Origin of the sequence: Limnothrix sp. FACHB-881 (assembly GCF_014698135.1) — a bacterium.
GTDB lineage: Bacteria > Cyanobacteriota > Cyanobacteriia > CACIAM-69d > CACIAM-69d > CACIAM-69d.
Genome location: NZ_JACJSN010000001.1, coordinates 230,686 through 345,613 on the forward strand (window position 1 = coordinate 230,686; position 114,928 = coordinate 345,613).

115 protein-coding genes and 2 pseudogenes (2 of these 117 running past the window's edge) are annotated in these 114,928 nt (G+C 55.7%); 71 read left to right on the forward strand and 46 right to left on the reverse strand.

The window, feature by feature from the left end; all coding sequences use genetic code 11:
- Both H6G52_RS00930 and sppA read right to left on the reverse strand, forming a co-directional pair.
- On the reverse strand, positions 1-44 hold the 5' end (the start) of the coding sequence (locus H6G52_RS00930) for a DUF3352 domain-containing protein (protein ID WP_190525859.1). 1,768 nt of this gene lie to the left of the window's left edge; the window shows 44 of its 1,812 coding nt (coding positions 1-44); the start codon lies at positions 42-44; the stop codon falls past the left edge of the window.
- A 272-nt stretch (positions 45-316) separates the two neighbouring features.
- Entirely contained in the window at positions 317-2,158 is a 1,842-nt protein-coding gene (gene sppA / locus H6G52_RS00935; RefSeq protein ID WP_255508467.1) for a signal peptide peptidase SppA, read from the reverse strand.
- Positions 2,159-2,369: 211 nt separating this feature from the next.
- On the opposite strand from sppA, the gene H6G52_RS00940 reads away from it, so the two are divergent.
- Complete coding sequence (locus tag H6G52_RS00940; protein ID WP_190525863.1) at positions 2,370-6,770, forward strand: PAS domain S-box protein; 4,401 nt, start codon at positions 2,370-2,372, stop codon at positions 6,768-6,770.
- A gap of 98 nt (positions 6,771-6,868) precedes the next feature.
- On the opposite strand, the gene panB is transcribed toward H6G52_RS00940, so the two are convergent.
- The 4 genes from panB to H6G52_RS00960 form a co-directional block, all read right to left on the reverse strand.
- Positions 6,869-7,690: a 3-methyl-2-oxobutanoate hydroxymethyltransferase gene (gene panB, locus H6G52_RS00945; RefSeq protein ID WP_190525865.1), complete on the reverse strand. Its 822-nt coding sequence runs from the start codon at positions 7,688-7,690 to the stop codon at positions 6,869-6,871.
- A gap of 207 nt (positions 7,691-7,897) precedes the next feature.
- The gene (locus H6G52_RS00950) at positions 7,898-8,872 is read right to left on the reverse strand and encodes a hypothetical protein (RefSeq protein WP_190525867.1); all 975 of its coding nucleotides are present in this window, start codon (positions 8,870-8,872) and stop codon (positions 7,898-7,900) included.
- The gene (locus H6G52_RS00955) at positions 8,873-9,961 is read right to left on the reverse strand and encodes a D-alanine--D-alanine ligase family protein (RefSeq protein ID WP_190526189.1); all 1,089 of its coding nucleotides are present in this window, start codon (positions 9,959-9,961) and stop codon (positions 8,873-8,875) included. It lies immediately after the preceding gene.
- 778 nt (positions 9,962-10,739) lie between these two features.
- Positions 10,740-10,964 carry a hypothetical protein gene (locus H6G52_RS00960; protein ID WP_190525868.1) on the reverse strand — a complete coding sequence of 75 codons (225 nt, stop codon included), beginning with the start codon at positions 10,962-10,964 and terminating at the stop codon, positions 10,740-10,742.
- Between the two features lie 51 nt (positions 10,965-11,015).
- Here H6G52_RS00960 and H6G52_RS00965 point away from each other — a divergent pair, with 51 nt between their 5' ends.
- On the forward strand, positions 11,016-12,875 hold the full coding sequence (locus H6G52_RS00965) for a sensor histidine kinase (protein WP_190525870.1): 1,860 nt from the start codon (positions 11,016-11,018) through the stop codon (positions 12,873-12,875).
- A 691-nt stretch (positions 12,876-13,566) separates the two neighbouring features.
- On the forward strand, positions 13,567-14,400 hold the full coding sequence (gene rnc, locus H6G52_RS00970; protein ID WP_234407052.1) for a ribonuclease III: 834 nt from the start codon (positions 13,567-13,569) through the stop codon (positions 14,398-14,400).
- Between the two features lie 117 nt (positions 14,401-14,517).
- On the opposite strand, the gene miaB is transcribed toward rnc, so the two are convergent.
- Complete coding sequence (gene miaB, locus H6G52_RS00975; protein ID WP_190525872.1) at positions 14,518-15,873, reverse strand: tRNA (N6-isopentenyl adenosine(37)-C2)-methylthiotransferase MiaB; 1,356 nt, start codon at positions 15,871-15,873, stop codon at positions 14,518-14,520.
- Between the two features lie 197 nt (positions 15,874-16,070).
- Here miaB and H6G52_RS18940 point away from each other — a divergent pair, with 197 nt between their 5' ends.
- Both H6G52_RS18940 and H6G52_RS00985 read left to right on the forward strand, forming a co-directional pair.
- Complete coding sequence (locus H6G52_RS18940) at positions 16,071-16,412, forward strand: type II toxin-antitoxin system HigB family toxin (protein ID WP_190525874.1); 342 nt, start codon at positions 16,071-16,073, stop codon at positions 16,410-16,412.
- A gap of 196 nt (positions 16,413-16,608) precedes the next feature.
- Positions 16,609-17,007, forward strand: a complete 399-nt coding sequence (locus tag H6G52_RS00985) for a type II toxin-antitoxin system HigA family antitoxin (RefSeq protein ID WP_190525876.1) — start codon at positions 16,609-16,611, stop codon at positions 17,005-17,007.
- A gap of 112 nt (positions 17,008-17,119) precedes the next feature.
- On the opposite strand, the gene H6G52_RS00990 is transcribed toward H6G52_RS00985, so the two are convergent.
- Positions 17,120-17,686 carry a restriction endonuclease subunit R gene (locus tag H6G52_RS00990; protein ID WP_242026109.1) on the reverse strand — a complete coding sequence of 189 codons (567 nt, stop codon included), beginning with the start codon at positions 17,684-17,686 and terminating at the stop codon, positions 17,120-17,122.
- Between the two features lie 332 nt (positions 17,687-18,018).
- On the opposite strand from H6G52_RS00990, the gene ahcY reads away from it, so the two are divergent.
- The 4 genes from ahcY (at position 18,019) to H6G52_RS01010 (ending at position 21,295) form a co-directional block, all read left to right on the forward strand.
- Positions 18,019-19,308: an adenosylhomocysteinase gene (gene ahcY / locus H6G52_RS00995; protein WP_099534684.1), complete on the forward strand. Its 1,290-nt coding sequence runs from the start codon at positions 18,019-18,021 to the stop codon at positions 19,306-19,308.
- Positions 19,309-19,447: 139 nt separating this feature from the next.
- The gene (locus tag H6G52_RS01000) at positions 19,448-20,071 is read left to right on the forward strand and encodes a DedA family protein (RefSeq protein WP_190525878.1); all 624 of its coding nucleotides are present in this window, start codon (positions 19,448-19,450) and stop codon (positions 20,069-20,071) included.
- 136 nt (positions 20,072-20,207) lie between these two features.
- The gene (gene ruvX, locus H6G52_RS01005) at positions 20,208-20,630 is read left to right on the forward strand and encodes a Holliday junction resolvase RuvX (protein WP_190525879.1); all 423 of its coding nucleotides are present in this window, start codon (positions 20,208-20,210) and stop codon (positions 20,628-20,630) included.
- 68 nt (positions 20,631-20,698) lie between these two features.
- Positions 20,699-21,295 carry a Uma2 family endonuclease gene (locus tag H6G52_RS01010; RefSeq protein ID WP_190525881.1) on the forward strand — a complete coding sequence of 199 codons (597 nt, stop codon included), beginning with the start codon at positions 20,699-20,701 and terminating at the stop codon, positions 21,293-21,295.
- 21 nt (positions 21,296-21,316) lie between these two features.
- Here the strand turns inward: H6G52_RS01010 and H6G52_RS01015 are convergent, their stop codons facing one another.
- The 3 genes from H6G52_RS01015 to H6G52_RS01025 form a co-directional block, all read right to left on the reverse strand.
- Entirely contained in the window at positions 21,317-21,886 is a 570-nt protein-coding gene (locus tag H6G52_RS01015) for a DUF4126 domain-containing protein (RefSeq protein ID WP_099534688.1), read from the reverse strand.
- A gap of 261 nt (positions 21,887-22,147) precedes the next feature.
- Positions 22,148-24,766, reverse strand: coding sequence for an ATP-dependent chaperone ClpB (gene clpB / locus H6G52_RS01020; protein WP_190526190.1), 2,619 nt, complete (start codon positions 24,764-24,766; stop codon positions 22,148-22,150).
- Between the two features lie 188 nt (positions 24,767-24,954).
- Positions 24,955-25,149 (reverse strand): hypothetical protein, encoded by a 195-nt coding sequence (locus H6G52_RS01025; protein WP_190525883.1) that lies wholly within the window; start codon positions 25,147-25,149, stop codon positions 24,955-24,957.
- A gap of 216 nt (positions 25,150-25,365) precedes the next feature.
- Here H6G52_RS01025 and H6G52_RS01030 point away from each other — a divergent pair, with 216 nt between their 5' ends.
- From H6G52_RS01030 to H6G52_RS01040, 3 genes are all read left to right on the forward strand, one after another.
- A complete protein-coding gene (locus tag H6G52_RS01030; protein WP_190525885.1) occupies positions 25,366-26,136 on the forward strand; it encodes a hypothetical protein in 771 nt (256 codons plus the stop codon).
- A 136-nt stretch (positions 26,137-26,272) separates the two neighbouring features.
- A complete protein-coding gene (locus H6G52_RS01035) occupies positions 26,273-26,692 on the forward strand; it encodes a hypothetical protein (RefSeq protein WP_190356085.1) in 420 nt (139 codons plus the stop codon).
- 381 nt (positions 26,693-27,073) lie between these two features.
- Complete coding sequence (locus H6G52_RS01040) at positions 27,074-28,615, forward strand: adenylate/guanylate cyclase domain-containing protein (RefSeq protein ID WP_190525887.1); 1,542 nt, start codon at positions 27,074-27,076, stop codon at positions 28,613-28,615.
- Here the strand turns inward: H6G52_RS01040 and H6G52_RS01045 are convergent.
- Complete coding sequence (locus tag H6G52_RS01045) at positions 28,612-29,109, reverse strand: hypothetical protein (RefSeq protein WP_099534693.1); 498 nt, start codon at positions 29,107-29,109, stop codon at positions 28,612-28,614. The genes H6G52_RS01040 and H6G52_RS01045 overlap by 4 nt on opposite strands.
- Before the next feature lie 214 nt (positions 29,110-29,323).
- Between H6G52_RS01045 and H6G52_RS01050 the strand changes: the two genes are divergently transcribed.
- The 32 genes from H6G52_RS01050 to rpmE all read left to right on the forward strand — a co-directional run bounded on the left by H6G52_RS01050 (position 29,324) and on the right by rpmE (position 48,669).
- Entirely contained in the window at positions 29,324-29,905 is a 582-nt protein-coding gene (locus H6G52_RS01050; RefSeq protein WP_190525889.1) for a hypothetical protein, read from the forward strand.
- Positions 29,906-30,103: 198 nt separating this feature from the next.
- Positions 30,104-32,260, forward strand: a complete 2,157-nt coding sequence (glyS, locus tag H6G52_RS01055; protein WP_190525890.1) for a glycine--tRNA ligase subunit beta — start codon at positions 30,104-30,106, stop codon at positions 32,258-32,260.
- A 487-nt stretch (positions 32,261-32,747) separates the two neighbouring features.
- Positions 32,748-33,392 carry a 50S ribosomal protein L3 gene (gene rplC, locus H6G52_RS01060; RefSeq protein ID WP_099534696.1) on the forward strand — a complete coding sequence of 215 codons (645 nt, stop codon included), beginning with the start codon at positions 32,748-32,750 and terminating at the stop codon, positions 33,390-33,392.
- A gap of 40 nt (positions 33,393-33,432) precedes the next feature.
- Positions 33,433-34,068: a 50S ribosomal protein L4 gene (rplD, locus tag H6G52_RS01065; RefSeq protein WP_099534697.1), complete on the forward strand. Its 636-nt coding sequence runs from the start codon at positions 33,433-33,435 to the stop codon at positions 34,066-34,068.
- Positions 34,061-34,387 carry a 50S ribosomal protein L23 gene (locus H6G52_RS01070; RefSeq protein ID WP_099534698.1) on the forward strand — a complete coding sequence of 109 codons (327 nt, stop codon included), beginning with the start codon at positions 34,061-34,063 and terminating at the stop codon, positions 34,385-34,387. The genes rplD and H6G52_RS01070 overlap by 8 nt, the downstream gene beginning before the upstream one ends.
- Before the next feature lie 21 nt (positions 34,388-34,408).
- Positions 34,409-35,272: a 50S ribosomal protein L2 gene (gene rplB, locus H6G52_RS01075; RefSeq protein ID WP_099534699.1), complete on the forward strand. Its 864-nt coding sequence runs from the start codon at positions 34,409-34,411 to the stop codon at positions 35,270-35,272.
- Between the two features lie 98 nt (positions 35,273-35,370).
- Positions 35,371-35,649, forward strand: a complete 279-nt coding sequence (gene rpsS, locus H6G52_RS01080) for a 30S ribosomal protein S19 (RefSeq protein ID WP_099534700.1) — start codon at positions 35,371-35,373, stop codon at positions 35,647-35,649.
- Positions 35,650-35,670: 21 nt separating this feature from the next.
- Positions 35,671-36,027: a 50S ribosomal protein L22 gene (rplV, locus tag H6G52_RS01085; RefSeq protein WP_099534701.1), complete on the forward strand. Its 357-nt coding sequence runs from the start codon at positions 35,671-35,673 to the stop codon at positions 36,025-36,027.
- Positions 36,028-36,048: 21 nt separating this feature from the next.
- Positions 36,049-36,780, forward strand: a complete 732-nt coding sequence (rpsC, locus tag H6G52_RS01090) for a 30S ribosomal protein S3 (RefSeq protein ID WP_099534702.1) — start codon at positions 36,049-36,051, stop codon at positions 36,778-36,780.
- 3 nt (positions 36,781-36,783) lie between these two features.
- Positions 36,784-37,203, forward strand: a complete 420-nt coding sequence (gene rplP, locus H6G52_RS01095) for a 50S ribosomal protein L16 (protein ID WP_099534703.1) — start codon at positions 36,784-36,786, stop codon at positions 37,201-37,203.
- A gap of 6 nt (positions 37,204-37,209) precedes the next feature.
- Positions 37,210-37,437, forward strand: coding sequence for a 50S ribosomal protein L29 (gene rpmC, locus H6G52_RS01100; RefSeq protein WP_099534704.1), 228 nt, complete (start codon positions 37,210-37,212; stop codon positions 37,435-37,437).
- An 18-nt stretch (positions 37,438-37,455) separates the two neighbouring features.
- Entirely contained in the window at positions 37,456-37,704 is a 249-nt protein-coding gene (gene rpsQ / locus H6G52_RS01105) for a 30S ribosomal protein S17 (protein WP_099534705.1), read from the forward strand.
- Positions 37,705-37,721: 17 nt separating this feature from the next.
- Positions 37,722-38,090 (forward strand): 50S ribosomal protein L14, encoded by a 369-nt coding sequence (rplN, locus tag H6G52_RS01110; protein WP_099534706.1) that lies wholly within the window; start codon positions 37,722-37,724, stop codon positions 38,088-38,090.
- Complete coding sequence (gene rplX, locus H6G52_RS01115) at positions 38,090-38,458, forward strand: 50S ribosomal protein L24 (RefSeq protein ID WP_099534707.1); 369 nt, start codon at positions 38,090-38,092, stop codon at positions 38,456-38,458. Before rplN ends, rplX begins: the two co-directional genes overlap by 1 nt.
- Positions 38,459-38,484: 26 nt before the next feature.
- Positions 38,485-39,030, forward strand: a complete 546-nt coding sequence (rplE, locus tag H6G52_RS01120) for a 50S ribosomal protein L5 (protein WP_099534749.1) — start codon at positions 38,485-38,487, stop codon at positions 39,028-39,030.
- Positions 39,031-39,048: 18 nt separating this feature from the next.
- Positions 39,049-39,447, forward strand: coding sequence for a 30S ribosomal protein S8 (gene rpsH / locus H6G52_RS01125; RefSeq protein WP_099534708.1), 399 nt, complete (start codon positions 39,049-39,051; stop codon positions 39,445-39,447).
- A gap of 26 nt (positions 39,448-39,473) precedes the next feature.
- Positions 39,474-40,013 (forward strand): 50S ribosomal protein L6, encoded by a 540-nt coding sequence (gene rplF / locus H6G52_RS01130; RefSeq protein WP_190356082.1) that lies wholly within the window; start codon positions 39,474-39,476, stop codon positions 40,011-40,013.
- The gene (gene rplR / locus H6G52_RS01135) at positions 40,013-40,375 is read left to right on the forward strand and encodes a 50S ribosomal protein L18 (RefSeq protein ID WP_099534710.1); all 363 of its coding nucleotides are present in this window, start codon (positions 40,013-40,015) and stop codon (positions 40,373-40,375) included. Before rplF ends, rplR begins: the two co-directional genes overlap by 1 nt.
- Before the next feature lie 23 nt (positions 40,376-40,398).
- Positions 40,399-40,923 carry a 30S ribosomal protein S5 gene (rpsE, locus tag H6G52_RS01140; protein WP_190356081.1) on the forward strand — a complete coding sequence of 175 codons (525 nt, stop codon included), beginning with the start codon at positions 40,399-40,401 and terminating at the stop codon, positions 40,921-40,923.
- 27 nt (positions 40,924-40,950) lie between these two features.
- On the forward strand, positions 40,951-41,394 hold the full coding sequence (gene rplO / locus H6G52_RS01145; protein WP_190356080.1) for a 50S ribosomal protein L15: 444 nt from the start codon (positions 40,951-40,953) through the stop codon (positions 41,392-41,394).
- A gap of 51 nt (positions 41,395-41,445) precedes the next feature.
- On the forward strand, positions 41,446-42,768 hold the full coding sequence (secY, locus tag H6G52_RS01150; RefSeq protein WP_190356079.1) for a preprotein translocase subunit SecY: 1,323 nt from the start codon (positions 41,446-41,448) through the stop codon (positions 42,766-42,768).
- Positions 42,765-43,343 (forward strand): adenylate kinase, encoded by a 579-nt coding sequence (locus tag H6G52_RS01155; protein WP_190525891.1) that lies wholly within the window; start codon positions 42,765-42,767, stop codon positions 43,341-43,343. The genes secY and H6G52_RS01155 overlap by 4 nt, the downstream gene beginning before the upstream one ends.
- A gap of 165 nt (positions 43,344-43,508) precedes the next feature.
- Positions 43,509-43,745, forward strand: coding sequence for a translation initiation factor IF-1 (gene infA / locus H6G52_RS01160; protein WP_099534715.1), 237 nt, complete (start codon positions 43,509-43,511; stop codon positions 43,743-43,745).
- A 107-nt stretch (positions 43,746-43,852) separates the two neighbouring features.
- Positions 43,853-43,966 carry a 50S ribosomal protein L36 gene (gene rpmJ, locus H6G52_RS01165; protein ID WP_015186054.1) on the forward strand — a complete coding sequence of 38 codons (114 nt, stop codon included), beginning with the start codon at positions 43,853-43,855 and terminating at the stop codon, positions 43,964-43,966.
- Positions 43,967-44,042: 76 nt separating this feature from the next.
- A complete protein-coding gene (gene rpsM / locus H6G52_RS01170) occupies positions 44,043-44,420 on the forward strand; it encodes a 30S ribosomal protein S13 (protein WP_099534716.1) in 378 nt (125 codons plus the stop codon).
- Between the two features lie 51 nt (positions 44,421-44,471).
- Complete coding sequence (rpsK, locus tag H6G52_RS01175) at positions 44,472-44,867, forward strand: 30S ribosomal protein S11 (protein ID WP_099534717.1); 396 nt, start codon at positions 44,472-44,474, stop codon at positions 44,865-44,867.
- Between the two features lie 152 nt (positions 44,868-45,019).
- A complete protein-coding gene (locus H6G52_RS01180; RefSeq protein ID WP_099534718.1) occupies positions 45,020-45,964 on the forward strand; it encodes a DNA-directed RNA polymerase subunit alpha in 945 nt (314 codons plus the stop codon).
- Between the two features lie 81 nt (positions 45,965-46,045).
- Positions 46,046-46,396: a 50S ribosomal protein L17 gene (rplQ, locus tag H6G52_RS01185; protein WP_099534719.1), complete on the forward strand. Its 351-nt coding sequence runs from the start codon at positions 46,046-46,048 to the stop codon at positions 46,394-46,396.
- 35 nt (positions 46,397-46,431) lie between these two features.
- On the forward strand, positions 46,432-47,283 hold the full coding sequence (gene truA / locus H6G52_RS01190; protein ID WP_190356077.1) for a tRNA pseudouridine(38-40) synthase TruA: 852 nt from the start codon (positions 46,432-46,434) through the stop codon (positions 47,281-47,283).
- A gap of 82 nt (positions 47,284-47,365) precedes the next feature.
- The gene (rplM, locus tag H6G52_RS01195; RefSeq protein WP_190356076.1) at positions 47,366-47,830 is read left to right on the forward strand and encodes a 50S ribosomal protein L13; all 465 of its coding nucleotides are present in this window, start codon (positions 47,366-47,368) and stop codon (positions 47,828-47,830) included.
- A complete protein-coding gene (gene rpsI / locus H6G52_RS01200) occupies positions 47,830-48,243 on the forward strand; it encodes a 30S ribosomal protein S9 (protein WP_099534722.1) in 414 nt (137 codons plus the stop codon). Before rplM ends, rpsI begins: the two co-directional genes overlap by 1 nt.
- Positions 48,244-48,444: 201 nt before the next feature.
- Positions 48,445-48,669: a 50S ribosomal protein L31 gene (gene rpmE / locus H6G52_RS01205; protein WP_099534750.1), complete on the forward strand. Its 225-nt coding sequence runs from the start codon at positions 48,445-48,447 to the stop codon at positions 48,667-48,669.
- 180 nt (positions 48,670-48,849) lie between these two features.
- Here the strand turns inward: rpmE and lepB (H6G52_RS01210) are convergent, their stop codons facing one another.
- From lepB (H6G52_RS01210) to purD, 6 genes are all read right to left on the reverse strand, one after another.
- Positions 48,850-49,542, reverse strand: a complete 693-nt coding sequence (lepB, locus tag H6G52_RS01210; RefSeq protein ID WP_099534723.1) for a signal peptidase I — start codon at positions 49,540-49,542, stop codon at positions 48,850-48,852.
- Between the two features lie 329 nt (positions 49,543-49,871).
- Entirely contained in the window at positions 49,872-50,597 is a 726-nt protein-coding gene (gene lepB, locus H6G52_RS01215; protein WP_190525893.1) for a signal peptidase I, read from the reverse strand.
- A gap of 237 nt (positions 50,598-50,834) precedes the next feature.
- Positions 50,835-51,431, reverse strand: a complete 597-nt coding sequence (locus H6G52_RS01220; RefSeq protein WP_190356074.1) for an FKBP-type peptidyl-prolyl cis-trans isomerase — start codon at positions 51,429-51,431, stop codon at positions 50,835-50,837.
- Between the two features lie 66 nt (positions 51,432-51,497).
- Complete coding sequence (locus tag H6G52_RS01225; protein WP_099534726.1) at positions 51,498-51,836, reverse strand: phasin family protein; 339 nt, start codon at positions 51,834-51,836, stop codon at positions 51,498-51,500.
- A 165-nt stretch (positions 51,837-52,001) separates the two neighbouring features.
- Positions 52,002-54,149, reverse strand: a complete 2,148-nt coding sequence (locus tag H6G52_RS18410; RefSeq protein WP_190525895.1) for a HAMP domain-containing sensor histidine kinase — start codon at positions 54,147-54,149, stop codon at positions 52,002-52,004.
- 31 nt (positions 54,150-54,180) lie between these two features.
- On the reverse strand, positions 54,181-55,539 hold the full coding sequence (gene purD, locus H6G52_RS01235; protein WP_190525897.1) for a phosphoribosylamine--glycine ligase: 1,359 nt from the start codon (positions 55,537-55,539) through the stop codon (positions 54,181-54,183).
- Positions 55,540-55,845: 306 nt separating this feature from the next.
- Between purD and H6G52_RS01240 the strand changes: the two genes are divergently transcribed.
- The 5 genes from H6G52_RS01240 to H6G52_RS01260 all read left to right on the forward strand — a co-directional run bounded on the left by H6G52_RS01240 (position 55,846) and on the right by H6G52_RS01260 (position 60,132).
- Entirely contained in the window at positions 55,846-56,799 is a 954-nt protein-coding gene (locus tag H6G52_RS01240; protein ID WP_099534729.1) for an NAD-dependent epimerase/dehydratase family protein, read from the forward strand.
- Positions 56,800-56,946: 147 nt separating this feature from the next.
- The gene (gene petJ / locus H6G52_RS01245) at positions 56,947-57,276 is read left to right on the forward strand and encodes a cytochrome c6 PetJ (protein WP_190525899.1); all 330 of its coding nucleotides are present in this window, start codon (positions 56,947-56,949) and stop codon (positions 57,274-57,276) included.
- Positions 57,277-57,428: 152 nt separating this feature from the next.
- Positions 57,429-58,370, forward strand: a complete 942-nt coding sequence (locus tag H6G52_RS01250) for a tetratricopeptide repeat protein (protein ID WP_190525901.1) — start codon at positions 57,429-57,431, stop codon at positions 58,368-58,370.
- 206 nt (positions 58,371-58,576) lie between these two features.
- A complete protein-coding gene (locus H6G52_RS01255; RefSeq protein ID WP_190525903.1) occupies positions 58,577-59,122 on the forward strand; it encodes a hypothetical protein in 546 nt (181 codons plus the stop codon).
- A 362-nt stretch (positions 59,123-59,484) separates the two neighbouring features.
- Complete coding sequence (locus H6G52_RS01260) at positions 59,485-60,132, forward strand: hypothetical protein (RefSeq protein ID WP_190525904.1); 648 nt, start codon at positions 59,485-59,487, stop codon at positions 60,130-60,132.
- Between the two features lie 167 nt (positions 60,133-60,299).
- Here the strand turns inward: H6G52_RS01260 and H6G52_RS01265 are convergent, their stop codons facing one another.
- The 12 genes from H6G52_RS01265 to H6G52_RS01320 all read right to left on the reverse strand — a co-directional run bounded on the left by H6G52_RS01265 (position 60,300) and on the right by H6G52_RS01320 (position 74,606).
- Positions 60,300-61,661 carry a dihydroorotase gene (locus H6G52_RS01265; protein WP_190525905.1) on the reverse strand — a complete coding sequence of 454 codons (1,362 nt, stop codon included), beginning with the start codon at positions 61,659-61,661 and terminating at the stop codon, positions 60,300-60,302.
- 176 nt (positions 61,662-61,837) lie between these two features.
- Complete coding sequence (locus tag H6G52_RS01270; protein ID WP_199312087.1) at positions 61,838-62,767, reverse strand: PEP-CTERM sorting domain-containing protein; 930 nt, start codon at positions 62,765-62,767, stop codon at positions 61,838-61,840.
- 324 nt (positions 62,768-63,091) lie between these two features.
- Positions 63,092-63,709: a Uma2 family endonuclease gene (locus H6G52_RS01275; RefSeq protein WP_190525906.1), complete on the reverse strand. Its 618-nt coding sequence runs from the start codon at positions 63,707-63,709 to the stop codon at positions 63,092-63,094.
- 88 nt (positions 63,710-63,797) lie between these two features.
- Entirely contained in the window at positions 63,798-64,433 is a 636-nt protein-coding gene (locus H6G52_RS01280; protein ID WP_190525908.1) for a Uma2 family endonuclease, read from the reverse strand.
- An 88-nt stretch (positions 64,434-64,521) separates the two neighbouring features.
- On the reverse strand, positions 64,522-64,785 hold the full coding sequence (locus H6G52_RS01285) for a hypothetical protein (protein WP_190525909.1): 264 nt from the start codon (positions 64,783-64,785) through the stop codon (positions 64,522-64,524).
- 151 nt (positions 64,786-64,936) lie between these two features.
- Positions 64,937-65,269, reverse strand: a complete 333-nt coding sequence (locus H6G52_RS01290) for a type II toxin-antitoxin system RelE/ParE family toxin (RefSeq protein WP_190525910.1) — start codon at positions 65,267-65,269, stop codon at positions 64,937-64,939.
- 6 nt (positions 65,270-65,275) lie between these two features.
- On the reverse strand, positions 65,276-65,509 hold the full coding sequence (locus tag H6G52_RS01295; RefSeq protein WP_190525911.1) for a hypothetical protein: 234 nt from the start codon (positions 65,507-65,509) through the stop codon (positions 65,276-65,278).
- Positions 65,510-65,641: 132 nt separating this feature from the next.
- The gene (locus H6G52_RS01300) at positions 65,642-66,133 is read right to left on the reverse strand and encodes a Uma2 family endonuclease (RefSeq protein WP_370567650.1); all 492 of its coding nucleotides are present in this window, start codon (positions 66,131-66,133) and stop codon (positions 65,642-65,644) included.
- Between the two features lie 39 nt (positions 66,134-66,172).
- Entirely contained in the window at positions 66,173-71,344 is a 5,172-nt protein-coding gene (locus H6G52_RS01305; RefSeq protein ID WP_190525913.1) for a S8 family serine peptidase, read from the reverse strand.
- A gap of 458 nt (positions 71,345-71,802) precedes the next feature.
- The gene (locus tag H6G52_RS01310; protein WP_190525915.1) at positions 71,803-72,186 is read right to left on the reverse strand and encodes a hypothetical protein; all 384 of its coding nucleotides are present in this window, start codon (positions 72,184-72,186) and stop codon (positions 71,803-71,805) included.
- A gap of 154 nt (positions 72,187-72,340) precedes the next feature.
- Entirely contained in the window at positions 72,341-73,267 is a 927-nt protein-coding gene (locus H6G52_RS01315) for a LysR family transcriptional regulator (RefSeq protein ID WP_099533410.1), read from the reverse strand.
- A 241-nt stretch (positions 73,268-73,508) separates the two neighbouring features.
- Positions 73,509-74,606, reverse strand: coding sequence for an aromatic ring-hydroxylating dioxygenase subunit alpha (locus H6G52_RS01320; protein ID WP_190525917.1), 1,098 nt, complete (start codon positions 74,604-74,606; stop codon positions 73,509-73,511).
- A 419-nt stretch (positions 74,607-75,025) separates the two neighbouring features.
- On the opposite strand from H6G52_RS01320, the gene recG reads away from it, so the two are divergent.
- The 4 genes from recG (at position 75,026) to gloA (ending at position 82,321) form a co-directional block, all read left to right on the forward strand.
- Positions 75,026-77,509, forward strand: coding sequence for an ATP-dependent DNA helicase RecG (gene recG, locus H6G52_RS01325; protein ID WP_190525919.1), 2,484 nt, complete (start codon positions 75,026-75,028; stop codon positions 77,507-77,509).
- Between the two features lie 588 nt (positions 77,510-78,097).
- Positions 78,098-78,562 carry a tRNA (cytidine(34)-2'-O)-methyltransferase gene (locus tag H6G52_RS01330; protein ID WP_190525921.1) on the forward strand — a complete coding sequence of 155 codons (465 nt, stop codon included), beginning with the start codon at positions 78,098-78,100 and terminating at the stop codon, positions 78,560-78,562.
- Between the two features lie 997 nt (positions 78,563-79,559).
- Entirely contained in the window at positions 79,560-81,584 is a 2,025-nt protein-coding gene (locus H6G52_RS01335; protein ID WP_190525923.1) for a LysM peptidoglycan-binding domain-containing M23 family metallopeptidase, read from the forward strand.
- Between the two features lie 308 nt (positions 81,585-81,892).
- Complete coding sequence (gene gloA, locus H6G52_RS01340; RefSeq protein ID WP_099533404.1) at positions 81,893-82,321, forward strand: lactoylglutathione lyase; 429 nt, start codon at positions 81,893-81,895, stop codon at positions 82,319-82,321.
- Positions 82,322-82,396: 75 nt separating this feature from the next.
- On the opposite strand, the gene H6G52_RS01345 is transcribed toward gloA, so the two are convergent.
- Entirely contained in the window at positions 82,397-82,747 is a 351-nt protein-coding gene (locus tag H6G52_RS01345) for a histidine triad nucleotide-binding protein (RefSeq protein WP_190525925.1), read from the reverse strand.
- 728 nt (positions 82,748-83,475) lie between these two features.
- Between H6G52_RS01345 and rpaB the strand changes: the two genes are divergently transcribed.
- Positions 83,476-84,249, forward strand: a complete 774-nt coding sequence (gene rpaB, locus H6G52_RS01350; protein WP_099533402.1) for a response regulator transcription factor RpaB — start codon at positions 83,476-83,478, stop codon at positions 84,247-84,249.
- A 36-nt stretch (positions 84,250-84,285) separates the two neighbouring features.
- Here the strand turns inward: rpaB and H6G52_RS01355 are convergent, their stop codons facing one another.
- Entirely contained in the window at positions 84,286-84,498 is a 213-nt protein-coding gene (locus tag H6G52_RS01355; protein WP_190525927.1) for a hypothetical protein, read from the reverse strand.
- On the opposite strand from H6G52_RS01355, the gene gor reads away from it, so the two are divergent.
- The 3 genes from gor to H6G52_RS01370 all read left to right on the forward strand — a co-directional run bounded on the left by gor (position 84,497) and on the right by H6G52_RS01370 (position 89,535).
- Entirely contained in the window at positions 84,497-85,870 is a 1,374-nt protein-coding gene (gene gor, locus H6G52_RS01360) for a glutathione-disulfide reductase (RefSeq protein WP_190525929.1), read from the forward strand. The genes H6G52_RS01355 and gor overlap by 2 nt on opposite strands.
- Before the next feature lie 392 nt (positions 85,871-86,262).
- Positions 86,263-86,919: a DUF3386 domain-containing protein gene (locus H6G52_RS01365; RefSeq protein ID WP_099533399.1), complete on the forward strand. Its 657-nt coding sequence runs from the start codon at positions 86,263-86,265 to the stop codon at positions 86,917-86,919.
- Positions 86,920-87,273: 354 nt separating this feature from the next.
- Positions 87,274-89,535 (forward strand): glycoside hydrolase, encoded by a 2,262-nt coding sequence (locus tag H6G52_RS01370; protein ID WP_190525930.1) that lies wholly within the window; start codon positions 87,274-87,276, stop codon positions 89,533-89,535.
- A gap of 401 nt (positions 89,536-89,936) precedes the next feature.
- Here H6G52_RS01370 and H6G52_RS18945 read toward each other — a convergent pair.
- Positions 89,937-90,119 (reverse strand): annotated as a pseudogene (locus H6G52_RS18945) (hypothetical protein); the annotation flags it as partial.
- 95 nt (positions 90,120-90,214) lie between these two features.
- The gene (gene hisF, locus H6G52_RS01380) at positions 90,215-91,015 is read right to left on the reverse strand and encodes an imidazole glycerol phosphate synthase subunit HisF (RefSeq protein ID WP_099533396.1); all 801 of its coding nucleotides are present in this window, start codon (positions 91,013-91,015) and stop codon (positions 90,215-90,217) included.
- 186 nt (positions 91,016-91,201) lie between these two features.
- Between hisF and H6G52_RS01385 the strand changes: the two genes are divergently transcribed.
- The 11 genes from H6G52_RS01385 to H6G52_RS01435 all read left to right on the forward strand — a co-directional run bounded on the left by H6G52_RS01385 (position 91,202) and on the right by H6G52_RS01435 (position 98,801).
- Positions 91,202-91,741 carry a phosphate-starvation-inducible PsiE family protein gene (locus tag H6G52_RS01385; RefSeq protein ID WP_190525933.1) on the forward strand — a complete coding sequence of 180 codons (540 nt, stop codon included), beginning with the start codon at positions 91,202-91,204 and terminating at the stop codon, positions 91,739-91,741.
- Positions 91,742-91,848: 107 nt separating this feature from the next.
- Positions 91,849-92,052, forward strand: coding sequence for a DUF2862 domain-containing protein (locus H6G52_RS01390; protein ID WP_099533394.1), 204 nt, complete (start codon positions 91,849-91,851; stop codon positions 92,050-92,052).
- Positions 92,053-92,381: 329 nt separating this feature from the next.
- Entirely contained in the window at positions 92,382-92,855 is a 474-nt protein-coding gene (locus H6G52_RS01395; RefSeq protein ID WP_190525935.1) for a hypothetical protein, read from the forward strand.
- Between the two features lie 61 nt (positions 92,856-92,916).
- Complete coding sequence (locus H6G52_RS01400) at positions 92,917-94,023, forward strand: ArsA family ATPase (protein WP_190525938.1); 1,107 nt, start codon at positions 92,917-92,919, stop codon at positions 94,021-94,023.
- A 78-nt stretch (positions 94,024-94,101) separates the two neighbouring features.
- The gene (locus H6G52_RS01405) at positions 94,102-94,425 is read left to right on the forward strand and encodes a nucleotidyltransferase domain-containing protein (protein ID WP_099533391.1); all 324 of its coding nucleotides are present in this window, start codon (positions 94,102-94,104) and stop codon (positions 94,423-94,425) included.
- Positions 94,422-94,808: a HEPN domain-containing protein gene (locus H6G52_RS01410; RefSeq protein ID WP_099533390.1), complete on the forward strand. Its 387-nt coding sequence runs from the start codon at positions 94,422-94,424 to the stop codon at positions 94,806-94,808. Before H6G52_RS01405 ends, H6G52_RS01410 begins: the two co-directional genes overlap by 4 nt.
- A gap of 45 nt (positions 94,809-94,853) precedes the next feature.
- The gene (locus tag H6G52_RS01415; RefSeq protein WP_370567651.1) at positions 94,854-95,441 is read left to right on the forward strand and encodes a Uma2 family endonuclease; all 588 of its coding nucleotides are present in this window, start codon (positions 94,854-94,856) and stop codon (positions 95,439-95,441) included.
- Between the two features lie 526 nt (positions 95,442-95,967).
- A complete protein-coding gene (locus tag H6G52_RS01420) occupies positions 95,968-96,369 on the forward strand; it encodes a hypothetical protein (RefSeq protein ID WP_190525940.1) in 402 nt (133 codons plus the stop codon).
- 304 nt (positions 96,370-96,673) lie between these two features.
- Positions 96,674-97,675, forward strand: coding sequence for a chlorophyll synthase ChlG (gene chlG / locus H6G52_RS01425; protein ID WP_190353940.1), 1,002 nt, complete (start codon positions 96,674-96,676; stop codon positions 97,673-97,675).
- A 148-nt stretch (positions 97,676-97,823) separates the two neighbouring features.
- Positions 97,824-98,084, forward strand: a complete 261-nt coding sequence (locus H6G52_RS01430; protein WP_099533386.1) for a chlororespiratory reduction protein 7 — start codon at positions 97,824-97,826, stop codon at positions 98,082-98,084.
- A 75-nt stretch (positions 98,085-98,159) separates the two neighbouring features.
- On the forward strand, positions 98,160-98,801 hold the full coding sequence (locus H6G52_RS01435; protein WP_099533385.1) for a molybdenum cofactor guanylyltransferase: 642 nt from the start codon (positions 98,160-98,162) through the stop codon (positions 98,799-98,801).
- Positions 98,802-98,829: 28 nt separating this feature from the next.
- On the opposite strand, the gene H6G52_RS01440 is transcribed toward H6G52_RS01435, so the two are convergent.
- The gene (locus H6G52_RS01440) at positions 98,830-99,429 is read right to left on the reverse strand and encodes a LexA family transcriptional regulator (RefSeq protein WP_099533384.1); all 600 of its coding nucleotides are present in this window, start codon (positions 99,427-99,429) and stop codon (positions 98,830-98,832) included.
- 376 nt (positions 99,430-99,805) lie between these two features.
- Between H6G52_RS01440 and H6G52_RS01445 the strand changes: the two genes are divergently transcribed.
- Complete coding sequence (locus H6G52_RS01445; RefSeq protein ID WP_190525942.1) at positions 99,806-100,420, forward strand: DUF3122 domain-containing protein; 615 nt, start codon at positions 99,806-99,808, stop codon at positions 100,418-100,420.
- Between the two features lie 272 nt (positions 100,421-100,692).
- Here H6G52_RS01445 and hpf read toward each other — a convergent pair whose 3' ends face one another.
- Positions 100,693-101,292 (reverse strand): ribosome hibernation-promoting factor, HPF/YfiA family, encoded by a 600-nt coding sequence (hpf, locus tag H6G52_RS01450; RefSeq protein ID WP_099533382.1) that lies wholly within the window; start codon positions 101,290-101,292, stop codon positions 100,693-100,695.
- 205 nt (positions 101,293-101,497) lie between these two features.
- Between hpf and lipB the strand changes: the two genes are divergently transcribed.
- Positions 101,498-102,226, forward strand: a complete 729-nt coding sequence (gene lipB, locus H6G52_RS01455) for a lipoyl(octanoyl) transferase LipB (RefSeq protein WP_190525944.1) — start codon at positions 101,498-101,500, stop codon at positions 102,224-102,226.
- On the opposite strand, the gene hypB is transcribed toward lipB, so the two are convergent.
- The 10 genes and pseudogenes from hypB to H6G52_RS01500 all read right to left on the reverse strand — a co-directional run bounded on the left by hypB (position 102,223) and on the right by H6G52_RS01500 (position 113,865).
- A complete protein-coding gene (gene hypB, locus H6G52_RS01460) occupies positions 102,223-103,236 on the reverse strand; it encodes a hydrogenase nickel incorporation protein HypB (RefSeq protein WP_190525946.1) in 1,014 nt (337 codons plus the stop codon). The two genes, lipB and hypB, sit on opposite strands and share 4 nt — an antisense overlap.
- Entirely contained in the window at positions 103,227-103,568 is a 342-nt protein-coding gene (locus tag H6G52_RS01465) for a hydrogenase maturation nickel metallochaperone HypA (RefSeq protein WP_099533379.1), read from the reverse strand. The genes hypB and H6G52_RS01465 overlap by 10 nt, the downstream gene beginning before the upstream one ends.
- A 145-nt stretch (positions 103,569-103,713) precedes the next feature.
- Positions 103,714-104,829, reverse strand: coding sequence for a hydrogenase expression/formation protein HypE (gene hypE / locus H6G52_RS01470; protein ID WP_190525948.1), 1,116 nt, complete (start codon positions 104,827-104,829; stop codon positions 103,714-103,716).
- 47 nt (positions 104,830-104,876) lie between these two features.
- Complete coding sequence (gene hypD / locus H6G52_RS01475) at positions 104,877-106,055, reverse strand: hydrogenase formation protein HypD (protein ID WP_190525951.1); 1,179 nt, start codon at positions 106,053-106,055, stop codon at positions 104,877-104,879.
- A gap of 170 nt (positions 106,056-106,225) precedes the next feature.
- Positions 106,226-106,471 (reverse strand): HypC/HybG/HupF family hydrogenase formation chaperone, encoded by a 246-nt coding sequence (locus H6G52_RS01480; protein ID WP_190353934.1) that lies wholly within the window; start codon positions 106,469-106,471, stop codon positions 106,226-106,228.
- Positions 106,472-106,609: 138 nt separating this feature from the next.
- Positions 106,610-110,014, reverse strand: coding sequence for a carbamoyltransferase HypF (gene hypF / locus H6G52_RS01485; RefSeq protein ID WP_370567658.1), 3,405 nt, complete (start codon positions 110,012-110,014; stop codon positions 106,610-106,612).
- Between the two features lie 18 nt (positions 110,015-110,032).
- Positions 110,033-110,260, reverse strand: a pseudogene (locus H6G52_RS18950) (acylphosphatase); the annotation flags it as partial.
- Between the two features lie 1,113 nt (positions 110,261-111,373).
- Positions 111,374-112,501, reverse strand: coding sequence for an aldo/keto reductase (locus H6G52_RS01490; RefSeq protein WP_190526197.1), 1,128 nt, complete (start codon positions 112,499-112,501; stop codon positions 111,374-111,376).
- A gap of 96 nt (positions 112,502-112,597) precedes the next feature.
- Positions 112,598-112,888, reverse strand: coding sequence for an Asp-tRNA(Asn)/Glu-tRNA(Gln) amidotransferase subunit GatC (gene gatC, locus H6G52_RS01495; RefSeq protein ID WP_099533373.1), 291 nt, complete (start codon positions 112,886-112,888; stop codon positions 112,598-112,600).
- Positions 112,889-113,343: 455 nt separating this feature from the next.
- Positions 113,344-113,865, reverse strand: a complete 522-nt coding sequence (locus H6G52_RS01500) for a photosystem I assembly protein Ycf3 (protein ID WP_190525954.1) — start codon at positions 113,863-113,865, stop codon at positions 113,344-113,346.
- Between the two features lie 110 nt (positions 113,866-113,975).
- On the opposite strand from H6G52_RS01500, the gene H6G52_RS01505 reads away from it, so the two are divergent.
- Positions 113,976-114,928, forward strand: the 5' portion of a protein-coding gene (locus H6G52_RS01505) for a pentapeptide repeat-containing protein (RefSeq protein ID WP_190525956.1). 295 nt of this gene lie beyond the right edge of the window; the window shows 953 of its 1,248 coding nt (coding positions 1-953); the start codon lies at positions 113,976-113,978; its stop codon lies off the right edge, out of view.

The window sequence follows — 114,928 nt, forward strand, 5'->3', positions numbered from 1 at the left end:
ATTGCGATCGCCGCCAAAATTGAAAAAAACGCGCGCCCCTTCATGCTTCTCGCTCGCCCTTTTTGGTGTTCGCTTGTGGCGGCCTCCCGCTTGGGTCGGGCTGCCTAGCCCGGCTCCATTATTCCATCTCGATCGCGGGCGGCCTGTGCAGATGCCTGTCTCGGTTGCAGTTAGCAACAAAATGTTGAAGTTGAGCCGTTGGGTGGCAAGGTTGCTGGGGCTGCTTCCCGATGATTTTCCCGGTTAGTTATTTTCCCAGCTAGTTATTTCTCTGGTGATCTGCCCGCTCAACGGTGACTCTTCAACATTGGCTGGCCTAGCGAATCTCCAGCCGATCGGGCCACCAAACGTAGGTCGATCGGGGATCGTCATTCAAGAGCCACAATTGCGACGGTAACTGAGCCAGCGATCGCGCAATCAAGGGGGACTGACTCCAGCCCAACCGACTCCAGAGGGCTTGGCTCTTGTCCTCTAGCCAACTGAGGCCAAAGGGTTCCCGGCGCGGATATTCCGCCAACACCCAGTCTTTCCCCAGCTTGGCGGCCTTGGCGGCGGCGGCGATCGCCTGATCTAACCCCCCCAACTGATCGACTAAGCCCAAATCCGCTGCGGCTTTGCCCGACCAAATTCGCCCCTGGGCCAACTCTTCCACCTTGGCCCGATCGATCGATCGCGATTGGGCCACATGATCCAAAAATCGATCGTAAGTCCAGTCCACCGACGATTGCAGCAGGGCCAGCTCAGCGGGCGTTTTGCTGCGGGTCACGGAGCCAATGTTGGCAAAGGGAGCCGTGGTGACCGCATCCCAATTCACCCCATTGTTCTCGCCCAGTTTTTGGATGTTAGGCAACAGACCAAAAACCCCGATCGACCCGGCAATGGTGGTGGGTTCCGCCCAAATTTCCGTGGCCGGCGCAGCAATCCAATAGCCTCCAGAGGCGGCCACATCGCCCATGGAGACAATTACCGGCTTGTCTTTAGCCGCCAAGGACACCTCCCGAGCAATGATGTCAGCGGCGGTGGCGCTGCCGCCGGGACTGTCAATTCGCAAAACGATCGCCTTAACATCCTCGTTTTTACGCAACTTCCGCAGTTCCGTGGCGATCGCGGTGCCATTCATCGCATCCCGCTCGCCGTCTGTGGTTTGGGTCACCATCGTGCCCGTGGCATAGAGCAAGGCAATTTCTTGGCCCGTTGCGTTTTTGCGCCGATCGCCCAATTTGCTTTGGGCCGCTTCCACGGTTCCCACTTGGCGCGCATAGTCAGCCACCGCAACCCGTTGGAAGGTGGGTTTGTTGTCTTCCCGATCGGCTAGCTTCAGCACCCGTTCAATCACCTGGTCGTCATAGGCCAGGCGATCGACCAAACCCAGCTTCACCGCCTGATCGGAGCGCAACAATCCTCCCTGATCGGCGATCGCTTGCAACTGGGCGATCGACTGTTTGCGACTTTGGCCCGTCGCCGTCAGCACCGTTTGCCACAAATCCTGAAGTAGGGCTGCCGTTTGGGCCCGATTTTCAGGGCTGAAATCCCGACGGGCAAAGGGTTCCACCGCCGACTTGAACTTGCCGGCCCGCACAAACTGCACCCCAATGCCGTATTTTTCAAGGGCCCCGCTCCAAAAGGTGCTTTCGGCGGCCAACCCGTTGAACTCCAGCCCTCCCGCCGGATGCAACCGCGTTTCATTGGCGGCGGATGTTAGGTAATAGGTACGCTCGTCCCAATCCGTGCCATAGGCAATGACGGGCTTCTTTTTCCGAAACTCCAGAATGGCTTCCCGCACTTCCCGGAGGGTGGCATAGCCCGCGATCGGGCCCGTTCCGGCACTGTCGTAAAGATAAAGACCGGTGATTTGGCGGTCTTTGGCCGCCTGGGCCAAGGTGTCTAGCAACACCCTGAGGGGAATGGTTCGAGGGCGATCGCTGAGCCAGCGATCGATCGAGTCCTCTGCCTGGCCCGGCTCATCCCGAATCGCCAGCGACAGATCCAACGCCAACATCGATCGCCCCTTGAGGGCCACCGGCTCCGAGGAGCTGGACAGGACCGCCAAAAAAGTAATCAAACCAATGAGTCCCAGGAGGCTGCCACCTGCGAAGATCGTGAGGCCAACCAGCGTTCCCAGAATGCTCGCGATTGTTTGTTGTAAAAAACTTTTCATGACGGCTGGCGGTGCAGGGACTAGGGCAGCAGGAACCAAAGCAGCAAGGTTGCGGATCACTGGCAATCCCTGCGAGCTTTTCTATGCTAGACCCAATCCTAGCGATCGCTGCTGGGGCTTGCGCGACAGAGGTTGACGTTGGCCGCTCATGCTGCCCTCTGCTTGCCTGCTTTTGTTCGCCTGTTTCGCCTGCCTTCCGAGATTTCCACCCATGACCAACCCCGACGCTCCGCAATCTAGCGATCCGCAACCCGCCGGTGGCGATGGGGGTTGCGTGACGGCGACTTCGCAACCGTTGGAACCTCCCGTAACCCCTGAGGCAGCTTTACAACAGCTTGTGGCCGGGTTGCCCCTGCCGATCGCCCTGGTGGATGGCCAAGGGAGCTATTGGGCCGCCAGCCCGGCCTGGTTAACGGCGCTATCGCTGCCGGAAGCCACCCCCGGCCAATCGGTCATGACCCTTTGTCCAGAACTGACCACCCTTTGGCAACCGGCCATGGCCCGAGCCAGTCAGGGGCAAACTGTGCGCTCAGAGCAACCCCATTGGCTGCAACGGTCACCCCATCCGGGCCTTTGGTTGGAATGGGAGGTGGCTCCCTGGGGCAATGGCGGCCTTGGGCCGAACGATGCCGGGCACAACCTGGTTTGCATTTCCCTGCGGGTGGTGAGCGATCGGGTGGTGATGGAGCAAGCCTGGAAACAGCTTTTTATCCAATCGGGCAGTTGCCTTTGCACGATCAACAGTCAAGGGGAATTTCAATTTCTCAACGAAACCTGGGATCAGGTTTTGGGCTGGCGGGAAGAGGCGATCGGGCGGCCCTTCACCGATTACGTTCACCCGGACGATCGCACCCGCACCCAGGCGGAAACTCACTTTTCACCCCAAGGAACTCCCACCCGCGTCCTGGAAAATCGCTACCGACGCAAAGACGGAACCTATCGTTGGTTTCGCTGGAATTTCTTTTGGGATCGGGCCCAGGATCTGATCTACGCCGTTGCCCAAGACATCACCGAGCGGCGCGTGCTGCGCTTGGCCCAAGAACAGGCCGACACCGCCTTGCGAGACAACAACGAGCGCTTCCGCACCATGGTGGCCAATGTTCCCGGCGTGATCTATCGCTGTTTGGGCGATCGGGAGCGGACGTTGTTGTTTGCCAGCGAGGCGATCGAACATCTCACCGGTCACCGAGCCGAAACCTTCGTTCAATATCGCAATCGCACCCTGCAAGACCTCACTCACCCCGAAGACCGCGATCGGGTGTGGACGGAAATCCAAGCCGCGATCGCCCAGCAGCAACCCTACCGCGTCGAGTACCGGCTCGGCCACGTCAGCGGCGAACTGCGTTGGGTGGTGGAACAGGGACAACCCAGCTTCAACCACAACCGACAACTGATGTGGCTAGATGGGGTGATTTTTGACGTAACCGATCGCAAAGCCACCGAACAGGCCCTTCAGTCCTCGAAAAAGCGCTGGTCATCCCTGGTGCAACGCATCCCCGTTGCCATCATTGAATGGCTCTCCGATGGGCGCATCATCACCTGGAACCGTGCCGCCACCGAACTCTTCGGCTACACCGCCGAAGACATGATCAATCAACCGTTCGATCGAATCCTGCCTGAAAACGAACAGCCCAAAGTCTATGCCCTGATTGCCGATCTGATGACCGGTCGTGGTGGCAGCCGGTTCCGCAACTACAACCGCACCCGCGACGGCCGCATCATCCTTTGCGAGTGGCAAAACGCCCCCCTTCGCAACGAACAGGGGGACATGATTGGCTGTCTGTCCATTGCCACCGACATCACCGCCCGCATCCTGGCCGAAGATCGCCTGCGCCAAAGCGAAGAACGCTATCGCTGCCTGGTGGAAGCCATGGGCCAAACCCTCTGGCGCACCAACGCCGATGGAGAAGTGACCGAACCCATGCCCCACTGGGCCCACTTCACCGGCCAATCCTTTGCGGACTACTGCGGCCAAGGTTGGTTGATGGCCGTTCACCCCGACGATCGCGGCTATACCCAAGAAGCTTGGCAAACGGCCCGACAACAGCGCCAGCCCTACAAAATTGAGCATCGGTTGCGCCGCGCCGATGGTGAATATCGCCACATGGTGGTGCGGGGTGTGCCCGTCCTGGAAGCCGATGGAACCATCCGCGAGTGGGTGGGGGTGGACACGGACATCACCGAACGCAAACAGGCCGAAATTCGTCTGATGGAACAGGAGCGTACCCTGCGCACCGTGCTGGACACGGCTCCCCTGCTGATTTGGCTCACGGATGCCAAAGGGCGAGTGCAATTGGCCAATCGGCCCCTCTGTCAAACCTTTGGTGTCGAAGAATCCACCCTGCTGGCGGCCAATCACTATCAAGACGTGCTGGGAGAAGAGTCCTGCCGCGTTTGTCTGCTGTCCGATCAACGCTGCCTTTCCCTCGGGAAAACGATTCAGGTTGAAGAGCAGTTTCCCAACGCGGCCGGCGAATTGCGTGATTTTGATGTGGTCAAAACGCCCCTGCGAGATCGCACGGGCGCAATTACCGGATTGCTGTTGGTGGCGATCGACACCACGGAGCGCAAGCAAATTGAACGGGAACAACAGCGCCTGTTAGCCATTTTGGAGGCGACCACGGACTTTGTGGGAACCACCGACATTCACGGCAACTTAACCTATGTCAACCCCGCTGGTTGCGCCATGTTGGGCTACAGCGCCGGGGAAATTTTGCGCTTGAACATTGCCCAGTTGCTCCACCCTTCAGAGCGAAACCTAATTCAAGAGCAGTTTCCCCAGTTGTTGCAGGAAGGCGTGTGGCAAGGGGAAGGCTTATTTTGCGATCGAGCCGGGAATCCGATTCCCGTGTCCCAAGTGGCTCTGGTGCATTACGGGCGCAATGGACAGGTGGAATATTTGTCCAACGTGGCCCGCAACATTGCAGCCCTGAAGCAGGTGGAACAGGCCCTGCGAGATTCCCAGCACTGTTTGCAACGACAGGTGGAACGGGAGCGGCTGATTAACACCCTGTCAACGGAAATTCGCAAAAGCATTCATGGCTCCAAGGAACAGGTGATTGGGTTTGCCTTGGAGGAAATTCGCCTGGCCTTGGGGGTTGATCTAACGACCTTTGCCCTGTATGACCAACCGGTTCATGATCAAGTGCATCAACCAATTGATCAATTCAATCAGCTCAATCAGCTCAATCAGTTAGCTCAGCCACTGGAGGATCAGCAACTCGGTGAGCCAATTAATCAACAAACTGACCAGCCAATTGACCAGCAAGCTGACCAGCCGGCCACAGAAACAATATTGGTGACCAATTCAGCAACTGATTCAGCAACTGAAGTGTTGGCAGAGGGGGCTTGGAGCATCGTGGCGGAAGCGAGAGATCCGGCCATTCCCTCGGTGATTGGTACTTACCATGAGTCCCAGTTTGGCTCGTTGCTGGCAGGGCTAACCCGTATGGAGGTGGTGCAAATTGACGATGTGAAGCAACTGCCTTTGCGAGAGCGGCTAACCCTGTCGCGGATGAAGGTTCGATCGCTCCTCATGGTGCCGGTGCGAATTCATGGCTCCCGAATGGCAGTAATTTCTTGCTTGCAGATGTCCCATGAGCATCGATGGCAGCCAGATGAGGTGGCGTTGGTGCAGGCGGTGGTGAATCAGGTGGCGATCGCTAAAAATCAGGCAGATTTGTTGGAGCGAACCGAAATGGCCGCCGCTGAAGCCCGGGCCAAGGCGATCGCCCTGGAGCAAGCATTGCGAGAATTGCGCCTGACCCAAACCAAATTGGTGCAACAGGAAAAAATGTCGAGTTTGGGGCAGTTGGTGGCCGGGGTAGCCCATGAGATTAATAATCCCGTGAACTTTATTTATGGCAACTTAGCTCATACGGAAGATTACAGCAGAGATCTATTGCGATTAGTGGCGTTATATCGCGACTTTTATCCTGATTTAGAACAGCCGATCGCTGACCTCATTGAGGAAATTGATCTGGACTTTTTGATGATTGATCTGCCCAAAATGCTTGATTCGATGAAATTGGGGGCAGAGCGAATTAAGGAAATTGTGCAATCGCTGCGGATTTTCTCCCGCATGGATGAGGCAGAAATGAAGGTGGTGAATATCCACGAGGGATTGGATAGCACCCTGACGATTTTGAATGGGCGGATGAAACCGAAGAATAATCGGTTGGGTATTGAGGTAATTCGAGAGTATGGAACATTGCCAGAAATTGAGTGCTACGCGGGGCAACTCAATCAGGTGTTTATGAATATTTTGGTCAACGCGATTGACACCTTGGAGGAACGAGATCAGCAGCGATCGATGGCGGAAATGCAAGCGAACCCGAGCCGAATTCGGATTATGACGGAACGCCGGGGAGAACAAGCGGTGATTCGGATTCAAGATAACGGTTTGGGGATTCCGCTGGAGGTGCAGCAGCGGCTGTTTGACCCGTTTTATACCACCAAGCCCGTGGGCAAGGGCACGGGGCTGGGACTGTCGATTAGCTACCAAATTGTGACGGAAAAACACGGGGGGACGCTGATTTGCGATTCGACTCCCGGGGAAGGCAGCACGTTTGAAATTACGATTCCGCTTTGGCAGCCTAATGCGCCCTCTTGAGGGGCTGGTAGCCAAAACGCTGGGCACTGGGCCTGATGGGGTGATGTGGGCCCCAAGGTGATGTGGGCCCCAATGAGAAGCCAAGGAGGAGACGCGAATCAGGAGCCGATCGACTGGTGAGTCTGGGCAGCGGCTGATAGGGGAGGTGGTGGAAATTGTCCCGATCGCACCTCTTGGCAGTAGGTTTCCGCCGCCGCAATCACCGCTGCTCCCAAATCCGCGTAGGTTTTGGCAAAGGGCGGGGTTTGGTCGCTCAAACCCAACAGGTCGGCGGTCACCAGCACTTGGCCATCGCAGGCATTGCCCGCCCCGATGCCAATGGTGGGGATGGTGAGCTGTCGGGTAATGCGCTCGGCCAGGGTGGCGGGCACATGCTCCAAAACAATGGCAAACGCACCGGCCGCTTCCAGGGCGAGGGCTTCGGCCAGGATCCGATCGCCCTCAGCGGGGCTGCGACCCTGTTGTCGATAACCCAGTTGATTCACCGATTGGGGGGTGAGGCCCACATGGCCCATGACGGGAATGCCCGATCGCACCAACCGAGCCACGGTGGCGGCCATTTCGGGATAGCCCCCTTCGAGCTTCACGGCCTGTGCCCCGGTTTCCTTCAGAATCCGACCGGCGGAGGCGATGGCTTCTGCCTCACTGGCTTGGTAGGTCAAAAAGGGTAAATCCACCACCACCAAAGCGCTCTCCACCCCACGGGCAACGGCGGCCGCGTGGTGAATCATTTGGTCGAGGGTCAGGGGCAGGGTGGTTTTGTAGCCCAGAGCCACCATGGCCAGGGAGTCGCCTACCAGCAGCAGATCAACCCCCGCGCGATCGAGCAGACGGGCCCACAGCCAATCCCAGGCCGTGAGAGCCGCGATCGGGCGACCCTGTTGTTTCCATTGCTGTAGCTGTTGAATGCGCAAGGCCAAATTCAGTTCTCCTGTTGCCCGATCACAACGGTTTGGTTCGCAACCCTGGACATTGCCTGATTCTTGGTCTAGACCGAAATTCTGTGTAGACCGAAATTCAACCACAAAATTCAACCCCAAAGGCCATCAAGCTGATGGATGGGGGAGTTTAGACTTTGCCGGTCGATCGCCCGACTCGCTCTCTAGCGCTTAATTTGCATGAGCGCCCTAGGGCCGGCGACCCATTTGTTGCAAGCGCACCCAAGCGCCCAGGCTACAGAGCACCACCACCCCGGCGAATAGTCCCAACGGTGGGCCCGATCGCTGCGGTCGCACCATGGGCTGCAATTCTCCGAAGCCATTGGCCGGAGCGTTGGCGGTGGTGGAATTTTGCTGAAAACGGCGCTCACTATCGGTAGGCAGGAGAGACGGCGCGGGGCTGGGGCTGGCGGTGTTCCCGATCGCCCCTGAAACCTCTGGGTTTTGCCCCACTTGCAACGGAATCACTTCCGCTGGGCGATCCATCTTCAGCAAGCGGACGATCGCCACGCCGCCCACCAGCCAAAACAAAGCCCAAAACACAAATAGCCCAATCAAAACCCGCCCCCGCAACAGGCGTTCCAAAGCGGTCACCACCGTTGGCATTTGGGCCAGCCAGGCCGGTGACGGCCGACGACGACGCGATCGCCCGATCGGGGCGAGGGCCGTTGAGGCGGCCCCGGTTCCGTCACTTGATCGTCCGGGCCGACGATGGCGCGATCGCCCGCGATTTCCGAAGGTAGGATTGGGCTGGGCTGAGTCCTGGTCGGCGGATCTAGATTGACTAGGGTGATCAGTGGGGTCTAGTCCAGTGCGATCCAGTCCAGTGCGGTCTAGTCCAATGCGACCTATGGAGATCGATCGGGGGCGATTTGCACCAACGATCGAGCCGCTGCGATCAGGATCGCCAGGCTGGGGCAGCGCCTCTGCTCTGGGTGCTGGTTCAGGCTTTGGGGCCGGTGTGGGCAGCGGTTGGGGCGATCGCGGCAACGGAGCCGATAGCGGCGGTGGCGGCCCATAACGCGGCAACGGGGCGGGCGCGGCCGGCGGCATCGGGCGCGGCGGCAAAGCAGGCAACTGGGGCGATCCTCGCTTCAGGGCCGCATCAAAAGGATTCGATTCCCCATCCGGTAAAGAAGATGATCGCGATGCTCCAGCCGTCATTTACTGCGCCCCTTGTGCCACGGTATGACGTTCAATTGCTAGCGTTACCAATCGGTGTACTAATTCCGGAAAGGGAATTCCGGTCGCTTCCCACAATTGGGGATACATGCTGGTTGCGGTGAAACCCGGCAGCGTGTTGATCTCGTTCAAAAAGATTTCGCCCGTGGCTTCCACATAGAAAAAATCAACCCGCGCTAACCCAGCACAATCGAGGGCTAAAAAAGCCTCCTTGGCCATGGTTTGCAGGCGATCGACCACCGGGGCGGGCAAGGCTGCCGGAATCACCAAATCCGCCGCCCCGTCGGAATATTTGGTGTCGTAGTCATAAAACTCGCTCTCGAAGGTGATTTCCCCAATCACCGAGGCGATCGGCTGATCATTGCCCAGCACGGCGCACTCCACCTCTCGTGGTTTGCCCCCCGCCGCCGCTTCCACAATGATTCGTCGATCGAAACTGGCTGCACTGTCCAGGGCCGCTTCCAACTCAGCACGCGATCGGGCCTTGGCAATGCCCACGGAGGATCCGAGATTCGCCGGTTTCACAAAGCAGGGATAGCCCAAATCCGCCTCAAGCTGATCGCAAAGCTTCGGAAACACGCAAGGATTTGACCAAACTTCCGATCGAGTCACCAATCGATAGGCCACTTGCGGCAAACCCGCCTGGGCAAACAGCATCTTCATGGCGATCTTGTCCATGCCCGCTGCGGATCCCAGCACCCCCGACCCGACCCAGGGAACCTGCATCAGTTGCAACAGCCCTTGGACTGACCCATCTTCCCCATTGGGCCCGTGCAGCGTCGGAAACCACACATCCACCGTGCTGGCTTCGGGTGGGAATTGCCAGAGCGCCGCGCGATCAACGGGGCGATCGTCACTCGGCAACGGTTGCCCCGACTCCAACACCCCTTGGGCCACCGCTGGCCCTTGCCAAAGCCCATCCTTTTGCAAATAGAACGGCAACACCTGATAGCGATCGCGATTGCTGTCTGCTTGCAGGGCCCGAGCCGCGGCCGCGGCCGATCGAATCGACACCTCATGCTCGCCCGATCGCCCACCAAACAACAGTCCAATACGCAGGGGATTGCTCATGTTGCCAATCGTTCCATTCACCCAAATCAAGACCCGTTTGCCAGCAATGGTCAACGTAGCTACCAGTTAATCACAGGTTGCTAAGAGTTGTGTCTAGGTTGTGCCTAGCCCGCCATTCCCTGGCCACCCACCCCCAAGGGCATCAGGGCCTGTTGTCAGATCGTCCAAAACCCTGATTCCAACCCTAGTGGATCAGCAAAGACAGGGGGCTGAAGCCCCTTGTTACGGCGGTTGGGGCATCCCTGTTGCGGTGGTTGGGGTATCGAAAATCAAGCGCTTTCACCTGATTTCAGGAAATGACGACAGACCTTACCCCTCGATCGGCCTCCGCGCCAAGATTTTCCAGCGAAATCCTCCAAAAAGCCTGCCTTTCCTAGGTTTGATGTAAATTTTCCTCTATCTTCCCTAGATTTTTACACTTGGCGAGTAAAGTCAAATACAGCAAGCCTAAATGCATTGCTAGAGCTTGGTTTTTGCGGAATCGTCACTGCCCAGTCCGCTTCAATTCATTCACCCAATTCACTTGATTCACTAATTCACCCAAATTGAATCACTTGAGTTGATTTGAATCGATTGGCATCCATTTGAATCGGTCCATGCTGATGAACCCCACTTGATAAAATTGCTCTGGCTCTAAATCTGGGCAAAAATTCTCGGTAAAAATTATCAGCTCTTTTTGACTGTTTGGCTGATGATTCTGGGTCTAAATCATCAACGTTAATCTTTGACTGTCAATCTTTAAATGTTGATTTTGGTTATGAATTGACGAATTTGGATTTCAGATCTGAATTTCAATTTCCTCAAGAAATCCCTGTCTGAGTTGCCCCACAGAGCGATCGCCCAAATCATCGCCCCAACCATAGTGGCCATTAATCCATAATTTTTCAATTTCTCGAAAATGAAGCTTAATCAAGACTGAAATTAGCCTGAAAAATTGATCCAACTCTGTTGAGTCTTCAGGATCAATTGAGCCAGCTTTTCTCAGTGAAGTTTCATGAGTCATGTTTCCCATTGTGCCAGTCGTGCTTCACTCTCCTTGCAGGACTGATTCTCCATGATCGCCAAGTCTCGTACCGTGCTGCAATCATCCCCTTCACAGGATCCTTGGTCGCGTCCTCAATCGGCTGCCCGAGGAAATTGGTCACGGCGTTTGGCAGACCTCACGATCGGGAAATATCAACGACTCTTGAATCATTTTTCGCGCGATTGGAGTATTGCACGGAAAGTGTGTTGGGCTTCTGGAACAGCAATTTTTACAGCCATTTTGGGAACCAGTGTTGGCCTATTTGTGGGCAACCGCTATGCCGTCCAAACAGTGGCGGAAATTCGGGCTGCTGATATTCGCCAAGAGGAATTAGCGCACTTTGCAGATGACTGGATGGTCATTCTCAATTACCCATTCGAGTCTTTGTACTTGTTGCGATATCCATCACAATTCCAAGATCGCCAACGACAACACCTCGATAAATTGGCGGAGTTGCGCCGAGAGTTGGTGGAATTCTCGGTCACTATGAAAGACAAGGAAGATGGAATCGATGCGGCTCAGTGGCAACAATTAATGAATCGCCTGAATGAGTCCATGCGTCACTATCAGCGCTTTGCTTCTCCCCTGTTACAGTCATTGACCCTTCGGCCGGGATACACGACTCAGGAATATGAGGTGGCCCATCAGACTCTGGTGAATTTTCTGGTGAGCGACTCCTATCGATCGTTCTATTTAGAACTGAACAGCATTCACCAGGAACTTTTGACTGTTGCGGAAAAAGTAGAAGAACAGGAAAATATTGGCACTGACCAACTACAGGAAATTCGACAAATTCAAGCGCTGATTGTGGGTGGCAGTCTGTTCGTGAGTTTGCTGTTGGGAATTTTTCTGTCGTTAATGGCCGGCAAAACGATCACAACACCCCTGCTGGAGCTGACTGAAACAGTTCAGAAAGTGACCACAGAGAACAACTTAAAATTAAGGGCATCGATTACCCAAGAGGATAGAACCACTGCTGATTTATCCATGGCGTTTAATCAATTGGTTGAATGGGCCGATTTATATATGAGCGAGCTACATCAGACTCAAAGTCGCCTCGTCCATTCGGAAAAAATGTCTAGTCTGGGCAAAATGGTGGCAGGCATTGCCCATGAAATTAATAATCCAGCGGGTTTTGTTTATAGCAATCTCTACCATGCCAAGAACTATGCCCAGGAGTTGCAAGCCCTAGTGGCGCTTTATCAAGAAGCCTATCCTAACCCTCCCCAACATTTGCAAGAGGCGATTCAAGAAAGCGATTTAGAATTCATTCAAGGTGATTTAGATCGTGTGTTTTCTTCGATGGAAGTGGGCACTGGTCGGATTCGCGATATTGTGAAATCCCTGCGAGTGTTTTCGCGGCTGGACGAGGCAGAATTTAAAACAATTGATTTGCATGAGTCGATCGAGAGTGCCCTCACGATTTTGGGCTATCGATTGCGGGAGCAGAATGAACGTCCGGAAATTCAAATTGTTCGTGATTATGGCCCTGTTCCCCCGATCGACTGTTTTGCAGGACAACTCAATCAAGCGTTGATGCATTTGCTGACGAATGCGATCGATGCCTTGGATGAGCGCGATCGATCACGAAGCTACCAAGAATGCCTCAATCAACCGAGTCAAATTCGGATTGCCACAGCCCTGTCCGACTCTGAGCACCTCACCATCACGATCGCGGATAATGGCCCCGGAATTCCCGAAGCCATTCAACCCAAATTATTCGATCCGTTCTTCACCACCAAGCCCGTGGGCATGGGAACGGGCTTGGGGCTAAGCATTACCTATCAAATTGTGGTGGAACATCATCGGGGACAACTGATCTGTCGATCGGCCCTCAATCGAGGAACGGAAATCCTTGTGGTGTTACCGATCCATCGCGCCAATTCCTAGCACTAATTTGCCCTCCTAGAGGATGTCTGAAAAGCCAAAGTTGCTGCTCTGGATACCCCAGCGATCGACATAGAAAAGGGGCTGAAACTCCTTGCCCCTAAAATAATTGGCGCTTCTATTGACGCTTCTATTAATGCTTGTGTCGATGCCTGGCCCGCACTAAAAGATACTTCTCAGACATCCTCTTAGATGGAGGAGCAAGAGTCCTTTGGGCGATCGCGTGCCAATTTGATATCTGTCACTCATGATCAAGGGGCTTGATGAAACCTTTAAAAAGCCCCCAATGCTTTGGCCTGCAACTATTCGAGCACGGTAAACTACCCTTAGAGCGGGTTTGAATTGAAGAATTGTCTTCCCGAGTTTTTTACGATTGATCGATACGGTATTAACCATATAAGACAATCTCTACTCATAATCTGCCAAACCCAATAGGGGTTTAAGCTCTGCTCCAGTTTCGGTAAAGGTTTGATATGCAAGAACGCCAACAGTCGCCAAAGTCCTGAGGTTCGCAGCCCACATAGCTAGCAACTCGGCTGAGATTCAAGATCAGATGCTGCGCCGTAGTTGTGATTGCATTGGGTGGCTGGCGCTCCCAACTTTAGTTGTCCTGTTGTTGTGCCTCTTGCCTATTTAGGATCACTGGCCCATTGCCAATGCCCAAAGTCTCCCAATCCAAGGACTCAACGCCGTTATGACCGCCTTTGCTCAACAGCCGTCTGGTTCCGAACGCCCTAGGGTGGTTACCTGGCCGCGACCTGCCAAATCCCTTGCTGTTCAGGAGTCGATCGCCCAAACGTCGCTGATGCCCCACTTGGTGCCGGAGCTGCCTCGGTTTAACTGCCAAAGCTTGTTGATTCAGGCCCTCACCCATCGATCGCTCGTGCGGGAAAATCCACGGCTGGGTGAGGATAACGAGCGACTGGAATTTTTGGGTGATGCAATTTTGACCTTTGTTAGTGGGGCTTATTTGTATCGCCGCTTTCCCGACTTGGGCGAGGACGAAATGACCCGGCGGCGATCGGCCCTCGTTGATGAAAAGCAACTGGCTCAGTTTGCGATCGCCCTGAATTTGGGTCAGCAACTGCGCATGAGCCGAGGGGTTGAGCAGATGGGAGGTCGCCATAATCCCAACCTACTCAGCAGCGCTTTTGAAGCTTTGGTCGGGGCCTACTATCTCGATCAACATGGGGATGTGGAGATTGTTCGCCCCTTTGTGGAAGCCTTGTTTGACGCAGTGCCGATCGAAGAACTCCAGGCGCGATCGAGCCTTGATGTGAAAAATCAACTGCAAGAATGGGCCCACAAATGCGGTCTTTCCTTGCCGAAATACAACACCCAAAAGATTGCCGGACAGGATCACAATCCCCTCTTTTCCTGCCAAGTTTCGTTGGGGTCTCGAATTTTAGGAACCGGTCAAGGCCGCTCCAAAAAAGAAGCCGAAAAATCCGCCGCCGCCGCTGCCCTGGAAACCCTCAACCAGAAGGCCACCAGCAGCACGAACGCGCCGCGAGCGGCCTTGGCCTAACGGGCTTAACTAGCTTTGGCGAACTAATTTGGGCGAACTAATGTGGGCTGTGTTCCCAGGGAATTCGCACCTCAGGGCGATCGCCGCCCAATATGCACCCAATATGAATAGGTTGTCTTAGCAGAGAGCGGGCAACAAAGCCTCACCGGTCAAACTGAAGGCTCGTACCTCCGTAATTTTGACGGGGACAATTTTGCCGCGCAGTTCTGCAAAATCTCCCGCAAAGAAGGTCAACCGATTGCCATCGGTGCGGCCCATCACCTGGCTCGGATTCTTCGGGTTCACATCTTCCACCAACACATATTCCGTGCGGCCAAAATAGCGCTGCGATCGCTCCGCCGCCTTAACCGACACCAGATGGTTCAACCGTTGCAGGCGATCGCTCTTGGTTTCCTCATCCAACTGGTTGTCCCACAGGGCCGCAGGCGTACCCGGCCGAGGCGAATAGGCCGCCGTATTGAGCTGATCAAAGCCAATATCCTCAACCAGCTTCAGCGTGTTTTGGAACTGCTCCTCCGTTTCACCGGGGAAACCAACGATCGCATCAGCGCTAATCGACGCATCGGGCATATAGCGGCGAATCGTGTCGATGATTTGCCGGTAGCGCTCGTGGGTATAACCACGCGACATCGCTTTCAGCACCTCGTTGTCGCCCGACTGGAACGGGATGTGGAAGTGCTTGCAAACCTTCGGCAGCTCGGCGCAGGTGCGAATCAGCCGCTCCGTGAAGTAGCGCGGGTGGCTGGTGGCAAAGCGCAACCGCTCAATGCCCTCCACATCATGCACTTCCCGCAGTAAGTCCGTGAAGTTGTACTTATGCCGTCCGTCGGGCAAGCTTCCGGGCAAGTCGCGCCCATAGGCATCGATGTTTTGGCCCAGCAAGGTCACTTCCTTGTAGCCCTGGCGACCCAATTCCTCCATTTCCCGGCGAATTTCCTCGGGATAGCGCGATTGCTCCACGCCGCGCACCCCGGGAACGACGCAATAGGTGCAGCGCTCGTTGCAACCGTAGATCACGTTCACCCAAGCCGTAATTTGGCTGTCGCGGCGGGGCTTAGTGATGTCTTCCATAATATGGACGGGTTCCGTGGCCACCACCTGGCTGCCATTGAACACCTGCTCCAGCAAGTCTTCCAGGCGATTGGCGTGCTGGGGCCCCATGATCAAATCCACCTCGGGCACGCGCCGCAACAGTTGCTCGCCTTCCTGTTGAGCCACGCAGCCGGCCACCACGATCGTCAGGTCGGGGTTGGTTTGTTTGCGCTTGGCCTGCCGCCCGAGGTAGGAATAGACCTTTTGTTCGGCGTTGTCGCGAATCGTGCAGGTGTTGTAGAGAATCAGATCCGCTTCTTCGGGTTCTTCAGTCCAAGCAAAGCCCATGGTGTCAAGGATGCCGGCCATCCGCTCGGAGTCGGCCTTGTTCATCTGACAGCCGAAGGTGGTGATGTGGTAGCGGCGGGGTTGGTTGCTCATGGCTCTGGCGGGGCGATCGAGACTCTTTATTCTAAAGCAGGATGTTTCGATTCAACCGCCAATTGATCAGGACTAGGCTTGACAGTTCTCTTTTTGAGAACTAGGATAAATTCCATAACCCATTCGCTACTCTACCAAGAGCCATTTCAACAGGAGGTACTAATGCTGCAAGGTGCAAAATTTAAGGGCTAGCCAAAATGCATATCATCAGTCGAAAGCCGATTCGTGAGTTTTGTAAGCTCCATCCAATAGCAGAATCTAGCCTACAACGATGGTTCAAGATTGTTTCAAGAGCCAGATGGACAAGTTTCGAGGATGCCAGAAAAACATTTCCCAGTGTTGATCGTGTAGGTGAATTTCTGGTTTTCAATATCTGTGGAAATAAGTATCGCCTGATCGCCGTACTAACAAATTACTGCCATCTTCAATCTGATGGATCACTTAGCAATGCCAAGCTTCTTATCAAGAAAATTTGCACTCATGCCGAATACAGCAAGATTAAAATTCCTGATGACTTGAGAAGCAACTCTAAAAAGTAAAGTTGATATTTGGTTTAGCCACGTCATCAATTAGAGATAGGGGCTTCGGCCCCTTCTCCCTGAAGTTAGAGTAACTTGAACAGCAGATAGCAGGTTTACTCCAGAGATGGATGATATGTAAGTCGTCACTCTCCAAAGCACTGAATCATACATACAAAAAAGCACACACAGAAGCACGCACGCACCCAACCAAGCCATGCTGGCAGTTCTTGATCCAAAGTCTTATTCACAATTACTGGCAGAAGTCCGACCGACCGTCATTCAGACCGAGGAAGAATATGATCGCCTGGTAGATCAAATCGAGCAACTATTCTTGCGTGAAGATCGATCACCTGAAGAATCAGCTCTATTGGATTTACTGACATTACTCGTTAGTAGCTATGACGATCAGCACTATGCGATCGCTGATTGCTCTGGGCGGGAAGTACTGTTGGAACTGATGGAAGACAACGGACTGAAACAAGCTGATTTGATCGGAGTGATTGGCTCCAAAGGCATTGTTTCTGAAGTAGTCAACGGCAAGCGCGACATTTCTAAGAAACAGGCGCAACGGTTAGGCGAATTCTTTGGACTGCCCTACACGATCTTTCTTTGATTATCGCCCTAACTGCCTCAGGCAAGGGGCTTAAGCCCCTTGCTCCTACGATCCCTTCAAGGCGTTTTTTGTCAAAAAACTAATTGTTAATGAGTAGCGATCAGGCGTGAAATCAAATAGCTTGACTGACGATCGCCCCGAGTTTTTTCATCACTTGCAAAACCGTTGCCAAATCATCAGCGCGATCGAGAATTAATTCTGGTGATTTGTCGTACTGCCAACTGTAGAGAGGCGTATCAGCATCATCAGGAAATACCAGCACCTTAGCTAATTTTAAAAATACAAAACTACTGCCATTGGTCACTAAACCAAACCGCGCTTGTCGATCGGGAGCCGCTGCCAACATATAACCCAACACCTGCGGAATCCCCATCTTGACTGAAAATTCAGCCCGCTTAGATTCGATCGCCAACACCCACAAACGACCCATCAACACCAGAATATCCACCCGGCCGCGCAGTTTTTCGCCCCCCATTGGGTTAGCGTCCACGGGGCGATCGCCCACAATTTCTACTGAGGTTTCCGTATCCACATAGAACGGCGGCAAAAAGAAACCGGCGAGATCTAACAGCGGAGCCACCACCGCCAACTTGGCCGTATTTTCTAGCACCGATCTCCGCTCCAAGTTGGCGTAGCTGGCTTGAATTCGTTGCAGCCGATCGCGCTCGATCTCCCCCAACTCCGGCAACCGATCGCGTCACTCTCGAAAGAAATCAGGATCATCACTGCGCTGGAGACCCAACCGCTGTTCCAGATCCTGGAGCGTTAGTTGTTCGATCTCCACTGTGGTTGTCATCCCGTGTCTCCATTTGAGCAGCTTTCGCTTGTTTCCCGCGCCCTGAGGGCGATCCTAAACCCTGGCGACCGGTCACCAGGTTACGAAGTTGATACACTGATTGAGTTGACCTGCAAGAGGCTAACGATCTCCCCTCAGCCGGATGTGATCCGGTCGATCGCCCTAGCTGCCTGCCCCTCCCCCCTCAACGATTCAAGTAAGGAATTGCTAACCCAATGACCGTCGCGCCCGTAAGCTTGCCGCAACTGGTGAAACACGAAGTCAAAGACCTGTCCTTGGCCCCCATGGGTCGCCAACGGATTGAATGGGCGGGTCGAGAAATGCCGGTGCTGCGCCAAATCCGCGATCGCTTCGCCACCGAAAAGCCCTTCGCCGGTTTGCGTCTGGTTGCTTGTTGCCACGTCACCACCGAAACCGCCCACTTGGCGATCGCCCTCAAGGCCGGTGGCGCGGATGCGGTGTTGATTGCCAGCAACCCCCTTTCGACCCAGGACGACGTGGCCGCCAGCCTCGTGGTTGATGAAGGCATTTCGGTCTTTGCCTACAAGGGTGAAGATACCGAAACCTATCTGCGCCATGTGAACATTGCCCTCGACCACAAGCCGAACGTGATCATCGATGACGGTTCCGACGTGACCGCCACCTTGATCCAACAGCGCCAAGACCAAATCGCTGACCTGATTGGCACCACCGAAGAAACCACCACCGGCATCGTCCGTTTGCGGGCCATGCTGCGCGATGGCGTGCTGACCTTCCCGGCCATGAACGTCAACGACGCGCAAACCAAGCATTTCTTCGACAACCGCTACGGCACGGGCCAATCGACCCTCGACGGCATCATCCGCGCCACCAACGTCCTGTTGGCGGGCAAAACCGTGGTGGTTGCTGGCTATGGCTGGTGCGGTAAGGGCACGGCCATGCGGGCGCGCGGTTTGGGCGCAAACGTGATCGTCACCGAAGTGCTGCCCGTCCCGGCGATCGAAGCCGTGATGGATGGTTTCCGCGTGATGCCGATGGACGAAGCCGCCGCCCTGGGCGACCTGTTCATCACCGTCACCGGCAACAAGCACGTGATTCGCGGCGAGCATTTCGCCAAGATGAAGGACGGGGCGATCGTTTGTAACTCCGGTCACTTCGATTTGGAAATCGACCTGAAGGCCCTGAAGGCCCAATCGTCGGAAGTGAAGACCGTCCGCAACTTCACCGAAGAATATCGCCTGAACAACGGCAAGTCCGTGGTGGTGTTGGGCGAAGGTCGCTTGGTGAACCTGGCGGCGGCGGAAGGCCACCCCAGCGCCGTGATGGACATGAGCTTTGCCAACCAAGCCCTGGCTTGCGAATACCTGGTGAAGAACAAGGGCCAACTGGAGCCGGGTCTCTACTCGATTCCCGATGAGGTGGATCAAGAGATCGCCCGTCTGAAGCTGGCGGCCATGGGCATCGCGATCGACTCCCTGACCGCTGAACAGATCGAGTACATGAACTCCTGGACTGAAGGCACATAATCGCCCCAGTCTGAACCCTCATTCCTAGTGCGGGGCAAGGGGCTTCAGCCCCTTGTCTAACACCTGGAACTTTGATGCTTGATTTCACGATCGCACACCCAACTCATCGATTTTGTTCACCGCGTTATTCTTGCTTTCTATGAAAGAGTGGATTGTTGAAATTATTGGTTCCCTGGGCTATTTCGGCATTGGGTTCCTGATGTTTTTGGAAAATCTATTCCCGCCGATTCCTTCCGAATTAATCATGCCCTTGGCGGGGTTTACGGCTTCGCAGCCCAATAACAACCTAGAACTGATTCCGGCGATCGCCGCGGGTGTAATCGGTACGGTGTTGGGGGCCTATCCCTGGTACTACATCGGCAAACTGGTGAATGAAGAACGCCTAGAACGTTGGGCCGACAAATATTTCAAATGGATTGGGATTTCCAGTGAGGATGTAGGGAAATCCAAAACCTGGTTCCAAAAGCATGGCGCGAAGGCGGTGTTTCTCTGCCGGATGGTTCCGGGGGTGCGGACGCTGATTTCGCTACCGGCGGGGATTGAAGGAATGCCGATCGTCCCCTTCACGATCTACACCACCCTGGGCACCATTATTTGGACTACGGCCCTCACCACCCTGGGCTACAAACTTGGATCGAACTATGAGCTGGTGGATGAATATCTCGCCCCGGTTTCCAAGGTGGTGCTAGGGATTTTGGTGCTGGCCTTTGCGGCTTGGCTGGTGAAGAAAAACCTGGATTTACGCAACAAGGGTAATGGGTAAGTCAGCAACTGGCGGAGGGCGTAAGGCGTTACGCCCCTACCAGAGGACTGCCAAAATAATGATCACGTGAATCGGGGTGGGCTGGGCCTGCCCCGATTTGTTTGGGATGAATTGAGCCGGTTAGAGATCAACAACCATGACAGAAGTGGCGGCGATCGCCCTGGATATTGGGCGCAAACGGATTGGGGTGGCGGGGTGCGATCGCCTCGGGTTACTGGCCAGCCCGATCGCCACGATCGAGCGGCAATCCTTTGAGCAAGATGTGGCGGCGTTGCGGGCGATCGCCCAGGAGCGCCAGGCCACGGTGTTGATCGCCGGGTTGCCCCTGACGATGGATGGGGAAGACAGCGCCCAAACCCGCCACGCCCGCAAGTGGGCCAAGCGCTACGCCACGGCGATCGGGCTGCCGTTTGTGTTGGTGGACGAGCGGCTGAGTTCGGTGGAAGCCGAGGAACTGTTGCGATCGCGCGGCCTCCAACCCTCGCGGGACAAGGGCAGCATCGATCGCTATGCGGCGGCGGCGATTTTGCAACGCTGGCTGGATGAGCAGCGGATTTGAATTTAGTCAAAACCAGTCGCTATCCTGGGAAGAGATAGCCCACTGCATCGGTTTTGGAGGATCGGTAAATGACCGCTAGCCTAAGCGCTCCGGTTGCTGCTGAGTCAGCCCCAGAGGCGATCGACCTAAACCAGTTTTTGGCCCTGCCTGATACCCAGCCGGCCAGTGAATTCATCAACGGCAAAATCATTCAAAAACCAATGCCCCAGGGAGAACACAGCACCCTCCAAGCAGACTTGGTAGCAGCCATTAACGCCGTGCTTAAACAGCGCAAAATTGCCCGCGCCTATACAGAATTGCGCTGCACATTTGGCGGCCAGGCTATTGTTCCTGATTTATCAGTGTTTCTTTGGGATCGAATTCCCCGAAATGCGACAACTGGCCGGGTTGCCAACCAATTTTTAATCCCGCCAGACTGGGCGATCGAAATCTTATCGCCCAAGCAAGCAAGCCTGGGCATCATTGACAAGCTATTGCACTGTGCTCAGCATGGAACGCAAATGGGCTGGCTGATTGACCCCGATCAAAATGGTGTTTTAACAATTAATCATGATTGCCAAATTTCAGTTTTTCGGGATGCAAACGATCGCTTGCCTGTGCCTGAGTTCGCGGCTGAATTTCAACTCACGCTGGGTCAGCTCTTTGATTGGCTAGCAGTTGATTAATCGCTTTAATCATTTTGATCATTAGGTTCTGGGTGATGATGAATTCGGTTGTCCTTGGTAATGGAAATACCAGGCCTTGGAACTGCGAATCGCTAACCACAAAAGCATCAGAGCGATCGTGCCCCCTTGGGTGGGCGCATCAAAGGCAAATAGCACCAGAAAAATGCAGAGGGCATCTTGGGTGAAAATTGCCCAAAGGGGCAGCCCTCCTAATCGAAAAAACCAGCCCACCTGCACCAGTTGCAAAACCAGGGCCAACAGGCCTCCCACAATTCCCAACAGCACGGTGATTTGATCCGTCCGATCGGCTGCTTGGGCGATCGCCATTCCCATCACGGCCCCAGCCAAGGGACTAAACACCAATTGCACCAACTGCAAAATTCTTTGCCCCAGCAGTTTTTTGGAAGCAAACAGCTCAAACAGGGACCAACTGACCAGCACCCCAAGCACCCATTGCGGCGACAGTTGCGACAGCAGCGGCACTCGTGACCAGAGGCGATCGCCCTGCAAGAGGCCAATCAACAACAGCGGCAGGGCAATGCGCATCCCTCCCGCCGCCGAAGCTGCCAGCACCGCTAGGAGTTCAACCATGACAATGGGCGCATCCCATAGAAACCTGAACTCGTCTGTAATTGCACCATCGATGCCCCTTTTTGAGTCAATGCCCCTTGTTGAACTGTTTCTTCCAGGATCGGTTGTTGAGATCCGCAAAGGATGGGGGTCGATCGCTCCAATCACAAACTCGGGGCGATCGACCCATGCGACTCGGAAATTTCCCAGTGGCCTTGAACTTTAGGCGATTTTGGTTCACTCAACACGATCGAGAGCCATGGGCGATCGCCGTTGCCTAACCTAGAGTGCCACCAAGTCCGCCGTCAGCCGCTTAAAAGCCAGTCGCTCGTTTTCAATATCAACCCAAATCGTGTCACCTTCGGTAAACTCACCCCGCAAAATGCACTTAGCAATTTGGGTTTCCAATTCCCGTTGCACGGCGCGTTTTAAGGGGCGTGCGCCGTAGGTGGGATCGTAGCCAACCTCTGCCAAGAAGTCGATCGCCGCTTCTGACAGTTTCAGGGCCATTTTCTTCTCCGCTAAACGGGCTTCCAATCGCTGGGCTTGAATTTGGATAATTTGGCGCAATTCCGATTTTTCGAGACCGTGAAAAATGATGATGTCATCAATTCGGTTCAAGAATTCTGGGCGGAATTGTTCGCGCATGGCCGCCATCACCCGCGTTCGCATTTCTTCGTAGCGACTGTTATCGGCCGCCAATTCCAAAATGTATTGGGAGCCAATGTTACTGGTCAAAATGATGATGCTGTTTTTGAAATCAACGGTGCGCCCTTGGGAATCGGTCACTCGACCATCATCCAAAATTTGCAGCATGATGTTGAACACATCCGGGTGCGCTTTTTCAATTTCATCAAACAGAATCACGGAATAAGGACGACGACGAATGGCTTCTGTGAGTTGTCCGCCTTCTTCATAGCCCACATAACCGGGGGGCGCGCCGACCAAGCGCGAAACCGCATGTTTCTCCATGTATTCCGACATATCAATTCGCACCATTGCTTCTTCGGTGTCGAATAGATAAGCCGCCAAAGATTTAGCGAGTTCAGTTTTGCCCACACCCGTGGGGCCCAGGAAGATAAAGCTGGCGATCGGGCGGTTAGGGTCGGCCAGCCCCGCCCGCGATCGCTGAATAGCATCGGCCACCGCCGTGACGGCCTCATCTTGGCCAATCACTCGTTGGTGTAGCTCATCTTCCAAATGCAGCAGTTTTTCCATTTCGGAAGCAATCAGTTTGCTGACCGGAATGCCAGTCCACTTGGCAATAATTTCAGCAATATCAGATTCACTGACTTCTTCTCGCAGCAGAATTTGACCGCTCGATTGCTGAGTCGAAATGGTCTGTTCGATGGTCTGTAATTGTTGATGCAGTTCATTCAGGGTTCCAAACTTTAATTCAGCGGCCCGGTTGAGATCATAGTCTCGCTCTGCTTGCTGAATTTCTAGCTCCACCCGATCAATCTGTTCCTTGAGGGCTTTTCGTTGCTCCAACAGATCTTTTTCCTGTTGCCATTGGGCGTTCAGATGGCTTTGGGTTTCCTTCAGGTCTGCCAGTTCCCGATCGAGTCGTTCCAGTCGCTCCTTGGACGCTGAATCACTCTCCTTTTGCAAGGATAAGCGCTCCATTTCCAGTTGCAAAATCTTGCGATCAATTTCATCTAGTTCCTCTGGCTTAGAGGTAACTTCCATTTTCAACTTGGCTGCGGCTTCATCCACCAGATCGATCGCCTTGTCCGGCAAAAATCGATCGCTAATGTAGCGATTAGAAAGGGTTGCCGCCGCCACCAAAGCACTATCGGAAATCTTGACATTGTGGTGGGTTTCATAGCGGTCTTTCAATCCTCGCAGAATTGAAATCGTATCCACCACCGAGGGCTGATCAATATAAACCTGTTGGAATCGCCGTTCCAATGCCGCGTCTTTTTCAATATATTTGCGGTATTCATCAAGGGTGGTGGCTCCAATACAGCGCAATTCACCCCGAGCCAACATCGGTTTTAGGAGGTTACCGGCATCCATGGCCCCCTGCGTTGCCCCTGCGCCCACAACGGTGTGAATTTCATCGATGAAGAGAATGATATTCCCTTCAGAATCCGTCACTTCCTTGAGCACTGCTTTCAGACGTTCTTCAAATTCTCCGCGATATTTGGCCCCAGCAATCAGTGCGCCCATGTCAAGGGCAATCAGGGTGCGATTTTGCAAGGATTCTGGCACATCTCCTTTAACAATTCGCTGAGCCAATCCTTCAGCGATCGCGGTTTTGCCCACCCCTGGCTCGCCAATTAGAACAGGATTATTTTTGGTGCGACGCGACAAGATTTGGATGGTGCGACGGATTTCATCATCCCGGCCAATGACTGGATCGAGCTTCCCTTGGCGGGCATATTGGGTGAGGTCTCGGCCATATTTTTCAAGAGCTTCGTATTTCCCTTCCGGATCACGATCGGTCACGGTTTGATTGCCTCTCACTTGTTTAATTGCTTCCCGAAGTTTGGCCTCATTTAGCCCAACTTCATCAAAAATCTTGCGACCGCAGCGATCGTCCTTGGCAAACCCCAATACGAGGTGTTCGATCGAAAGATATTCATCACCAAATTCCTTGCGAAAAGCCTCGGATTGATCGAGCAACTTATCCAGGCTTTGTCCCAAATAAACGGAGCCAATATCACCGGAAATTTTGGGCTGTTTCTGCAAAAATTGATCCGCTAATTCTTGTAAGCGACTGGGCTGGGCCCCGGCCTTGCTAAAAATACTGGTCGCTAATCCCTCTTGTTCTAATAATGATTTGAGTAAATGTTCTGACTCTAGCTGTTGTTGGCGATTTTGCTTGGCAACTTCTGGCATTTGGGCAATCACTTCCCAAGCCTTGGTGGTGAACTTATTGGGATCAGTGGGTTGCATGGGGTGTTTGGGGTGTGCAGGAATTACTCCGGTAGGGATCAGCCTCCGCTGCACAACCGTAGCGTTATTGTAGGCAGGGAGGGCGATCGAGCGCGATCGGCTTTTACGACCCAAGGGGTGGGGGTTTGCCGTCTGGGGCAACCCTGGCAGGAACACGATCGCGCCGAGCTGAGCCACTCCCGATCGGGTCATCGTTCAGGCTCGCCTGTTGTTCCCGGTGCTGCTGTTACCCGTTTCCGGCAACCTTGTCGCGATTTTGCCGTGATTTGGTCGTGATTTTGCTGCGGTGCAGGGGGATTCAGATGACTGGGGCGCGGCGCGATCGCCTCCTTTTCAGCCAAGACCAACTGAGTCAGGTCTAGCCGTTCCGGGGTCAGTTGCATGGGTCAGTTGCATCGGTTCGATGGTCAGCCCTTTGAGTCGAATCAGTGGACGCTGTGGGTTGCGGTCAGACCGGGCGATCGAAAAGCTGGGAGCTGCTTAGGATAGAAAACAAATCGCAACCCATCAGGAACAGCTGACCGAATCTGCCGCTCGTCAAATCGGGTAAAGCTCAGGCGAAACTGACCATTAAAGGAAACTGAATATGAGTGAAAAATATGACTGAAAAAACAACCGATTGGCAAACTTTGCTTCTGTCGCCTACGGACTTTCAAACCCTAACTGGTGTTCCTTTCAAAGATGCTCAAGATTTGTCTAAAGCCTTGTATCAAAATTGCAAATTGTCTAAATGGCAAGCAATCGGTAAGCGTTGCTTGAAATATGCTTGGAATGGATTTTGGTTTTCGATTATTTGGGCAATCTTACTCGGAATTTTTGTGATTCCCATTGCCATTGGTGGGTTTTACTTAGTTCGCCTGTTGGGCTTGTTTGCCGGAATCAGTGTCATTAATATTGTGCGCTGGTCTGCCGGTGTTTGTTTGCTGACAGGGATTCCCATGTCCATTTGGTTTTCTTGGGATGAAGAGAAAAAACAAGATACCTTGCGATCGCTCCTGCCCTTGACCCAAGAGGTCGAAAAATTTAATCGACTGGTACGCGCAACGGATGTGAAGGCTCAACTGGCCCAAGCCTCTGGAAAGGTAATTAGCCCTGAGGAACAAGCCCAAACAATTGCCACCCTGAGCCAACTGCGATCGGAGCTGGAAAATGCCTTGAAAGTGGAACGGGTGTTACGTGAAAACCAAGATGTGGTGATGGCGCAAGTGGATGCCTTTGAAGGGGCTACCCTGGGTCAGCATATGCAACTGGTGACGGATCAAGCCCTTGAATATGGTCAGGTACTTGATGAAGCATTAAAACTGGGCGATCGGGTTCGGAACGAGCTAAAAACGTTGCATAATCGACAAGATCAATGGAATTCTGACTAATTTCGCAGGAATGACTCAGAAATTATTCAGCATTCTCTCAACAATTTTCGCTATCCCCTAGCAGGGACTGAACAATCGCGCGTACACTGGACGCAATCTTTTTCTCAATTGCAACCTCACGCAGAGAGCCTGAGTTATGAATTTCAAGCGGTGGAGCAGCCAACTGATTGCCATGGGTCTGATCGGGGTTACAGTCCTCGGCACAGCGATCGAAGGAGCCTTCGCCCAATGGGACAATACCCGACCGGAAAACCGCATTGCGCGGATTCGGTTTCGCAACAATAATGCTCGTAGTTTATACGCCCTCTATATTGCACCTCGCTATTCAGGGGATTGGCAGGAACTCTTAGGCGATCGCATTTTAAAATCCGGTGAAGCGATCGACTTGGAATTTAATTACGACAACCTTTATCAATCTGGGTGTAACTACAAAATCAAAGCCATTTATTCTGATGGTTCCCAGACGGTCTTGGAAGAACAGCCCTATGATCTCTGTGGATTGCGCCAAGTACAATTTGGCCCCTATCCCTCGATCGATCCCTATCGTCCTAATTAATTACTTTTTAGGACATTTTCTCAATGTCAATTGATGCCTGTTGATGGCGACTGATCATACGACCCTTACCTAAAACGATTAGCACGCCATATTGCAGATGCCATATGGTAGATGCCATGACGTAATGATTCGGTGGGCATTGCCCACCCTACGGGCTATTGTTGATGGCGACTGACCATAACTTCAACTAATCGCTAGCAATTTTCAAACTAATTTAGGCAAATTTGCCTACTGCGATCCGTCAGATCTGATCAGTTGAAGTTTCTAGGGGAATGATCCCAAATTCTGACAACTGAATCTGCCTAATTTCGTCGCTCAATTCCGTTAAAATTCCAATAAAATTCCAAGACTCTCCGATCTCTCCCTGCTCTTGCTCTTGCTGTGCCCTTGACCCCTTGGCGACGGATTTGGCGCAATCGCCCTAGAGGTAGCCCATCCTTTCGTAGTCTGTTGCGCGCTTGGTTAACCCGTTGCATCAACCTTCTCTTGGGAGATGGGCGACATCTCAATGAAGCGGAATTTGATAGTTATGTCGCCTGGCGATCGGCACTGATTCATCAGCGCTTGATGCTGGGATTTCGCCTAGGAGTCATTTATTTCAGCACGTTCTCAATTCTGATTGCCTTTGAAGAATCCAGTAAAGGCGACCTGTTCAGTGTGCGTTTAATTCGCCATTTGATGGCAATTGTTTTAATTTTTGCTGGCAGCCGTGAAACCCAGTCTTTAACTGAACGATATTTGGTTCCGGCATCGACTGCGGAGGGCTATTCTGCTGTTTCTCGGCAAACAACTCCTACAACAACTCCTAACACAACTCCTAAGAATATTGTCCCCAAGCCCTTAAGCCAGGGTGGAAAATTGCCACCTCTGATTCAGCCGAAGCGGCCTGAGCACTTGAGCTTGGATCCGGCGATTTTCTCATCCCAATTTGGTCTATTTTTACTGCTTTCAACCACGATTTCGGTGGTGACTAATTTACCCAGCCATTGGGGAACACCCGTCATGCCCGATTTGAAGGGTTGGACGTTGGGCTTTTTTAGCATCGCGGCCGTGCTGCCGTTTCGCTGGCATTGGCATCTCATTTCCCACCTCATTGCCTATGTGAATTATGCTTTGACCAATGGCTTGATGGGTCAGGCAATTTTTCCAGAGCCTTTGGATCCTGGGCAAGTTTTGTTTGATATGGTGTGGATTTCTTTGATGTCAACTTTGGTGGTTGGCCTCTATGAACGCCTATCTCGCACTGAATTTGAAGTTCGTAAACAACTGCGCCAAGAGCAGCGACGTTCGGATCAATTGCTCACCAATATTTTGCCGCGCAGTGTTGCTGATCGACTCTTGACGGATTCGTCCCAAATTGCAGATTTATTCCCAGAAGTAACGGTTTTATTTGCGGATTTAGTGGGATTCACGCCCCTGGCTTCGCAACTGCAACCGGTCGAAACAATTGAATTACTCAATCGCATGTTTTCGCTATTTGACCAGTTAGCGGAGTTCCATGGCCTTGAAAAAATCAAGACCATTGGCGATGCCTATATGGCGGCGGCAGGCTTGCCGAATCCCAACCCTAACCATGCGGCGGCGGCGGCGGACATGGCTTTGGCGATGCAGCGGGCGATCGAGCAATTGAATCAAACGTCCCGCTATCCCCTCTCCATTCGGGTGGGACTCCATTCGGGGCCCGTGGTGGCGGGGGTGATTGGGCTGCGAAAGTTTGCCTACGATTTGTGGGGGGACACGGTGAATGTGGCCAGCCGCATGGAGTCTCAAGGATCGCCAGGCAAAATTCAAGTGACTCAAGCGGTGTTCGATCGCCTGGGGGGAGAAGCGAGCCTTTATCGATTAACCCAGCGGGGGGTAATTGCTGTGAAAGGCCGAGGAGACATGTTGGTTTATTGGCTAGAGGAAGCCCCTAAGAACTAACGGCAAGCATCCACGGAAACGACATACACTTTCCCGATCGATCCTGTGTTGCCTACCTTCACATTTACCTGAAACGGTTGAATGTTTTGGCCGGGCCGACGACGTGGATAGGCAGGCACTTGCACCAGTTGATTCGCTTCAGCATTCACCCGTTCGTCATAGAACTGATCGTTGCTGCTGTCCCCATATTTGAGGAACATTTCAGACTTGTAGCTGCCGGAGTCTTTAAAAAATAAACTGACTCGAAAACTGGTAAAGCTTTGATTGCTAGGAACAACAAAATCGGTGTTCCAATTGTTGCGTGTAAACAGCAGGCTAGGGGCCGAAACCCGCTTCACCACTTCGGGGTCGTTGCCACCAACGGGCATCAGGGGCACGGGGCGGCGACATTCCACCACGGGGGCGCTGCGGTCTTGGGCTTGGGCGTTGATGTGCAGTCCTGCCAAACCAAGGCCAAGGCTGGTGAGGGCGGCGATCGCGAGCGGCCGTTTCATAGCGCGCGGTGGTGTTTCTCAAAAAATGCCCTTTAAGATTAACCCAAGGTCTTGCCGCTGCGTAAAGAGTTATGGAGCACGGGGTTAAACTAAAGGCTCTGAACCGAGAGGAATTTGAGGCGATCGCGTGGCGGCAGAGCAAGATCAACCAGATCAAGAAGCAGTCTTTCACTCGCTGAATTCATCGCTGGACCCTACATCGGGGGCGAGTGCTGTGGAAACCGGTACGGAGCCAGAGACGGCCGATCCAAAGCCGGTAACGGATTTTGAGGCCATGACCCTAGATCGGGCCCAAACGCTTTATGACCAGGGGCGGAGGCTGTTTGAGGCAGGGCGCTATCGCGAGGCGATCGAGTCCTTGGAAACGGGGGCGGCGCTGTTGCCGGCCAATGGGCGTTTGGGGGGTGAAATGCAGGTGTGGTTGGTGACGGCCTACGAGGCTGCGGGCCTGCGGGACGCGGGGTTGCAATTGTGTCGGCAACTGACGAAGCATCCCCACCTAGAAACCCGATCGCAAGCTCGCCGGTTGTTGGCGATTTTGGAAGCGCCCGTGTTGAGCAAGCGCCCGGAATGGCTGACGGAAATTCCTGACTTGTCGAGCTTGGAGGCGGCGGATGGTGCGGGGTTCAAGGCAGCCACCGGTCAGGCCCCGAGCCGATCGCCCCGATCTCGTCCCATGCCGGAGCCAAAGCCGATCGATCCGGATCTGATTGTCCATGAGAATCGCTTTCTGGGCTTTGGGTTGTTGCTGGTGCTGCTGGTGATTGCAGGAATTCTGTGGCTGGGGCGTACCTAGGGGGCTGATGGCTGCTGTGACTGAGGCGATTGGCCAGTCTTCTGGCTGGGCGCGTTAACGACGGCCAGGCCATGAAGACCAGTTAACGAAGGCAACGCAACGCAACGAAACAATCGCCCTCAGTCGGATGGTTTCGGATCGTTTATGCTGGCGATCTGCTAGGTTTTTCAAGTCTGTTCATCGAGTTCCAGCGCTCCCATGCCTGCTTTTTTGTTTGAGGTCGGCACTGAAGAATTACCCGCAAGTTTTGTGGCCAGTGCGGTGCGTCAGTGGCGCGATCGCGTGCCCCAGAGCTTGGCGGAAGCCAACCTAAGCGCCACATCGGTGCAGGTGTTTGCCACACCGCGCCGCTTGGCCCTGGTGATTGAAGGGTTGCCCGATCGCCAGCCCGATCGCCGGGAGGCGGTGAAAGGGCCGCCGGCCAGTGCTGCCTTCAAGGATGGGCAACCCACCAAGGCCGCCGAAGGATTTGCGCGCAAAAACGGTGTGGCCCTGAGCGATTTGGAGTTGCGAGCCACGGACAAGGGTGAATTTGTTTTTGCGGAAGTGTTCACGGCGGGGCGATCGACCCCCGATCTCTTGCAGGAATTGGCTCCCCAATGGGTGCTGGCCCTGGAAGGGAAGCGGTTTATGCGCTGGGGAGATGGAGAATTCCGATTCCCCCGGCCCATTCGCAGCCTGATTGCCCTTTGGGATGATCAAGTATTGCCGGTGTCTTTGACCGTGCGAGCGGCCACCGAAACGCGCCCGGCGGAAGTGCTGACGGCCGATCGAGTCACGACCGGCCACCGGGTGTTGCATCCTGCATCGGTTTCGATCGCCCAGGCCACGGACTATGTGGCTACCTTGGCAGCGGCTTCCGTACTGGTGAGTCCCGAGCAACGGCAGGCGCTGATCATTCAGCAAACCCAGGCCGCAGCGGCCCAACTGGGTGGAGAAGCGGAAATTGACCCCGATTTGCTGGAAGAAGTGCGGGACTTGGTGGAGTTTCCCACGGCGGTGATTGGTGGTTTTGATCAGGAATTTTTGGAGTTGCCGTCGGAGGTGACCAAAACCGTCATGGTCACCCATCAGCGCTATTTCCCCGTCCATCAACCGGGCCAGCCCGATCGACTGTTGCCCAACTTCATCACCATCAGTAATGGGGATCCGACCAAGGCCGCCATCATCGCTGAGGGCAATGGACGAGTGGTGCGGGCCCGCCTCAGCGATGGCCAGTATTTCTACAAGGCCGACATTGCCAAGCCGTTGGAAAGCTACTTGGCCAAGCTGGAAACGGTCACCTTCCAAGACCAATTGGGCAGTATGCGGGCCAAGGTCGATCGAATTGTATCCATGGCCGATCGACTCTGCCACCAACTGCAACTGTCGGCGGACGATCGGGACTTGGTGAACTGGGCCGCCCTGCTCTGCAAAGCAGACTTGGTGACCAGCATGGTCTTCGAGTTCCCAGAACTGCAAGGCATCATGGGCGAGAAGTATGCCCGGGCCAGCGGAGAACCGGAAGCGGTGGCGGTGGCGATCGGGGAACATTACCTACCCAAGGGCGCGGGCGATGCTTTGCCCACCAGCCAAACCGGGCGCATTGTGGCCCTGGCCGATCGCCTCGATACCCTGTGCAGTCTGTTCCGAATTGGCCTGTTGCCGAGCGGATCCTCCGATCCCTTTGCCCTGCGCCGGGCCGCCAACGCCGTGGTGAACATCATTTGGGATGCCGGTTGGTCTCTGAATTTGGAATCGCTGATTGAGCCGGAATCGGTCGATCGTTGGGCAGATTCTGGCATGGGCACGCAACTGGCGGAATTCTTTGTGCAGCGGTTCCGCAGCCTGCTCGAAGATGAACAGGGCATTGATTACGACCTGGCCTTGGCAGTGGTCGGAGAACTGGGCGATCGAGATGCAGCCCTACGCGCCCTCTACGACCCCGCCGATGTGCTGCAACGGGCACAGTTCTTGCAATCCCTGCGGCGATCGGGGCAATTGGCCAACCTCTATGCCACCATCAACCGCGCCTCCAAACTGGCCGCCAAGGGCGATCTCAACTTCAGCGATTTGGATCCCGCTGCTTCCGTGAAATCTGCCTTGTTTGAGCAACCCTCAGAACAGGCGTTTTATGATGCCCTGGTTGCCCTGTTGCCCATCACCCAAGCCACGCGCCAAACCCGTAACTACCAGCCCCTGGCCGATCAACTGGCGCAGGCGGCGGCCGTGGTGGCGAACTTCTTTGATGGTTCCGAAAGTGTGATGGTGATGGTGGATGATGAAGCGGTGCGGCGTAACCGGCTGAACCTGCTGGGCCTGTTGCGGAACCATGCCAGGGTGCTCGGAGATTTCGGGGCGATCGTGAAGGGGTAAAGCATTCATCCCCATTTCCGGCCTAAGGGCCAAGGGGTGTGCTGCCAGTTTTGTAGCAAAATCATCAATTGCTAGACAAAAGACTGCCACACCCCTATAATATTGAACCGTTGCCAAAACTGTGGTTCCCTGCGCTACGCAACCTTAAAACCACAACATTTGCCGATCTGGCAAATTTTCCAGGCAACTTTTGCTGAACCGGATACTGAGCAGGTCGCTGCTTAAGTCCTAGCAAGCAAACGCGCTGCAACGATGCAAACCGCTCCAGCGCAAAATCTTCCCTCGGTTGACTGACATCCGAGCCTTGAGATTCTCAACGATTTCTCAGCGCAGATAAGCGGTCAGTCTACGTCAATCAGAGTGCCCAAAACTCAAAGTCCGTCGGGAAAGTGCTTCTGGCCCTTACGCGCTAGAGGCGCTCTTGTTACGGCTGGTTGACGCTAGGGGGAAGGACTCTCCTAACCATCCCTAGTCTAAGGAGAACGCCATGTCTCTTGGCATTCTAGGTACTAAGTTGGGCATGACCCAAGTCTTTGATGAAACGGGCCGGGCCATCCCGGTAACGGTCATCCAAGCTGGCCCCTGTACCGTTACGCAAATCAAAACCAAAGAGACTGATGGCTACACGGCCGTTCAGTTGGGTTTTCAAGAAGTCAAAGAAAAGGCCCTCAGCAAGCCGGAAATCGGACACCTGAGCAAGGCCAACGCGAAGCCCCTGCGCCACCTGCGGGAATACCGTTTGGTGGATGTGGCTGGCTTTACCCTTGGTGAAGAAATCCGCGCCGATCGCTGCATCGAAGTCGGTCAAATCGTTGACGTGACGGGTAACAGCATTGGTCGTGGTTTCGCGGGTTACCAAAAGCGCCACAACTTTGGTCGCGGGCCGATGTCTCACGGTTCCAAAAACCACCGTCTGCCCGGTTCGACGGGTGCGGGTACGACCCCCGGTCGTGTCTATCCCGGTAAGCGCATGGCTGGCCGGATGGGCAATGAGCGTGTGACGGTCAAGAAGCTGACGGTTGTGCGGATCGACCCCGATCGCAACATCGTGTTGATCAAGGGTGCGGTTCCGGGCAAGCCGGGGACGCTGGTCAGCATTGCACCGTCCAACCTGGTGGGTCGTCAAAAGTAAGCGCGATCGCCCGTAAGTCCGTCGAACGTGGAGCACAGCAATGGTCAACTGCATTGTGAAAGATTGGGACGGTAAGGAAGCCGGCAAGACCGAGCTGGACTTACGCGTCGCCCGTGAAGAAAACGCTCAGCACATTGTGCACCGGGCTTTGGTGCGTCAATTGGCGAATGCTCGTCAAGGTACTGTCAGCACCAAGACCCGTTCGGAAGTGCGCGGTGGTGGTCGCAAGCCCTGGCGGCAAAAGGGAACCGGTCGCGCCCGTGCTGGCTCGAACCGCTCTCCCCTGTGGCGTGGTGGTGGTGTGATCTTTGGCCCCAAGCCCCGCGACTATTCGCAAAAGATGAACCGGAAGGAACGCCGCCTGGCCCTGCGCACGGCGTTCCAAGGTCGCTTGGATGACTTGGTGGTGGTGGAAAACTTTGCCAGCCAACTCAGCCAGCCCAAGACCAAAGACCTGTTGGCCGCGCTCGCCCGTTGGGATGTGGATGCGAACCAAAAGGTGCTGTTGATTGTGGCTGACCAAGACGAAAACGTTTGGCTGTCGGCCCGGAACGTCCAAAGCCTGCGGTTGATTTTGGCAACGAACTTGAATGTGTTCGACCTGCTGAACGCCGACAAGGTGGTGGTGACGGCGGACGCGCTGGAGAAGATCAAGGAGGTTTACGGCGATGATTAAGCGCACTCCTAAGTACAAGACGCGCTTGGACGATCGCACGTTGGCGGATGTGGTTCGCCGGCCGATCATCACCGAAAAGGCCACGATTCTGCTGGAAAACAACCAGTACGTGTTTGACGTGGATCCCCGCGCCAACAAGCTGGACATCAAGGCAGCGATCGAAGGTCTGTTTGAGGTGAAAGTCCAGAGGGTCAACACCTACAACCCGCCGCGCAAGACCCGGAAACTGGGTCGGCTGTCGGGTTACCGTCCTCAGGTGAAGCGGGCGATCGTCACGCTGGCCGAAGGCAGTTCGATTCAACTGTTCCCCGAAGTCTAGCGCTGAAGGAGTTTTAAGACGATGCCAATTCGTACCTTCCGTCCTTATACCCCCGGGGTTCGTCAAGCCAGCGTGGCTGACTTTGCGGAAATCACCCGCAGCGAACCCGAAAAGTCTCTGACTTCTTACAAGCACCGCCGCAAGGGTCGTAACAACCTGGGTCGGATCACCTGTCGTCACCGGGGTGGTGGCCACAAGCGCCTGTACCGGAAGATCGACTTCAAGCGCGACAAGCTGGGCATGACCGCTGAAGTGCTGTCGATCGAGTATGACCCCAACCGGAATGCGCGCATTTCGTTGGTGCAATACGAAGATGGCGAAAAGCGCTACATCATCACCCCCGTTGGTCTGAAAGTGGGCCAAACGATCGTGGCGGGTCCCGATTCCCCGATCGAAGTGGGTAATGCCCTGCCCTTGGCCAACATGCCTTTGGGTACGACCGTCCACAACATTGAGTTGGTGGCGGGTCGCGGTGCGCAAATGGCCCGTTCCGCTGGCTCCGGTGCTGAAGTGGTCGCCAAAGAAGGCAACTACGTCACCCTGAAGCTGCCTTCCACGGAAGTGCGCAAGGTTCGTAAAGAGTGCATGGCTACCATCGGCAGCGTCGGCAACTCCGAACACCGCAACCTGAGCCTGGGTAAAGCCGGCCGCAAGCGTTGGTTGGGTCGCCGTCCGGAAGTGCGCGGTAGCGTCATGAACCCGGTGGATCACCCCCACGGTGGTGGTGAAGGTCGCGCGCCCATTGGGCGTTCTGGCCCGGTCACCCCTTGGGGTAAACCCGCTTTGGGTCGCAAAACCCGCGACAAGCGGAAAGCCAGCACCAAACTCATTGTGCGTCGTCGTCGTAAGTCGTCCAAGCGCGGTCGCGGCGGTCGCAACGCATAGGTTTTTTCAGTGTGGCGATCGCCCGCCCGTTGGTTTAACCCTCCAGCCCTGGGCGATCGCCGCTTGAGATCGCGAATCCCTAAGAGTTCCTAAAGCGTATGTCTCGTTCTCTGAAAAAAGGTCCCTTCGTTGCTGACAAGCTGCTCAAAAAAGTAGAAGCGCTGAACGTCAAGGGCGAAAAGCAAGTGATCAAAACCTGGTCACGAGCCTCAACGATCCTGCCGCAAATGGTGGGTCACACGATCGCCGTCCACAACGGCCGGCAACACGTCCCCGTGTACGTCAACGAGCAAATGGTGGGCCACAAGCTGGGGGAATTTGCTCCCACGCGCACCTTCAAAGGCCACACCAAGGGCGACAAGAAAGGACGCAAGTAACCCCCGGAGAATCGCTCAGATATGGCACTTAGTCCCAACGAAGTCAAAGCAAGCGTGCGCTTCGTGCGGATGTCCCCCCGCAAAGTTCGCCGCGTCCTCGACCAAATCCGTGGTCGGAGCTACGCCGAAGCGCTGATTATTCTGCAGTTCATGCCCTATCGCGCCTGCGAAATCGTTCGCAAGTTGCTGCGATCGGCCGCTGCCAACGCAGAAAACAACAACGGTTTCGATGCCACCTCCTTGGTGGTGAGCACGGCCTTCGCTGACCAGGGCCCCACCCTGAAGCGATTCCGCCCTCGCGCCCAAGGTCGCGCCTACCAAATCCGCAAGCCCACCTGCCACATCACCGTGGCGGTTGCTCCGGCGGCAGAAGCCTAAGCATAAGGAGACGAGGAAACCATGGGACAGAAAATTCACCCCGTCGGCCTGCGACTCGGCATTACCCAAGAGCACCGCTCGCGCTGGTTTGCAGATCCGTCGCGTTATTCCAGCCTGTTGCAGGAAGACCACAAAATCCGGCAATACGTTGAGAAGAACCTGAACAATGCCGGCATTGCCAAGGTGCGGATTGAGCGCAAGGCTGACCAAATCGACCTAGAAGTTCACACCGCCCGTCCGGGTGTGGTGGTGGGCCGGGGCGGCAGTGGCATTGAAACCCTGCGGGTTGGTCTGCAAAACCTGCTGGGGAGCCGCGATCGCCAGATCCGAATCAACGTGATCGAAGTGGCCCGCGTCGATGCCGATGCCACCTTGATTGCCGAGTACATCGCTCAGCAACTGGAGCGCCGGGTGTCGTTTCGTCGGGTCGTCCGCCAGGCGATCCAACGGGCCCAACGCGCTGGAATCGAAGGGATCAAAATCCAAGTCGGCGGTCGTTTGAACGGTGCAGAAATTGCCCGATCGGAATGGACGCGGGAAGGTCGCGTGCCCCTGCATACCCTGCGGGCGGACATCGACTACAGCTACCGCACCGCCAGCACCATCTATGGGGTGTTGGGGATCAAGGTGTGGGTGTTCAAGGGCGAGATCATTCCTGGACAAGAGGAAGTGGCTCCGGCGAATCAGCCTGCGCCGCGTCGTCGCCAACCCCGTCGTCGTCAGCAGTTTGAAGACCGCTCGAACGAGGAATAACCCATGCTCAGTCCAAGAAGAACAAAATTCCGCAAGCAACAACGCGGCCGGATGCGGGGCCTCGCCACTCGGGGCAGTTCGCTGAATTTTGGGGATTTTGCCCTGCAATCGCTGGAATGCGGCTGGATTACGGCTCGCCAAATCGAAGCCGGTCGTCGGGCCATGACCCGCTACATCCGCCGGGGTGGCAAAATCTGGATCCGCGTCTTCCCTGACAAGCCTGTGACCATGCGCCCCGCAGAAACCCGGATGGGTTCCGGTAAAGGGGCACCGGAGTTCTGGGTGGCCGTAATCAAGCCCGGTCGGATCCTGTACGAAATCAAGGGTGTTGCTGAAGAGACGGCTCGCGAAGCAATGCGCCTGGCCGCGTTCAAGATGCCCGTGAAGACCAAGTTTATTGTTCGCGAAGACATCCAGTCGTAATGCCCTATGGCTCTCCCGAAGATTGCTGACGCGCGCGCCCTTAGTGACACCGAACTGGGCGATCGCATTTTGGAACTCAAGCGCCAACTGTTCCAATTCCGGATGAAGAAGGCGATTCGCCAAGAGGTGAAGTCGCACGAAATCAAACATGCAAAGCATGAGTTGGCGCAACTGCTCACGGTGGAGCATGAGCGTAAGCTCGCGGCTGCATCTGAAGCAGCAACCCAAGCGTAGTTCTGGAGTTAACCCCCTATGGCTGCCAAAGAACGTGTTGGCGTTGTTGTGAGCGACAAGATGCAGAAAACGGTGGTGGTGTCGGTGGAAAACCGCTCGGCCCACTCCAAGTACGGCAAGATTGTGGTTCGCACGCGCCGCTTTAAGGCCCACGATGAAGACAACCAGTGCAAGGAAGGCGATCGGGTTCGCATCCGCGAAACTCGCCCCCTGAGCAAAACCAAGCGCTGGACGGTCGTTGAAGTTCTCGAAAGCGCGACCCGGTAAGGGAGGCTCGATCGCCCATGATTCAACAGCAAACCTATCTGAACGTAGCGGACAACAGCGGCGCGAAGAAGCTGATGTGTATTCGCGTCCTGGGCGGTGGCAACCGTCGCTACGGCCATGTCGGTGATGAAATCATCGCCGTCGTCAAAGATGCCATTCCGAATATGGCAGTGAAAAAGTCCGACGTGGTGCGAGCCGTGATCGTTCGCACTCGGAAAACCATCCGACGCGATAGCGGCATGTGCATTCGCTTCGACGACAACGCCGCCGTGATCGTCAACAAAGATGGCAACCCCCGTGGGACGCGCGTTTTTGGCCCCGTAGCTCGTGAGCTGCGTGACAAGAACTACCTGAAGATCGTTTCGCTGGCTCCGGAGGTGCTGTAATGGCCAAGCCCGGCAAGATTCAAGTGAATGCAAACGGCAAAGCCGTGCGCTTCAAAATGCATGTCAAAGCGGGTGACACCGTTCAGGTGATCTCCGGTCGTGACAAGGGAAAAGTTGGCAAGATTGTGCGCGTCTTCCCCAAAACGAGCCAAGTGATCGTCGAAGGGGTGAACCAAAAGACCAAGCACACCAAGCCAACCCAGGAAGGCGAATCGGGCAAAGTCGAGGTGCGCGAGTTCCCGATCCACAGCTCGAACGTCCTGCACTATTCCGAAAAAGAAAAGGTCGCCAGCCGCGTTTGCTACACCTTCACCGACCAAGGCAAGAAGGTGCGCAAGCTGATTAAAACTGGCGAAATCATCGACTAACGTTGCGCCCGATCGCTGAAACAGCCATGCCAGCACGACTGAAAACCATTTACAAGGAAACAATCGTGCCGAAACTGATGGAACAGTTCCGGTACGAGAATATTCACCAGGTGCCCAAAGTGGTGAAGATCACGGTGAACCGTGGTTTGGGCGAAGCGTCGCAGAATGCCAAGGCCCTGGAGTCTTCTCTAGTGGAATTGGCCACCATCACCGGTCAGCGCCCCGTTGTGACCCGCGCCAAAAAGGCGATCGCCGGCTTTAAGCTGCGCCAAGGGATGCCCGTGGGCATGATGGTGACCCTGCGCTCCGACAAGATGTATGACTTCCTCGATCGCCTTGTGCGATTGTCCCTACCCCGAATCCGGGACTTTCGTGGTGTCAGCCCTAACAGCTTCGATGGTCGTGGCAACTACTCCCTAGGTCTGCGTGAGCAGCTGATCTTCCCTGAAATCAGCTACGACAGCATCGACCAAATCCGCGGGATGGACATTTGCATCACGACCACCGCCACCACCGACGAAGAAGGCCGCGCGCTGCTCAAGGAAATGGGCATGCCGTTCCGGGACAAGTAGCGTTGCAAGGAGCGAACTATGGTTAACGATCCCATCGCAGATATGCTGACGCGCATTCGCAACGCCTGCCTGGCGCGTCACCAAAAAACGGAAGTTCCGGCCACCAAGATGACCCGCAGCATCGCCGAGGTGCTCAAGTCTGAAGGCTTCGTCGCCGAAGTGGAAGAAACCGGTGAAGGTGTGAAGAAGACGCTCGTGATCTCTTTGAAATACAAGGGCAAGCAGCGCCGTCCGATCATCTCGAACCTGAAGCGCGTGAGCAAGCCGGGCCTCCGTGTCTATTCCAATCGCCGCGATTTGCCCCGCGTGTTGGGCGGCATTGGCATCGCGATCGTCTCGACCTCTCGAGGCATCATGACCGATCGCGACGCGCGTCAGCAGGGCATCGGTGGCGAAGTCCTCTGCTACGTCTGGTAATCCCTACGACGAAGGAGTTCTCAATCGTGTCCCGCATTGGCAAGCGTCCCATTCCCATTCCCACAGGGGTGACGGTGACGATCGACGGCCAAACCGTCTCGGTCAAAGGCTCCAAAGGCGAGCTGACCCGCACCTTCCCCCCTGAAATTCTCTTCTCCCAAGAAGCAGATCAACTGCTCGTGACGCGCCGGGATGAATCGCGTCCCGCCCGTCAGCGCCATGGTCTCTGCCGCACCCTGCTGGCCAACATGGTCGAAGGTGTGTCCCAAGGCTTCCAGCGTCGTCTGGAAATCCAAGGGGTCGGTTATCGGGCCGCTGTTCAAGGCACCACGCTCAACCTGAGCATGGGCTACAGCCACCCGGTGAATATCCCCGCCCCCGACGGGATTCAGTTTGCGGTAGAAAACAACACCAACGTGATTGTCAGCGGCATTGACAAGGAATTGGTGGGTAACACCGCCGCCCGTGTCCGTGCTGTGCGCAAACCGGAACCCTACAAGGGCAAAGGGATTCGCTACCAAGGTGAAGTCGTTCGCCGCAAGGCAGGTAAGACAGGTAAGAAATAATGAAAGCCACTCGCAAGGATATGGTGCGCCGTCGCCACGGGCGGGTGCGCCGCAAAGTTTCGGGAACGCCCGATCGGCCTCGCCTGTGCGTGTTCCGCTCGCACCAACACATTTACGCCCAGGTGATCGACGACACCCAACATCACACGTTGGTAGCCGCTTCGACCCTGGAACCCGATGTCAAATCGCAGCTTGAAAGCAGCCGCGATTGTGATGCAGCCGCAGCGGTGGGTAAGCTGCTGGCTGAGCGCGCCCAAGCCAAGGGCGTTACCCAAGTTGTGTTCGATCGCGGCGGTAATCTTTACCACGGTCGTGTCAAGGCTTTGGCCGACGCGGCGCGCGAAGCCGGACTGAACTTCTAGGCGAGAACTCAGGAGTATTCACTATGGCAACTCGTCGTAAAGGCAATCGCACCCGCGAGAAAGAGTCCGAATGGCAAGAGCGCGTCGTCCAAATCCGCCGCGTCACCAAGGTGGTCAAGGGCGGTAAAAAGCTCAGCTTCCGCGCCGTGGTCGTGATCGGTAACGAACGCGGTCAAGTGGGCGTTGGGGTTGGCAAAGCCGCTGATGTGATCGGAGCCGTCAAAAAAGGCGTAGCCGATGGCAAAAAGCACCTAGTTGACGTGCCCCTGATCAAGGGCGACACGATTCCCCACCCCACCAACGGTGTCGGTGGTGGTAGCTCCAAAGTGATGATGCGCCCCGCCGCTCCCGGTACCGGGGTAATCGCCGGGGGTGCTGTCCGTACCGTGTTGGAATTGGCTGGGGTGAAAAACATCCTTGCCAAGCAACTGGGTTCCGACAACCCCTTGAACAACGCCCGTGCTGCTTTGGATGCCCTGTCTTCCCTGCGGACTTTCGCAGAAGTGGCCGAAGACCGGGGTGTGACCCTCGAGCACCTGTACAAGTAGTTCCGGTCATCGACGGAGACCAAATCCATGAAAATCACGGATGCACAGCCTAAAAAAGGCTCCAAAAAGCGCGGTCGTCGCGTCGGTCGGGGCATTGCTGCCGGTCAAGGCGCGAGCGGTGGCTTCGGGATGCGCGGTCAAAAGTCGCGTTCCGGTCGCAGCACCCGCCCCGGTTTTGAAGGGGGTCAAATGCCCCTTTACCGCCGGGTGCCGAAGCTGAAGCACTTCACGGTGATCAACCGCCAAGCCTACACCGTGGTCAACGTCGGCAGTCTGGCTGGCCTGGCGGCCGGTTCGACCGTCAACTTGGCCTCGTTGATGGAAGCCGGGATTGTTACCACCAACGATGGCCCGCTGAAGTTGCTGGGCGATGGTGACCTGTCGGTGAAGCTGACGGTGGAAGCCGCTCGCTTCACGGCTAGTGCCAAGGAAAAGATCGAAGCAGCCGGCGGAACTTGCACGGTTGTCTAAGATTGAAGTTGGGAAATCCGGTTGCTGAAATTTGCCTGAGGTGTACCAACCATGGTCGTCAGTCGAGATAAAGCGCCAACAGCCCAAGAAACCTTCATGCAAATGGCCCAGGCGGCTGGCCTGCGGGGGCGGTTGCTGGTGACCGTCGGCCTGCTAGTGCTGGTGCGCCTTGGGATCTTTTTGCCGGTACCGGGAATTGATCGTGCAGCCTTTGGCAACGCGATCCAAAACAGCGGTCTAGGTGGGTTGGTTGGCTTCTTAGATATCTTCTCCGGGGGCGGTCTATCGCTGCTGGGGATCTTTGCGTTGGGAATTCTGCCCTACATCAACGCATCCATCATCATCCAATTGCTGACGGCGGCGCTGCCTTCTCTGGAAGACCTCCAGAAGAATGAAGGGGAGGCGGGCCGTCGCAAGATTGCCCAAATCACCCGCTATGTGTCCGTTGCTTGGGCCGTGATCCAAAGCGTGGGGATCGGTCTCTGGGTGTCGGCGTTGGGGGCCACGACGGAGCCAGCGGGCCTGTTTGTGGTGAAGACGGCGCTGGCCCTGACGGCCGGTTCGATGTTTGTGATGTGGATTGGCGAGCTAATCACGGAGCGTGGCGTGGGCAATGGTGCTTCGCTGCTGATTTTCGTGAACATTGTTTCGACCTTTCCGAAGTCGGTGGGTCAAACGCTGGAGCTGGCTCAAAGTGGTGATCGATCGACCATTGGCGGCATTGTGCTGTTGATGTTGGCGTTTATGGCCACCATTGTCGGCATTGTGTTTGTTCAAGAAGGGGCCCGTCGCATCCCGATCGTGATGGCCCGCCGCCAGGTGGGTCGCCGCCAGTATCAGGAACGCAGCAGCTACTTGCCCTTGCGCCTGAACCAAGGGGGCGTGATGCCCATCATCTTCTCGACGGCGGTGTTGGTGGTTCCGGCCTCGCTGGCCCAGTTCACGAACAATGAAGCCTTGGCTCGGGTGGCCACCTATCTGAGTCCGACGGGCCCCACGCCCTGGCTTTACGTGTTGGTTTACCTGGCACTGATTCTGTTCTTTAGCTATTTCTATTCGTCGCTGGTGGTGAACCCGGTGGATATGGCTCAGAACCTGAAGAAGATGGGAGCGAGCATCCCCGGGGTGCGCCCAGGTCAAGCCACGAGTAAGCGGGTGCAGCAGATTTTGAATCGGCTGACCTTCTTGGGGGCAATTTTCTTGGGCTTGGTGGCCATTGTGCCGACGGCCGTGGAAAGTGCCACCAATGTGCGGACGTTCCAAGGGTTAGGAGCAACGTCGTTTCTGATTTTGGTTGGGGTCGCGATCGAAACGGCGAAGCAAATCCAAACCTACGTGATTTCACAGCGCTACGAAGGAATGGTGAAGCAGTGACGCGATTGATTTTTTTCGGCCCACCGGGTGCCGGTAAGGGCACGCAAGCCAAGATTTTGTCTGAGGAATATGGCATTCCCCATATTTCCACGGGTGATATCTTGCGCGCGGCCGTTGCCCAAGGCACTTCCTTGGGACAGGCGGCGAAGTCCTTCATGGATCGCGGTGAATTGGTACCCGATGAATTGATCATTGGGATCATCAAAGACCGGCTCGCAGAACCTGATGCTCAACAGGGCTGGATCCTGGATGGCTTCCCGCGTAATGTGGCCCAGGCCGAAAAACTCAATGACATGCTGGCGGCAACGGGTCAGGCCTGCGATCGAGTGCTGAATTTGGTGGTTGCCGATGATGTACTCAAGGCCCGTCTCCTGAGCCGAGGCACAGCGGAAGGTCGCTCGGATGACAATTTGGCGACCATTGAGCATCGCCTGGCGATTTTTCACCAAACGACGGAACCGCTGCTGAAGTTCTACAGGGCCCAGCAGGCGAACCTATTGGCGGAGGTCAATGGTGACCAGCCCCTCAGCGATGTGACTCGTGACCTGAAACAGGCGATCGCCCCAACGGCTTAGTTCACCTCCGCTGAAGTTTGGTGCTGAAGCTTCGTGCTGAAGCCGGGAACCAAACCAGAAACCCAGACCCGATCGCCCATTGTGCTAGTTTGGCAGTGAGATAGCGCTTAACAGCAAGTTCACTGATTGTCAACCAACTCGACGTTCATACAGGAGAGCTGATCCTTGTCCAAGCAAGATCTGATCGAAATGGAGGGAACCGTAACCGAATCACTCCCGAACGCAATGTTCCGGGTGGATCTCGATAACGGTTTCAACGTCCTAGCACATATTTCTGGCAAGATTCGCCGTAACTACATCAAGATTCTGCCGGGCGATCGCGTCAAGGTTGAGCTGACCCCCTACGACCTGACCAAGGGGCGCATCACCTACCGTTTAAAGAACACGGGTGGCAAAAAATAACCCCCAAAATAGCCACCCGATCGCTGGTCTAGCCAAAGACTTGCCCCGATAGGTTGATCCGGTACTCATTTTTCTCTAAAATTCCAAGTTTGGAGATTTTAACCATCATGAAAGTCCGAGCCTCCGTCCGCAAAATGTGCGAAAAGTGCCGCGTGATTCGTCGTCGCGGTCGCGTCATGGTCATTTGCCAAAACCCCAAACACAAACAACGCCAAGGGTAAAAGACAGCGTTAGGGTGGTTGTGTTTGCCTGGCACCCATCTAAAGACAGAGCATTAAAACGTTAGGGAGAACCAACGTGGCACGTATTTCCGGTGTAGATTTACCGCGCGAGAAGCGCATTGAAATTGGGTTGACCTATATTTACGGCATTGGTCTAACCCTGTCGAAGAAAATTTTGGCCGCAACGGGTGTGAATCCGGATACGCGCGTCAAAGACCTCGGCGATGCAGACATCTCTGCCCTGCGGGCCGAGTTGGATAACTACCAGGTGGAAGGTGATCTGCGCCGCTTTGAGGCCATGAACATCAAGCGCCTGATGGACATCGGTTGCTATCGGGGTCGTCGTCACCGCGCAGGTCTGCCGGTGCGGGGTCAACGGACGCGCACCAATGCCCGGACTCGCCGTGGTGGTCGTCGTACGGTGGCCGGGAAGAAGAAGGCTCCTCGCAAGTAATCGACTGGTTCTGTCCCCTTTCTACGAACGTTTTAGTTCTGTTCAACAGCTATGGCAAAGCAACCCAACAAGCGCTCTGGCCCGCGTAAGCAAAAGCGCAACGTCCCCAGCGGTGTCGCCCACATTCAATCGACTTTCAACAACACGATCGTGACGATCACCGACCTCAAGGGTGATGCAATCTCTTGGGCCTCGGCTGGTTCCAGCGGTTTCAAGGGAGCCAAGAAGGGTACGCCCTTCGCCGCCCAAACCGCCGCTGAAGCTGCTGCCCGTCGTGCCTCTGAACAGGGGATGCGGCAGGTGGAAGTGATGGTGAGCGGCCCCGGTTCGGGTCGGGAAACGGCGATTCGGGCCCTGCAAGCGTCGGGTCTGGAAATCACGCTGATTCGTGATGTTACGCCGATTCCGCATAATGGTTGCCGGCCGCCGAAGCGTCGTCGGGTCTAAATCACCCCGCGATCGACCCGCGCTAACTCACGGGCGCTGCGATCGCATCCTGCAAGCCAGCGGTAACCCTTGGTCACCGCGAATTTTTTTCTGTTACGGGGCGGCTTCACTGCCGCATATGGATCGACTAGGCCGGTTGGGAGGCACAAAGCGTGTCGCAATTTCAGATCGAGTGTGTTGAATCGAGCACGGAAAGCAATCGCAATCTCTACAGCCGTTTGGTGCTGTCCCCCCTCGAACGTGGGCAGGGCACAACGGTGGGGAACGCTTTGCGTCGGGTACTGCTGTCGAACCTCGTGGGTTCCGCAGTGACGGCCGTCCGGATTGCGGGCGTGAACCACGAGTTCGCGACGGTTCCCGGTGTGCGGGAGGATGTGTTGGACATCCTGCTGAACATGAAGGAATTGGTGCTGCGCAGCCACACGGATCAGCCGCAAATTGGTCGCCTGTTGGCCAAAGGGCCGCGGGTGGTCACGGCAGACCTGTTCGATTTGCCTTCAGAAGTGGAAGTGGTTGACCCAACCCAGTACATTGCCACCTTGGCCGAGGGGGCCACGTTGGAAATGGAGTTCCGAGTGGAACGTGGGGTGGGCTATCGGGCGATCGATCGGGGTCGTGATGATGCATCGGCGATCGACTTTTTGCAGATCGACTCGATGTTTATGCCCGTCCGCAAGGTGAACTACACCGTTGAGGATGCCCGGGTGGGCGAATCCCTGGAGAAGGATCGCCTGGTTCTGGAAATTTGGACGAACGGCAGCATCACCCCCCAACAGGCGCTCAGTCAGGCTGCCACGCTTCTGGTGGATCTGTTCAACCCGCTCAAGGACTTCACCATCGAAGCCACCAAGAGCGATCGCCCAGAGTCCCAAGACCCCAGCAGCCAAATCCCGATCGAAGAATTGCAACTGTCGGTGCGCGCCTACAACTGCCTGAAGCGGGCGCAAATCAACACCGTTGCCGATCTTCTGGAATTCACCCAAGAAGATTTGCTGGAGATCAAAAACTTCGGAGCCAAGTCGGCTGAAGAAGTGATCGAAGCGTTGCAGCGGCGTTTGGGCATCACCCTGCCGCAAGAAAAGGTGGCCAAAGCCTAGCTGCCACCGTTCACCCCCGGCTCTAGCCCGTTCTAGATCCGACCCCCCTAGTTACTAATCAGTTGAGTAGAGATCGGAGCTATGCGTCACGGTCGTCGCGTTCCTAAACTTGGTAAGCCCGCTGACCAGCGTCGCGCCCTGCTGCGGGCCCTGGCCACGGAAACCATCCGCAATGGTCAAATCACCACCACCAAAGCCCGGGCCCGGGCTGTTCGCGCCGAGGTTGATCGCATGATTACCTTGGCCAAGGACGGTTCCTTGGCTTCCCGTCGTCGGGCCTTGGGCTATTTGTATGATGCCGATTTGGTTCATGCCCTGTTCGAGCAGGCTCCCCAGCGCTATGGTCAGCGGAATGGCGGCTATACCCGCATTTTGCGCACCGTGCCCCGGCGTGGTGACAATGCCGAAATGGCCATCCTGGAATTGGTCTAGGCCAAGACCAATCGCTGGGGTGTAGAGCAACAATCATGGCCGACTGTCCCGCCGATCAGCAACGTGTTGCTTTGGTGATTCAGTACCTGGGAACAGGGTTCTGTGGTTGGCAGCGGCAGATCCGCGATCGCAGCGTTCAAGCTACGATCGAAGACACGATCGCCGAGATTCTGGGGCATCCCGTTGTCATCCATGGTGCTGGACGCACCGACACCGGAGTTCATGCCTCTGCCCAAGTGGCCCACTTTGACGTGGCCAGCCCGATTCCCCCCCACCGTTGGGCGAAAGTCCTCAACACAAGGTTGCCAGATGATATTCTGATTCTGGCCTCCTGTGCGGTTCCGGGGAACTGGCACGCTCGGTTCTCGGCCTCGTGGCGGCGTTACCGCTATGTTCTCTACACCGATCCACAGCCGAACCTGTACCTCAAACCCTTCAGTTGGCACTATTACGAGCCAATTCAAGTGGAAAAGATGCAGGCGGCGATCGCCCCCCTCGTGGGTCGGCATCACTTGGCTGCTTTCCACCGTGCCGGATCAAAACGTCCCCATTCTTGGGTGGATGTTCAAGAAGCCTGGTGTCGGCGGCGCGGGCCGATTGTGGAACTTGAAGTTCAAGCCAGTGGCTTTTTGTACGGCATGATGCGGCTGCTGGCGGGGATGTTGGTGTTGGTGGGGCGCGATCGCCTCAGTGTCGAAGAGTTCACCCAAATTTGGCAGAGTGAACGCCGAGACCTGGTGAAATATGCCGCGCCACCCATGGGATTGTGCCTACTGCGCATTGGCTACCCCAACTCGCCCCTGCCAGAGATTGCTCGTACCAACACCCTGCCTTGGTTTGACCTGACCCAGGACGGCCCGGCAACCTTCAGCCCTCCCGTTACATAAAGATTCTAGGCTTAACGCACTACGCGATCGCCCTAGTTATAACTTCCCCGATTCAGCGACTTTCGCAACCCAACCAACCCCTATGTCCATTCCCACCAAGACTGCCCTGCCCTCCGTAAACGACGTTGACCGGCAATGGTACGTCGTTGATGCCGCTGGTCAACGCCTTGGCCGCCTGGCCACCGAAGTGGCTTCCGTCCTGCGGGGCAAAAACAAGCCCACCTATACGCCCCACCTGGATACCGGTGACTTTGTGGTGATCGTGAACGCCGACAAAGTGGAAGTGACCGGTAAAAAACGGACTCAAAAGGTCTACCGTCGTCACTCTGGCCGTCCCGGTGGGATGAAGACGGAGAGCTTTGAAAAGCTGCAAAATCGTTTGCCCGAGCGGATTGTGGAACATGCCATTAAAGGGATGCTGCCTAAAAATGCCCTCGGTCGGCAACTGTTCCGCAAGCTGAAGGTTTATGCCGGTGCAGACCATCCCCACACGGCACAACAACCCCAAGTCCTGACGATCAACACCATTCCTGGAGGTGAAGGCTAATGCAAGCAACGGATAACAACGGGCGCGTGATGTATCGCGGCACGGGCCGCCGTAAAACCTCGGTCGCTCGCGTGCGCCTGGTGCCTGGCTCTGGCCAACTGACCATCAACGGTCGTCCTGGCGATAACTACCTGCAATACAACCCGGTTTATCTGGCTGCGGCCAAAGCACCTCTGGAAACCCTCGGTTTGGAAGGGGACTACGATGTGCTGGTGAGCGTGGTGGGCGGCGGCCTGACTGGCCAGGCTGACTCGATCCGCTTGGGTGTGGCTCGGGCCTTGATTCAGCTTGATCCTGAAAACCGTAAGCCCCTGAAGGTTGAAGGCTACCTGACCCGCGACCCCCGCGCCAAGGAACGTCGCAAGTACGGTTTGAAGAAAGCCCGGAAGGCTCCTCAGTTCTCGAAGCGCTAATTTTCCAAGCGCCGACTTTCGAGGGGGAGGCCTCGGTGGCTTTCCCCAACGAATGGGCAAGCTGGGGGCTGGTGATCAAAAGACCCCGTTTGGAAGTCGTGATCGCCAGCTCTTTTGTGCAAATCCCCGCGATCGAATCCATGCACTTGAATGCGGTTCGATCGCCCTTAAATTTCCTAAACCTTGGTTGAGGTTCACATCATGGCAAAAGAAGGCATTCACCCCGAGTGGTACCCCGATGCAAAGGTCTATTGCAACGGCGAATTGGTGATGACGGTTGGTTCGACCCAACCGGAATTGCATGTGGACATTTGGGCTGGTAATCACCCGTTCTTCACCGGCACTCAGCGGATCATTGACACTGAAGGTCGTGTGGAGCGATTCCTGCGCAAGTATGGGATGGCAACCGAAACCAAAAAGGACTAGGGTTCCTTGGTTTGGTCGGCCAACTAATTGGCCAACTAAAATTGGCAAACTCAAAATTCTTCAACCAGAAGAAACAGAAAAAAGGAGCAGTTGCTGAACCAGTAACTGCTCCTTTTTATTTTCTGGGCTTTTATTTTCTGGGCTATTTTAGGCTCTATTTTTTCTAGGCTCGGTGCTTGGCTAGAGATTACCCATGCGATCGAGGGGCCAAAACCGCCAAACTGCATGGCCCACAATCAAATCTTGCGGAACGACTCCCCAGCAACGGCTGTCGTAACTGCGGTTGCGATTGTCGCCGAGCACGAGATAGGAGTTGGGGGGCACCCGCACCGGCCGGGCCAGAAAAGGTTGCGGATCCCCTACGCAAACATTGGTATCCGTGCGCTGCACCGCATTGCCATCCGCGCTAAGGCTGGCTGGGCGCTCCCCTGAGCCACTCGCAGGACTGGGGCGACCGGTTGTTAAGACGGACTCACGGGCAATATAGGGTTCGTTCAGGCGCTGGCCGTTGATGTAAACCTGGCCATCTCGCAACTCCACCAGTTCACCCGGCAGACCAATCACGCGCTTAATAAAAGCATCTTTGAGGTTGTGGCGGCGCAGTTCGGCGGTCGGCATGAAGACGATGATGTCGCCGCGCTTGGGGCTGCCGCCAAACCGGTATTGCAGTTTTTCGACAATCAACCGATCCTTCACCAGCAGCGTCGGCACCATTGATTCAGAGGGAATCCAGCGAGCTTCGGCCACGTAGGTACGAATGCCCAGGGCCAAGATAATGCTGAGACCAATGGTTTTGAGGACTTCAACCCAAGCGCTGTCGGTGGGGGGATTGGTGGATGGCTCTTTATGCGAGGAAGCGGGTTGATCGGTCACGAGAAAAATCCTAAATGCACTAAAGCAGTAGACGAGGGCGCTTCTTAAAACGCTGGGCGCTGAGCACCTTGGGCCAAGCCCGGGAAACGCAAACCAGGAGAAGCGCGATCGGGGTTCAGGATCCAAGACTGGGACTTGGGGAATGCGGGCGTTTCGGCATGATTGACCATTCTGCTTGAAAACTTGGAATCAATCCGTGCGCCGTTAGCCAGAAACTGGAAACTCTCAACTCTTATTACAGGCTATTACAGCGGTGAAAATTCCGGCTGGTCTGTTGTTGAGAAGATATACCGCAAAACCGCGAAAAAACCGCGAACGATCGCCGTTGACTATTGAGGAACTGGATCTGGCGAGGCTGTGGGGGTGATCGGTGCCCCCCAGCGATCGAGAGGAAAAAACCGCCACATCACCCGCCCCACCAAGGCTTGGCGCGGCACGTAACCGTAGGTGAAGGTCAGGGCTGGGGCAGTACCTAAGGCGGAACCATCGCTCATGACAAAGTAGGTGGCGGCGGGAACTCGCACGGGGGCAAGATCACCAATTTCGATCGCCAGGGACTGGCCATGGGCGATCGGGCGCTGATTGACCAAGAGTTGACCGCTTTGGATTTCAACCCGATCGCCGGGTAAGCCAACGGCCCGATTGACCAACACTCCCTGAGGTTGATTCGGCGCGCCGGGCGGCATAAAGGCCACTAACTCGCCTCGATCGGGGTTGCGCCACTGGTAGCTCGCTTTGTCAATGAGCAGGCGATCGCCCGGTTGCAACGTGGGCCTCATGGTCGGCAGGGTCACCAGATAAGAATCGATGACGAGCGATCGCATGGCCCCCATGGTCAGGAGCACCACCAACCCCGATCCCCACCAATTTCGCCGTTGCCAAGTCCAAGCGGGTGCTTGCCGCAGGGTTGCCGTCAGGGAAGGGAGCCAATGCTGCCAATGCCACCGCCCGCCCTGGTTGCCCTGGGGAGCCGTGGCGGATGCTGCGTTGCGGGAAAAGGGGCGCAATGGTTGCCCGTTTCTCAACCGCTTGGACTTTGGGGGTTGCGTTGACATGGGCGTGGCGCTTGATTGTCGGTTGACCTAGGGACTGTCAACCTCATTCAGGATACCGAATCCAGACCGGGGGATCTGCTGGATGGTGGTGGTTGATACGGCCTGGGTGCGATCGTGATTCCCCGTGATTGGTAGCCAGCACAAGGGGCGATCGCCCCGCCGGAGTGATCGCCCCTATCCAAGATCTTGGATGCTTCCCACAGTCCAAAAACTGTCAGTGCTGACGCTGAGCGGGAACTAACCCCCCACGCGCAGCAATTCCACATCAAACACCAGGGTGGCGTTAGGAGGAATCACCCCACCGGCTCCCCGGGCCCCGTAGCCCAAGTCCGGCGGAATCACCAGCTTGCGGCGACCACCAACCCGCATGGACAGGACACCTTCGTCCCAACCCTTGATCACTTGACCCACGCCAATGCGGAAGCTGAAGGGCTGACCCCGATCGCGCGAGCTGTCGAATTTTTTGCCGTCAGTGAGCGTGCCGGTGTAGTGAACCGTGACGTTCTGACCGGGAGTGGGGGCTGCGCCGGTTCCCACGGTGAGGTCTTCGTATTGCAGGCCAGAATCGGTGGTGGTCAGGTTGCTCGCGTCGGCCACGAGGGTTGTCTCCTGGGTATTGGTGGGCAGAGTGGCGATCTCAGGCGATCGCAGTTGGGCGGCCGCGTCGCTAATGAGACGGGCCGCCAGCTTGGAACCGTTGGCAGTGGCTTCGGCCGCCGGTTGACTGGATAGGGGGTTCGCTTCGGCGGTGGGGGTTTTGCCCGTGAAGGTGACCATCAACACGGCCACTAGGCAAACCAACATCACCCCAAAGCTGATTAACACATCACGCAAGGGTCTAGTCTCCTCGATCAATCTGCGAGCAAAGTGGGTCGTTCTTGATCCTAACGAGCGATCGCCCTAACGCCACAGTCGATTTTCCAGGTCGCGCACTTGGCGCTCTAGCCGATCGATCCGGCCGCGCAGTTCGTCCACCTCTGAGCGATCGGGCACACCAAAATCCTTCATCACCTTCCGAAACTGCTGCTGAATCAGGGAATCAAAACTTTCGCTAGGGGAGGGATTGCCGCCGGACTGCAAACGCTGCATCAGGTCATCCACCACCTTGCGGGCCTGTTCTGGATCCAAGCGGCCGCTGCGAACCCATTCATCGCTGGCTTCCTTGAGGCGTTCTGCAACAATGGCCGTTGTGCCCAGACCAATGGTCAGCAGTTGTTGCAGCCAGTTATTTCCATCCATCGGACGATCGACTCCGTATGCCTACCAGGGTTCATCAACAGCTCGGGCTGACGCTCGGACTGAGTGGCCCCGCCAATCATCGTTAGGCTAACACGGGCGATCGACCCTTGTGGGATGCGGATCAGTCGCGATCGCCGCCCGATTCGCCCCAGGATTGCCCCCGGTCTAACCCAGGGTGCTGGAAACGACGGGCATCGGTTCCGGCAGGGTTAACCCATCCCGATAAATCAACAAGTCAAACCAAAAAATCGTCCCCACACCCACTTCACTGATCAATTTGACGCTGCTTTGGTGCTTGTCAATGATGTTACGGACGATCGACAGGCCCAGCCCTGTGCCTTCGAGGGTATGCACCCGGTTTTCGACCCGATAGAACCGATCAAAAATGGCATTACAATCTTCGGGGCCAATGCCAATGCCGGTGTCGGCCACTTCCACCCGCACCACGCTCACCACCTCGGGCTGAGATTTGGCTGGGCCGGTTGCCGCATTCACCGGGCAGGTATCCCAGAGGGCCGGTTGAACGGTGGGGTCTTGGGGAATATAGGCGCGGATCGCCACCTGGCCGCCCTTGGGGGTAAATTTCAGGGCATTGCCCACCAAGTTGGCGAACACTTGCAGCAACAGATCATAGTTACCCAAAACGGGCGGCAGGCTGGGGGCCAGCTCTTGGGTCAGTTCAATTCCCTTGTCGCGAGCATTGAGCTGGTAGGTACGCAGGGTTTGTTCGATCGGCTGTACCAGGTCGATCGCGTCAAAAGTGTAGCTACGGCTGGATTCCAACCGAGAGAGATCCAACACGTCATTGACCAACCGGGTGAGGCGATCGGTCTCGCGGTTGGCGGTGTCCAAAAACTCCCGCTGCTGCTCCGGCGACAGCTCATCGCCATAGTCATGGAGCGTTTCAATAAAGGACTTGATGTTAAACAGCGGCGTGCGTAGCTCGTGGGAAACATTGCTGATAAATTGGCTTTTGGCCTCATTCAGCTCCACTTCCCGGGTAATGTCCTGCACCGTGACGGCAATCCCTCGGATGCTCTCGCGGTAGCGATCGCCTGGGGCTTCGCCATCTTGATCGGCATAGAGATTACATTCCCTGGCCAGGGGCCGTTGGGCATCGCTGCACTGATCCTGCTGATGGTGCTCGCAGGTGTCGCACAAGTGCCCATCCCCGATCGCCCGTTGGGATAGCACCGGCGATAGCAAAATGCGCACCGTCCGCTTCACCGGCTCCATCAGGGTAATGCGAAATTCTTCACCCTCGTCGGCCTTGCCTTCCGCCAACTGGTAGAGCGGGCGCGTGAGCTTCACTTGCACCTCGGGTGGAAACTCATAGAGCACATTTTTGCCAATGATCGGCTGGCCGTCCGTTTCGCGATCCCAGCCAAAAATCTGGCGGGCCGTGGGATTCACCAACACCACGCGCAGATCCGTATCGAGCAGCAGGGCCCCATCGACGATCGTGGCGATGAGGGTTTCGAGCTTGGCCTTGCTGGCCGTCAGCTCTTCAATATTCTGTTCTTCGTAGCGCTCTAGGCGCTCCGCCATGTCATTAAAACTGGCAATTAGCTCCCCGAGTTCACCGCCAAACGGCAGGGTAATTCGCTGCTTAAAATCCCCGGAGGCGATGTTTTTGACACCGATCAACAATTCCTTAATCGGCTTGGTGATGGTGAGGGCGTTGAACACAGCCCCCAAAATCACCATCACCCAAATTGACACGAACACTGCGATCGTCACGTCGCGAGTCAAGCCCGACGAGGCCACCACCGTCGGATTGGGATTGGTACCCACGGCCAACACCCCCAAGTATTGACCCTCGTGGGTTAGGGGCACAAACACATCCGTGACCTGACCGTTGGGGGTGAGGTGTTGACGCACCAAGGGGCGATCGAGATCGGCCGCATAGTCCGGCGGCAACTGAATCCGACGACGCAAGGTTAGGGAGTTCTTCACCTCCGTGTCGGAAAAGGGGATGCCGTAGAAGATATCCCCGTCCACGTCGGCATAGAGCAAGTACCGAACGCTGGAAGTGCTGTTATAAAACCGGCGCGAGAAGCCAGCCAAACCGCCCAAGTCTTGCTCCGCCACCAGGGGTGCAGTGTTGGCGGCCAAGAGCAGCCCCAAATCTCGCCCAAAACGAGTGTCGTTGAGCCGGGCATCCTGCTGGATGGTGTTGACGGCCCAAAAGGTTAGCCCGCTGGTCAGCAGCGACACCACCAGGGTTGCCACCGCCATCAATCGGGTTTGGAGGGTGAATTCTGACCACCAGCGACGCAGGATTTGCCGCAACGTAACGATCGCCTCAAGCATGGTCTCGGGGAGCGTGCAGATTGATTCGATCTTAAGGGGCTTCGGTGGGCATAGGGTCACTGGCGGCGATCGCACCGGGCAAGGGCAGGGTTTCCCAAGGTTGTTGGCGGACTTGATAGCCAATGTCGCGACGATAGGTTTTTTCGGTGTAGTCAATGGCCTCGATCGCCCGGTAGACGGTTCCGAAGGCTTCGTCAAAATCTGCCCCGATCGCCGTGACCCCTAGGACGCGCCCTCCATCGCTGACCAGTCGATCGGTGTTGCCGCTCGATCGCACCAGCCGCGTTCCCGCATGAAACACCATGGCCCCCACCGCTTCCGCCTCTGCTAAGCCCGCGATCGGAGTGCCCTTGGCAAAACTGCCCGGATAGCCCTGGGCCGCCACCACCACACAGCCGGCCACGCCCGATTTCCAGGCGATCGGGGGAAACTGGGCCAGCCGCTGTTCCACACAGGCCAGCATCAGCTCATGAAGCGGCGTTTCCAGCAGCGGCAACACCACCTGGGTTTCCGGGTCGCCAAAACGGCAGTTAAATTCCACCACCTTGGGATCCCCCTCAGGCGTGATCATCAACCCCGCATACAAAACCCCTCGGTAATCAATGCCGCGTGCCGCCAGGGCCCGCACCGTGGGCTGCAACACTTCCGTTTCAATGCGCGCCATCAGATCCGGCGTAACCAAGGGAGCCGGGGCATAGGTTCCCATGCCGCCCGTGTTGGGGCCGGTGTCTCCCTCGCCAATCCGTTTATGATCTTGGGCTGGAATCAGAGGGCGCACGGCTTTGCCATCGGTCAGGGCCAGGACGGATACTTCCCGCCCTTCCATAAATTCTTCGATTACCACGCTGGAGCCAGCGGAGCCGAATTGGCCGCCAAAAATAGACTCCACCGCCTTGAGTGCCTCATCCAAGGTCATGGCCACGGTTACGCCCTTGCCCGCTGCCAGACCATCGGCCTTCACCACGATCGGGGCCCCGGTCTGCTGCAAATAGTCGCGGGCGGGGGCCAGCTCCGTGAAGGTGGCGGACTGGGCCGTGGGCACACCCGCTTCGGCCATGAGCGTCTTGGCCCAGGACTTGCTTGCTTCAATTTGGGCCCCCGCTTGGGTGGGGCCAAACACGGGAATTTGTCGCCCGCGCAAAAAGTCCACAATCCCGACGGCCAAAGGTGCTTCGGGGCCCACTACCACCAGGGAGACCCCTTGGGTTTGGGCAACGCGGGCGATCGCTTCAAAATCAGTTGCAGCGAAGGCAAAGTTTTGGCAACGGGGATTCAGGGCCGTTCCCCCATTTCCGGGAATACAAAAGACCCGCTCCACCTGTTCCGACTTCAACAACATGTGGGCGATCGTGTGTTCACGGCCACCATTGCCAACCACTAAAACCTTCACAGAATCTTTAACCCGCAGTTGTGAACAGAACTCGGCCAGGAGCCAGTATCTCAGAATATCGCACGTCCGCTCCTCTCACCACCGATCCCCGCTGGGAGGCTGGATCTTGTCCAATTTCGACTCAATCGCGGTTGATCGCCAATCATCAACGACCATTTCCGGGTTGGTTGTTTCCACGTTTGGGTGCAAAACTTCCTAGACTGGGCTAGGCGCTGGGCCAAAACTTGGGCTAAACCTAGACCAGCGATCGCCCGATCGCGCCAATTTCCCCTCAACTATTGCAAAACGGCGATTTCTGAACTCCCCATGACTACCAGCATCGTGACCGGCGCGGCCGGCTTCATTGGCTCCCACCTGGCGGAAACGCTGTTACTGCGAGGCGATCGGGTCATTGGCATTGATCACTTTAATGACTATTACGACCCGGCCCTCAAGCGACAAAACGTTGCGCCCCTGTTGGATCATGGCCAATTCCAACTGCTGGAGGTGGATTTGCGAGCCATTGACTGGGCCCCTCTGCTGGCGGAAGCGGATGTGGTCTATCACCAGGCGGCCCAGGCGGGGGTGCGGGCCAGTTGGGGGACTGGGTTCCAGGACTACACCGATCGCAACATCACGGCGACCCAGCGCCTCTTAGAAGCCGCGAAGCAGGCCCCGAATTTGCAACGGTTGGTCTATGCGTCCACGTCGTCCATTTATGGCGATGCGGAAACCTTTCCCACCAGTGAGTTGGTCTGTCCCAAGCCCGTGTCGCCCTACGGGATCACGAAATTAGCGGCCGAACAGCTCGGGCGGCTCTATTGCAACAATTTTGGCGTGCCGTTCGTGGCCCTGCGCTACTTCACGGTTTACGGGCCCCGACAGCGGCCGGATATGGCGTTCCACAAGTTTTTTAAGGCGGCGATCGCCCATCAGTCCATTCCCATTTATGGCGATGGGCAACAAACTCGCGACTTTACCTATGTCAGCGATGCGGTGGCGGCGAATTTGGCGGCGGCGGTGGTTCCAGCGGCGATCGGGGAAATTTTCAATATCGGTGGCGGCAGTCGCGTGGTGCTGACGGAGGTGCTGGAGCAAATGGAGGCGATTGTGGGTCACCCGATCGCGCGTGATTATCAGGATCGGGCGATCGGGGATGCTCGCCACACCTCCGCCGACGTGACCAAGGCTCGCAATCTTTTGGGCTATGACCCTCAAGTCACGATTCGCAAGGGTCTTGAGCAGGAATGGGAGTGGATTAAAACCCTCTACGCCGCTTGACCATTGCTCGATCGACCATTTTAAAAAATTATTGCAAACCATTGCCAAACCTTGACTGATACTGGGCTTGACAGTCTTGGACAGATCTGGACTAAATGGGTCTGAAGCATTTCACGGCTTCAGTACTGACTGACAGGATCAAGGACAATGAAACGGTTTGTATCTTGGGTGATCGCTCTGGTTGCTGCTTGGTTGAGCTTTGCTGGTGCTGCCCATGCGGCTGATGTGGCCAATGGAGCCAAAATTTTTAGCGCCAACTGCGCCGCTTGTCATGCGGGTGGCCGTAACGTGGTGATGGCAGACAAGACCCTGAAGAAGGATGCCTTGGAAAAATACGGCATGAACTCGATCGAGGCGATCGTGAAGCAGGTCACCAACGGTAAAGGTGCGATGCCGGCCTTCAAGGGCAAGCTGACGGCAGACGGTATTCAAGATGTGGCATCCTTCGTGCTGTCCAAGTCGGAAGCCGGTTGGTAAGTCATGGAAGCCGGTCAAGGCAACATTCCTCCACAGATGCCTTGACCGGTTTTGAGCGCTGGGTAGCCCTGGCGCTGTTCCCGCTGGCTAACCCACCCAATTGAACCCGAGTGTTGAATTGCCTTTCGGTCATTCAACAGGCTTCTGACCCTATGTCCGAACCCGATCGAACCGGGCGCTGGGCGATCGCGCTGCTGCTGAGCGTGGTTGTTTGGGGCCTCGCAGCTACTACCTACTGGCCATCCCGACTGACTCCGGCTAGCGTCCCGGTTTCTAGTCCGCAGGACCCGATGGCGCTGGGTGCATCAGCTTTTAGCCGTGGTGATTACGCAGATGCGCTAGCGGCCTTCGCGATCGCTGCCGATCAGACCCCGGATGCCCACCGGCAAGCCCGGGCCCACCACAACCGCTGTCTGACCTGGCTGGCGATCGCTGACTGGGCGGCTGCGATCAGGGACTGCACGACGGCGCTGGAACTCAATCCCCAGCTTTGGGATGCATACCTGAACCGTGGTTTGGCCTATCGCGGGCAACAAAACCGGGCCGCCGCCACCCAGGATTTTGAAACGGTGCTGCATCAACATCCCTTGGATGGACGCGCTTGGTATAACCACGGGCTGGTGATGGCTGAACAACAGCAGGGGCGCGAGGCGATTGAAGATTTCAACCGAGCCATTCTGCAATTCGGCCACGAATCACTCGATCGCCTCGCTCAGGTGTATTACGACCGGGCGATGACCTGGCTGGATCAGGGCGATCGGCCCCAAGCCCTAGCTGATCTCGATCGCAGTTTGCGCTACGGCCCTCAACAAGCCAATGGCTTTCATCTGCGCGGTTTGGTGCTACAAGCCCTGGGTCGTTCCACGGAAGCGATCGGCAGTTTTGACCGGGCGATCGCCCTGGCTCCCATGAACGGCCTGTCCTACATGGCCCGCAGTCAGCTTCACCAACAAATGCATTGCCATCAAGCGGCGATTCATGACTTGGAATGTGCTGTCCGTTGTTTCTATGACTGTGGCGATTGGGGGGCTTTGCAAACGGCCCTAACGGCTCTGCGCCAACTCCAGCAGAGCAGCTCCGTAGCGATCGGCTAAAGCTGCTAGTTAGACCGCCCGTTGCTTAGTTTGTTCACGCGCTGAATCATTGCGCTGAATGAATGCGTTGAGCTGTTGGGTGGGTCGTTAGTTGGGTTGTTTGCTGAGTTGTCCAGTTGTGCGCGCCTTACCCCGCCGTCCCCTTTGAGAAGGTTGGTCACCGGTTCACGATTTCCTCTGAATCCCCAAACTACCCTTCGCCTGCTATGCCACTGAAGTTATTTCGTTCTCCTGTTGCCTTGCGATCGGTTGGCTTAACTCTGGCGGTGACGCTCCTCAGCCCGATCTCCCAATCGATTTACCAGCCCGCCCGGGCCGATGGCAATCATCACCATCACCAATCCAGCCCCCCTGCCAGCCCTTCAGCCAGCCCGCACAGCCCTCACAATGGCAGCGGTCACGGCGGCGAGCATCAGCACGGTCGCTTTGATGTTCCTGCTGGTCAGCCAATTCCCACTGTCAGTCTTTCCGTATTGCCGGATCCCAAACAGGGTTGGAACCTGCAACTCACGGTTCAAAATTTCCGATTTGCCCCGGAGCAAATTAACCAACCCGGTGCTTGGAACCAAGGTCACGCGCACCTATACCTCAACGGGCGCAAACTCACCCGGCTCTACAGCAACTGGTATTACTTGGAATCTCTGCCGAGTGGCAGTAACCAAATCCAGGTGACCTTGAATACAAATGACCACAAGGATTTGTATGCCAATGGTCAACGGGTTGAAGCCCAAACGGTGGTTCAGGTTCCCTAGTAAATGGCTGGTTTGGAGACCATGAAAAGCAGGGTAGAGGGCTTTAAAAACAGGCTTCAAAACCAGTCAAAATAGCCCTGAAATTCTGTGACCAATTCAGAGTGGGAAGTGTTACATGGCGTTGCAACTGATGGCGTTGCATAACGTTCAATATCGATCGCGTCACACTCGAAACCACCGCGCCTCGTGATCTTTAGGATCAAAAGGAATGGGGTTGGTTTCGGGTTGATCGCTTCACACACCTCCAACCGGCCCCTCCCCATTCATGGAGACCAATGCGCTTGCGGGTTCCCGCTTTCTGGCCATAGACCGGGCGATCGAACCCGCATCCGAGAGCCATTCAGGTTCGTAGGAGGGCAGGGATGATGGATCGGATCATGCAACACCTCATGCAACACCAGCCGCCAATCAACACCGGGAAAGTTGGGGGTGAAGGAACCTGGCTGAGAAAAACCTGGCCGCGATCGAGCGCCATTGCTTTGTTGACGGGGTTGTTGGTGCTGATGCTGGCCCAGCGTGTGGCCAGCCAAACGCCACCGCTCCCCGAGGGCAAGGCCCAAGACCTGACGGTGGCGGGCGGTTTGGAGTGTGATCGCGCGGCCATTTTGCCCATGTTGGCGCAGCTTGAGTTGCCCTACAGTGAGCTAGCCACTTGCCAGCAATGGGTGGAATATGGGCTAGGGGGCCCCGAAGAAATCCCGCCAATCGTGGATCCAGGGGACGGCTTGGAAGTCTACTACGGGCCCGAAGGGGAATCCGTGTTGTTGCTGAGTGCTGGGGCCAAAACCGAGCAGCAGGCTCGCTATGCCCAAGGAATCAGCACCGAAGACAGCGGGCGATCGAACCTATGGCTATTTGGTCGCCAGGGCGATCGCACGCGGCCCAGCAGTTGGGCGGCCACCCAGTTGCGATCAAATCTGGGCCGCCAAGAACCCCTGAGCCAATTTGCCCCCGACGATGACCAAACGGCCCTGCGGTTGGAATGGTTTCTGGGCCGCCCCACGCCCTAGGTGCTTCTAGGGTTGATTGTCCATGACCCAATCGTCGGAACAAGGGGCTTCAGCCCCTTGTCGTTCACGATCTGCCACGATCTGTCGCAATCTGCCACGATCTGTCGCGATCTGCCACGATCTGCCAGCGGTGACGTGAGGGTTTTAGGCGAGTTTAATGATCAGCCCTACACCGTCGGTTCAAACCTCAAGGCCCGACCACGCACCGATTCATTAACCTGGCCGTTTTCATAGGCCACCTGGCCGCCCACGATCGTGTAAACCGGCCAACCCGTGAGATTCCAACCCTCAAAGGGACTCCAACCACATTTGGACAGCATTTCCTCCCGCAGCACCGGACGGTAGTTATCGAGATCCACCAACACCAAGTCCGCATCCAATCCGGGAGCGATCGCCCCCTTGTTGGGAATGCCAAACCCCTTCGCCACATTGGTTGACATCCACTGGGCCACCTGAGCCACCGTGCAGCGCCCCGCCGCCGCTTGGGTCAGCATCAGGGGCAAGGAGGTTTGCACCCCCGGCATTCCGCTGGGACTGTTGGGATAGGGTTGCGCCTTTTCTTCCAGGGTGTGAGGGGCGTGGTCAGTGGCAATGAAGTCAATGACTCCATCCAGCAGGGCTTGCCACAAAATTGCGCAATCTTCGGGCGATCGCAGGGGGGGATTCATTTGCGCAAAAGTGCCGATCGTTTCGTAAGCACTCACATCCAGCAGCAAATGTTGGGGGGTAACTTCACAGGTCACCCATTCGGGCTTGTCCTGACGCATCAGGTTCGCCTCATCACCCGTAGACATGTGCAAGATGTGCAGCCGCCGCCGATGCTTCCGCGCCAACTTGAGGGCCAGTTGTGTAGCCTCCAGCGCGGCTTGGTTGTCTTGAATTTGAGAATGGATGGCCGGATCGGTAATGCCCGCAAATTGCTCTCGGCGCTGACGAATCCGGTCTTGGTTTTCGGCATGGACAGCAATTAAGCGCCCATAGCCCGTTTGTCCCGGCTGTTGCCCCATCGCGAAAATTTGATCGAGGATTGGCTCCTCATCCACCAACAAGGGGCCATGCATAGACCCCATAAAGATCTTGATGCCGCAAACGGGGTTCGCCGTGATCAAATCCGGCAACCGATCGGCAGTCGCTCCAATGAAGAAGCCATAGTTGACCACGCACTTACTCGCCGCGCGATCGAGCTTGTCTTGCAGCGTGGCTTGAGTAGTGGTTAGGGGCTTGGTGTTCGGCATCTCCAAAAAGGAGGTAACACCGCCCTTGGCGCAGGCATGGCTGGCGGTTCGGAGATCCTCTTTATGCTCTAAGCCCGGTTCGCGGAAATGAACTTGGGGGTCGATCGCGCCCGGCAACAGAGTCAAACCCGTTGCATCAATTTCACGGGCGATCGGCCCAATTGTGTCGGGGGAAATTTCAGGAGCCACCTGCCGAATCTGATCGCCTTCAATCCACACATCGCCTTGCAGGAAGTCTCCGTCAGGCAACAGGATGCGAGCGTTCCGAATCAGCAGCGCAGGTCGATCGGTCATGGTTTTAACCCACTGAAGGAAGAGAGAACCAAGCGGCAGAAACCCGAGCTGGGAATCTTTCCAGCTTGGCATTGTCTCCGATTCCTCTCGATCTCTTGCAGGTGCTTCTTTAGATTTCCTGCAATCTCCCCGATCAGTGATCCCGTGGCACAGCTTCGGTGTGCCTATTAATCAGCCTAGTCAGCGCGGCGACGACGCAGCCCCAGAACTCCCATCACCCCCACCACCAACAACGCCCCGATCGATCCCGGCTCTGGCACTGACACCGGATCCGTGGGCTGTGTGGGTTGCGGCGTAGGCGTTGCGGAGGGGCTGGGGGTTGGGCTAGGGCCGGGTTCCGGAGTCACAGTGGGTTCGGGACTGGGTTCCGGAGTCGGCTCAGGAGTTGGTTCAGGACTGGGCTGAGGGGATGGCTCCGGAGTCTTGACCTGAGACAGACCGCCCACCGTCATGTTGTCAAAGGCAAAAACATCGCCTTGACCCGTTGACATGCTGAAGGAAACGCTACTGAAAGCCTCCTCCATGGTTTCCGCAATAATGCCAAAAAACAGCACAGAACCGTCCGTACTGCCCGACGAGCCGATCGTGTTATTAACCGTCACCTGTTTTGTGGTGGACGCGCCCGCCAAAGTCAGGGTTAATTGGCCACCAAAATCACCAATATCAACCCCATAAAACCCAAAAGCTCCTACCTGCTGACTGAAATTGATTGTGAAGCGCCCCCCAGCGTCCACTTCCCAAAATTGAGTCCCGGAAACGGCATAGCGACCCACGCCATTTGTCCAGCCCACGGGCACGCTTGAAATTCGACCATTTCCCGAGAGTGTTGCGGTTCCAGCTCCGGGAAATGACACATTCAGAAGATTGTTAGTACCGGTGATTTGACTTTCAAAGGTCTCAGTACCCACACCGGTCAAATTTGACAAAAAAGCGGCTTCCGCTGCCTGAGAGTTGGTGAGATTGGCAGCCGGAACCCAAGGATTTGAATTTAAATCTTCGCCTAAAAACATTCGATAGGCTTGGGCTGGTGCAGAAACTGCCAAGCAGGTGGCCACTGAAGAAGCGACAATCGCAGTCAAGCTCAGAGCCGTTTTAAGAAGCTTCATAGATCTATGGGGGGAATATCAAGATGAAGACAATTCAATGACTGTCACCCTGCATTGATTATATCGATAGATCCGGAGATAAATAAGCTTTGATGTATCAATTGAAACCTGAAAAACAGCCGCCAAATCAGGCGTTTTTGAGTCTATTTTTCACAAAATCTTTAATTCAATCAACTAAAAACCTTTTTTCAGACAATCCTTCATTTAATCTTTAATAAAAGCCTTTAATCGTTGCAAAAGCGGGGGCCAACAGACCAAGCAAGGGCGATTGCTCCCCCATTGAGTGGACAAAACCGCCATAGGAGATAGTGACGGTGATGGCGACTAAGGGCGATCGGGTGGGCTGGTGTCCAATGAAGGATGACTAGGCAGGGCGATCGCATTGCGATAAAGCTGCGTCAAGGTTCCTGTGAAATCAACGGATTTCAACTGAAACTGATCGGCGCGATCGGGACTGTAGGTAGTCAGCACCCAATCATCCCCCGTGCTGCGGCGAAAGCATTCAACGCGCTGGCAACTGGTGTTAATCAGGGCATATTCTTGGAGGCTTTCGATTTGCTGATAGTCAAAAAACTTGCTACCGCGATCGCGAACTTCCGTCGTATCTGACAGCACTTCAACAATTAAGGTTGGGAACTGTTTGGCGTAATTATTTTCAGGCGTAATGACCGTATCTCTGGGGTCACAAGTCACCAACAGATCCGGATAAAAATAGCGATTTTTGTGGACAATTTGCAGACGCATATCGGTCATATAGAGCCGACAGGATGGCGCAATATGCCCCAACAGTGCCGCAAACAGATTCCCCACGATCGCCACATGGGCATCGCTCGCCCCAGCCATCGCCACCAGATAGCCATCCCAATACTCATGCTTGGTGGGACTCACGGCTTCTAGGGCGAGGTAATCAGCAACGGAGAGGCGATCGGGCAGAGCAACCATCGGGGTGAGCAACGCTGCAAACTAAGGGAACTCAACCCCAGTCTAGCAAGGGCGATCGCTCCCCTATTGAGTGGACAAAACCGCAAGATTACTGGAGACTTTGGCGAAACTCACGAATGGTGCGGGCGCTGCCGATCGCCTGGGCCTTGGCGAGTTGAGCTGTCACAATCGCTGGTAGATCCAAATCGGGAAACAGCAAACCGCGATCGCGCGGTTGGTACTGTCCCGCATCTAGCACAAAAATCTTGAGCAAGCCATCAGCATAAATCCAGACCTCTGGCACTCCCAGGGCTGCATAGGCCGCGAGGGAGGTTTTGGAAGTTACATCGGCCTCAATCGCCAAGTCCGGCGGTGGGTATTGGTCTACATCCACCCGCCCTTGGCAGTCGCGCACGCGATCAGCATTGGCCACATAGAAACAGGTGTCGGGTTCCAAACCGGCCAGGTTCTCGCGCTCAAAACGGGTCGAGCCAAAATCTTCCCAGTCCAAATTGCGGGCATCGAGTAGGGCCGTCACGAGGTAGCCAATCAGCCGGTGGGGGCGCTCATGGCGAGCAAGGGGCGACACGATTTCAAGTTGTCCTTGGTAGTAGGTCAAGCGGGTGTGGCGATCGTCCCCCAGTTCGGCGGCAATCCGCTGGAAAGCTGCCCAGTCGAGATCGGCGATTGCGATCGCGCTGCCGGGCCGCAAAGTAATCCGATTGAGGGGAACAGTGACGACCATAGTATTGAACCCACTAAAGAACACCTGGGTTGGGCTGAGGTCGTGCAAATTCGCTGATAATGTTGGTGTCACAGAGCATCGTCTAAGACTACTCAAATGCACTGGGACGATCGCGCCGCTCAGGAATCTCCAGGGTATAGGCTTCTTCCTCGCACAAATGATGCAGATTCAGCAATTGTGTGGCCGCAGCAGGGGAAGTGACTAGGGGAGCTGACGGTGGTTCTGTTAATGGGTGATGTTGCCTGGTTAGGGGCAGTAGTGTTTTGAAGACACGCCACAACAACACTAGCCGATCGCGCCAGGACAGGTAGGAAATTTGGGCAGTGGCGCGATCGAGCTGGGTTAATGTCATGGTGGTTGAAGCTGTATCGTCTTTGTCCCTAGTCTAGCAAGGGCGATCGCTCCGTGATAGGTCACGACCATAGTGCTATAGTCGCCTTATCAAACTCGGATCACAGCCATGATCTTTAAGGCTGCTGATCATCGAAGTGCATGATGCTATTTTAGGGCGAATCAAATTCACGAAGAATTTCAAGGATTTCTTGCGAACTAATATCTGTACGATCGCTTTTGCTGTAAATCGTTAATAGAACAATTCGTCCTGCCAGTTCTGCGTAATAAATCAGACGATATCCAGCGCTTTTCCCCTTGTCAATATCACTGTTTTTAATTCGTACTTTGAAGATGTTAAGCGACATGCCTTGGAGGCGATCACCGGGACGTTTTCCCTGTTCTAGTTGATCCAGGATCGGCTGTAAGTCTTGGCGCAGACTTCGATAACGCTTAATCAGAGTGCGAACTTTTCGCGTGAAGGTGGGTGTAACCTCGATTGACATGGCTGGTTAATTGGCTTCGACGACCAGCCACATTTGTTCGATGGGGAATGTTTGTCCTGATCGCATTTCTTGAAGTGATTGTCGGAGATCGTCGGCGGGCGATCGATCCAATTCTGTTTCAACGTCGCTGAAAAGATCGTCACTGAGGAATTGCCACAGTTGCAGTCGATCGCTCCGATCCCAATGGGCGATCGCTTCTAAAAGAATCTCTAGGGAAATTTCCAGCGTTAACAGAGCCATAGGGTTGTCTCAGATCTTGCGGGAGCGATCGGCTGGTGATTCCCAGTCTAGCAAGGGCGATCGGGAAATTCTGCGTCAATAACTGGAGAACCGGGCAAAGCGATCGCGCGATTCTCCCAAGGGGATGACCACCTATCGGCGTTGATGGGCAAGGGCAAAAATATCGGCGGCAGTTAGGCTCAGATCAAAACCTGGCATGGGTAGGCGATCGCCCCCGGTGTAAATGTTCGGTAAATCATCGCCTGCCCAGACCCAAATTTGTTGGCGATCGAGGTCGATTAACCAGGCTGATTGAGTGCCATTTTGAAGGCAGTGCAAAATTTTGGTTTGTGGGGTCAAGGCGCTGTGGTCGGGCGATCGAATCTCGATTAACCAGTCCGGTGCGCCATGAAACGGCCCATCTTGCTCGGGGAGGCGATCGTGGGCGATTGCCACAATATCGGGTGCAGGCGAATAGGGCGGAATGATACAGCGCAATTCTTGGATTGCTTCAAAGGCTTCGCTGTGAGCATTCAGCCAATTCACCAAATTCCGTTGCAACCGCGAGTGAAACAAGGTGGGCATCGGCTTCTGGATTTTGCGCCCGTCAATGATCTTCCAAGCCGGAGATTCCTCCAGGTTCACGTGGGCCAGGAATGCTGCAAGGGTCTTTTTCTTTACGTGTTATAGCTGAACGTAGTTAGCAGGGTTTTGGTGCTGGCCGTTCAACTCTACTTGAAAGTGCAAGTGAACGCCCCTTGAGTTTCCTGTATTTCCTACCACCCCGATTTTTTCACCTCGAATAATATCCTGACCCACTTGGACAGTAATGGAATCAAGGTGCATGTACACGGTTGTTACACCATAGCCATGATCAATCTCGACCAAGTTACCGTAACCACCATTTTTAAAGCTTGCCCAGGTGACTTTTCCTGAAGCAGCTGCATAGGTATTAGGTTTGTCTCCGTAGGGAGGCGCCAAATCAATCCCCCAATGTGTTCCTGTTGCGTCATGTCCAGGAGTTCCATAAGCATTACTGATGCTGTAGGCAGTTTTGATTGGATTCTCAAAGACAACATAGGTTAACTGCCTTTCAACAGCTTCGAGGCGTTTCTGGACTTCAAGTAGTTTTTGTGGCTGTTGTGCCATCTCTTTCTGCAATTGAGCAACTTCATATTCCAATTGCTTAGATGGAGAAGCAGTGGAATTTGGGTAGGTAATAGGAGTGGAGTTCGGGTAAAAAGAGTAACCGAGTTGACTCGACGCAGCAGCTAATTTGCCTGGCAATGACTCAAGCACTGACTTTTCTTGCTGTAGAATCTCCCGATCTCTTAGTAACCTCTCTTTAGCTGTATTGAATGCTGCACCACCTTCTCCAGTGCGGGGTGTGCCACCTTTGCCGACCACTTCAACACCATTGTTGCTGCCACCAGTCCAGGTACCGCCAGCTCCACTGCTGCCCCCAGTCGGAGCGCCACTGCCTGCACCGGTTGTTTCTGTGGGAGCCGGGTTAACGGTCAAGTTGAAAGTGTTCGTTTCACTCCAAGCTTTGCCATCAAACGCACTGATTTGAACTGGGTAAGTACCAACAACTGCGCCGTAGATACGCATTTCATCCAGTTGGTTACCCCGAATCAAGAAAGTGCCCGCAGGTTGACCGGCCATATTCGGGCCTTCCATCTTGACCTTCGTTGGATCAAACTGAATCTTGTAGAGCTGAATTTCATCACCATCCGGATCAGAAATTTCGATCTCATGGCGATACTGTCCCAGCGTAAAACTCACCCCTTGCGGCAGCGTGAAATGAGGCACAGCGATCTTGGGCGGTTGATTCCTTGTCGGAATCTCATGGGGTTGATAAGCCTTCACGCTGTTGTCAGCCGGATCAAAGAATAGGTAGCCCCCTTCAAAGTCCGTCCGCCGCCCGTATAGCCAGTCATATTCCCGGCGAGTGGGGAACCCGAGCCACCCCGAAGAGCCATTATTCTGGCCATAGACCTGATTCAGACCAAACCACAACGGCACAGCCCCATAACGCCCCGAGTAATGAATCGAGCCGTTCTGATATTCCCGCCAAGAACCCGTCGTGCCTTGCGGTGAAGTCCCCGCAGGTCTGATATCGCTGGTCGGATCACCCAGGATGTTGTCATAACCAGAGGTCAGCGCCAACCCAGTCAGCCGCTTTTCCTCTTCTGTAACAGTGATGCGATCGCCGATCGGGAACAGCTTCAGGTCTTCATCAGGCACAACGCGCGCCAAATTCGAGGCATTACGCCCTGGACTTTCAAAGGGACGCAACTCTCCCTTCTCCAGGCGATAAACAATGCCGCTGTTCAACCCCTTGTACCGGGTCATCTCTTTATCAGCTGGACGCACATTCGTTTCAATTTGGAATAGTGTTTCCGGCGAGGTCAGCCGCGAACTAGCTCCCGGTTCTACCACCAAGTAATAATCACCACCCGGTAGAATCCGCCGGAATTCTTCCACGCTCTTGCCAGAGCGCACCATCGAATAGAACTCCTTAGTCACAGGATTCCATAGCTTTAAGTCGGCATCTTCAGACATACCTGCCAACTTGAAACTAATATCCCGTAAACCGGCCAGGGTGAACTTGTAGTAAACCGCTTGCCCAGATGCGCCACCAACTTTACCGACTGTACGATCCCAGAATCCGCCGCCAGTTTTGTTGTATTGATCACGATTGGGATCGTCGAACAAGTTGACCGCATTGGTCATGATCGTCGTCGCTTGCGGATCAATCAATGGCGTGGGCTTGTTGATGACCCGTTTGGTTGGATCAAATCCCTGACCCGCTGGATTGGTATACCAATATTGCCGATTACCCGGGCCCGGCTGCTCAACCAAATAGCCATTGCGGTAGTAGTGCATCACCACACCACTACTAGAGCGCACCGTTCCTAGGAAATTCCCTGCACCGGCTGGAACCAACCCCGTTCCTGGCAAATAAGTTGGCACAGGAGCCGGAGCCGGAACTGGAGCCGGAGTAGGCACAGGCGCAGGCGTTGGCACAGGGGTTGGAGTCGGAACTGGTGTTGGCGTTGGAACCGGTGCGGGAGCAGGTGTAGTTCCCCCCGATGGAGCCGGAACTGGTGTTGGCGTTGGAGTCGCTGGTGGCGTATAAGGGGCAGGCATTTCATTGAACTTAAATGCCTGTGTGAAGTAGCCGTTCCAGTACAAATACCCCCCATCAAAATCGGCACGCTTGCCACCATTCCACGCATATTCAGCTTTCTTGGGCAACCCTAAGAAGCTCTGGGCTTCACCCATCTCTTGATATTCACGGAACAGTTCTCCCCATAAGGTCACGGCTGTTCTAGGAGAACTCGGAGACCAATAAACCGCCCCCTTCTCAAATCGCCGTACTTTACCAGTGACTCGTGTTACTGAGGCAATGTCTACAGGGGAATAGCTTGTTGGCTTTCCTAAGGGAACTGGATAACCACCGCTCCATCCAAACTGATCGCCGAACCGCTCTAGCTCGTCGCTGATTGCGGCTTTCCACGGGCCAGACTTAATTGTGATCGAGCCATTAGCAACGGGCCATTCGGATGGCGTTACCACACCAGCTCCCGACCAGTCATCCGGTGCGAACAATGGCTCGGGTTTGTAGGCTTCTGGGGCAGTCATTTTGGCCAATGCTGCCGCTGCTGCTGGATTGACAATCCCATAGCCGCTGAGTTCGTCATAGCCAGGCGACTCGATATCTGTTGCCGTTTTGGTCAGTGCATCCTTGACTTGTAAATAGTTCAGATCAGGATTCGCCGCCCAAGCGATCGCCGCCGCCCCCGTCACTTGGGCCGCTGCCACTGATGAGCCAGCCATGATCCCGGCTCCCGCAGCAGTTAGCGAGAGCACTTGATCGCCAGTATTCCCGCCGATCGCACTAATCGTCAGCTTCTTGCCGCTGCTGGAATAATCGGTTTTAGCAGCCCCATCGGCGATCGCCACCGAGCGATCGATCTGTTCCGCCGCCGCCACCGAAATGATGTTGTCAAACTCCTGAGCCGCTTGGGCCAACACGGACATATCCCCCGTGCCGCTGTTGCCCGCCGCTACAACCAGGACGACACCCGCTTGGCGTGCCCGCTCGATCGCCACCCGCTCTTCGGGCGTGAACTCGTAGCGCGTCGAAATCGTCCCGTCAGCATTCTTTTGGGTCAGGTCAAAGCTCAGGTTCACCAACCCGCGCGTTTGACCCTTGCTCTTGATGTAGTCCACATAGTCCACCAAGGCCTTGGCCCAACTGCCCGACCCCACGGCCCGTGCTGCCCAAATCGGTGCATCGGGCGCGAGTCCGTCAATCCCTACGCCATTGTTGCGGAGCGCGGAGATCAGACCCAGGATGTGAGTGCCGTGTTCGTTGCCCTCACCGGGATTCAGCAACGGATCGGCATCGTTATCGATGTAGTCCTTGCCCCAGACAATTTTGCTGTAGTCCAGATCAGGGTTGCTGCGGGCAAATCCCGTGTCGATTACTCCAATGATCGGGAACTTGCTAGTGGGTGTGATGGCTGCCGCCGCTAGGTCTTCGATCGTTGGGTAAGTCCAGGGGAAGGTACCCAGCGGCGAAGTGACAGGCGTGGTGCTGGGAACTGGAGTGTTGAGGGCCGGGGATTCTGTGGTGGGTGGTGTTGGGCTGGGGGCTGGGGTTGGTGGGGTGGTTGTGCTACCGGATGGCTCGTTGCCCGTGGCGGGACTAGGGCTAGGACTCGGGGTGGGGGTGGGTTGCGATGGCTCAACGGTGACGTAAGGCAGGGCATCAGCTAACAACAGCTTGCCCGCTTCTTCCTTGCGCCAGTCTTTGTTGGGGTCGATGTATTGGTCGATCGAGGGGACAGAACCACTAAACCCGCGCAACCGCACAACGATATCGTTGTAGTCCCGATCGCTCCCTTGATCAAGGCGCAAATCCTCAAACACGTAGGTGTTGCCTCGGGTTGGGTCTGAACCCACCTCCACCAACTGCCCAGCTTGGAAGAGCTGATCCGGGTTGGCGGTGGCCATGGAATAAAGCGGACGGCGCGATCCCACCGCCTGTGCTGCGCCCGTGGCAATGTCCGCCAGTGCGCCATCGGGAATCAGGATCAAGCCATATTTGGCCCCGGGAGTGATGCTGAAGGTTTTGACTCCGTTGAAGGGGCCTTGGTTGAAGTTGTCTTCGTGATTCAGTTTGCCGCCGAACTTTGCGCCTTCGGTGCGATCGTCAATCAGCAGGTGACCGCTGGGGGAGTTGGTGGTGGCGCGGCGGGCGGCTTCTCGGTGGAAGGCATCGCCCGTGAATTGCTCCATTCCTTCCAGGGAAAAAATGCCTAACTGAGTATTGCTATAGCCGCCACCATCCCATTGAAATTCAACGCTGGCCGTTGCGCTCAGGGCCGTGAAAGCGCCGGAGGTGAACTGAATGCCGGGGGACGTGGGGGTGGTGGGTGAGCTGGTCGGGGCGGGCGTTGGCTCGATCGCCCCAGTGCTGCCGTCCGGTGTGGTGGATGAGTCATCCAGTGGGTCACCGGTCAAGGGGTCGATTGGTGGGGTTGTTCCGCCCAGTCCGCCATCGCCGGTTGGCGTGGATGTGCCGTTGCCCAGTGCGGGGTTACGGCGCACGTTTTGGGTGCGGCCGGCTGGAATCGTGGCTTGTGGGTCGGAACCTAAGATGGGATCCGTGAGGCTACCGGTTTGTAATTGCTGGATTTGTTCCAACCGCTCGCTGGCGGAAAGGCCATTGGCCAAGAGGGGTGGCAACAGTCGGCTGAGGTCGATCGCTGGCTGTGAATTTGGCACAACACCGAAAGGATTGGGTTCTGCAAACTCAGACAAACCGAAGATAGAGTCCGACATGATGATGCCACCGAGCAAGAGTAGACGTGCGACCTAACTGAAATCAACTTAAGTGATCAAAAAGTTAAATCACAAGACTTATAAACAAAAACTGTCGAGATCAAAAACTGGATTAAATAAATTGAAGTCAAAATTGCACAAATTTGGCATGAAGAGATCGATAGAGGTAATCTTGCGCGGTTTGGTGATTTAAAGGCTGATCGAGTGTGGATTTTGCGACAGGTGTTGCGAGGTCACCGGCAGGGGCTAAGGCGAAGACTGAGAATTCTGGTCTCAGAATGGGTTTCGCGGCATTGAGTCAGCAAAATTAGCACCTTTAGAGAAACTGAGGAGCCTGTGATTGGGTAATGTTAATGTCCAATCTTGGGTATTTTTGGTCACATCGCTGGTCACATGGATCGATCGCCCCGGTGATTTAACTCGGATCAGCGAAGGCTCGCAGATGAACCATGAATTGGCTATTGCTTGGGTGTGGATCGCTTGATGCGAGATTGAAGTTTTGTGAATTGTTGAATTAGGGAGAACACCCAGGTGATTTTCTGGAGATTCGCTTCGAGGGCCGGTTCAAAGGCCCGGTAGGTTTGGCGAAATCCATAGATGCCGCGCTGGCCGATCGCGATGTTTTGCGGCGCATTGCCCAGGACGGCATGGGTGCTGCGGGCGGCGGATTCCAGGCCCTGGGCGGTGTTCCGAAGGGTGCGCCGTAGTTGCCACAGTTGCCAAGCCAGCCACAGCAGGCTGATCGAGAGGAGGCCGTCAATTCCCACAACCGCCCACAGGCCGATCTCGCTGGGAACCGAAGGCACTGTGCCCACAACAGTCTGAAGGAGGAGCAAAACCATGGGGGCCAGGGGCAATCGGGACAGAAAACAGCAGTTCCCCGTAGGCTAGCACGGGTGGCAGGGACGATCGCATCTTGCGTGCTCCTTATGTTTGCTTTGCTCAAGTCCCCGTCAAATCCCCGGTCGATCGAGGGAGGATAACGGGTTCATCTGTTCACTTGGCCAATGGGCGGTTGGGGAGCAAGGCCTGTTGATGGAGGGTGGCTTGCACCAACTGTCGGAAATAGCTGATGGGTTGTAATTGCAGTCGATCGCGCGTGGTCACCAACACCACTTCTCGCTCGATCGCTGGATCCGCCAGCGGTAACACTCGCAAACCTGGATCCTCCTTCGCCTCCAGCACGGCCGACTCTGGCAAAAGGGCCACGCATTTTCCCTGGCGGACAACCCCCCGAAAGGCATCGAGGGTGTTCAACTCCAAGGCAACCCGCAGGGTAATTCCCTCGCGGGCAAACTGTTCCTGTACCAACCGCTGCATTCCGTAGCCATCCTTGAACACCACATGGGGATATTCCCCCAGATCTAGCCAGGACACTTGCCCATGGTTGGCGAGGGGATGGGATGCGCTGACGAGGGCCACCACGGGTTCCTTGTAAAGGGAATCCACCACCCAATCGGTGTTATTGGTCAAAAACCGGTTATTCATGACCACGGCCACATCAACTAGCCCATCGCGCAACACCTTGAGCGATCGATCGCTGCCCAAGGCCGTCACCCGTAACTGCACTTGGGGATAGGTTTGGATAAAGTCCTGCAAAATGGCGGGCAGTCGGTAGGCACAAACGGAGTGAATGGCGGCGATGCAGAGTTCCGGTTGTTGCCCTTCGCGCAGGTTGGCGATCGCCCGATTGGCCAAGTCCCACTCCTGCACCATTCGGCGGGCGTGGGGTAACAGTTGGTTGCCAGCAAGAGTGAGTTGGATGGGGGTGCTGCGACGAATCAGGGTTAGCCCCAGGGTAGACTCCAGGCTCTGAAGTTGGCGGCTGATGGTGGATTGGGTGACTCCGCAACGCTTAGCGGCGGCCTGGAAACTACCGGTATCCGCGATCGCGAGGAAGGCCTGTAACTGTTCGAGTCGCATGAGCTGGGGCAAGCAAGGAACCCAAGGGCGCGATCGGGGACGTTGGGAAAATAATCCGCATCAAGACCCGATCACGGCCTAAGCCAGCAAACTTTGCCATAGTTCCCCGTTTCCTTGCGCGATCGCCCTGAACATTGCGCGACTCCGGCCCATGCTGTTTTTGAATGATGGGTTAATCAACGGTCGATTAATTACGGTTAATTACGCCTGATTACCCCTCATCACTCCCACTCACTCCTAATCATTCATGGGCCAGCCCAGCGGTTGTTGATTGACCCTGCGATCGAATGAGGCGCTGCACTGCCGCGATCGCGGGATTCAGTTCTGGCCCCTTGCGGTGAGGATCTGCCTCAAACGATCGTTGCTCCTGCTCAATCATCAACACATCCTGCTCTACCAACCCTTCCAGCAACTTGGCCGCCGCATTAAACATCCGATCTTTCACCCACTGGCGGATCGCCACCGGCAACTGATGCAGCCGCTCGAAGGCGTGTAGGGAGGTGAAATGCACCAAATAGGCCCGGGTGTGGGTGGCGCTGACGGGACAAAACAGGCAATAAATCTTGAACTCTTGGCCCAAGCTAGAAGCCCAGTGGGGATAGACATAGCTCACCCGGAGCGGTTCCGGGTGTAGTTTGCGCATGGCGGGGATAAACAGTTGCGCCACCGCCCAAATTTTGTCAATTCGGTAGTAGCTTTGGGCTTCGTAGAGAGCATCGACTCGATCGGGCAATTCGGTGAGCTGCTCCAACTTCGCGGAAGCCCAAGCCTGGTAGTCCTGATGCAAATGCCCATGGTACATATCCATCAGGTTTTCGATCAGAAAAGAAAAATGCCCCTGACAATCGATCGTGGTCATGGAAGCGATGTAGTTTAAATGGCTCCATTCCGGCAGTCCCATCGGTTCCGGCAACACCTGCCCTGGTTGTAATTTCCCTGGCCACAACCAAATGAACCCATCCAATTCCCGCACCGGGTAGGTACGAATTCGGCAAGTGGGCAGCTTTTGGTTATCTCCCAGGTAGGGCACATCCACGCAGGCCCCAGCATTGTCGAACTGCCAACCGTGGTACATACACTCGATCCGATCGCCCACTACGCGCCCATCCGACAACTTCACCAGTCGGTGGGGGCAACAATCCTCCAGGGCTTGCACTTGCCCTTGGGTGTCGCGGTAAAGCACAATTGCCCGCCCCCAAAGTTCCACGCCCAGCGGCTGGCGAGTGACTTCCCGATCGCTCGCCACCACATACCAATGGTTGGGGTCGATGCCGGTTGCGCGTAGGGGCACTGTCTTGGCTGGTTGAGCAGTCGTGGGGGTGGCAGTTTCAGGAGACATAGGCAAAGGAAAAGGGAACTAGGCAGCGCAACGGGCCAGTAACTGACGATATGCTGTGGGGCCCGCGACTGAGATTCGGAAAATCTCGGCGCTTTCAAAGCTAGCAAATCATCGCTCAGAGACCAATTTGCGAGACTGGACGCTGTTGGTTGCCGCTGCCCAATCCATGCCTTGCGATTGAATTTGGGAGCCAATCCAGAAGATCGCTATGATTCCGGTGGGCAGTCGATTCCTACCTTGGGTGAAGTTCTGCAACAAATTCCTCGGTGGGCCCGATCGCCTTTTGCCTGATCGCCCAGTTTTGTTTGCGGCTTGTTTGCGGCTTGTTTGTGGTCTTGTGTGGCCTGACGAGCTTGTTGTTGGTTGGCTGGTAATTAGCTGTTAGTTGGTTTTTGAACTAATCCGCCCTAGCTCTCACCTTGTCTGATCTACCCGACTGGATTCGTTTGCAAAAGGCCCTGGCCGTGGAAGCGGAACGGGGCTTTGGGGATTTGGCTGGGCGGGAATATCGATTCAGTGAATTTTTGTGTTTGCAGTTTGGCCGCCCCCCCCAGGGATTGTCTGCGAGCGATCGACGGCGGTGGCGAGAAACAGCGGCCCAGTTTGCGGAATATCCCCATTTGGACTTGGCCCAACGCAAGCGGATTGTGGTGAACACGCGGCAGTTTTTGCACCAGGTGCAGCGTGCCTGCGAGGGGGCGATTGCCGAGGCCGCGGCTCCGGAGGCGGCCCCCCGATCGCCCAAGCGCCCAAAAACAAAGGATTTGAACCAACTGCAACCGGCAACCATTGCCCGATCGCTGACTTTGGATCTGCCCCTGTCGCAGGTACGGGCGATTGGGACGCGATCGGGGGGGCGGTTGGCCAAGTTGGGGCTGTTGACGGTGCAGGATTTGCTGTGCCATTACCCTCGCGACTATATCGATTACGCCCGCCAGGTGAATATCCGCGACTTGGAAGGGGGCGAAACGGTGACGATTGTGGGGACGGTGAAGCGCTGTAATTGCTTTACCAGTCCCAAAAACTCAAAACTCACGATTTTTGAACTGATTCTGCGCGATCGCACGGGCCAAGTGCGAATTAGCAAGTTTTTTGCAGGAACCCGCTTTAGTTCGATCGCCTGGCAAAAGAGCCAACAGAGTCTTTACTCCTCGGGCGCACTGGTGGCCGCGTCCGGCCTGGTGAAGCAAGATAAATATGGCATTACGCTCGACAATCCCGATTTGGAAGTAATCGACAGCGCCGACGGGACGATCGCCTCCTTAACGGTGGGGCGGGTCGTGCCGGTCTATGCCCTCACGGAAGGGGTGACGGCGGATTTGGTGCGGCGATCGGTCTTGGCCGTGTTGCCCGCCGCTAGCCAAGTGCCGGAAGCCTTGCCCCGTACCTTTCGTGAACGCTACAACCTGATCAAAATTGCCGACGCGATCGCCCAAGTGCATTTTCCCGCCGACGATGATCAGTTGGCGGCGGCCCGACGGCGGTTGATTTTCGATGAATTTTTCTACCTCCAGTTGGGATTGCTCCAGCGGCGATCGCAACAAAAACGCCAGGAAACCAGCGTGGTTTTGGCCACCACTGGCCCTCTGATTGACCAATTTCACCAGGTGTTGCCCTTTGAACTGACCGGGGCCCAAAAGCGCGTGGTGGGCGAAATTCTAGAAGATTTACAACGGCCCACCCCCATGAACCGTCTGGTGCAAGGGGATGTGGGATCCGGAAAAACCGTCGTGGCCGTGATCACCATCCTGGCGGCCATCCAAGCGGGCTACCAAGCGGCCCTGATGGCTCCCACGGAAGTGCTGGCGGAGCAACATTACCGAAAAATTGTCGGTTGGTTTAACCTGTTGCACTTGCCCGTGGAGTTGCTGACGGGTTCCACGGGAGCCAAAAAACGACGCGCCATCCATGCCCAATTGCAAACGGGAGAGTTGCCCTTGTTGGTGGGAACCCATGCCCTGATTCAAGACAAGGTGGAATTTTCCCGTTTAGGCCTGGCGGTGATTGATGAGCAGCACCGATTTGGGGTGCAACAGCGGGCCAAGCTGCAACAAAAGGGATTTCAGCCCCATGTGTTGACCATGACCGCCACGCCGATTCCGCGCACCTTGGCGCTGACGATCCATGGGGATTTGGATGTGAGCCAAATTGACGAGTTGCCGCCCGGTCGGCAGGCGATTCAAACCACGGTGCTGCGATCGGGCGATCGCCCGGCGGCCCATGACCTGATGCGCCGAGAAATTGCCCAAGGTCGCCAGGTTTATGTGGTGTTGCCGCTGGTGGAGGAGTCAGAAAAACTCGATTTGAAATCCGCGATCGAGGAATATCAATACCTTTCTGAGGTGGTGTTTCCGGAGTTTCAGGTGGGTTTGCTCCATGGGCGCATGGGTTCGGCCGATAAAGACCGGGCGATCGAGCAATTTCGGCAAAACGAAACCCAGATTTTGGTGTCCACCACGGTGATTGAAGTGGGGGTGGATGTGCCCAACGCCACGGTGATGGTGATTGAACATGCAGAGCGCTTTGGCTTGTCTCAGTTACACCAGTTGCGCGGTCGGGTGGGGCGGGGGGCAGCTCAGTCTTTTTGTTTGTTGATGAACACCAGCAAAAGCCCGGAAGCCAGCCAGCGGCTAGAGGTGTTGGCCCAATCTCAGGATGGCTTTTTTATTTCAGAAATGGATATGCGGTTTCGTGGCCCCGGTGAAGTGTTGGGCACGCGCCAATCGGGTTTGCCGGATTTTGCCCTGGCCAGCTTGGTAGACGATCGCGATGTGTTGAACTTGGCGCGATCGGCCGCTGAGGATTTGATCAACACCGACCCAGATTTGGCAAACCATCCTCGAATTGCCGCCGAACTGGGCTATCGGTATCGCAAGCTATTGGGGGGTATGATTTTGACCTAGGCGACTTGGCAGCGGCGATCAAAATGTGCCCCACCGCTCAAAGCCCATAAAGCCCGACCTTTCAGGATACCGAGTCATGCGAGATGCTGTGGATCGCCGTGGGACAGTGCGGCGTGTTTGTCGGCATCTCTGTACACATCCATATATATGTATTGTCGAACACAGCTGTTGGGCCGGCTCAAGTGGGCCCGCTCAAGGGGCGATCGCGGGTTGTCGTCCGTGGCAGCGGGCCGGGGCCCTGATCCAATCGAGGTTGGCCGGGCAAAACAGGGTTGACCGGGGCTGCTGTTTTCCTGGGGAAGTTTCCTTGGGGATTCCTGGGGGGCGATCTTGATCGATTCACGATTGATTATGTTTTTCAATCGCAATTAATGATTGGTAATTGTGATATTTAGCGAGTTTTAAATTATTTTTGATAATCAATCGAAATTCCCGGTCAGTGATTAAAAAAATCTATAGTTGTCAGCCTCCCGGAGCGGGCGAATCAGGATGAAAAATCTTGGTTCGTTTGACGATCTCAATTTAGCGGTTTGGGGTGAATTTCCCTAAAATACCGTCGTCTCAGTTCCTCAGTCGCCAAGAAATTCCATGCAACCACAAATTGTGCTGGTTAATCCTCAAATTCCGCCCAATACGGGCAATATTGCCCGTACCTGTGCTGCCACCGGTACGGAACTGCACCTGGTGGGCCCTTTGGGCTTTGAAATTACCGATCGCTACCTCAAACGGGCTGGGCTGGACTACTGGCCGTTTGTCAAGCTTCGCTATCACGCCGATTGGCCGGCATTTGCCGAATTTCACCGCTCAATCGGGGGACGACTGATTGGATTTTCCAGCGGTGGCAGCACGTCCTATCACCACATCGCCTACGCCCCTACGGATTGGCTGTTGTTTGGCAGCGAAACGGAGGGGTTACCGACTTCGGTGCTGGAAATTTGTGACCTGATTGCTCGTATTCCCATGAACTGCGCAGGTGTTCGTAGCCTGAACCTATCGTCAAGCACCGCGATCGGGCTGTTTGAGGCTCGGCGGCAGTTGGGATTGTTGGGGTAAGTCCTGTTGCGAGTCCAGGCCCCGGGTAATGAGGAGGTTGAGGGGTAATGAGCAGCGAGGACGGTCACGGGATGGCGATCGTCTGGAATTGGCTCATCTTGCCCAGGGCTGACGGGGTTGATGGATAGCCAACTGTCTGAATTTGACCATCCAGGCAGATGGGAGCCGATCACGATCGCCCGTCAGCGGCTAAATAGAGTCGATTAAGGCGGCTTCTGACTCCCGATCGCTGGTCGATCGCGGCTGAACCATGGCTGGGTCGTGATTGCTCAGGCTTAGTCAGCCTTTCACCTCTTCGGGGCGATCGCTGTGGCGGGACTTTCGTGCCTTGGTCGGGGCGATCGGGAGTCTGATTAATAAGAAAATCCTATCGATGAATCGTCCGAATTTTGCAGCGAATTTTACATTTTTTTTAATTCATCAGGCTCTAAAACGACATATTCCCTCCTCGGAAATCTTGACTAGGCAATCCAAGACACAGCGTAGGATTACGGTGATCCTGACCTGTCGGCTAAGTCTTGAAAGGCAGGTAATCTGATACGCGTTGTCAATGGTTTGAGCGCCTGAAAGTCTTTTGAGAAAAGGGCTTTGGAAAAATGATGATCAAATAAGGGGCACAATCCTGAACAGCAAAACATCACCGAAAGGCCCAATATTCATCAAGAAAACAAATACCGAAACTGTCACAAATCAGTTGCCAATCTGGTTAAACTTGCCTAAACCACAAAAGCAGGGTAGTCTTGCCTAAGCCTTAACTCGTATTAAGACCCCGGTCTAACCGAGCTTATCGCTGGCCGCCGCGTCGCACCTGAGCGGTGATCTAGCCATCCAAGGCGCTTGGGACGGCAAGGCTGATTCAATCGCAGTCCAATGGGCAATCAACGATTGAGCACCCCACCCACGACCAGAGTCGAGGCGAGTTCTGTGGTTTACCAGCCCAAGGCTTGCTGACTGCTGAGTTGCCAGCGCCCCAATGACCAACAATCCACATCGTGCGATGACCGAACAGTACCAACAAGCTCCCACGGAGACTAGTCGGAAGACCCGCGCCTCGATCGCGACGCTAGGGTTGGCAATCTCAATGGGTGCAACAGGGTTGCTGTTGCCCCGCCAAGGCGACCACGCGATTGCGGCAGAACCCAACCAGGCTCCGTCCCTCAGTAGCCAAACCGTGGCGGCGGCCACCAGCAAGACCCATACGGTTCAAGCCAACGACACGATCGCGACCATCGCCCGCCAATACGATGTTGCGCCGGAAGCCCTAGCGGCGGCGAACCACCTGTCGATTGATGCTGTCCTGAGCGCTGGTCAACAACTCACCATTCCAGCCCGCAGCATTCCCCAACGCACCGTTGTTAGCGCGATCGAGCCAATCACCGCCGAAGTGGAAACGGCGACCTTGAGCGCGCCCACCGTCGAAACGAGTCAGACAACGGCTGAAGCGAATTCCGAGCAATTTTCCGTCTCCCTGGCCCATGGCGAAAGCGAAGCCGACAGCCAGCCCACAGCAATCACCCTTGATCGCAGCCGAATCCCAGCCCTCCCGGAAAACCAGGTTGAAGTGGCTGCGGTTGCCCCTGAAGCAGCGGTTGTGATTGATGCTTCGTCCACTGCGGCCGAGTCGCCTAGCGCCAACAGTCCTGCTGTGACGCAAGTTCCCGTCGCGGAAGCCCCCTCTTCGCCCAACACGATCGACCTGCTGGCGGATGCCGCTGCCATCCGGAGCATCGATCGCTTGCAGGCTCAGAGCGATCGACTGAGCCAAGCACTGCAATCGCTGGCGGCGAACACCGGAAACCTCCTGGGTTCGACCACCGAGGCGATCGAGCTGCTGGCCCTGGAGCCGCAACCAACCACTGAATCAGCAGAGCGTCCCACGACCGATCGCACCGAAGAAACCGTTGCACTTCAACCGGCGACTACGGCCGAGCGTGCTTCTACAGATGCGGTGACCCCCACTGCCAATGACCTGGTGGTTAGCATCCCCACCGCCGCTGACTATCGACTCACGGCCGTTGCGGTTCCCACGCAGCGCCTCGATCTCCCGGCTGTGCCCGTGAGTGCCGCAGCCGCCCGCACGGTTGCAACGGAAGAAGCCGGCGGTGGTGCTGTCAATCTTCTGAGCCATGCTGCCACTGCTCAATCGCTGGCCGGCGCTGCCGATGTGCCCACCGCCAGCAGCCGCCTCCAACAGGGGACGGCCAACAGCGACCTAGCCAGCCCGCGCTACAGCCCCTACATCGACGGTCTGCGAGCTGAAATCCAGGCCCTGCAAGCTCGCTACCAAAACCAAACCGGCGAATCGAGCCGCAGCGGTGCAATCAGTCTGTTGGCTCCGGCCGCCGCCACCGCCGTGGCCGCCAGCCAAGCCAGTACCGTGGCCAATCAGGTGGCAACCGTAGCTGTGCAGCCGCCCTCTGCGCCCCTGAGCGATCGCCCGCTGGCCCTGAGCCAACCGATGCCGGAAGCGGATCCGCGCCGCAGCCAACTAATTGCCGCTGCCTCCGAACCGCTGAACGCCCGTAATCCCCGCGTGCAAACGCTGCTGAATGCCAGTGTTTCACCGCAACTACCGCCCCTGTCGGATCCTTCGGCTTACCTACCGGGCGCACAACCCCAGACCATGCGCGGCTACATCTGGCCGAGCCAAGGCATTCTAACCTCTGGCTATGGCTGGCGCTGGGGCCGGATGCACCGAGGTATTGATATTGCAGCCCCTGTGGGTACACCGGTTGTGGCAGCGGCTGACGGTGTGGTGGCAGTCTCCGGTTGGGACAGCGGTGGCTATGGCAACAAGGTGGATATTCGCCACCCAGACGGCAGCTTCACTCGCTACGCCCACAACAGCCGTCTTTTGGTAAGGGCTGGTCAAACCGTCCGCCAAGGTCAACTGATCGCAGAAATGGGTAGCACGGGCCGCAGCACTGGCCCCCACCTGCATTTTGAAATTCGCCCATCGGGCAAAGGCGCAGTGAACCCGATGGCCTTCTTGCCGAGCGGCGGACTACGGGCGGCTCGTTAGGTTAACTGACGCTCCAATCCCTGCTTAGGTTCCCCTAAACTAAACCCGTGCTGGACGCGATCGTTGCATCCAGCATGGGTTTTTTAGTTGGCATTTTTATGGGCATTTTTATGGGCATTAACTTTGGGTGTTTGGGGTGAGTCTTGCTGGAGGTGCTTTTGGGGAACCGGTTGAAGTTTTCGAGTTTAAACTGAAAAGCATTGTCCCTAACGGGCCATGCATCAGGTTGACCTTGCTAGTGGCTTTGCTTGCTAGTGCCTTTGCTTGTTCGTGGCTTTGTTAGATCGAACCGTTTGCGGGAGAGAACCATGCGACTACTTCACACCATGCTGCGGGTGGGCGACTTGCAGCGATCGCTCGATTTCTATTGCAATGTGTTGGGGATGAAACTCTTGCGCCAAAAGGATTATCCCGATGGCAAGTTCACGCTGGCCTTTGTCGGCTATGGGGACGAGTCGGAAACGGCCGTCATTGAGCTAACCCACAACTGGGGCGTGGAGTCCTACGAACTCGGAACGGCCTACGGTCACATTGCTCTGGGGGTAGATGATATCTATGCCACCTGCGAGGAAATCACGACGCGGGGCGGGCGAGTGACCCGCGCTCCCGGCCCCATGAAACATGGCTCGACGGTGATTGCCTTTGTGGAGGATCCAGATGGCTACAAGGTGGAACTCATTCAGCTCAAAAATCAGGATGCTGCCCCATCGCCATCCCTAGCGACGGCGGCTTCTTAAGTGTGGGTGGTTTAGACAGAGTGCGGGGCCCGTTGAAAGTACCCGGGCCCCGCGCGGCAGGCGGTTAAGAATCCATCAACCCGGCGGCCAGGCGAGCGATCGCCCACCCAGCACATGGAAGTGCAGATGAAAAACCGTTTGTCCGCCATCTTCGCCGGTGTTGGCCACCACGCGATAGCCCTGATCCAGGCCTTCCTGTTGGGCAACTTTTTGGATCACAAGCATCAAATGCCCCAACAGGGCTTGGTCTTCCGCCGTGGCCGCCGCCAGGTTCTCGATCGGCTTTTTAGGAATCACCAACAGGTGGACAGGGGCTTGCGGATTCACATCCCGAAAAGCCAAGGCCAAATCGTCTTCATACACGATCGCGGCGGGAATTTCGCGGCGGATGATTTTGCCAAAGATGGTGTCGCCACCGACAGTCATGGGAATAGGCTCCTTCGGAACGCAGAAATAATGCAGAAATTGGGAACATGAAGGCGTGGGGGTGCGAGCAGCCCTGGTGCGGGAAACCGCTCGCCGGCCGGGCGATCGAGTAGACTCTAGCACTCTGCCATGGGTTCAATGACGGTTCGATCGCCCCCCCAATTGGGCTGCGTCTCAGAATGGATCGGAAAGCCGATCACGCTGGCGGCCGCCCTGAGCCGAGATGACCAACCAAGATCATGGATCATGATCAAGGGGGGCAATTAACCAACCGTTACGGTTAATCCTCAGATTTCTTTAAGATTTGCGGCGAAAACGTTACATCTGGTAATATTCAGATGAGCGAGAATCCTTAGCCCATCAAGACCTTGGCCCATTGTTGGTCAATGCAACCAACCGGAATTGATCTCAATCAGTTGTGATCCATTCCCTAAACCGTCGGTTGCTGGTGACTTGTCAATCCATTGGGTTGAAGAGCGATTGCGTTCAGACCGCACCGTATTTGACAGACGTGCATTCACGTTTCTTAATTTTTCTTTGGCGACTGAATGACACCATTCAACCGTCGAAGCCCCTTCTCCGTTGATTGCTGAAGTGTTCATCAATCGGCTGTGATCGGCTGATTTTGCTCGAATTGTTCTGACACAATTCATGAATCAAAATGACCAGCCCAATCGGCAGCCAACGTTGATGAATAACTGCAAGCTTTTTAAATGAAATCAACAAAAATGTTGGCAGAAAATTCCTTGCAGACGATCACAGAATCAGGGCGATCGCGCGGCAAAATCCTGATTGTCGATGATGAATCGGCATTGCGGATGATCCTGACTACGCGCCTTTCGCTGGCGGGGTATGAAGTCGTGTCGGCGGCGGATGGAGAGGAGGCCCTCGAGGTATTTGACCGCGAGGATCCCGATCTGGTGGTGTTGGATGTGATGATGCCGAAAATTGACGGCTATGGCGTTTGCCAAACCCTGCGCCAAAACTCCGATGTGCCGATCATTATGTTGACGGCCTTGGGCGATGTGGGCGATCGAATCACTGGCTTACAAATGGGAGCCGATGATTATTTAGCTAAGCCTTTTTCCCCTAAAGAATTAGAGGCACGAATTGCCTGTGTGCTGCGCCGGGTGAAGGACAAAACCACGCCGCCCCCGATCGGGAATGGCACGATTCAAATTGGTTCCCTGCGAGTCGATACCCGGAAGCGCCAGGTTTATCGCAGCGATCGGCGAATTCGTCTGACCCATACGGAATTTAGCCTGTTGGAATTGCTGTTTAGCCGCAACGGGGAAGCCGTGCCCCGGGGCGAAATTCTGCAAACTCTCTGGGGTTATGCCCCTCGGATCCAAGCGGACATGCGGGTGGTGGATGTGCATGTGGCGCGGCTGCGATCGAAACTGGAAGACGATCCGCGTAATCCGGAAATTATCTTGACGGTACGCGGCACGGGCTATGCGGCTCCTCGGATGACCGACAGTTCTGAGGCGATCGGGGCTTAAGGACTCGCCCAAAGGGATCTGCTCAAAAGAATCCACTCAAAGCTGATTGCCCAACTCGTGGTTAATCAATCGGCTGGGGGGCGCGGGGTCAGGGCATTTCATGATCGTGCTGTAATCGCCTTGATCGCCTTTCTCCTTCTGGGCTGGTAGCTCGATCGCAATCCAGTGCGCCCGTTTGCGAGGTCGGTTGCTACGATCGAAGGGCGGGGCAAGCTCGATCGCTCCGGCTGGATCAGAAGGCAACATCATGACATTTGACTACGACCTCTTCGTTATTGGTGCAGGCTCCGGCGGGTTGGCCGCTTCCAAGCGAGCCGCCAGCTATGGCGCAAAAGTGGCGATCGCAGAAAGCGACCTCGTGGGTGGCACTTGCGTGATTCGCGGTTGCGTGCCCAAAAAACTCATGGTCTATGCATCCCAGTTTGCCCATTGGTACGAGGATGCCACGGGCTACGGTTGGTCAGCAGTGGAGCCAGAACACGACTGGTCTAAGCTGATCAACGCGGTGCAGACGGAAGTGATGCGCCTTAACAAACTGCACATCAGTTTTCTGGAAAAAGCGGGCGTAGAGCTGATTTCGGGTCTGGGGCGCTTTGTGGATGAGCACCGGATCGAAATCGTTAGCCCCAGCGGCACTCGCGAAGTAACCGCCCGCTACATCCTGATTGCCGTGGGTGGCGAAGCCGTGCGCCCAGACGTGCCCGGCATTGAACATACGATCACCTCTCGGGAGATGTTCCTGCTGAAGGAGCGCCCCCAACGGTTTGTGGTCTTAGGCGGGGGCTATATCGGCGTGGAATTTGCTGGAATCCTCAAGGGCTTAGGCTCTGAGGTGACGCAGGTGTTGCGGGGCGATCGAATTCTGCGCGGCTTTGATAGTGACATTCGGGATCAAATCCAGCAAGCCATGGTCGATCGGGGCATTGCTGTGCACACCCACATCGATGTCGCCACCCTCCAAATTGAAAAAACCAATGCCGGTTTGCGAATGCAGTTCAAAACCGCCGATGGTGTGGCCCATGAGTTGATGGCCGATGCCATCCTGAGCGCCACAGGCCGCAAACCCAAGCCCCAAATTGAGCCGCTGAATCTGGAGCTTGCCGGGGTGGAAGTGGTGAATGGGGCGATCGCCGTGACTGCCGACCACTGCACCAACCAGCCCCACATCTACGCCGTGGGCGACTGCACCGATCGGGTCAATCTCACCCCCGTGGCGATCGCGGAAGGGCGTGCCTTTGCCGACACGGTATTTGGTCACCAGCCCCGCACCATCAGCCATCGCAACATTCCCTCCGCTGTGTTTTCGCAACCGGAAGCCGCCACCGTGGGCATGACCGAAGAAGAAGCCCGGGCCGTCTATGGCGATCGGGTGAAAATCTACCGTGCCCGTTTCCGCCCAATGATCTACAGCCTGACCGATTGCACCGAAAAGGTGTTGGTCAAACTGGTGGTGGAAGGTGAAGACGAGCGCATTTTAGGCGTGCATATGGTGGGCAAAGATGCGGCGGAAATTATCCAAGGCATGGCTATTCCTGTGGTGATGGGGGCAACGAAGGCCGACTTCGATCGCACCATTGCTATTCATCCTTCCACCGCTGAAGAGTTCGTGACTTTGCGATAGATTGCCCAGGGCGATCGCCCCATTCTTGATTAATGGATCATTGATTAATGGATCATTAACTCATGCACAACTCATGATTGATGTGCGATGTATCGATGATCAATTCATCCATGGGTTGATCGTGCTTGATGCATTCATGAACAATCAGCAGCTTATGGCCAATTGGTTGGTAGTTGGTTTGCAGTTAATTTGCAGTTAATTTGCAATTGGTTTGCAATTCGTTCATGATCAAGATCACGATCAACGCAATCATGATCAACCCACGATCAATTCATCATCGATCGGTTAGCAACTCATTGGCGACTGATCAATGATTCGGTAATTGATTCGTGGTTGGTTTTCCCGATCGGTTCTCGATCACCACCTTTCAAACACCCTAACTCTGGATCGCTATGACCCTCGCTCAAGATCGCGCCCAAGAAACCAACGCTCGGGATTTGTTCCGGGCCGCCTACGAAAATCGCTATACCTGGGATGCTAACTTTCCGGGTTACACCGCCGATGTGGAACTGTGCCAAGGGGAAGAAAGCTATCGGGGATCCGTGGCGATCGCGGCTGATTTCAGCGTCAGCGTCACCGGCATTGATCATCCCGAAGTGTTGAAAACGTTGGAACATCAACTGCGCGATATTGTCACCCATCGTCAGCGCAGCAGCTTTGACAAAGCCCACGGCCAAAACGAATTTACCTTGGGAGCCACTGACGAAACGGGCGCGGTGGAGGTGTTGGTTTCTGGGAAATCCATGGGATCCAGCTACAAAGTGCGCGATCGGGAAATTTGCCATGTGGAGCGTCCCGTGGGCCCCATGAAATTCATCATTGACACCCAAGCAACGATGGATACCGGTGAAGGCTATTTGCCCACCTTGACCGATGCCAACTTCTATAAGCTGCCGGAAAACCAACTGGTGAAGCAGGTGCGCTATGAAGACACCCACGAACGGGTGGGCAATTACGTTTTGATGAGTTCTCAAGCCATTCGAGTCAAGGAAGGAGACCAAGAAATCGTCACAACCATGACGTTCTCCAACTTGAAATTGCAAGGATAAACCGGATCAAACTTTCTCTTGGCTAGCCCTTGTCGATGTCGGTTGCTAGTGATTGTCTAGTTGATGATCAGTTGATTGCTAGTTAGTGACTAGTAAATGACTAGCGATTTTCCGATTGCTTGCTAATCACTGGCTAATTACGAGTTGTTCATTTGCTAATGATCGAATAACCATTGACCAATCATTAGTTCATGGCGCGGGTGGAATTTTTCCGCCCGCGTTTTGTTGTGCATAACATTGTGAACAACATCAAGCGTGAATCACATCAAGGATGAATCACAAGGGCCCTCAGCCATTGCTCCGGGAATTGACCTCGCGCCTAGAATGGGAGAAAGATTGGTTCGATCGCCCCCTATGCCTTACCCGCTGCACGTTGCCTTTGTTTGGCATCAACATCAGCCCCTCTACAAAAGCCGTGGCAACCTGGCCGAAACAGCCTTGGCAGACGTGCCCCAACAGTCGGAAGAAGCGCAATATCGACTGCCTTGGGTGCGGTTGCATGGCACCAAGGACTATCTCGATTTGATTTTGATGTTGGAACGGTTCCCCCGGTTGCGCCAAACCGTGAACTTGGTTCCTTCTTTGATGTTGCAAATTGAAGATTATGTGGCGGGCCGGGCGATCGACCCCTACTTGGCCTTGGCGCTCACCCCTGCTGAACAACTGCAACCGACACAAAAGCGCTTTGTGCTGGAGCATTTTTTTGATGGCAACCACCGCACCTTGGTGGATCCCCATCCTCGCTATTGCCAATTGTTTGAACAACGCAATGATTTGGGAATTCCTTGGTGTTTAGACCATTGGAAACCCGAGGATTTTGGGGATCTGTTGGCTTGGCATAACCTGGCTTGGATTGATCCGCTGTTTTGGGATGATCCAGAAATTGCCCGTTGGTTAGAACGGGGCAAGGATTTTTCTCTCACCGATCGCCAGGAAATTTGGGCCAAGCAACGGGAAATTTTGGCGCGAATTATTCCCAAACACCGATCGATGCAGGAGTCGGGCCAGTTGGAAGTGACCACCACGCCCTACACCCATCCCATTTTGCCCCTGCTGGCCGACACGGACGCGGGCCGGGTGGCCATTCCCCAAATGCAACTGCCCGCGAGCCGGTTCCAGTGGGCGGAAGATATTCCCCGGCATCTGGAACGGGCCAAAACCATGTACCAAGAGCGGTTTGGCTGCTTGCCTCGGGGGCTGTGGCCTTCGGAGCAGTCCGTGAGTCCGGCAATGTTGCCCGATGTGGCGGCGGCCGGTTTCCAATGGTTAATTTCCGATGAGGCGGTGTTGGGCTGGACGATCGAGCATTTCTTCCACCGCGACGGCTCTGGCAACGTTCTAGAGCCACAGTACCTTTACCAGCCCTATCGCCTAGCCACGAATCAAGGAGATTTGGCGATCGTCTTCCGTGACCACCGCCTTTCGGATCTGATTGGCTTTAGCTATGCGGGCATGGAACCCCAAAACGCTGCCCAAGACTTGATTGGCCATTTGGAAGCGATTACTCGGCAACTGAAACAACGCCAAGGGGACGATCGCACCAGCCTAGAGCAGCCTTGGTTGGTGACCATTGCCCTGGATGGGGAAAACTGCTGGGAATATTACGATCGCGACGGGCTGCCGTTTTTGGATGCGCTCTATAGCCGCCTCAGCCAGCATCCTGAAATTGAGCTGGTAACCGTGGGCGATTATCTCGATCGATTCCCGCCCCGCGAAACCCTGCCGGTCGATCGCCTGCACAGTGGCTCTTGGGTGGATGGCTCCTTTTCCACCTGGATTGGCGACCCGGCCAAAAACCGCGCCTGGGATTTGCTGACGGCGGCCCGCGAAACCCTGGCTCGCCACCCGGAAGCCACCGAAACCACCAATCCGGCCGCTTGGGAAGCGCTTTATGCGGCGGAGGGTTCCGATTGGTTTTGGTGGTTTGGGTTTGGCCACTCGTCGAATCAAGATGCCATTTTTGATCGCCTGTTTCGGGAGCACCTGTGCGCCATTTACCAAGCCCTGAATGAACCCATTCCCCCGGAATTGTTGGAGCCGGTGGAAGTCCATGAAGCCACGGGCGATCGCACTCCCCAAAACTTCATTCACCCAATCATTGACGGCTGTGGCGACGATCAGGACTGGAACCAAGCGGGCCGAATTGCGGTGGGTGGATCCCGGGGCACGATGCACCAATCCAGCCCGATCCAAACCATTTGGTACGGGGTGGATCACCATCACTTCTATGTCCGGCTAGATTTCCAAACCGGCAAACAGCCCGATGAAATTCACCTGTGCTGGTTCTATCCCGATCGCCCCGCCCACAACAGTCCCGTGCCCCTGGAGCAATTGCCCGATTTGGCCCCGGCCAACTATCATTACCGGCATCACATTGGCCTGAAGTTGCCCACCAAAACCCTCTGGTTCTCGGAAGCGGCGGAATTTAACACCTGGCGGGCCCGACCCAGCCGCGCCCGCTTCGCTGTGGATAGCTGCTTGGAGTTGGCGGTTCCTTGGGATGATTTGCCCGTGGAGCCTGATTGGGGGCTGCGCCTAGCCCTGTTTGTGGCCCATCGGGGGGAATTTAGCGAAGTGTTACCCGGCGAGGACTTAATTCAAATGGGCGTGCCCTAGGAATAGTACCTGGAGCAATTGGAGCGATCGCCTGGTCAGCGCCCCAAATCCGCCAGCAACGGGACTGAAGCTCCACCTCGGGAAGCGCGAACCCCAAAAACTCGAAACCCAAAAAACAAAACAAAATCGGCTAGACCGGTTGTATTGCCTCAGGTCTAGCCGATTTCGTTTGTTTGACTGCAACTGAATTGCGGGTCAGTTTTGATGATCAGTCTTGGATGATCAATCTTTGATGATCAATCACTTTGGATGCGAAAAAACAGGGAACCGGCAGAACCATCCTGCTATTGCAGAGGCTCCACCAACCGATCCCAATCGGCGAGGATGGCGGATTGGCGCATCCCGGCTAGAGGATCGCTAGCGGTGACGGGCACGTTATAGGTGGCATAGGCATTGCGATCGACCGAGAGCAAGTAGCGCAGCGAACTGTTGCCCAGGAAGTAGACCACCACCAGGGCTGCCGCTGCTGAAGCAACGAGGGTTCCGGCCAGCATCAGCGAAAACTCCTTGTTGCTGAGGGCCTGTTGCATCAGGTGCAATGACCAAGCTACTAGGGCGATCGCCAGCAGCAGAACGACAACCATGGACAGAGTGCAGATCAAGATTTATGAGTGTGTTTTTACGTATTGTAAAGGAAATCTTGACAATCTGCCAGCAATTTATCGTTTCCTAAGGTTTTCTACAGAGTTGCGATCGCCCCAGTGTGACGCACTGGCAAGCCCGCTTGCTGCAAATCGGTCTTAATCTCGTCAATGCTGAGTTGACCGTAATGTAACAAGGAAGCGAGCAGGGCGGCTTCGGCCTTGCCTTCAGTCAGGGCTTCGCGGATATGTTGGCAGTTGCCCGCGCCCCCGGAGGCAATTACCGGCACAGCCACGCGATCGGCGATCGTCCGGGTCAGCTCCAGGTCATAGCCCGCCTGGGTTCCGTCTGCGTCCATGCTGGTTACTAGCAATTCTCCCGCGCCGCGCCGCACCACCTCTTCGGCCCAGGCGATCGCATCCAAACCCGTATTTTCCCGGCCGCCGCGCACATACACATCCCAGGCACTGGGCACACCATTTTCGCCGGTTCCGGGGCGGCGGCGGGCATCGATCGCCACCACAATGCATTGATTGCCAAACCGGGCACTGGCGCGATCGATCAAGTCCGGATCCCGCACCGCCGAAGAGTTGATGCTAATTTTGTCGGCTCCGGCTCGTAACAGTTTTTTAATCGTTTCTAAGTCACTGATGCCGCCGCCCACGGTCAGGGGAATGAACACCTGCTCGGCGGTTTCATAGACCACATCAAAAATAATTCCGCGATCTTCGTGGGTGGCCGTGATGTCCAAAAACACCAGCTCATCGGCCCCGGCGCGATCGTAGGCCCTGGCCAGCTCCACCGGATCGCCCGCGTCTTGCAGATTCACGAAGTTCACGCCCTTAACGACGCGACCAGCTTTGACATCGAGGCAGGGAACGATCCGTTTGGCGAGCATAGGGCGGAGGAGGGAAGGTGGACAGCCGTGAATAGCCACAGATCAAACTACGCGATCGCGATGAACCTTGGCCCCGGTGGTCTGAGCAGATGCGTCAATATAAATAATACAAATAAATCAGAGGTTGATTTATAAGATTCCCATAATCAAAATAAGAACAGCCCGCAGCAAGCTGGAGAAATCGCCATGAACCTGTCCTCAGCCCCCTCCCGTCGATTGCCCCCCGTCCAGTTGTTGACCGCCAGCGATCGGCCCACGGAAACCGGCGGGTTTCGATCGCGCTTGGTCTGGATGTTGGAACGGGTACAAGACGCGATCGCCGTGTCCCTTTGCCTGGGGCTATTTGGCGTGATGGTGGTGCAACTGCGCGTCATTTTCATCTCCCTGCTGGAACCCCCAAACTTTCACCTGATTACGGCAGATATCCTATCGGTGCTGATTTTGGTGGAAATGTTCCGGCTGCTGATCATTTACTTGCAAGAACAGCGCGTGTCGATCGGGGTGGCCGTGGAAGTGGCGATCGTTTCCGTGCTCCGGGAGTCGATCGTGCGGGGGGTGTTGGAAGTGCCCTGGCAGCAACTCTTGGCCACGGGCGTATTTCTGTTGGTTTTGACCCTGATTCTGTTGGCCCGGGTTTGGTTGCCGCCCACCTTTGAGGGCATTGACCCCGAAAAGCGGATCATGGAGCGCTATCGCCATGTCGCCAGTGGGGATCTGGTGGATTAGGCCAAAAGCCCCCAACTCGCGATCTCGCCACCCCATCGATCGCGGCGATCGGGTCAAAATGCAGTAGTCTTATTAGCTGTGGATTCAGTTTACTAGAGACGGTTCCAGTGGTGATTGAGCTAGGTCAGCGCGTCAAAGTGCGCCGGATTCGCGATCGCATGTCCACCGCGATGGTTGAAAAAATTAAACAAAATCCGGTCGGTACGGTTAAGGAATACAAAATGGTTGACGGCAGCGGCATCGGCGTTGTCGTTGAGTTTACGGGTGGTTTGGCAACTTGGTTTTTTGAAGACGAACTCGAAGCGGTCTAAGCAACGAGTGAATAAATTACGCCAGTGGGAGTTGTTCCACTGGCGTTTTTATTTGGGACAAATGATTTGGCCAGCGCTAGTAGTGGCGTGACAGGCTTCATTCATTTAGATCTCTTGCACAAATGAAACCCCTCTGAATCACGATGGGCTGATCAACGATCATCTCGTAGGTTGGGTTGAGGCACGAAACCCAACAGCAGTAAGGCTTGCAGTGATTGAGTTGGGTTTCGCAAAGCTCAACCCAACCTACTAGCTGGAGAGCGATCGCCCCCGCACCGCCCCACAAGAACTTGCTAGGCTGTGGGTAGCGACCTCACCCCGATCGCCCCATGACCACCGAAACTCGCCTCAACACCCTCGAAGCCCAGCTCCAGCAACTGACGATCAACGTCACCACCCTGGCCAGCGTCACCACGCAACAGTCCTTTGATTGGAATCAGCGGTTTAGCCACCTCGCCGAACTGACGGCCGCGAATACGCAGGCGATCGCCACCAACACACAGGCGATCGGGGAACTACGCTTGGCGATCAACGGTCTGCAACAGGCCATGGAAGGGTTAAATAACCGGATCACCCAATTGGAGCAGATCGTAGACGATCGCACCGATACGTTCCTGGGCTTATTTGACCAAACCTTTGCCCGCATCGATCAACTCCAAGCCGCTAGCTTTGCCCGCATGGATCAGATGCAAGGCGACATCAACACCCTAAAAACAGATGTCACGGGCCTGAAAACAGATGTCACCGGCCTAAAAACAGAAATTCAACGGGTGATCGAAATTTTGGGCGAGATGCGCCAGTAAATACACGCCGGTCGGCAATCGTTGGCACAATGGGGGGCGACAACGCTAGAGGAGTGCGATCGTGGCTTTCACGCTGACGCTGTTGGGAAAAGGGGGATCGGGGCGATCGACCCTGGCGATCGCGGCGGCGATGGCCCTGGCCAACCGAGGCAAGCGGGTGCTGCTGTTTGGGCAAGATGCGGGGCCCACCCTGGGCATGATGTTGGGAACGGGGGCGATCGGCTCGGATCCCCAGGCGATCGGCTCTAATCTTTGGGCCGTGCAACCGGCCGCCACCACCCTGCTGGAACGGGGCTGGGATGAAATTAAGCGCCTAGAGTCGGAATATTTGCGCCAACCCTTTTTCCGCAATGTCTACGGTGAAGAACTAGCCGTGTTGCCGGGGATGGATCGGGCGCTGACGTTGAACACCTTGCGGCAATACGAAGCGTCGGGCAATTACGACGCGATCGTCTATGACGGCAACAGCGATCGAGCAACCCTGCTAACCATCGGCGCGCCGGAGGTTTTGTCCTGGTATGTGCGCCGCTTCCAAAAGGTGGTGGCCGAGTCGGATTTTGCCAAGGCGATTTCGCCCTTTGTGCAACCGATTTCCATGGCGGTGTTGAGCAGTGGCGGTATGTCTAGCACGCCGTGGGAAGGCCCCTTGGGTGAGTTTCAGGACTTGCTCGATCGGGGACGAAACTTGCTGGCCGATCCGCGTCGTGTGGCGGGCTGGCTGGTGGCCAATGGCGATCCGGTTTCGCAGGCCTTGGCTCAATACCTGTGGGGCAGTGCGCAACAGGCGGGCTTAACCGTGGGCGGGTTGTTTTTGAATCGATCGAGCGATCCGGGGGCGATCGGCTCGGACTTCAACCCCCTGACCGTGACGGCAATTCCCGAGCAAACCATCACCCCAAATTGGGATGCGCTGATCCCGCTGATGCCGGATTTTGCCACCTTGGCCCAGCAGGCTCCCCGCCCGATCGAAATCGACTTAGCCACCCAACAGGTGAAGCTGTTCCTGCCAGGGTTCACCAAGGAGCAAATCCACCTGACCCAATCGGGGCCAGAGGTGACGATCGAAGCGGGCGAACAACGCCGCAATATCTTCTTGCCGCCGTCCCTGGCCGGGCGATCGGTCAAGGGCGCAAAATTCAGCGATCGCTACTTGATCATTTCCTTCTAAGCCACGAGGCGATCGTTAAAAACACCAGCCACAAGGGGCTGCGGCTCCTTGTGCAACTGATCGCATCAATATCACACTATGGAAAAGCAACAACTTGAACCGATTTTACAAGTCCTGAAGCAAGGGCTGATTGAGCGATATCAAGACTTACTCTCATCGATCGTTTTGTATGGTTCCCAAGCGCGTGGAGAAGCTACAGAAAACTCTGATATTGATATCTTGGTAATCTTAAAATCCTTAGTCCATCCCTGTGATGAAATAGATAAAACACTCGACTTTATCACCCAAATTTGCCTGGATTATGATGTGGTCATTTCCTGGCAATTTGTCTCTCTCGAAAAATTTGAGTCCCAGAATTCCCCATTTCTCGCCAACGTCAAGCGAGAAGGGGTTCTGCTATGAAACCCAAGTCTCAACAATTACTAGACAAAGCGCGGGCTAGCTATCAGGCATCACAGCTTTTGGCCCAACAGGGATTCTATGACTTTGCGGGCGCACGAGCATACTACACAATGTTTTATATTGCCGAAGCATTTCTTTGGGAAAAAGACCTTAGCTTTTCAAGTCATGCAGCCGTGATTTCGGCATTTGGGCGAGAGATTGCAAAGCCTGGAATCGTGCCCATCGAGTTTCATCGGTTCTTGATTAATGCCCAAAATAAACGGGCTAATGCAGATTATGAAGTGGACGATGAGCTACAGTTGCGAGCGGCTGATGTTGAGGTTTTGTTAGAGCACAGTTGGCTATTTTTACAATACGCCGAAGAGAATTTGCCTCGTAGCTAGATCGCGTCGATCATGAAGTAGTTGTCATTCCACCCTGGAGGCAATGTGGCCATAACGCTGCCAACCATCACCCCTACGTTGACCCTGGCGGACTTTTTGCGGCGGCCGGAAATTGACGAATCGCCCGCTTGGGAATTTCACGATCGCCTAGCCCACCAAAAACCTATGCCCGGAGTTCAACATAGTCGGCTGCAAATTCGGTTGGCGGTGGCGATTAATGCGATCGCCTCCGGTTGGGAAGCGTTGCCGGAGTTGCGTTGTACCTTTGGCGATCGGTCGATCGTGCCGGATTTGTCGGTGCTGAAAACCGCTGAGTTGCCGATCGACTCCCAAGGAATGGTGATTACTGAAGGGATTGAGTTTGCTCCGGCTTGGGCGATCGAGATTTTGTCGCCGGCCCAGGGCGAAACCCGTGTGATTCGGAATCTCACGCATTGTCTAGCCCATGGCAGCCGGTTGGGATGGTTGGTGTTGCCGCGCGATCGGGTGGTGGTGGTGTTTTTGCCCGATCGCGCTCCGGTGGAACTGGCCGGGGGCGATCGGTTGCCGGTGTTGCCGGACTTGGATCTCAATTTGACGGGCGATCGGCTCTTTGGCTGGCTGGCGGGTGCTGCGTCAACGGAGCGGGGCTAACCCAAGAGAGACGGGCATTGAGTGGGTTGCTTATACTAGCGGCATCCCTTTTCCCTTACGAAACGCCCGTAGGGTGCATGGAAGAACGCTTGGCAGGCCATAACAATCCCCATTCATTTCCCATGCACCGCCACCCGTCACGCCTGCAACGACGATTCTCGATCGGTTGGGTGGCGATCAATTTTCGGTGCATGGGAGAACAAATGCAGCGTTTCGTGACCATTGGGCCTTGCTCCCATGCACCCTACGATTTTTCTGCGATAAAGAAGCCGCCGACAAATCGATTGGCTTTTTTAAAGCCATATCCCAAATTCTTCCCAGCCTATCGAGTGCGATCAACGGCTTGCTGGGTCAAATTACGGCTCTGTTGGGCTGAAATGCCCCCGATCGCTCAGCCAACAAACAGCAGCGAAACGGACAAAGCTGATCGATTCCCGTAGGGGCGCATCGCCATGCACTCTCCGATAAGCGAGATCTACGAGAGACCCTGGCGGAGGGCGTACCGCTGTACGCCCCTACTTGTTTGTTGTTTTTGCAAGAAAACAGCATGGTGATCTCGAAGGGTGATCAGCGCATGAAAAAGATGACCCGCAAACAGCGCGATAGGAACATCCAAAAGCTCTTTCCGCCAATTGCCGACATTAAGCCGATGATGCTGCCGGACACGAGCATAATTGTGAGCAAACTGCTGCCGGTTGTTGCACCGCCAACAACGCCCAAGGTAATGGCTAAAAGCGGTCCAAAGAGTGCCCCTGCTAAAAAGCGCACCAAAAACATGACCCATGGAGCGGTTGGTTTCTGCTCTGGTGGGGGAGCTGCAATACCAGCGGGAGAGGCTGTCGCTTTCGGGGGCGATCGCGTCGGTGACAGGTGCTTAGGCTGGGTCTGTGCTGCCATGCTGTCAGCAAGGGATGGCAGTTCACGGTGAGTTGACAAGGGATTAGAGGAGTCATTGGGTGATGACTCTGAAGAAGATGGTGGGGGAGGTTCGGCCATAGGGCGATCGATCTCATCCAATCCAAATTGCGTGAAGAATTACGTCCGATTACAACACCAAATCAGGCGCTCCTCCGTTCTAGCGCAATTAGTATTAATAGGAATTGGGCGCAGTTTGTGTGGCAACAATCGGCAGTCTTGCTCTTTAATTCCACGCTGACGGCGGGTTGAGTGGGAGAGCAGACGCGATACCATGGCTCCCAACGACAAGCAAGATCCAACCCATCGATCGAACCATGACCACCGAACCCAACACCGAGGCGATCGAAACGCCCACCCCCGCCGAAGACAGCGGCTCCAAGACCCGGCAAATGCTGGGGATGAAGGGAGCCGCCAGCGGGGAAACCAATATTTGGAAAATTCGCCTGCAATTGATGAAGCCGATCACCTGGATTCCCCTGATTTGGGGCGTGGTCTGCGGGGCGGCTTCCTCGGGGCATTATGAATGGACGCTGGAGAATTTCCTGAAATCGGCGCTTTGTATGTTGATGTCGGGGCCGTTGCTGACGGGCTACACCCAAACGATCAACGACTACTACGATCGGGAAATTGACGCGATCAACGAACCCTATCGCCCGATTCCCTCCGGCGCAATTTCGATTCCGCAGGTGGTGACGCAAATTTTGGTGTTGCTGTTCGGGGGCATCGGCGTGGCCTACATCCTCGATCGCTGGTCGGGTCACGAATTCCCAATCATCACGGCCTTAGCGATCGGCGGTTCGATCGTCTCCTATATCTATTCCGCACCGCCCCTAAAGCTGAAGCAAAACGGCTGGCTCGGTAACTACGCCCTCGGCGCGAGCTATATCGCCCTGCCTTGGTGGGCGGGCCAGGCGCTGTTTGGCACGCTCACGCCGACGGTGGCGGTGGTGACGCTGATCTATAGTTTGGCGGGCTTGGGCATTGCGATCGTCAATGACTTCAAGAGCGTGGAGGGCGATCGCACCTTGGGTCTGAAATCCCTGCCTGTGATGTTCGGCATTGGCACGGCCGCTTGGATTTGTGTGGCCATGATCGACACCTTCCAAATCGGTATTGCGGGCTATTTGGTCAGCCTGCATGAGAATTTGTACGCCTCAATTTTGGGTCTGTTGATCATTCCGCAAATCGTGTTCCAGGATATGTATTTCCTGCGCGATCCGCTGAAGAATGATGTGAAATATCAAGCCAGTGCTCAGCCCTTTTTGGTGTTAGGAATGTTGGTGGCTGGCCTAGCCATGGGTCATGCTGGAATTTAGATCAGATCACCAATCCAAGCCAGCACCAGACAAGGGACTTAAGCCCCTTGCCCCAAGAGTTTTGGGATGATTGGTAGGGGCGCACCGCCGTGCGCCCTTTGCATTTTGGGACGGTAAAAACGGTTTTTTCGAGCAGGAGAAACGATCAATGGCTGATGCAATGCTGTATCAAGAAAATGAATATTTTGTCGTGCTCGAAACCAATCAGCCCGAGGTGATTTTGTCCGTGGAGGAGTTGCGCGAAAAACTGACCGGCGTGGTGGAATCCTTGGGCGATCGCCTGCCGCGTGACTTGCAACGGTTGACCACCACGGAAGCGCGGGTGCGATCGCTCATTGAAGAAGCCTGCGAGCTGGACTTGGGCCCCGATCGATTCTTGCAGTGGTATGCCGTCCGCCTGGCAAAGTAAATTGGAGACTCAGGGATGGCCCGGGAGCATTGTGCTCATCACTGAGAACCATGGCCCGCAGGTGGATAAGCACTCATGATTCAGGCAGCAATCTTGGCAGGTGGTCAAAGTCGCCGAATGGGGCGCGACAAGGTGTTGCTGCCTTGGAACGGACAGCCCATGCTCCATCGGGTTTGTGAGGTGGCCATTTCGGTGACGGAACGCCGACCAATTATTTTTTCGCCCTGGCCGGAACGCTACCAAACCCATCCCGCCACGGCTGCCTTGCCGGTGGATTGGTGGCGGGAGTCGGCGGCCGATCGGGGGCCGCTGTTGGCTTTTTCAGAGTTGCTCGATCGCGCGGCCCGAGACCTAACCGACATTAACTGGGTGTGGCTGCTGGCTTGCGATTTACCCTGTTTGGATGGGCCCGTTTGTCGTTCCTGGCTCGATCGCCGCCATGCCCTCAGTTCTAAGCAAGTGGCGCTGGTTCCACGCACTGATCGCGGTTGGGAGCCCCTGTGTGGGCTATATCGACCCGCGATCGCGCCCCAACTGCGGACTTTTATTGATCAAGGCGGGCGATCGTTTCAGGCCTGGTTAGACCAACTGGCGACGGAACAGCGAGCCATTTATCTACCGCTGACGACACTGGAGGCGGCTACCTTGCGCAACTGCAACAGCCCTCAGGATCTGCAAGATTTTTTGCGTCACCGGGCCCCGGTCTCAGAAGACTAGGATCAGATTGCTCTGGGTTAATCAACAGTTAGCGGAATTGGTGAATGGCGCTGGCCACAATCCCCAAAATCTTAAACACCATCCCTTCGGTGATTTGCAAAGGGGCATAGATCGGATTTTCGGAATGCAGGAAAATGCGACCATCCAGCACTTGTAGCCGCTTGACCGTTACCTTGTCATCCACCAACGCCAGTACGATTTGTCCCGTCTGGGCGTTATCCGCCTCAGAGGCATCAATCACCAGCATGTCATCGGGATAGATGCCAATGCCGATCATGGAGTCCCCCGTGACCCGCACCAAAAAAGACTCGCTGGGATGCCGACTGAGATAGGTGTTCAGGTCGATCGCGTCGGGTTCCGTGTCCTCTTGGGGCGCAAAGGCATGTAACCCAGCGGCCGCCGGCATTTCATAGAGGCGCAGGGGTGGCGTGGGGTGGTCTTCAATGCGTTGGAGCCGGCCATCGGCGATGGCTTCCGTTTCCAATTGATCAAGCTGCCATTGGGCCAGGAGTTCCGGCAGGCGATCGACAAAACTGATCGGCAGTCGAACCGCTTTGGTGGGTTCGCCATATTTACCTGTGCCTTTGGGACGACCCGCGCCCGGACGGCGACCGCCTCGACCGGTCATAGTGACTCCTTGGATTGAATATGCTGAATTTTGAAGATGATCGGTAAGCTAAGAAAGCAGCGGTGGGCCATGAGTTTGTTGGCGATTTTGCTGCCCCCATCGGGTTCAGCGCCAGGGCCAAAACTTGCCCGAACATTTACCAGATAGCCAGTTGGTTTGGCGTTTGCTGATTTGGCGTTTGCTGACTTGACGCTGCTGATTTTAGGTTGCTGAAATCTTGGCTTGGGTTTTCTGGCTTGAATTTCCTGGCTTGGATTTCTTGACCTGGATTTCTTTGCTGGGGTTGCTGAATTGCTATCAACGCATTGATTGCAGTACACGAATTTAGACTAGCACGATCGCCCGAAAGAGTTACTCCACAGAATTGAGAAGAATTATGAGAATTTGGGAAAGCATTATGAATCGCCAAAAGAGTCAAAATATCCAAACAGACAAAGGAAGCGTTCGATCGCCCCAATTGCCCGACTGGTGGATGGGTTGGCCTGCGTTGGGCAAGGCCTTGGGGTTGTTGTTGGCGGTTGTGCTTTGGGGTTGGGGGCTAATGCCGGAACCCGCGATGGCGAGCCTGCATCCCTATCCCCTTTCGGGCGATCGGGTCTTGTGTCGATCGTTGCAGTCCCTGCGAGATCAGCGCGATCGTAGTTGGCAATTGGTGTTGTTTGGCGAAGCGGCCAACGGACAACCACCCACAACAGGATTTCGGTTGCGGGTGGTTGGGTTTCCCAGTTTGCGGGTCAATCGCGATCGATCTTTAATCGTCACCAATTCCACAGGGGCCGTTGCCCAGCTTGCGGATCAGTTCCCGATCGATTCATTAGCCCTCAACACCGGAGAATATGAATTTGATTCCGTGGCAGGTCGGTTAAATCAATTAGGTATTTTGCGATTAACCATCCCCGTCGGTGATGCTGATCAGGCAGAAATTCCCGTACCGCCTTTTGTTTTACAAGAGTGGAAAATGCTTCAAAAATCAGGATGTCCCAAGGCTTGAGGCAGTCAAAATTGTGGTGGCATAGGATACTCAACAGACCCTAATTGCAAGTCTGAATTGTCCAAGGATGGTTCAACAAATTGCTGCTGAATCAATTACCCATGAAGGAGTAATCTTCAGTTGGCTAATTCAGTCTCAGCGGGTGTTTAAAAAGCTAAATTTGGTAGGCAGCTTGCTCGATCCACAACAAGGGGCTTAAGCCCCTTGTCCCTAAGGGCTATGGTATTTAGCAGATATTTAGCAAGCGCTTCCAGATGCTTTTCAAGCAACCTCTAAGCAGCGGAAGAGTTCTCGGCAAAGCGTTGGGCCTTGCGGGGTTGAATCACGCCGTAACCGCCATGGTTCCGTTCATAAATCACGTTGATTTCACCCGTTTCTGAGTTGCAGAACATGAAGAAATCGTGATCAACCAGCTCCAGTTGCTCCAGGGCCTCCGCGATCGTCATCGGGGCCATTTCAAAGTATTTCGTCCGCACCACATCCGCCGGCAACTCGGGTTCTCGGGGCGGAATAATGGTTCCGACCGGCATTTCGCCCAGCACTTCTGCGGTCTTCACCGGCTCGCGGCGACGTTCTTGATGTTTTTCCTTATACTTGCGAAGTTGACGGGCAATTTTGTCAGCAACCATGTCAATGCTGGCATACAGGTTCTCGCTGCTTTCTTCAGCTCGAACAACTGTGCGGTTCGCGTAAATGGTCACCTCAGCCGTTTGGTTAGAATCAATCCGGGGGTTGCGAGCTACCGACAGGTGCACATCCACTTCAAGAGTTAAGTGTTGAAAATGGCTGACGGCCTTTTCAATTTTTTGCTGAACATAGTCACGCAGTGCATCGGTAATCTCGATGTTTTTACCCTGGATGACAAGCTTCATAGAGCTTCCTCCCCTTCGAGATGGGTGATACTTTCAACGTAGCACTTTGGGATCGGGGGAAGAATTTCCTTTAAAATCTTTTGCATCTGTTGATGATTCTTGACCTTTTCTTCAGTGATTCCCCACAAACCATCACCAAACTCCCCTTGGCAATTCTCAATCTTTATGGTTAGGGCTTTATGGTTAGGGCATTCGGCTAGAGTTTATGGTTTGTGATGCTGCTACTGAAACCAATGGGGAAAGTGCCGGGCCGATCGCCCCCTGTTGGCAACTGAATTTGCAAACCACAGCTTACGAAGTGGCTTGGGGTTGGCAGCGCCAGTGGCAGGCCGATCGAATCGCGGATCCGACACTGCCCGATGGGTTAATGCTGTTGGAACATCCGCCGGTTTATACCCTGGGGCGTGGGGCCGATCGCGCCTTTGTGCGGTTTGACCCCGCAACCCATCCCGTGCCGTTAGTGCCCATTGAGCGCGGGGGCGAGGTGACCCACCATTGCCCTGGGCAGTTGGTCGGCTATCCGATTTTGAATTTGCGCCGCCACCAACCGGATCTCCATTGGTATCTGCGCCAGTTGGAAGAGGTGTTGATTCGGGCGATCGGGACTTGGGGCTTGGGCGCGGAACGACTGCCGGGCCTGACGGGGGTGTGGCTAGAGGGGTGCAAGGTGGCGGCGATCGGGATTCAGGTCAGCCGTTGGGTGACCCTGCACGGCTTTGCTCTGAATGTGGATTGTGAGCTAGTGGGCTTTCGGGAAATTGTGCCCTGTGGAATTGCCGATCGCCCCGTGGGCCGATTGGCAGATTTTGTACCTGGCCTGACGGTGGCCCAGGTGCGATCGGTGGTGGCAGAACAGTTTGCGGCGGTGTTTGGCCTGCGCTTGGAACCCTGCCCCCCAAACCACCGACCGGCGGGCGCATTGATGTTGCCCTAGGGAGCCAAATCGGCGGTGGCCAGAGGACAGGCTCGATCTCGCTGAGCCAAAAGCCAGTCGTACCAGTCGGCCAACCCTTCGCCGGTCAGAGACGAGAGGGGCAAAATTCGCGCCTTGGGGTTCACCTGCTTCACGGCGGCGATCGCCCGGTCTAGATCAAAGGGTAAGTAGGGCAGCAAATCGATTTTGCTCAGCAGCACCAAATCGCAGGCCCGAAACAAGTGTGGGTACTTCAGGGGTTTATCTTCACCCTCAGTGACCGAAAAAATCCCGACCCGGGACGCTTCTCCCAAGTCAAACAGCGCAGGACAAACCAGGTTGCCCACATTCTCGATCGCCAAAATGCTGCCCGGTGGCGGTTGCAGTTGCTGACAGCCTCCTTGCACCATGGCCGCGTCCAGATGGCAACCCGTGCCCGTGTTGACCTGAACCACGGGGCAACCGGTGGCCCGCACCCGCTCCGCATCATTCAAGGTGGCCTGATCCCCCTCAATGACGGCGAAGGAGACCCGATCGGCCAAATCCGTCAGGGTTTTCACCAGCAGCGTTGTTTTGCCGGCCCCGGGCCCGCTCATCAGGTTCAGGGCCCAAATGCCCTGGGTTTGGAACCATTGGCGGTTGGCGGCGGCCAGTTGGTTGTTTTTGTCTAGCAGCCGCGCTTCGAGGTGCAGGGTTTGGGTGACCGGATCCGTTGCCGTCAGAGAGGGGCGATCGGCTAGGTGATGATCCAAACCGGCCTGGGGATGGTCGTGATGGTGAGGATGGGAATGATGGTGATGACCAGGGCTGGGGCTGGGTGCTGCGGGCCCGTGGCGATGCACCACCACTGAACCATCGGGATGTTGGTGACTGTGCCAATCGGAGCCGATCGGGGAGTGGCCCAAGGCGGGATCGATCGCCTCGGATTGGGTCAGCTTATTTTGGGGTAGGTTACTTTGGGGCCGCTCACTGTGGGATAGGTTGGTGATCGTGACCGATGCCCCCTCATCACAACCGCAGGTTACGCACATGGGATGATCTCCAAGGTTTTTAAAATCAAGTCTTGGCCCGCCTCGATCGCCCAATCCAAGCTGTTGCAATGGGGGCAAATCCCCACCACATCATCCAGGGGGAAATCCCGGCCGCAATGGTGGCAGCGGGCCCGGCCCGGCACGATGGTGATATCTAACTCCGCCCCCTCCAGGGCCGTGCCCATGGCGCAGGGGCCAAAACAAAAGGCGATCGCCTCCGTGGAAATGCCGGACAGGGCCCCCACGGCCAAACCCAGTCGGCGGATGGGGGCCCCTTGGGCCTGAGCCAGCGCCAACCGCACCAGTTCCTGAGTAATGCCTAGTTCGTGCATTGCCTTTCTCCTGTGTTCGATCGGCCCGAACCGATTAGCTCAAACTAATTAGCTCAAACCAATTAGCCCCGATTAGCTCAAACTAATTAGCCCCGATTAGCTCAAACCAATTAGCCCGAATCCATCGGCCCTAGCAAAATCGGCCCTAGCAAATCCGAGGCAAGGGATCGCCCATCGGCCACTCAATAATTCGTTCAGAACCAAAGCGCGTTTGCAAAATCACCACTGGTGGATCCGCCTTGGTCACATGGCCCACCAAACAGGCCTCCCGCCCTTCCGGCAGCATTTGCATGGCCATCAGGGCCCGAGCTGCAAATTCCCCCGGAACTACCGCCACCAACAGACCTTCGTTAGCCATGTGCAAAGGATCGAGACCCAACACTTCGCAGGCGGCGGCCACGGGCGGCCGCACGGGCAACGCCGCCTCTTCGAGCACCATGCTGACGCGGCTGGTTTGGGCAAATTCATTCAGCACGGCCGCCACACCGCCCCGAGTGGCATCGCGCATGGCCCGCACGGTGGGACAAGCTTCACAGAGGGCCGCCGCCAGATCATGCAGGGGCTGGCAATCGCTGGTGATGTCCGCTTCGAGGGCCAAGTCTCCTCGGGCTAACAAAATAGCCGTGCCATGGTCGCCCATGGGGCCACTGAGCAGAATGGCATCACCCGGTTGCAGGTAGCGCGGCCCGGGCACTTGGTTCGATCGCGCCACACCCACCCCGGCGGTGTTGATATAAATCTGGTCACCTTTGCCCCGAGGTACAACCTTTGTGTCGCCGGCCACCACCTTGACACGGGCCGTGTCGGCGGCCAGTTTCATGCTCTGGGCAATGCGGCGTAGCAGGGCGATCGGGGTGCCCTCTTCAATGATGAACCCACAGGAGAGATAGAGCGGCTGGGCCCCGGTCACGGCCAAATCATTCACCGTGCCATTGATGGCCAGGCTGCCGATGTCGCCGCCGGGAAAAAACAGCGGATCCACCACGAAGGAATCGGTGGTGAAGGCCAACCGATCGCCCCGGGCCATGAACAGGGCTAAGTCCAGCCGCGCACTGTCATCCAGCGCATTGAGGGTATCGCTGCGAAAGGTTTCTAGGAAAATATCAGTGATCAGGTTATGGGTGGCCCGGCCGCCGCTGCCGTGGGCCAGGGTGATGTAGCCTTCGTCGCTCGATCGGGTGCGGTGCTGGGGCTGTTGAAACTCGAGCACGTTAGATGGGGGGGTGGCGAGGGAATCGGACGGATGATTAGAAGAAGCCATAGCATCAGGAGGTGAGGGCGAAAATCACGGCGATCGGGCCAATGCAGCTATCGGGCCAATTCTGATTGCAGCGGGGGGCGGGCGGACGCTTCGGCAAATCTGCGGGGTGCAGCTATGGGCGATCGGGGGCCCCCGTGACCGTATTTGTAATAGGCAGCGCAGGCCCCTTCGGAGGAAACCATGCAAGCGCCTAGGGGATGGTCAGGGGTGCAACCGCGCCCAAAAGCACTGCATTCCCAGGGTTTGAGCTTGCCCTGCAAAATGAGGCCACATTGGCAAACGGGTGAATCCTCACTGGCTTGGCTGGGTAGGCAATAGCGCTGTTCTGCATCAAAGGCCGCAAAGGCCGGAGCGATCGCCAAACCCGATCGGGGCAAGGATCCCAAACCGCGCCACTCAAATTGCTCTCGCACCGTGAATACCTGGGCCAGGGCGGCCAGGGCTGGGCTGTTGCCCTCGGGCTTCACCAGCCGGTGATATTGGTTTTCCACGGCACAGCGCCCTTCAACCAACTGCAACAGCAACATCCAAATCGATTGGAGCAGGTCGATCGGTTCAAAGCCTCCCACCACCACCGGTTTCTGATAGCGATCGACCACCGCTTGATAGGGATCAGTGCCAATCACGGCGCTCACATGGCCGGGGCCAATGAACCCATCCAAACGCAAGCCGCTGGCCTGGAGCAGAAATTCCAGAGCCGGGACAACGAGCACATGGTTGCAAAAGACGCTGAAGTTGGCTTGCTGGGCGCGGGCCGCCGCCAGGATGGTCATGGCCACGGCGGGAGCGGTGGTTTCAAAGCCCAACCCAAAAAAGACCACGGGCCGATCGGGATTGGTTTGGGCTAAGGTCAGCGCATCGAGGGGTGAATAGACCACGCGCACATCGGCCCCTCGGGCCTTGGCCTGCATTAGGCTGCCCCGCGCCCCGGGCACTCGCAGGGCATCGCCAAAGGTGGCAAAGATCATGCCCGGTTGTTCTGCTAGGGCGATCGCATCGTCAATTCGGCCCCGAGGCATGATGCACACGGGACAGCCGGGCCCATGGATCAGCTCCACGGTTTCCGGCAGCAGGGCTTCGAGGCCATGTTTAAAGATGGTGTGGGTCTGGCCGCCGCAGACTTCCATCAGGGCCACGGGGCGATCGAGTCGTTGCGCTAAATGGGCAATTTCCCGCACCCACCCCGCCACCGACGCGGGATCACGAAATTCCGTCACAAACTTCATCGTAAACTCCTGAAACGGCTCTTCAAACGGCTTTTGGGTAATGACTGCTTCAGCAAATGACTTCTTGAAATGACTTCTTAAGGCACAGTTTCTGGAACAAGGTTTGAGACAGGCAGACTGGATCGCGCGGGAACTGAATCACGCGGGAACTGGATCGCGCGGGAACTGAATCACGCGGGCGTTGTCAGGCGATCGATCCAAGTCAGGGTTTCCGTGGCTGCGGCCACATCTAACTCTTCCAAGGCAAAACCCGCGTGAACCACCACCCAGCGCCCCACCCACTGCTCGATCGGGCGATCGGGCGTGACCAAACAGGCCAAGCTGACCGATCGCCGAACACCGCTCAAATCAACCGTGGCTAGCTGTTGATCTCCACTGACAATGGCCACTACTTGGCCCGGAACCGCTAAACACATCCTGAAACCTCTCAATAACTCCTAAGGGCTGGCGTTGAATGGCTTGTGATATGGCTTGTGATTTTGATGGCTTGTGATTTGAATGGCTCGTGATTCCCGGTGATTCCCATTGGCGACCAGCACAGGATCACCGAGACCCTAAACATGGCCCAACTGGAGCCAAGCGGCGGCGATCGCCGTTTGCCCCAACGCCAAGCCCCCATCGTTTACGGGAACCTGTTGCGGCAACAGCAACGGATCGTGCAGATTGCTGGCCATCAGGGCGGCTTCCAAACACTGCAACAACAGCCGATTTTGGAAGACTCCACCACCACAGGCGATCGCCCCAAAGTGCAATCCCTGCTGCTTCAAGGTTTGGGCCGCTTGCACCAAAGCCTGGGCCAAGCCGCGATGGAACCGCAGGGCCATCACCGCCTCGGGCAGCCCCAGGGCCCGATCCAAAATCAGGGCTTCCCAAAGGGCTTGGGGATGCAGCCACAGCAGCGATTCCGATCGCAGCTCGATCGGGTAGGCCTGCTGATCTTGATCCCAAGCTTGGCGGGCTAGGTTTTCGAGGGCGATCGCCGCTTGCCCTTCATAGCTCAAGCAGTCGGGCGCACAGCCCAAAAAGGCCGCCACCGCATCAAACAGCCGTCCGCAGGATGAAGACCAAGGGCTGTTGAAACCCGTTTGGGCCATGCCCGTCAGCAGATTCAGTGGCTTTTGAGCAAACCACTTTTCGGAGTCCACCCGATCGAGCAGGCCCGTGGCGTGGAACTGGGCGTATAGATTGCGCCAAGGCTCCTGAGCAGCGCGGTTGCCCCCCAGTAACCGTGCCGGCCACAGGGCCCCGACTCGGTGATATTGCTCGTAGGTTGTCCACAGCAGCTCGCCGCCCCAAACCGTGCCATCGCTGCCCCAACCGAATCCATCCAGGGCAATGCCCAACACGGGCGGGCGATCGAATCCCCATTGGTTGTCGGCCAAGCAGGCGGCAATGTGGGCATGGTGGTGCTGAATGCGCAACAACGGCACTTCCAAGGCCTTGGCCAAGGATTCACCCACTTTCACGGCTTGGCCATCTGGGTGCAAGTCCACGGCGATCGCGCTGGGGCGGTGGTCAAACAAGTTGCGCAAGTCCGCGATCGCGGTGCTGTAGGCCTGGAGGCAGGCGGGCGAGTCCAAATCTCCAAGGTGAGGCGAAAGGATCGCTTGTCCGTCCCGCGAGAGGCAAATGGTGTTTTTCAGATCGCTGCCCAGGGCCAAGATCGGCGGGCTGTTGGTGAGGCCCGGCGGCAGGTTAATGGAACTGGGAGCGTAGCCGCGCGATCGGCGAATCACCTGCACCGAAGTGGGCAACACCCGCACCACCGAATCGTCCACCCGATTCAGGATCGATCGGTTGTGGAGCAAAAAAGCATCGGCGATCGACTGCAACTGCAGATGGGCTTCATGGTTGTCAATGCATTGGGGATTGCCGGCCCGGTTGCCGCTGGTCAGCACAATGGGCCGATCCACCGCGCTCATCAGGAGATGGTGCAGGGGAGAGTAGGGCAACATCACCCCCGCCTCTGTCATGTCAGGAGCCACCGACGGGGCCAAATAGTGGGGATCGCGGATCGTGAGCAGCACGATCGGGGCAGCCCCCCCCAAGAGGAGCGATCGCTCGTGATCACTGACTACGCAAAACTGCCGCACGGACTCCAAATTGCGGGCCATCACCGCTAAAGGCTTGTGGGGGCGATGTTTGCGGGCCCGCAGCCGTTGCACCACGGCTTCCTGGGTGGCATCGCAGGCTAAGTGGATGCCGCCCAAGCCTTTGATGGCCACGATCGCTCCCTGGCGAATGGCTTCCGCCGCCTGGGCGATCGCCTGCTCATCCTTCACAATCGGCCGTTGCTGGCTGGGTCGCTCAAACCAAATGCGCGGCCCGCATTCCGGGCAGGCCGTGGGCTGGGCATGGAAGCGGCGATCGCCCGGATTATCGTAATCGCGCTGGCAGTCGGGACAGAGCTGAAACCCCACCATGCTGGTGCGCACCCGATCGTAGGGCAGGGAGCGAATGACCGTCAGCCGCGGCCCGCAATGGGTGCAGTTCACGAAGGGATAGTGATAGTACCGACTGTCGGGATCGTGCAAATCCCGCAGACAGGCGGCACAGGTAGCCGTGTCCGGCGCAATTTGGGTGCGCACCGGGCCCGACTGGCTCTCCAAAATCCGAAAAGACAAGGGCGATCGCCCCAGGAGTTCCGCCGAGGACAAATCCAGGGCTTGGCTGCGATGGGAAACCGGCAAGGGAGCCGATCGAGACACGATCGGGGTTGGGGGTTGCAGCGGCGTATATAACGCGGGCCCCGGATCCGCATCATCCACCACCACCGGCACGATCGGCCCCAGGGGAGTTGTGGGCGGTTCCGTCGGTTCCAAGGGCCGCAACCGATCGATGGCCGGCTCCAAGAGTTCCGCCAGCTCCTCTGCCAAGGAGTTGGAAAGTTCTGGATCCAGGGGCTGATGTAAGTCTTGAGCTAAATCTTGGCCTAGACCGTGATCCAACCGATTGGCATCTAACTTGGGATCCGACGGGCCATGGTTCAAATCTTGATCGCTGGGCCCCACCCGATCGCCCAATCGCCGATCTGAGATGCCAGGACGGACATCAGGACGGATGCCAGAACGCGCCCCCCAATCGCCCGATGGTTCGCTGGGAGCAGCCGTGGGTGAGCTATCAAACAACTGATCCAAGCGCGATCGAGACAGGGAATCGCTGGCGGGGGCTGCGGCTCCGTTGCCATCAACGGCCAAACGGGGATCATCCCAATTGCCCCGATCGCCTAAATCCGTCTGATCCGCGCCGGAATGCCCATTCAACTCAGTCCGCACCGGATCGACCTGATCCAACGGCCCAGCGCTCTCGGATTCCGCGCCATGCTCAGGGTCGATCGGGGACGGCCGCTCACCTTCGGGGCCCCTGTCTAACCAGCGCGATCGGCCATGGTTGCCCGCTTCCCCTTGCCCCACGCTTGATCCTTCCCGAGGATCCATCGCCATCACTTCTCCGTAGGTTTTCCCAGCCTGCCGCTCGATCGTGCCGTCATCGGCAACCGCCACGGTACTCCATGGGGCCGGCTGCGCGGTTTCCGCCGTCACCACCGACCCCTCCGCCAGCGACTCCGCCACTGGATCATCGGTATAGCTGGAGCGATGTTCTGGTCGCAAATGCAAAGGGCAGCGGGGGCCCTGAAGTTGGTTCTCGGTTGATTGCCCTTGGTGACTGTGGGCCCGGGTGGCCTGGCGATTGCGCTGGATTTCCATCGCCGTTTGTTGCCCCAGGGCGATCGAATGTTCATCCCAAGTGAGATCGTCGGATCCAGACTCGAAGGTCGCTGTGAACCTGGATGGCCCGGTGGGCAAGCTTGTTAGCCGCTCTGTCGCGGATTCGGTTGCTGATTCTGCGGGTAATTGCTCAGGTAATTGCTCAGGGGCCGCCAGCTTGCCCAATGCACCAGATTCCGACGGAGAAACAGCAGGCAGGTTGCCACTCGACGATGGCAGTCCTGGCTCCATCAATTCCGACAGGGCGATCGGGGTTCGGATCAGCGTATCAATGCGGGAAAGGGGCGGTTTTTCCTGATAAAGCCGTTGTAAAAAAACATCAATTTGATCCGGATATCCCGCAATCCGAATCACCACGCCAACTCCATCATTCGCCACCGATCCCATCAGTCCACATTCGATCGCTAGTCGATAAACCGTGGGACGAAAGCCGACTCCTTGGACAACGCCAACGACCCGAATTTCTTCGGCTCTCATCGTCAACGATTGCTCGTCTTGAGTGCTGGCCATGGCATATTCTCCCAAAGGAGCGGCATCAAACATACAGGTTTACTTAGGTTGGTTTCCTTAGCAGGGACTAGGAACCAGGTTCAAAGGCTCAAAATTCCCTATGTCAGATGTAGCGCGTTTGCCATGAAAATAGAGGAATCTTTTTGTTTTTTTAGCTTTTACTATCAGCAATCTTTAGAAACCTCTGTGTTTTTTAAAGATCATCAACAATGGTTCTTGAATCCGGATTCGATTAAAGGTTCAAATCCATACTCGAATTTCTTGGATCTTTAAGAAAGATTTAATGTTTGAATTATTTTTTAGAAGGGTCTTAGGTCTGATCTGGGTAGATTTTGAGTGTATTTTCAGTATATTTCAGATCCCCTGTCTATGTGTTGTAAAGATTACGTAGTATTTTTGCAAAAATGGTCGCAAAAATAACAAAGAAGTGTTTTATAAATGGTTCAAAAGAAACTTAAAGATGCTTTGGAGATAATTTGAAAAATATTTAGAAACGATCTAAAAAATTCACTTCTTGAATCAACTTGAAGCGTAATGTGTTGAAGAATAAAGTGAAAAAATCAGAAAACAGTCTGACCTGCTGCCTGCTAGGTTTTACGAGGAACTCAAAAAAATTTATACCTCGATCTGAACTTCGACTTAGAAATGAAATTCAAACAAGTTTGTACTGTTATCTAGATTTGAATGGCGGCAATTACTTTCAGCTCTCAGGGGATGTCTGAAAGGCCTAAACGGCTACCTTGCGGGTCTCACCAACTGACGAAGACAAGGGGCTTGAGCATCTTGTTCCCCACGATCCGCTAACGGTAGATCTAGGGCTTCGGGCTAAACGACGACATGCCCTAAGCCCCTTTCCCCGACGATGATGATTGCTTGAGCTGTGCCGAAAATCACTCTTCAGATATCTGAAGAGATACAGCCTTTACCTAAAATAATTGGCACGCCATATCACAGATACCATGAGGCAACGGCTCGGTGGGCAGTGCCCACCCTACGGGCTTCAGATATTCCTTCAAACATCCTTTCAAATACTCTTTCAAATATTTCCTGCAACCCTTCGTGATGCTGATATCCAGTTGCCTAATCCCAAAGGCGACGACCCCAACGGCCGCTGAGTCGATCGTGGGTGTCTTGCAACAGGTCGGGAATGTTTAATTGTTCGGGGCAACGGGGCAAGCAATCCCCACATTCTGTGCAGCGATCGCCCCGTTGTCCTGGAAACCAATGTCCAGCATTTTCAAACATGCCGTAGCGGTAGCGCCCAAAGTCCACCATTTTGAAAGCCACCGCCAGATTACGCAGCCGCAACACCTCTGGAATTTGAATTTCCTCGGGACAGGGCAAGCAGGCATAGCATTGGGCACAACGATCGGTTTCGAGGGCCGCAATTTGGTGTCGATCGAGCCGATTAAAAATTGCCTGCTCTTCCGCGCTGAGGGGTTCGGTGCGCTCAATCCAGGGTTCGATCGCCCCCAACTCTTCCACCTTGGCGGGGCCCACGCTCAGGGTGGTGATCCCCGGTTGGGCCAGCAGCCAACGGTAACCGGCTCCCAAGGGCGACAGGGGCGCACAGAGTTGGCTCAAGGTGGGCGGCGGGGTGTAGAGCTGTCCCCCTTTGTCGGCGGGAGAAATGATGAAAATGCCCAAATCCCGATCGAGGGCCGCTTGAATAGCGGGGGCATTGCGTTGAAAAAAGTAGTTGAAATGTAAATTGACAAACTCAAATTGATCGGTGGCAATGGTCTGCAAAATCAAAGCCAAGGGCCCATGGGTGGAAAATCCCAAGTGGCGAATTCGACCATCGGCTAGGGCCCGATGCAACGCGGCCATTCCCGATTGTTGGTCTTGAATCCAATCCAAATGTTCTGGCAGATTCACCCCATGAATGGCTAGGCAATCTAAATAGGGCGTTTGCAGGCGTTCCAGGGATTCGGTCAGTTGCCGATCGATCTCTTCTGGGCTGCCGGTGGGTAATAGTTTGCTGGTGAGAATGACTCGATCGCGCGGCACAATTCCTTGGGCGATCGCCTGACCGACAAAAACTTCGCTGGCTCCATAACCCCGAGCGGTTTCAAAATGGTTAATTCCCAGCTCGATCGCCCGAGCAAACACTTCGGCCGCCTGCTCGGCAGAATCCAAACACCGCATTGTCCCCAAGGAAAAGACGGATAGTTGGAGATTGGTTTTGCCAAATCGTCGATATTGCATGAGCCAGCTTGCGTGAGCCATAAAAATGGGCGGAATTGAATCCGCCCACCCCGTGTAATTTTTGGATGGGTCAGAGTTCCTAACCCGATCGCCCGTTTAGCTGTTCAAGATCTTGGGCACTTTGAAGAAATCTTCATCGCGATCGGGCGCACATCCTAACAGACCTTCCCGATCGGTGTAGCGATCGAGTTGATCAGGGCGCATCACGTTATTCACATCGATCGCCCGGGTGGTGGGTTCCACATCGGTCACGTCCAACTCGCTCAACTGTTCCACATAGGTCAGGATGTTGTTGAGTTGGGCGGCGAATTTTTCCTCCTCTTCAGCAGTCAGTTGAATTCGCGCCAAATGGGCAACCTTGCGAACTTCGTCCAAACTGAGGCTCATAGCAGCTCTAATTGCGATGGTTTGCTTGTTGAAAGGTCAATTTCCAGGATCTCAACAGATCAAGCAATTGAATCCTAAGTGGCAATACTAGGCGATCGCCCTCGGGCCTGTCGTCATTACCTGGGATTCAAAGGATTAGCCCAGATCATGAGACCTCTTTTCCGAAAATTCCTCTGCTCAAGATCGGCTGATCAACAATCATCTTGTAGGTTGGGTTGAGGTACGAAACCCAACAACAGCAGGGTTCGTAGTAATCGAGTTGGGTTTCCCAAAGCTCAATCCAACCTACCGGAGAACCAAGCATTTGAGCGCCTTGTCAGTCAATCAGCAATCTGGTAGAGGAATTTAGGATTAGGATTTTGATTGATACAAGAGGTCTATCGACTCAGGAATCAATCTAGATCTCAACTCGAAAATGAGCATCCAATCGATTGAAAAACGATGGGGAAATCAACCTAGAAGAAGATATCCATGTTCGATCGACCGGTAGTTTTTAACCAGTTTTGGGCCTCGATGTAGTTGTTGGGTGCTAAGCGGATGGCCCGCTTCCAATATTCCGCTGCCTTGTCGAACCAACGCTCGGCTGCTTCATCTTCACCGCTGGCTTGGGCTTGCTCGCCGTTGTAGTGATAAATCACGGCGATGTTATTCAAGGCCTGGGGCATTCGCGGATTCTGATCAAGGGCTTGGTGATAGTAATCAACGGCTTTGTCCCGTTCGCCATTGCTGGCAAAAATCAAAGCCATGTTATACAGGATGAAGCTGCGATCGTAGGGATCTTCTTCTAGGTTCAGCGCTTCTTCGTAGTTTTGCAAGGCTTCTGCATATTCACCTTCGCCTTGGGCAGACATGCCATCTCGGTAATAAACAAAAGCTTCTTTCGCTTTTTTGTTGGTGGGCAGCACTTTCAGAATCAAGTCCGCCATCACCGTAAAGGTTTTGTCAATAAAATTGTCGTTTTTTTGAGTTCGAGGCATGGGTCAAGCTGCTTTTGAAGCCAAAATAGGGAACGATTGCTGATGGAGTCTGCTCCATAGCTTAACGCCATGGGTTGCCGCATTGCGCGGTAGGGGGATGATTCGTTGCCATGGAGTTGTCGGAGTTTCAATTGGCGCTCGATCGGGGACGGCGTGACTTTCCTTGGGTGAGTCTGGAAGGGCAATGTTTGCGAAAGCTGTCGTTGGTGGGGCTGTCCCTGCGCCAAGCCAAGCTCGATCGGGCTGATTTGAGCGAAACGGATTGCAGCGGGGCCACGTTGCTGAAGGTGTCGGCCACGGAAAGCCAATGGCGTGCGGCCCGGCTCGATCGAGTCAATGCCCAGAAGGCGAATTTTAGCGGAGCCAGCTTTGTCAATGCCCAACTGTTGGCGGCCCAACTGCAAGGGGCAGATTTGTCGGCGGCTGACTTTCGGCAGGCAAATTTGCGGGGGGCGAACCTAACCGGCGCAATTTTGACCGGGGCTTGTTTTGCGGCCGCAGACTTGACCGACGCGATCTTCGACTGGGACTCGGAACCGATCGCCCAAGGGGATTTCACCGCCGCCACCATGCCCGATGGACAACCCTTCAGCGCCGATTGGCAACCGGGCCCCGTCGATCCCTTGCCCCAAGCGCAACCGACCACCGATCGAGCGATCGATGCAGGGCGATCGAATCCTGTCGATCGCGCCGTGACCGAGGCGATCGAACCCACCGATGCAACAACGAACGCACCCCCACCCGATCGGCCCCATCGCTATTTGTTGAGCAATCCCAACTTTGCCGTTCCCAACGCCGGCCCGCCGCCGCCGCCGCCCAAACCCGCGAACCTCTGGGAAGCCGGCCAGCGCCTACCGTTGCCATTGTTAACCCTCTGGCTTTTGGGTTATGCGCTCTGGGGCAGCAGCCTTGCCGTTTTGGATCCACCGCCCCACAGTTGGTTGCTGCTGGCCTGTAGTTCCTTGGCGGGGATGGCGGGGTTGCAATGGGGTTTTTTGGCCCTAACCGGCGGGGCCATGGCAATCGTTCTGGCGGTTCCGCTGCCTCAGCAGGTATTGAGCAT

Bases quoted from the DNA above. Each gene is read 5' to 3' on its own strand.
- sppA (WP_255508467.1), bottom strand. From the start codon at position 2,158: ATGAAAAGTTTTTTACAACAAACAATCGCGAGCATTCTGGGAACGCTG.
- H6G52_RS00940 (WP_190525863.1), top strand. From the start codon at position 2,370: ATGACCAACCCCGACGCTCCGCAATCTAGCGATCCGCAACCCGCCGGT.
- H6G52_RS00950 (WP_190525867.1), bottom strand. From the start codon at position 8,872: ATGACGGCTGGAGCATCGCGATCATCTTCTTTACCGGATGGGGAATCG.
- H6G52_RS00955 (WP_190526189.1), bottom strand. From the start codon at position 9,961: ATGAGCAATCCCCTGCGTATTGGACTGTTGTTTGGTGGGCGATCGGGC.
- H6G52_RS00960 (WP_190525868.1), bottom strand. From the start codon at position 10,964: ATGACTCATGAAACTTCACTGAGAAAAGCTGGCTCAATTGATCCTGAA.
- H6G52_RS00965 (WP_190525870.1), top strand. From the start codon at position 11,016: ATGATCGCCAAGTCTCGTACCGTGCTGCAATCATCCCCTTCACAGGAT.
- rnc (WP_234407052.1), top strand. From the start codon at position 13,567: ATGACCGCCTTTGCTCAACAGCCGTCTGGTTCCGAACGCCCTAGGGTG.
- miaB (WP_190525872.1), bottom strand. From the start codon at position 15,873: ATGAGCAACCAACCCCGCCGCTACCACATCACCACCTTCGGCTGTCAG.
- H6G52_RS18940 (WP_190525874.1), top strand. From the start codon at position 16,071: ATGCATATCATCAGTCGAAAGCCGATTCGTGAGTTTTGTAAGCTCCAT.
- H6G52_RS00985 (WP_190525876.1), top strand. From the start codon at position 16,609: ATGCTGGCAGTTCTTGATCCAAAGTCTTATTCACAATTACTGGCAGAA.
- ahcY (WP_099534684.1), top strand. From the start codon at position 18,019: ATGACCGTCGCGCCCGTAAGCTTGCCGCAACTGGTGAAACACGAAGTC.
- H6G52_RS01000 (WP_190525878.1), top strand. From the start codon at position 19,448: ATGAAAGAGTGGATTGTTGAAATTATTGGTTCCCTGGGCTATTTCGGC.
- ruvX (WP_190525879.1), top strand. From the start codon at position 20,208: ATGACAGAAGTGGCGGCGATCGCCCTGGATATTGGGCGCAAACGGATT.
- H6G52_RS01010 (WP_190525881.1), top strand. From the start codon at position 20,699: ATGACCGCTAGCCTAAGCGCTCCGGTTGCTGCTGAGTCAGCCCCAGAG.
- H6G52_RS01015 (WP_099534688.1), bottom strand. From the start codon at position 21,886: ATGGTTGAACTCCTAGCGGTGCTGGCAGCTTCGGCGGCGGGAGGGATG.
- clpB (WP_190526190.1), bottom strand. From the start codon at position 24,766: ATGCAACCCACTGATCCCAATAAGTTCACCACCAAGGCTTGGGAAGTG.
- H6G52_RS01025 (WP_190525883.1), bottom strand. From the start codon at position 25,149: ATGCAACTGACCCCGGAACGGCTAGACCTGACTCAGTTGGTCTTGGCT.
- H6G52_RS01030 (WP_190525885.1), top strand. From the start codon at position 25,366: ATGACTGAAAAAACAACCGATTGGCAAACTTTGCTTCTGTCGCCTACG.
- H6G52_RS01035 (WP_190356085.1), top strand. From the start codon at position 26,273: ATGAATTTCAAGCGGTGGAGCAGCCAACTGATTGCCATGGGTCTGATC.
- H6G52_RS01045 (WP_099534693.1), bottom strand. From the start codon at position 29,109: ATGAAACGGCCGCTCGCGATCGCCGCCCTCACCAGCCTTGGCCTTGGT.
- glyS (WP_190525890.1), top strand. From the start codon at position 30,104: ATGCCTGCTTTTTTGTTTGAGGTCGGCACTGAAGAATTACCCGCAAGT.
- rplC (WP_099534696.1), top strand. From the start codon at position 32,748: ATGTCTCTTGGCATTCTAGGTACTAAGTTGGGCATGACCCAAGTCTTT.
- rplD (WP_099534697.1), top strand. From the start codon at position 33,433: ATGGTCAACTGCATTGTGAAAGATTGGGACGGTAAGGAAGCCGGCAAG.
- H6G52_RS01070 (WP_099534698.1), top strand. From the start codon at position 34,061: ATGATTAAGCGCACTCCTAAGTACAAGACGCGCTTGGACGATCGCACG.
- rplB (WP_099534699.1), top strand. From the start codon at position 34,409: ATGCCAATTCGTACCTTCCGTCCTTATACCCCCGGGGTTCGTCAAGCC.
- rpsS (WP_099534700.1), top strand. From the start codon at position 35,371: ATGTCTCGTTCTCTGAAAAAAGGTCCCTTCGTTGCTGACAAGCTGCTC.
- rplV (WP_099534701.1), top strand. From the start codon at position 35,671: ATGGCACTTAGTCCCAACGAAGTCAAAGCAAGCGTGCGCTTCGTGCGG.
- rpsC (WP_099534702.1), top strand. From the start codon at position 36,049: ATGGGACAGAAAATTCACCCCGTCGGCCTGCGACTCGGCATTACCCAA.
- rplP (WP_099534703.1), top strand. From the start codon at position 36,784: ATGCTCAGTCCAAGAAGAACAAAATTCCGCAAGCAACAACGCGGCCGG.
- rpmC (WP_099534704.1), top strand. From the start codon at position 37,210: ATGGCTCTCCCGAAGATTGCTGACGCGCGCGCCCTTAGTGACACCGAA.
- rpsQ (WP_099534705.1), top strand. From the start codon at position 37,456: ATGGCTGCCAAAGAACGTGTTGGCGTTGTTGTGAGCGACAAGATGCAG.
- rplN (WP_099534706.1), top strand. From the start codon at position 37,722: ATGATTCAACAGCAAACCTATCTGAACGTAGCGGACAACAGCGGCGCG.
- rplX (WP_099534707.1), top strand. From the start codon at position 38,090: ATGGCCAAGCCCGGCAAGATTCAAGTGAATGCAAACGGCAAAGCCGTG.
- rplE (WP_099534749.1), top strand. From the start codon at position 38,485: ATGCCAGCACGACTGAAAACCATTTACAAGGAAACAATCGTGCCGAAA.
- rpsH (WP_099534708.1), top strand. From the start codon at position 39,049: ATGGTTAACGATCCCATCGCAGATATGCTGACGCGCATTCGCAACGCC.
- rplR (WP_099534710.1), top strand. From the start codon at position 40,013: ATGAAAGCCACTCGCAAGGATATGGTGCGCCGTCGCCACGGGCGGGTG.
- rpsE (WP_190356081.1), top strand. From the start codon at position 40,399: ATGGCAACTCGTCGTAAAGGCAATCGCACCCGCGAGAAAGAGTCCGAA.
- rplO (WP_190356080.1), top strand. From the start codon at position 40,951: ATGAAAATCACGGATGCACAGCCTAAAAAAGGCTCCAAAAAGCGCGGT.
- secY (WP_190356079.1), top strand. From the start codon at position 41,446: ATGGTCGTCAGTCGAGATAAAGCGCCAACAGCCCAAGAAACCTTCATG.
- rpmJ (WP_015186054.1), top strand. From the start codon at position 43,853: ATGAAAGTCCGAGCCTCCGTCCGCAAAATGTGCGAAAAGTGCCGCGTG.
- rpsK (WP_099534717.1), top strand. From the start codon at position 44,472: ATGGCAAAGCAACCCAACAAGCGCTCTGGCCCGCGTAAGCAAAAGCGC.
- rplQ (WP_099534719.1), top strand. From the start codon at position 46,046: ATGCGTCACGGTCGTCGCGTTCCTAAACTTGGTAAGCCCGCTGACCAG.
- truA (WP_190356077.1), top strand. From the start codon at position 46,432: ATGGCCGACTGTCCCGCCGATCAGCAACGTGTTGCTTTGGTGATTCAG.
- rplM (WP_190356076.1), top strand. From the start codon at position 47,366: ATGTCCATTCCCACCAAGACTGCCCTGCCCTCCGTAAACGACGTTGAC.
- rpsI (WP_099534722.1), top strand. From the start codon at position 47,830: ATGCAAGCAACGGATAACAACGGGCGCGTGATGTATCGCGGCACGGGC.
- rpmE (WP_099534750.1), top strand. From the start codon at position 48,445: ATGGCAAAAGAAGGCATTCACCCCGAGTGGTACCCCGATGCAAAGGTC.
- lepB (WP_190525893.1), bottom strand. From the start codon at position 50,597: ATGTCAACGCAACCCCCAAAGTCCAAGCGGTTGAGAAACGGGCAACCA.
- H6G52_RS01225 (WP_099534726.1), bottom strand. From the start codon at position 51,836: ATGGATGGAAATAACTGGCTGCAACAACTGCTGACCATTGGTCTGGGC.
- H6G52_RS18410 (WP_190525895.1), bottom strand. From the start codon at position 54,149: ATGCTTGAGGCGATCGTTACGTTGCGGCAAATCCTGCGTCGCTGGTGG.
- H6G52_RS01240 (WP_099534729.1), top strand. From the start codon at position 55,846: ATGACTACCAGCATCGTGACCGGCGCGGCCGGCTTCATTGGCTCCCAC.
- petJ (WP_190525899.1), top strand. From the start codon at position 56,947: ATGAAACGGTTTGTATCTTGGGTGATCGCTCTGGTTGCTGCTTGGTTG.
- H6G52_RS01250 (WP_190525901.1), top strand. From the start codon at position 57,429: ATGTCCGAACCCGATCGAACCGGGCGCTGGGCGATCGCGCTGCTGCTG.
- H6G52_RS01255 (WP_190525903.1), top strand. From the start codon at position 58,577: ATGCCACTGAAGTTATTTCGTTCTCCTGTTGCCTTGCGATCGGTTGGC.
- H6G52_RS01260 (WP_190525904.1), top strand. From the start codon at position 59,485: ATGATGGATCGGATCATGCAACACCTCATGCAACACCAGCCGCCAATC.
- H6G52_RS01265 (WP_190525905.1), bottom strand. From the start codon at position 61,661: ATGACCGATCGACCTGCGCTGCTGATTCGGAACGCTCGCATCCTGTTG.
- H6G52_RS01270 (WP_199312087.1), bottom strand. From the start codon at position 62,767: ATGAAGCTTCTTAAAACGGCTCTGAGCTTGACTGCGATTGTCGCTTCT.
- H6G52_RS01275 (WP_190525906.1), bottom strand. From the start codon at position 63,709: ATGGTTGCTCTGCCCGATCGCCTCTCCGTTGCTGATTACCTCGCCCTA.
- H6G52_RS01280 (WP_190525908.1), bottom strand. From the start codon at position 64,433: ATGGTCGTCACTGTTCCCCTCAATCGGATTACTTTGCGGCCCGGCAGC.
- H6G52_RS01285 (WP_190525909.1), bottom strand. From the start codon at position 64,785: ATGACATTAACCCAGCTCGATCGCGCCACTGCCCAAATTTCCTACCTG.
- H6G52_RS01290 (WP_190525910.1), bottom strand. From the start codon at position 65,269: ATGTCAATCGAGGTTACACCCACCTTCACGCGAAAAGTTCGCACTCTG.
- H6G52_RS01295 (WP_190525911.1), bottom strand. From the start codon at position 65,509: ATGGCTCTGTTAACGCTGGAAATTTCCCTAGAGATTCTTTTAGAAGCG.
- H6G52_RS01305 (WP_190525913.1), bottom strand. From the start codon at position 71,344: ATGTCGGACTCTATCTTCGGTTTGTCTGAGTTTGCAGAACCCAATCCT.
- H6G52_RS01310 (WP_190525915.1), bottom strand. From the start codon at position 72,186: ATGGTTTTGCTCCTCCTTCAGACTGTTGTGGGCACAGTGCCTTCGGTT.
- H6G52_RS01315 (WP_099533410.1), bottom strand. From the start codon at position 73,267: ATGCGACTCGAACAGTTACAGGCCTTCCTCGCGATCGCGGATACCGGT.
- H6G52_RS01320 (WP_190525917.1), bottom strand. From the start codon at position 74,606: ATGTCTCCTGAAACTGCCACCCCCACGACTGCTCAACCAGCCAAGACA.
- H6G52_RS01330 (WP_190525921.1), top strand. From the start codon at position 78,098: ATGCAACCACAAATTGTGCTGGTTAATCCTCAAATTCCGCCCAATACG.
- H6G52_RS01335 (WP_190525923.1), top strand. From the start codon at position 79,560: ATGACCGAACAGTACCAACAAGCTCCCACGGAGACTAGTCGGAAGACC.
- gloA (WP_099533404.1), top strand. From the start codon at position 81,893: ATGCGACTACTTCACACCATGCTGCGGGTGGGCGACTTGCAGCGATCG.
- H6G52_RS01345 (WP_190525925.1), bottom strand. From the start codon at position 82,747: ATGACTGTCGGTGGCGACACCATCTTTGGCAAAATCATCCGCCGCGAA.
- rpaB (WP_099533402.1), top strand. From the start codon at position 83,476: ATGTTGGCAGAAAATTCCTTGCAGACGATCACAGAATCAGGGCGATCG.
- gor (WP_190525929.1), top strand. From the start codon at position 84,497: ATGACATTTGACTACGACCTCTTCGTTATTGGTGCAGGCTCCGGCGGG.
- H6G52_RS01355 (WP_190525927.1), bottom strand. From the start codon at position 84,498: ATGATGTTGCCTTCTGATCCAGCCGGAGCGATCGAGCTTGCCCCGCCC.
- H6G52_RS01365 (WP_099533399.1), top strand. From the start codon at position 86,263: ATGACCCTCGCTCAAGATCGCGCCCAAGAAACCAACGCTCGGGATTTG.
- H6G52_RS01370 (WP_190525930.1), top strand. From the start codon at position 87,274: ATGCCTTACCCGCTGCACGTTGCCTTTGTTTGGCATCAACATCAGCCC.
- hisF (WP_099533396.1), bottom strand. From the start codon at position 91,015: ATGCTCGCCAAACGGATCGTTCCCTGCCTCGATGTCAAAGCTGGTCGC.
- H6G52_RS01385 (WP_190525933.1), top strand. From the start codon at position 91,202: ATGAACCTGTCCTCAGCCCCCTCCCGTCGATTGCCCCCCGTCCAGTTG.
- H6G52_RS01395 (WP_190525935.1), top strand. From the start codon at position 92,382: ATGACCACCGAAACTCGCCTCAACACCCTCGAAGCCCAGCTCCAGCAA.
- H6G52_RS01405 (WP_099533391.1), top strand. From the start codon at position 94,102: ATGGAAAAGCAACAACTTGAACCGATTTTACAAGTCCTGAAGCAAGGG.
- H6G52_RS01410 (WP_099533390.1), top strand. From the start codon at position 94,422: ATGAAACCCAAGTCTCAACAATTACTAGACAAAGCGCGGGCTAGCTAT.
- chlG (WP_190353940.1), top strand. From the start codon at position 96,674: ATGACCACCGAACCCAACACCGAGGCGATCGAAACGCCCACCCCCGCC.
- H6G52_RS01430 (WP_099533386.1), top strand. From the start codon at position 97,824: ATGGCTGATGCAATGCTGTATCAAGAAAATGAATATTTTGTCGTGCTC.
- H6G52_RS01435 (WP_099533385.1), top strand. From the start codon at position 98,160: ATGATTCAGGCAGCAATCTTGGCAGGTGGTCAAAGTCGCCGAATGGGG.
- H6G52_RS01440 (WP_099533384.1), bottom strand. From the start codon at position 99,429: ATGACCGGTCGAGGCGGTCGCCGTCCGGGCGCGGGTCGTCCCAAAGGC.
- H6G52_RS01445 (WP_190525942.1), top strand. From the start codon at position 99,806: ATGAGAATTTGGGAAAGCATTATGAATCGCCAAAAGAGTCAAAATATC.
- hpf (WP_099533382.1), bottom strand. From the start codon at position 101,292: ATGAAGCTTGTCATCCAGGGTAAAAACATCGAGATTACCGATGCACTG.
- lipB (WP_190525944.1), top strand. From the start codon at position 101,498: ATGGTTTGTGATGCTGCTACTGAAACCAATGGGGAAAGTGCCGGGCCG.
- hypB (WP_190525946.1), bottom strand. From the start codon at position 103,236: ATGTGCGTAACCTGCGGTTGTGATGAGGGGGCATCGGTCACGATCACC.
- H6G52_RS01465 (WP_099533379.1), bottom strand. From the start codon at position 103,568: ATGCACGAACTAGGCATTACTCAGGAACTGGTGCGGTTGGCGCTGGCT.
- hypE (WP_190525948.1), bottom strand. From the start codon at position 104,829: ATGGCTTCTTCTAATCATCCGTCCGATTCCCTCGCCACCCCCCCATCT.
- hypD (WP_190525951.1), bottom strand. From the start codon at position 106,055: ATGAAGTTTGTGACGGAATTTCGTGATCCCGCGTCGGTGGCGGGGTGG.
- H6G52_RS01480 (WP_190353934.1), bottom strand. From the start codon at position 106,471: ATGTGTTTAGCGGTTCCGGGCCAAGTAGTGGCCATTGTCAGTGGAGAT.
- hypF (WP_370567658.1), bottom strand. From the start codon at position 110,014: ATGGAGCCAGGACTGCCATCGTCGAGTGGCAACCTGCCTGCTGTTTCT.
- H6G52_RS01490 (WP_190526197.1), bottom strand. From the start codon at position 112,501: ATGCAATATCGACGATTTGGCAAAACCAATCTCCAACTATCCGTCTTT.
- gatC (WP_099533373.1), bottom strand. From the start codon at position 112,888: ATGAGCCTCAGTTTGGACGAAGTTCGCAAGGTTGCCCATTTGGCGCGA.
- H6G52_RS01500 (WP_190525954.1), bottom strand. From the start codon at position 113,865: ATGCCTCGAACTCAAAAAAACGACAATTTTATTGACAAAACCTTTACG.